This window comes from Pseudoxanthomonas sp. PXM03, from assembly GCF_014852005.1.
In the GTDB taxonomy this organism is placed as follows: Bacteria; Pseudomonadota; Gammaproteobacteria; order Xanthomonadales; family Xanthomonadaceae; genus Pseudoxanthomonas_A.
The window spans coordinates 342,504-435,064 of record NZ_JACVAU010000003.1; the positions used below are offsets into that span (position 1 = coordinate 342,504).

72 protein-coding genes, 5 tRNA genes and 1 pseudogene (1 of these 78 only partly in view) are annotated in these 92,561 nt (G+C 65.5%); 24 read left to right on the forward strand and 54 right to left on the reverse strand.

What is annotated here, in order from left to right:
- From IB223_RS15825 to smc, 16 genes are all read right to left on the reverse strand, one after another.
- Nucleotides 1-535 carry the beginning of a sensor histidine kinase gene (locus IB223_RS15825; protein ID WP_192202714.1) on the reverse strand. It extends 1,271 nt beyond the left edge of the window, so the window shows 535 of its 1,806 coding nt (coding positions 1-535); the start codon lies at nt 533-535; its stop codon lies off the left edge, out of view.
- Between the two features lie 112 nt (nt 536-647).
- Entirely contained in the window at nt 648-1,787 is a 1,140-nt protein-coding gene (locus IB223_RS15830; protein WP_192202715.1) for a GGDEF domain-containing protein, read from the reverse strand.
- Nucleotides 1,788-1,962: 175 nt separating this feature from the next.
- Complete coding sequence (gene mtnA / locus IB223_RS15835; protein WP_192202716.1) at nt 1,963-3,021, reverse strand: S-methyl-5-thioribose-1-phosphate isomerase; 1,059 nt, start codon at nt 3,019-3,021, stop codon at nt 1,963-1,965.
- 46 nt (nt 3,022-3,067) lie between these two features.
- Entirely contained in the window at nt 3,068-3,805 is a 738-nt protein-coding gene (locus IB223_RS15840; protein ID WP_192202717.1) for a DUF3011 domain-containing protein, read from the reverse strand.
- 109 nt (nt 3,806-3,914) lie between these two features.
- Nucleotides 3,915-4,883, reverse strand: a complete 969-nt coding sequence (gene epmA / locus IB223_RS15845; protein ID WP_192202718.1) for an EF-P lysine aminoacylase EpmA — start codon at nt 4,881-4,883, stop codon at nt 3,915-3,917.
- 453 nt (nt 4,884-5,336) lie between these two features.
- A complete protein-coding gene (gene ligA, locus IB223_RS15850; RefSeq protein WP_192202719.1) occupies nt 5,337-7,676 on the reverse strand; it encodes an NAD-dependent DNA ligase LigA in 2,340 nt (779 codons plus the stop codon).
- Between the two features lie 485 nt (nt 7,677-8,161).
- Nucleotides 8,162-8,704, reverse strand: coding sequence for a hypothetical protein (locus IB223_RS15855; RefSeq protein WP_192202720.1), 543 nt, complete (start codon nt 8,702-8,704; stop codon nt 8,162-8,164).
- Between the two features lie 23 nt (nt 8,705-8,727).
- Nucleotides 8,728-9,090 (reverse strand): GFA family protein, encoded by a 363-nt coding sequence (locus IB223_RS15860; RefSeq protein ID WP_192202721.1) that lies wholly within the window; start codon nt 9,088-9,090, stop codon nt 8,728-8,730.
- A gap of 46 nt (nt 9,091-9,136) precedes the next feature.
- The gene (locus IB223_RS15865; RefSeq protein WP_192202722.1) at nt 9,137-9,568 is read right to left on the reverse strand and encodes a hypothetical protein; all 432 of its coding nucleotides are present in this window, start codon (nt 9,566-9,568) and stop codon (nt 9,137-9,139) included.
- Between the two features lie 2 nt (nt 9,569-9,570).
- Complete coding sequence (locus IB223_RS15870) at nt 9,571-9,942, reverse strand: hypothetical protein (RefSeq protein WP_192202723.1); 372 nt, start codon at nt 9,940-9,942, stop codon at nt 9,571-9,573.
- A 63-nt stretch (nt 9,943-10,005) separates the two neighbouring features.
- Nucleotides 10,006-10,512: a DUF2314 domain-containing protein gene (locus IB223_RS15875; protein WP_192202724.1), complete on the reverse strand. Its 507-nt coding sequence runs from the start codon at nt 10,510-10,512 to the stop codon at nt 10,006-10,008.
- Between the two features lie 60 nt (nt 10,513-10,572).
- Nucleotides 10,573-10,920, reverse strand: coding sequence for a low molecular weight protein tyrosine phosphatase family protein (locus tag IB223_RS15880; RefSeq protein WP_192202725.1), 348 nt, complete (start codon nt 10,918-10,920; stop codon nt 10,573-10,575).
- 98 nt (nt 10,921-11,018) lie between these two features.
- A complete protein-coding gene (locus IB223_RS15885; protein ID WP_343227212.1) occupies nt 11,019-11,375 on the reverse strand; it encodes a DUF2200 domain-containing protein in 357 nt (118 codons plus the stop codon).
- A 161-nt stretch (nt 11,376-11,536) separates the two neighbouring features.
- On the reverse strand, nt 11,537-11,854 hold the full coding sequence (locus tag IB223_RS15890) for a hypothetical protein (RefSeq protein ID WP_192202726.1): 318 nt from the start codon (nt 11,852-11,854) through the stop codon (nt 11,537-11,539).
- A gap of 155 nt (nt 11,855-12,009) precedes the next feature.
- Nucleotides 12,010-12,744 carry a cell division protein ZipA gene (zipA, locus tag IB223_RS15895; protein WP_192202727.1) on the reverse strand — a complete coding sequence of 245 codons (735 nt, stop codon included), beginning with the start codon at nt 12,742-12,744 and terminating at the stop codon, nt 12,010-12,012.
- A 34-nt stretch (nt 12,745-12,778) separates the two neighbouring features.
- Nucleotides 12,779-16,282 (reverse strand): chromosome segregation protein SMC, encoded by a 3,504-nt coding sequence (smc, locus tag IB223_RS15900; RefSeq protein WP_192202728.1) that lies wholly within the window; start codon nt 16,280-16,282, stop codon nt 12,779-12,781.
- A 276-nt stretch (nt 16,283-16,558) separates the two neighbouring features.
- On the opposite strand from smc, the gene IB223_RS15905 reads away from it, so the two are divergent.
- Entirely contained in the window at nt 16,559-17,761 is a 1,203-nt protein-coding gene (locus IB223_RS15905) for an amino acid aminotransferase (RefSeq protein WP_192202729.1), read from the forward strand.
- A gap of 73 nt (nt 17,762-17,834) precedes the next feature.
- Here the strand turns inward: IB223_RS15905 and ugpC are convergent, their stop codons facing one another.
- Nucleotides 17,835-18,917, reverse strand: coding sequence for a sn-glycerol-3-phosphate ABC transporter ATP-binding protein UgpC (ugpC, locus tag IB223_RS15910; RefSeq protein WP_192202730.1), 1,083 nt, complete (start codon nt 18,915-18,917; stop codon nt 17,835-17,837).
- Nucleotides 18,918-19,353: 436 nt separating this feature from the next.
- On the opposite strand from ugpC, the gene glk reads away from it, so the two are divergent.
- From glk to IB223_RS15925, 3 genes are all read left to right on the forward strand, one after another.
- Entirely contained in the window at nt 19,354-20,361 is a 1,008-nt protein-coding gene (gene glk, locus IB223_RS15915) for a glucokinase (protein WP_192202731.1), read from the forward strand.
- A 232-nt stretch (nt 20,362-20,593) separates the two neighbouring features.
- Entirely contained in the window at nt 20,594-22,504 is a 1,911-nt protein-coding gene (gene edd / locus IB223_RS15920) for a phosphogluconate dehydratase (RefSeq protein WP_192202732.1), read from the forward strand.
- Nucleotides 22,505-22,654: 150 nt separating this feature from the next.
- Nucleotides 22,655-23,311, forward strand: a complete 657-nt coding sequence (locus tag IB223_RS15925) for a bifunctional 4-hydroxy-2-oxoglutarate aldolase/2-dehydro-3-deoxy-phosphogluconate aldolase (protein ID WP_192202733.1) — start codon at nt 22,655-22,657, stop codon at nt 23,309-23,311.
- A gap of 152 nt (nt 23,312-23,463) precedes the next feature.
- Here the strand turns inward: IB223_RS15925 and IB223_RS15930 are convergent, their stop codons facing one another.
- From IB223_RS15930 to IB223_RS15980, 11 genes are all read right to left on the reverse strand, one after another.
- Nucleotides 23,464-24,165, reverse strand: coding sequence for a hypothetical protein (locus tag IB223_RS15930; RefSeq protein ID WP_192202734.1), 702 nt, complete (start codon nt 24,163-24,165; stop codon nt 23,464-23,466).
- Between the two features lie 119 nt (nt 24,166-24,284).
- Nucleotides 24,285-27,440, reverse strand: coding sequence for a discoidin domain-containing protein (locus IB223_RS15935; RefSeq protein WP_225591130.1), 3,156 nt, complete (start codon nt 27,438-27,440; stop codon nt 24,285-24,287).
- A gap of 37 nt (nt 27,441-27,477) precedes the next feature.
- On the reverse strand, nt 27,478-28,299 hold the full coding sequence (locus tag IB223_RS15940; protein ID WP_192202735.1) for a carbohydrate ABC transporter permease: 822 nt from the start codon (nt 28,297-28,299) through the stop codon (nt 27,478-27,480).
- Nucleotides 28,296-29,180, reverse strand: a complete 885-nt coding sequence (locus tag IB223_RS15945; RefSeq protein ID WP_192202736.1) for a sugar ABC transporter permease — start codon at nt 29,178-29,180, stop codon at nt 28,296-28,298. The genes IB223_RS15940 and IB223_RS15945 overlap by 4 nt, the downstream gene beginning before the upstream one ends.
- On the reverse strand, nt 29,177-30,457 hold the full coding sequence (locus tag IB223_RS15950) for a sugar ABC transporter substrate-binding protein (protein WP_343227213.1): 1,281 nt from the start codon (nt 30,455-30,457) through the stop codon (nt 29,177-29,179). The genes IB223_RS15945 and IB223_RS15950 overlap by 4 nt, the downstream gene beginning before the upstream one ends.
- 81 nt (nt 30,458-30,538) lie before the next feature.
- On the reverse strand, nt 30,539-32,173 hold the full coding sequence (locus tag IB223_RS15955; protein ID WP_225591131.1) for a glucoamylase family protein: 1,635 nt from the start codon (nt 32,171-32,173) through the stop codon (nt 30,539-30,541).
- Between the two features lie 92 nt (nt 32,174-32,265).
- Nucleotides 32,266-35,241: a TonB-dependent receptor gene (locus tag IB223_RS15960; RefSeq protein WP_192202739.1), complete on the reverse strand. Its 2,976-nt coding sequence runs from the start codon at nt 35,239-35,241 to the stop codon at nt 32,266-32,268.
- 96 nt (nt 35,242-35,337) lie between these two features.
- Nucleotides 35,338-36,366, reverse strand: coding sequence for a LacI family DNA-binding transcriptional regulator (locus IB223_RS15965; protein ID WP_192202740.1), 1,029 nt, complete (start codon nt 36,364-36,366; stop codon nt 35,338-35,340).
- A gap of 183 nt (nt 36,367-36,549) precedes the next feature.
- Entirely contained in the window at nt 36,550-38,811 is a 2,262-nt protein-coding gene (gene bglX, locus IB223_RS15970) for a beta-glucosidase BglX (protein ID WP_192202741.1), read from the reverse strand.
- An 86-nt stretch (nt 38,812-38,897) separates the two neighbouring features.
- Entirely contained in the window at nt 38,898-39,167 is a 270-nt protein-coding gene (locus IB223_RS15975) for a BolA family protein (RefSeq protein WP_192202742.1), read from the reverse strand.
- On the reverse strand, nt 39,164-39,463 hold the full coding sequence (locus IB223_RS15980) for a YciI family protein (protein WP_142125003.1): 300 nt from the start codon (nt 39,461-39,463) through the stop codon (nt 39,164-39,166). Before IB223_RS15980 ends, IB223_RS15975 begins: the two co-directional genes overlap by 4 nt.
- 376 nt (nt 39,464-39,839) lie before the next feature.
- Here IB223_RS15980 and IB223_RS15985 point away from each other — a divergent pair, with 376 nt between their 5' ends.
- From IB223_RS15985 to IB223_RS16010, 6 genes and pseudogenes are all read left to right on the forward strand, one after another.
- Nucleotides 39,840-40,745 (forward strand): ScpA family protein, encoded by a 906-nt coding sequence (locus IB223_RS15985; protein ID WP_192202743.1) that lies wholly within the window; start codon nt 39,840-39,842, stop codon nt 40,743-40,745.
- A 49-nt stretch (nt 40,746-40,794) separates the two neighbouring features.
- A pseudogene (gene scpB / locus IB223_RS15990) lies at nt 40,795-41,505 on the forward strand (SMC-Scp complex subunit ScpB); the annotation flags it as partial.
- A gap of 131 nt (nt 41,506-41,636) precedes the next feature.
- Nucleotides 41,637-43,292 (forward strand): pseudouridine synthase, encoded by a 1,656-nt coding sequence (locus tag IB223_RS15995; RefSeq protein WP_192202744.1) that lies wholly within the window; start codon nt 41,637-41,639, stop codon nt 43,290-43,292.
- Between the two features lie 145 nt (nt 43,293-43,437).
- Entirely contained in the window at nt 43,438-44,550 is a 1,113-nt protein-coding gene (locus IB223_RS16000) for an NAD(P)/FAD-dependent oxidoreductase (protein ID WP_192202745.1), read from the forward strand.
- Nucleotides 44,551-44,617: 67 nt separating this feature from the next.
- Entirely contained in the window at nt 44,618-45,397 is a 780-nt protein-coding gene (locus IB223_RS16005; protein ID WP_192202746.1) for a ferredoxin--NADP reductase, read from the forward strand.
- A 112-nt stretch (nt 45,398-45,509) separates the two neighbouring features.
- Nucleotides 45,510-46,055 (forward strand): TlpA disulfide reductase family protein, encoded by a 546-nt coding sequence (locus tag IB223_RS16010; RefSeq protein WP_343227214.1) that lies wholly within the window; start codon nt 45,510-45,512, stop codon nt 46,053-46,055.
- On the opposite strand, the gene IB223_RS16015 is transcribed toward IB223_RS16010, so the two are convergent.
- Together IB223_RS16015 and IB223_RS16020 are read right to left on the reverse strand one after the other, a co-directional pair.
- A complete protein-coding gene (locus IB223_RS16015) occupies nt 46,040-46,489 on the reverse strand; it encodes a hypothetical protein (RefSeq protein WP_192202747.1) in 450 nt (149 codons plus the stop codon). The genes IB223_RS16010 and IB223_RS16015 overlap by 16 nt on opposite strands.
- Entirely contained in the window at nt 46,443-46,925 is a 483-nt protein-coding gene (locus IB223_RS16020; protein WP_192202748.1) for a glutathione peroxidase, read from the reverse strand. The genes IB223_RS16015 and IB223_RS16020 overlap by 47 nt, the downstream gene beginning before the upstream one ends.
- Before the next feature lie 127 nt (nt 46,926-47,052).
- On the opposite strand from IB223_RS16020, the gene IB223_RS16025 reads away from it, so the two are divergent.
- Nucleotides 47,053-47,652, forward strand: coding sequence for a hypothetical protein (locus IB223_RS16025; protein WP_192202749.1), 600 nt, complete (start codon nt 47,053-47,055; stop codon nt 47,650-47,652).
- A 96-nt stretch (nt 47,653-47,748) separates the two neighbouring features.
- Here the strand turns inward: IB223_RS16025 and IB223_RS16030 are convergent, their stop codons facing one another.
- Entirely contained in the window at nt 47,749-49,782 is a 2,034-nt protein-coding gene (locus IB223_RS16030) for an amidohydrolase family protein (RefSeq protein WP_192202750.1), read from the reverse strand.
- 144 nt (nt 49,783-49,926) lie between these two features.
- Between IB223_RS16030 and IB223_RS16035 the strand changes: the two genes are divergently transcribed.
- The gene (locus IB223_RS16035; RefSeq protein WP_192202751.1) at nt 49,927-52,116 is read left to right on the forward strand and encodes a M3 family metallopeptidase; all 2,190 of its coding nucleotides are present in this window, start codon (nt 49,927-49,929) and stop codon (nt 52,114-52,116) included.
- Between the two features lie 309 nt (nt 52,117-52,425).
- Here IB223_RS16035 and IB223_RS16040 read toward each other — a convergent pair whose 3' ends face one another.
- Nucleotides 52,426-53,310: a DnaJ C-terminal domain-containing protein gene (locus IB223_RS16040; RefSeq protein WP_192202752.1), complete on the reverse strand. Its 885-nt coding sequence runs from the start codon at nt 53,308-53,310 to the stop codon at nt 52,426-52,428.
- 149 nt (nt 53,311-53,459) lie between these two features.
- On the reverse strand, nt 53,460-53,900 hold the full coding sequence (locus IB223_RS16045; RefSeq protein WP_142125015.1) for an Hsp20/alpha crystallin family protein: 441 nt from the start codon (nt 53,898-53,900) through the stop codon (nt 53,460-53,462).
- 148 nt (nt 53,901-54,048) lie between these two features.
- On the opposite strand from IB223_RS16045, the gene IB223_RS16050 reads away from it, so the two are divergent.
- Together IB223_RS16050 and IB223_RS16055 are read left to right on the forward strand one after the other, a co-directional pair.
- Nucleotides 54,049-54,528 carry a peroxiredoxin gene (locus IB223_RS16050; RefSeq protein ID WP_192202753.1) on the forward strand — a complete coding sequence of 160 codons (480 nt, stop codon included), beginning with the start codon at nt 54,049-54,051 and terminating at the stop codon, nt 54,526-54,528.
- Between the two features lie 78 nt (nt 54,529-54,606).
- The gene (locus IB223_RS16055; protein WP_192202754.1) at nt 54,607-55,281 is read left to right on the forward strand and encodes a hypothetical protein; all 675 of its coding nucleotides are present in this window, start codon (nt 54,607-54,609) and stop codon (nt 55,279-55,281) included.
- A 2-nt stretch (nt 55,282-55,283) separates the two neighbouring features.
- Here IB223_RS16055 and pbpC read toward each other — a convergent pair whose 3' ends face one another.
- From pbpC to IB223_RS16080, 5 genes are all read right to left on the reverse strand, one after another.
- Nucleotides 55,284-57,656: a penicillin-binding protein 1C gene (gene pbpC, locus IB223_RS16060; RefSeq protein ID WP_192202755.1), complete on the reverse strand. Its 2,373-nt coding sequence runs from the start codon at nt 57,654-57,656 to the stop codon at nt 55,284-55,286.
- Nucleotides 57,657-57,884: 228 nt separating this feature from the next.
- Nucleotides 57,885-62,828, reverse strand: coding sequence for an alpha-2-macroglobulin (locus IB223_RS16065; RefSeq protein WP_192202756.1), 4,944 nt, complete (start codon nt 62,826-62,828; stop codon nt 57,885-57,887).
- Nucleotides 62,829-62,922: 94 nt separating this feature from the next.
- On the reverse strand, nt 62,923-65,610 hold the full coding sequence (gyrA, locus tag IB223_RS16070) for a DNA gyrase subunit A (RefSeq protein ID WP_192202757.1): 2,688 nt from the start codon (nt 65,608-65,610) through the stop codon (nt 62,923-62,925).
- A 281-nt stretch (nt 65,611-65,891) separates the two neighbouring features.
- Nucleotides 65,892-65,966 (reverse strand) — tRNA-Val (locus tag IB223_RS16075).
- A 59-nt stretch (nt 65,967-66,025) separates the two neighbouring features.
- Entirely contained in the window at nt 66,026-67,648 is a 1,623-nt protein-coding gene (locus tag IB223_RS16080; RefSeq protein ID WP_192202758.1) for an FMN-binding glutamate synthase family protein, read from the reverse strand.
- A gap of 145 nt (nt 67,649-67,793) precedes the next feature.
- Here IB223_RS16080 and IB223_RS16085 point away from each other — a divergent pair, with 145 nt between their 5' ends.
- Complete coding sequence (locus IB223_RS16085; protein ID WP_192202759.1) at nt 67,794-67,940, forward strand: hypothetical protein; 147 nt, start codon at nt 67,794-67,796, stop codon at nt 67,938-67,940.
- A gap of 16 nt (nt 67,941-67,956) precedes the next feature.
- Here IB223_RS16085 and IB223_RS16090 read toward each other — a convergent pair.
- From IB223_RS16090 to IB223_RS16160, 15 genes are all read right to left on the reverse strand, one after another.
- A tRNA-Leu gene (locus IB223_RS16090) sits at nt 67,957-68,043 on the reverse strand.
- A 120-nt stretch (nt 68,044-68,163) separates the two neighbouring features.
- Nucleotides 68,164-68,239: transfer RNA gene (locus IB223_RS16095), tRNA-Gly, on the reverse strand.
- 28 nt (nt 68,240-68,267) lie between these two features.
- A tRNA-Cys gene (locus tag IB223_RS16100) sits at nt 68,268-68,341 on the reverse strand.
- A gap of 107 nt (nt 68,342-68,448) precedes the next feature.
- Nucleotides 68,449-68,524: transfer RNA gene (locus IB223_RS16105), tRNA-Gly, on the reverse strand.
- Complete coding sequence (gene pgsA, locus IB223_RS16110; protein WP_192202760.1) at nt 68,515-69,162, reverse strand: CDP-diacylglycerol--glycerol-3-phosphate 3-phosphatidyltransferase; 648 nt, start codon at nt 69,160-69,162, stop codon at nt 68,515-68,517. The genes IB223_RS16105 and pgsA overlap by 10 nt, the downstream gene beginning before the upstream one ends.
- 7 nt (nt 69,163-69,169) lie before the next feature.
- Entirely contained in the window at nt 69,170-71,017 is a 1,848-nt protein-coding gene (gene uvrC, locus IB223_RS16115; protein WP_192202761.1) for an excinuclease ABC subunit UvrC, read from the reverse strand.
- Nucleotides 71,014-72,429 carry a hypothetical protein gene (locus tag IB223_RS16120; protein WP_192202762.1) on the reverse strand — a complete coding sequence of 472 codons (1,416 nt, stop codon included), beginning with the start codon at nt 72,427-72,429 and terminating at the stop codon, nt 71,014-71,016. Before IB223_RS16120 ends, uvrC begins: the two co-directional genes overlap by 4 nt.
- A gap of 31 nt (nt 72,430-72,460) precedes the next feature.
- Nucleotides 72,461-72,925 carry a low molecular weight protein-tyrosine-phosphatase gene (locus IB223_RS16125; protein WP_192202763.1) on the reverse strand — a complete coding sequence of 155 codons (465 nt, stop codon included), beginning with the start codon at nt 72,923-72,925 and terminating at the stop codon, nt 72,461-72,463.
- A complete protein-coding gene (gene kdsB / locus IB223_RS16130; RefSeq protein WP_192202764.1) occupies nt 72,922-73,686 on the reverse strand; it encodes a 3-deoxy-manno-octulosonate cytidylyltransferase in 765 nt (254 codons plus the stop codon). The genes IB223_RS16125 and kdsB overlap by 4 nt, the downstream gene beginning before the upstream one ends.
- A 36-nt stretch (nt 73,687-73,722) precedes the next feature.
- Nucleotides 73,723-74,745 (reverse strand): tetraacyldisaccharide 4'-kinase, encoded by a 1,023-nt coding sequence (gene lpxK, locus IB223_RS16135; RefSeq protein ID WP_192202765.1) that lies wholly within the window; start codon nt 74,743-74,745, stop codon nt 73,723-73,725.
- Nucleotides 74,742-76,454, reverse strand: a complete 1,713-nt coding sequence (msbA, locus tag IB223_RS16140; protein WP_192202804.1) for a lipid A export permease/ATP-binding protein MsbA — start codon at nt 76,452-76,454, stop codon at nt 74,742-74,744. Before msbA ends, lpxK begins: the two co-directional genes overlap by 4 nt.
- Before the next feature lie 38 nt (nt 76,455-76,492).
- Complete coding sequence (locus IB223_RS16145) at nt 76,493-76,915, reverse strand: biopolymer transporter ExbD (protein ID WP_192202766.1); 423 nt, start codon at nt 76,913-76,915, stop codon at nt 76,493-76,495.
- A gap of 10 nt (nt 76,916-76,925) precedes the next feature.
- Nucleotides 76,926-77,585, reverse strand: a complete 660-nt coding sequence (locus IB223_RS16150) for a MotA/TolQ/ExbB proton channel family protein (RefSeq protein WP_192202767.1) — start codon at nt 77,583-77,585, stop codon at nt 76,926-76,928.
- A gap of 2 nt (nt 77,586-77,587) precedes the next feature.
- Nucleotides 77,588-79,981, reverse strand: coding sequence for a DNA internalization-related competence protein ComEC/Rec2 (locus tag IB223_RS16155; protein ID WP_225591132.1), 2,394 nt, complete (start codon nt 79,979-79,981; stop codon nt 77,588-77,590).
- Nucleotide 79,982: 1 nt separating this feature from the next.
- Nucleotides 79,983-80,924, reverse strand: a complete 942-nt coding sequence (locus tag IB223_RS16160) for an integron integrase (protein ID WP_225591133.1) — start codon at nt 80,922-80,924, stop codon at nt 79,983-79,985.
- A gap of 1,482 nt (nt 80,925-82,406) precedes the next feature.
- On the opposite strand from IB223_RS16160, the gene IB223_RS16170 reads away from it, so the two are divergent.
- From IB223_RS16170 to IB223_RS16210, 9 genes are all read left to right on the forward strand, one after another.
- A complete protein-coding gene (locus IB223_RS16170; protein WP_192202770.1) occupies nt 82,407-82,775 on the forward strand; it encodes a hypothetical protein in 369 nt (122 codons plus the stop codon).
- 1,659 nt (nt 82,776-84,434) lie between these two features.
- Complete coding sequence (locus tag IB223_RS16175; protein WP_192202771.1) at nt 84,435-84,866, forward strand: hypothetical protein; 432 nt, start codon at nt 84,435-84,437, stop codon at nt 84,864-84,866.
- A gap of 28 nt (nt 84,867-84,894) precedes the next feature.
- Nucleotides 84,895-85,275 (forward strand): hypothetical protein, encoded by a 381-nt coding sequence (locus IB223_RS16180; protein WP_192202772.1) that lies wholly within the window; start codon nt 84,895-84,897, stop codon nt 85,273-85,275.
- Nucleotides 85,276-87,587: 2,312 nt separating this feature from the next.
- Nucleotides 87,588-87,935, forward strand: coding sequence for a DUF6794 domain-containing protein (locus tag IB223_RS16185; protein ID WP_192202773.1), 348 nt, complete (start codon nt 87,588-87,590; stop codon nt 87,933-87,935).
- Between the two features lie 973 nt (nt 87,936-88,908).
- Nucleotides 88,909-89,289, forward strand: coding sequence for a hypothetical protein (locus IB223_RS16190; protein WP_192202774.1), 381 nt, complete (start codon nt 88,909-88,911; stop codon nt 89,287-89,289).
- Between the two features lie 387 nt (nt 89,290-89,676).
- Nucleotides 89,677-90,093 carry an OmpA family protein gene (locus tag IB223_RS16195; RefSeq protein WP_192202775.1) on the forward strand — a complete coding sequence of 139 codons (417 nt, stop codon included), beginning with the start codon at nt 89,677-89,679 and terminating at the stop codon, nt 90,091-90,093.
- A 442-nt stretch (nt 90,094-90,535) separates the two neighbouring features.
- Nucleotides 90,536-90,751: a hypothetical protein gene (locus IB223_RS16200; protein WP_192202776.1), complete on the forward strand. Its 216-nt coding sequence runs from the start codon at nt 90,536-90,538 to the stop codon at nt 90,749-90,751.
- 419 nt (nt 90,752-91,170) lie between these two features.
- Nucleotides 91,171-91,554 carry a hypothetical protein gene (locus IB223_RS16205; protein WP_192202777.1) on the forward strand — a complete coding sequence of 128 codons (384 nt, stop codon included), beginning with the start codon at nt 91,171-91,173 and terminating at the stop codon, nt 91,552-91,554.
- A gap of 72 nt (nt 91,555-91,626) precedes the next feature.
- Complete coding sequence (locus IB223_RS16210) at nt 91,627-92,052, forward strand: hypothetical protein (RefSeq protein ID WP_192202778.1); 426 nt, start codon at nt 91,627-91,629, stop codon at nt 92,050-92,052.
- A 48-nt stretch (nt 92,053-92,100) separates the two neighbouring features.
- Here IB223_RS16210 and IB223_RS16215 read toward each other — a convergent pair whose 3' ends face one another.
- Nucleotides 92,101-92,397 carry a hypothetical protein gene (locus IB223_RS16215; RefSeq protein ID WP_192202779.1) on the reverse strand — a complete coding sequence of 99 codons (297 nt, stop codon included), beginning with the start codon at nt 92,395-92,397 and terminating at the stop codon, nt 92,101-92,103.
- Between the last annotated feature and the right edge of the window lie 164 nt (nt 92,398-92,561).

Consider the following 92,561-nt stretch of genomic DNA (forward strand, 5'->3'; position numbering starts at 1 on the left):
GGCGTTGTGCATCGTAGTTGCGCTGGGCCAGCAGCTGGCGCTCGTTGTCCAGGATCTGGGTCAGGAGACCGCGGATGGGGAAACGCGTGGCCAACGGCGCCACCACGGAACCCCGGTAGGCTTCGGGAGCCTCCATCAACTGATCGATGACTTCAACGCGCGCCTCGACCAGTTCACGCAGGCGGCCGATCAGCACGAGCTGCTCCGGGTTGTCGGCCGTGAATTCAGCCAGCGTCTCGAACCGGCCTGGCAGCGCCTTGCGCCCGGAAACCAGTCGCTCGCGGGCCAGGGGATGGTCCGCGCCCAGCGCGATCATCATGCCGGAGGATTCGATCTCCCGGACCTCGACGGCCATCGCCATCACGGCCGCTTCCACCTGGTGCGTGTGCGCCACGGCATCGGCGGCTTCCAGGTTGGCCCGCGAAAGGCGCTGCAGCAGCACCACGGGCCCGACCACGATCAGCAGGATGGCCAAACCCAACAGCGGCAGTCGCCATCCACCCCAGCTAGTACGGGCACTGTCGTCGTCGTTCATGATCCCCTGGCATCCATGGGTGACGGGCGGAGCCGCGTATCGCGCGCCCTGCCACGTCGGCATCCGAAGATGCTATCGCAGCCATGTCACATTTGGAATGAAATTCAGGCGTTCAGGAAACGTCCGCAACGTTCACGCGATCACGCCCTTCACGCTTGGCGTCGTACAACGCTCCGTCGGCACGACGCATCTGGTCGCGCAGGGTTTCGCCGGGCCGGTGCTCGGCGATGCCGGCGGACAGCGTGGCGACAACACCCCCCTGCTCCTTGCCGAATTCGCCGCGCACGCGCTCGGCGAATGCGCGCGCCGACAGCGCATCCTCGCCCTCCAGCAGCACCGCGAACTCCTCGCCACCAATGCGTGCCGCGCATCCGTTGGCACCGACGCGCGTACGCATGATGTCGCCCAGCCGCTGCAGCACGGCATCGCCGCCGTCGTGGCCGTGGCGGTCGTTGATGCGCTTGAAGTAATCGATGTCCAGAACCGCAACCGCCACCGGGACGCCCGCCGCGACCGCTCGCGCGTGCGCCGACACCGCGTGCTCGTTCCATCCGTTGCGATTGAGCAGGCCGGTCAACTCATCGGTATGCGCCTGCCGTACCAGCCGGCGACGCATCTGCCACGCGGATACCGCGAAGTCCGTGCGATAACCCGCCAGCACCAGGCCGAAGCCGATCGTGGTCAACGTGTACAGCCAGTACAGCGCGCTGCCGGTGCCCGGCGCCCCGTACAACACGATGCGCAATAGCGCCATCACCACGATCAGCAAGGCAAGCGCCAGCAGCGATACCGGGCGCACCATCAGCGCCATCAAGGCCAGCGGCAACAGTTGGAAGAGACCCGTGCGCAGCGCCAACTGGCCGGTCGACCCGGGCAGCGGCATGCTCATGAAGATGCCGGTGATCAGCGTGGCCAGCAGCATCAGTAGCAGACGGTGCTGCCAGCTCACCATCCGCGATACGCCTGCCGCGCAGCCCGCGACAACGGTGGATGCCAGCAACTGCGACCACACCGGATACCCGATCGACGGCGTGACGCCCGCCATGTCGAACAGCGCGGTAATCGCCAACAGCACGGCACCGCACAGCAGCACGCCACTGACGATGGGCCGGGTGGCCCGCAGTTGCGCCAGCGTCAGGTCTTCCCGCTCCTCGGTGCTGAGCGCGCGGGTGGAATGGCGCGACAGCAGTCCGCGCAGGCTGTGCAGCAAGCCCGGGGCGGCGATCGGAGCGTTGAGGAGTCGGGCGCGCATGCTCGGTTCCTGGACGGAATGACCATCACGATGCAACTCCCGTGCCACCGCCTGTTCAGCGCGGGGCCGCCGCCTGCAACGTCTCACGCAGCGCGTGCCCCGCCCCTGCCCGCAGGCCTGCCGGACTGACGCACGGGGGCGCTTTCCGCCGGCCAGCGCATGCGCGTGACCCGCTTCATCCGCCGAACGCGGCCCGCATGCGTGCTTCATCCGGCTGTTCGATCACCCCTTTCTCGGTGACGATGGCATCGATCAGCGTCGCCGGGGTCACGTCGAAGACGGGGTTCCACGCCGGCACGCCCTCGGCCACCGTCCGCGTGCCGCCGATCCCCAGCAGTTCGGCCGGGTCGCGTTCCTCGATGTGGATGGCATCACCGTTCGGCGTGGCCATGTCCACGGTGGACGAGGGTGCTACCACCATGAAGCCCACGCCGTGGTGGCGCGCCGCGATGGCCAGCTGGTAGGTGCCGATCTTGTTGGCGGTGTCGCCATTGGCGCAGATGCGGTCCGCTCCCACGACAACCCACTGCACGGCACCGGTCTTCATCAGGTGGGCGGCGGCAGAGTCGGCGATCAGCGTGGCCGGGATGCCATCCTGCAGCAGTTCCCATGCGGTCAGCCGCGCGCCCTGCTGCCAGGGCCGCGTCTCGCCGGCATACACCTTGCCGATGCGGCCCTGCGCCACACCGGCACGGATCACACCCAACGCGGTGCCGAAGCCGGCCGTGGCCAGCGAGCCGGTGTTGCAATGGGTCAACACGCCACTGCCCGCGGGAATCAGCGCAGCCCCCAGTTCGCCCATGTGCCGGTTGGCGGCCAGGTCTTCCTCGGCGATGGCCAGGGCTTCCAGTTCCAGTACGCCGCGCCAGTCGGCGCCCGCCGTCTTCAGCGCCGCGCGCATGCGGGCCAGTGCCCACGCGAGGTTGACGGCGGTGGGGCGTGCATCGTTCAGGCGCTGCAACGCGGGCTCAAGCTTCCCGAGTGCATCGGCGGGCGTGGCCGCCATGACGTCACGCGATGCCAGCACCACGCCCCACGCCGCGGCAATGCCGATGGCCGGTGCACCCCGCACCGCCAGTGCGTGGATGGCGGTGGCCACTTCGTCGCTGGTAGTGCAGCTCAGGTACTCCACCACGAAAGGCAACTTGCGCTGGTCCAGCAGCTCCAGGGCGCTGCCGGTCCAGCGGATCGGGCGGACGTGGTCGTAACGGGCATAGTCGATGGCATTGGTCATGCCGCCATTGTAACGGCCCGCCGTGAAAGCCCTCCCGGCCGCGATATCAGCGGCTGCGGAACTCCGCCCGGCAGCCCGCCGTGACCCACACGCCACGGCCATCGCGGCCCCAGGTGCGGCCTTCGATGCAGGGCGCGCTGGACAGCTGGCGTACCAGCTGCACACCGCCCCGGCCGTCCACGTCGCATACACGGGTGCGGTCGCGGTCGGACTCGCAACGGAACACCTGGCCATAGCCCCCTCCGTTGTTCCAGCCGCCACCGCCCCAGCCATTGCCGCGACCCTGGACCTCGAACTCCGCACGGCAGCCCTGCGACACCCAGATCCCGTTGCGGTCCTGGCCCCAGCTCTGTCCTTCAACGCAGCGCGCGCTGGAGAGCTGGCGCACCAGGCGCACATCGCCACGCGTGGAAACCGCGCAGGTACGCGTGCGGCCGTTGTCGGACTCGCAGCGGATGCGCTGTGCGCTGTTGCCGCCATTCCATCCGCCACGACCGCTGGCGAACTCCGCACGGCAGCCGCGATTCACCCACACGCCATCGCGGGTCTGGCCCCAGGTGCTGCCTTCATCGCAGCGCGTCTTCGACAACTGCCTCACCACCTGCACGCGGCCACGCGTGTCCATGCGGCATTCCCGGTAACGGCCATCGTTGGATTCGCAGCGGATCACCTGACCGTCGCGGCCGTAGCCATCACTGCCGTACTGCGGCGCGGCATGGGCAGCGGCGGTGCCGAGCAGCGCGGCGGCGCCCAGCGTCAGCGAAGCAAGAAGTCGACGTTCCATGGCATGCATCCTCGTGTGTGTTGCATTGAAATCTACGCAGCCATCATGAACGTGAACCCACGAAACCGTTTGCAGGAATCGATCCGCCCATGACGTGTTTGGCTGGCTTTCAGGCGCGCGCGAAATCGAACGCCAGCACATCGGCGATCCGCGGCGTGTCCCGCATCGCCATCAGCAACCGGTCCACGCCCAGCGCCACGCCCGAGCAGTCGGGAAAGCCGTGCGACAGCGCCGCCAACAGGTGCGCGTCGATCGCCGGCGACGGCTCGCCGCGTGCGGAACGCGTGGCCACGTCGCGTTGGAAGCGCTGTGCCTGTTCGGCGCCGTCGGCCAGCTCGTGGTAGCCGTTGGCCACTTCAAGCGGCCCCAGATAAAGCTCGAAGCGCTCGGCCACCGGCACCGCGTCGTGGCGGATGCGCGCCAGCGCGCACTGCGAGGCCGGGTAGTCGTACACCGCCAGCAACTGGTCGCGCGGGAAGTCCGGCTGGATCCGGTGCGTCATCAGCAGGTCCAGCCAGTCGTCGCGGGTCAGGCCCTCGCCGTCGATGGCGATGCCGCTGGCCGCATTGCGCACCGTGTCCAGGTCGGCGGTCATCGGATCGAACCCCAGCCGTTGCACGTACAGGTCGCGGAAGCTGATGCGCGACGCCGTGGCCTTGCGGCCGACCAGCGCCAGCGCGGCCTGCACCAGCGCGACGGTTTCATCGATCAGCGGCGCCAGCGTCCAGCCCACGCGGTACCACTCCAGCATGGTGAATTCCGGGTTGTGCCGCCCGCCCGCTTCGCCGTCCCGGAACACCCGGCCCAGTTCGTAGCAGTCGTCCACGCCGGCGGCCAGCAGGCGCTTCAGTGAGAATTCCGGCGAGGTCCGCAGCCAGCGCGTGCGGGACGCGCCATCGGTGCGCCCGGAGAATTCCAGCGCGAACGAAGCGATGTTCGGGTCTGTGTTGCCCGCCTGCGACATCATCGGCGTCTCCACCTCCAGCACGCCGCGCGCGTGGAAGAACTCGCGGATGAGGCGGTTTAGCGAGGCGCGCAGGCGCAGTGCGTCCATCGACGCGGAAGGTTGCCAGTTCATCGCATGCACCTTGTAGGAGCGACGTGAGTCGCGACCGGAAGACCTCGCCTTCCGTGCAGCGTGTTCACCGCGCTTCTGTTGAAGGTCCATGGCACTGCAGGCGTGCGGTCGCGACGTACGTCGCTCCTACAGAAAAGCAGATCGCGCCTCATGCATGCCGCTCCAGGAACGCCAGATGCTGTGCTTCGTCCCAGATCTCGATGCCCAGTTCCTGCGCCGTGCGAGAAAGCGCGGATGAGGCGATTCATCGAGGCACGCAGGTGCGATGCGCCGAGGGGTGCGGAAGGTTGCCAGGTCAAGACAATCCCCCTGCCCTTGTAGGAGCGACGTAAGTCGCGACCGCACGCCTACAGTGCCCGGACCCTTCGATACAGGCGTGCACAACATGCTGCATTACAGGGGAATTCTTCCGGTCGCGACTTACGTCGCTCCTACAGGGGGGCGGGCAGCACCTCATGCATGCTGCTCCAGGAACGCCAGCAGCTGGGCTTCGTCCCAGATTTCGATGCCCAGTTCCTGCGCCTTGGCCAGCTTGGAACCGGCGGCTTCGCCGGCCACCACCAGGTGCGTCTTCTTGGACACGCTGCCGGCGATCTTGGCGCCGAGGGCTTCGAGTTTTTCGCCGGCTTCATCGCGGCTCATCGCCGCCAGTCCGCCGGTGAGCACCACGGTCTTGCCATCCAGCGGACCGGCAGCGATGGCGACGTCTTCCGGCGTGACCTTCGACAGTTCCTCCAGCGCCTCGCCGCTGCGCACCAGCAGCTGCGCATTCGCCTCGTCTTCCAGCCACGCGGCGAAGGCATTGGCCGAATCGCTGGGCAGGCCGGCGGTGACGAAGTTGTGCACCGGCGCATCCAGCAGCGCCTGCGCCGACGGGAACGCCGAGGCCAGCTGTTCGGCACGCACGCGGGTGACCTTGGGAATCTCCAGGTCCACCAGCAGCGTGGCCAGGTCCAGGCCGGCGCGCAGCTTGCCCGAGGGCGGATGCGTGTCGCCGATCACCACGCCGCGCGCCAGCAGGTCGTCGATGGCCTGCTGGTTGCCCGGCTGGTCCAGGAAATGGCCCAGCGAGCGCGCCACCTCGCCACCGATGTCCGGCACGCGCTTGAACAGCGGCCACGGCAGGCGGCGGATCAGTTGCAGGTCGCCGAACCACTGCGCCAGCGCCTTGGCCGTGCTTTCGCCCACGTGCTGGATGCCCAGCCCGAACAGGAAGCGCTCCAGCGTGGTCTGGCGGCTGCGGTCGATGGCCTCGATGAGGTTCTCGGCCCACTTCGTCGCCACCTTGCCGGACTTCACCGTCTCGGGTGTGGTGCCATCGCGTGCATCCACCCGCCGTTTCATCTCCAGCAGGTCCTCGACAGTCAGCTTGTAGAGGTCGGCCACGTTCTGCACGAAGTCCAGATCGCTCAGGTCCTCGACGAAACGCTCGCCCAGGCCTTCGATGTCCATCGCGCGGCGCGAGGCGAAGTGGATGATCGTCTCCTTGCGCTGCGCCGGGCAGGTCAGCTCGCCACTGCAACGCCACACCGCCGCACCCTCCTCGCGCACGATCTCCGAGCCACAGACCGGGCACGCCGTCGGCATCTGCCAGGGCTGCGTGCCAGCGGGGCGGCGCTCCAGCACCACGCCCACCACTTCGGGGATGACATCGCCGGCGCGGCGGATGATCACGGTGTCGCCGTTGCGCACGTCCAGGCGCGCCACCTGGTCGGCGTTGTGCAGCGTGGCGCGCGTCACCGTCACGCCGCCCACGTGCACCGGCTGCATCAGCGCCCACGGCGTCACCGCGCCGGTGCGACCCACGTTGACCTCGATGGAATCCAGCACGGTCATCTGTTCCTGCGCCGGGAACTTGTGCGCGACGGCCCAGCGCGGCGCACGCGAGACGAACCCCATCGTGCGCTGCCCTTCGCCGTCGTCCAGCTTGTAGACCACGCCGTCGATGTCGAACGGCAATGCGTCGCGGCGTTCGCCGATGCGCCGGTAATAGTCCAGCAGCCCGTCCACGCCTTCCACCGTCTCGCTGAGGCTGCTGACCGGGAAGCCCCACGCGCGCAGCTGCTTCAGCGTGGCCGAATGCGAGTCCGGCAGTTCGCCGCCCTCCACCAGGCCGGTGCCGTAGGCGAAGAACGCCAGCGGCCGCTGCGCGGTGATGCGCGGGTCCAGCTGGCGCAGCGAACCGGCGGCGCCGTTGCGCGGATTGGCCAGCACCTTGCCGCCGTGCAGGCGGGCGTGTTCGTTGTACTTCTCGAAATCCGCACGCGGCATGTACACCTCGCCACGCACTTCCAGCACGTCGGGCCAGCCTTTGCCGCGCAGCTTCAGCGGAATGGCCTTGACCGTGCGCAGGTTGAGGGTGACGTCCTCGCCGGTGGCGCCGTCGCCGCGCGTGGCGCCCTGCACGAACGCACCGCCTTCGTAGCGCAGGCTGATGGCCAGCCCGTCCAGCTTGGGCTCGGCGGAGAACAGCAGCGTGGGCCGCTTCAGCTTGTCGGCGATGCGGCGGACGAAGTCCTCCACCTCTTCGTCGCTGAAGGCATTGCCCAGCGACAGCATGGGAATGGCATGGCGCACCTCGGCGAACTTGCCGGCCGGGGCGTTGCCCACGCGCTGGGTGGGCGAATCGGCGGTGACCAGCTCGGGGTGGGCCGTTTCCAGTTCATCCAGCTCGCGCAGCAGGCGGTCGTACTCGGCGTCCGGGATGTTGGGCTCGTCGAGCACGTGGTAGCGGTGGTTGGCGTCCTCCAGCTGGCGGCGGAGGTCGGCGATGCGGGCGGCAGGGGTCGTCATACGTGAATTCTAAGGCCGGGCGCCGTGACGCGAGGTGCAGTGGCGGCGCCTTGAGGGCCGCCCCCTGCCCTCCATCGCGTCGCGTCGTGGCGGCCGCCAGCAGCCCATCGCCCTCGACGCCCCATCCGCAAGGCTCCGAATCCCAAGCGCAAGGCTCACCTGCCCCATCGATGGCATTCGGAGCCCCATCGATCGCCCGTTGAAAGCCATCGATGGGTGTCCGGGAGCCATCGATGGGGTCCGGAAAGCCATCGATAGCTCCCGGAATGTGATCGCTGGGGCTCGGGGGCTCCGTCGATGGGTTTCAGAAAGCGATCGATGGGTCTTTGAATGCGATCGATGGCTCTCCGAAAGCCATCGATCGCCTTCCGTGCCCCGCCGTTGGGAATCCGAGCCTTGCGCGCAACGCTCGGAGTGCCATCAATGGGGCTCCGAGCCCCATCTGGCGGCAGGAATGTGAGACTCGACGCCCGCCGGGCCCTGCTTCACGCGTGGAACAGGTACAGCACATCCTCGTCCAGGTCACGCAGGACCTCGGGCAGGGCGTCCCCTACTTTCACGGGACAGCGCTCGCGTATCCGGATGTCCTCATCCAGCGGACCGCTGTAATGGTGAAGCAGCAGGCCTAGCGCTCGCACCTGCCCGGAACCCAGCATCGCGTCGATGAAGGCGACCCATTTCGCCATCGCGGTGTCGACACGGCGCGCCTCGGCCTGCGCGTCAACGTCCGCCTGTTCGCGCTTCTGAGCCAGCGCCCGCGCCGCCTTGGCAGCGCTCCACCCCTTGCGCGTCAGCTTCCTCGCTTCTTCGTCCCAGTCGGTCGTGCGCGACCTGCGCGCCCATCCCAACGGCGCGTCGCAGTCGCAATGACCGGGCGTGGTCAGGAAGTACGCCTCGCCGGGTGCCAGTTGTCCCTGCACCGACGGGCTTGCCAGCGGACGGAGCTGCCTGCCATGCGCACGCGCAAGCGTATCCAGCGCCGCAAGCGGCGCGTTGGCAGGCAGCGTGGCGGTGACGAATCGGCACATGGGCGCAGTCTAGTGGAGCTGGTTCACGGCATGCCCGCCCCGACCGTCATCCGCACCGGGATGCCCGCCGGATCGAAGCCTTCCAGGCAGAACACGTTGACGCCGTAGTAATCCGGGGTGACGCGCTTGCGGTGGAAGGGATAGATGCCGCACACCTTGCAGAAGTGGTGGCGCGCGGTGTGGGTGTGGAACCGGTATTCGGCCAGCGCCTCCGTCCCGGCCAGCAGGCGGAAGGCACTCTCGTGCACTTTCACCATCAGCGCGTTCTTCTTGCGGCAGATCGAACAATCGCACTGCGTCAACTCGGGGAAGTCGGTGTCGATCTCGAAGCGCACGGCACCGCAGTGGCAGCGGCCGGTGTGGGTCTGCAGGGGGCGTGACGACATGGTGTGCGCTGTCCTGACGGGGCTCAAGCTAGACGACCAAATCCGCTCAGGGATTTGGAGAGGCCTCCATGGCCACCAGAGGCGTTAGCGATGCGGCAAGCATATGCCATGCGCGTCCGTCCTTGTCGTCAAACAACCCTACCCCGCGGAGGTTGTCACGGCTGATGCGCAGGTAATGGGTATCACCGGGCACGAACGTTTCCAGATCTCCCATGCCGTTCCATTCGGTCATTGGCATCTCGATGCAGCCGACAATGACCTCCAACGGCTCACCCTGTAGTCCATCCGGCCCTTCCTGGACCATGTAAAGCACGCGTGAGCCTGCATAGATGAAGCCGCAAGGGGGCTGTCGCTCGATCAGGATCAACCGTGCACGAACGTAGGCCTCCCTGTCGACCGATCCCGACACCTGCTGCCCCGCCGCAATGCCCGACCATGCCAACAGCGTGACCCCGAGTGCGAGTGCGTAGCGGCTCATCGTCAATCCCTCCATTCCGCAAGATGCAGCAGCACGCCCGCAGGATCCCAGACGTAGGTCACCCGTGCTCCGTAGTCTTCCTGCTTCGGCGGCGCCACGCGGGCGTCTCCGTAGGCGCCGTCCGCCAGCAACGCAGCGATCTGCGCGTGGCAGGCTGCGGCATCGGCCACGGTGAGGTGCAGCATCGTGTTCTCCAGCCAGTCCTTCTGGTAGTAGCGCTGCAGGTAGAAGCGGTGCGCGCCGTTCGTCATCAGGGCGAGCTGGTCGTCGAGGTAGTCCGTCGTCCAGCCGAGGGCTTCGTAGAAGGCCCGGGAGATGTCGAAGTCCTTCGCACCGATGAAGGGACGGACATCGGTGATGCGGAGGTCGAGCATGGGCATATCCTGGTGTCTCAAGCAAAGGATTCGTTTGTGCTGCGTGTACGCCGGGCCGCGTGATCAGGTGTCGGCGTACTCGGCTTCATGCGCCCTGAGCTGCTCGGGCAATGCGATGCCGTCGCGTCGCGCAATCGCGAACATCGCACGCTGGGTGAAGCCGCCATGGATCTTTCCGGCGCTGTCCCGCACCTGCCAGTCCTCGATGTCCTCGAAGGCGCAGCGATGCAGGCGGTCCAGCGTGCCGTTGTGGGTCACGGGCGGCGTGACCAGGCGCACGCCCAGTTCGCCCGGCCCGAGCACTTCGACGACCTCGGCCCACAGGTGCTCCACCTGCCCGGAACTGCTGACGAAGCGCAGCTTGACCAGGGCGCTCTCGCGCGGCCCTGCCAGGTGCGAGCGGAATGCCTCCAGGGTGGCGGTGGCGCGCTCCATCGCGGCCAGCAGCAGGGGATCGTCCGGGTCCGTCTGCAACGGCGGAAACTCGGGACGCGGCGAACGCCATCGGATGAAAAGCCACAATGCGACACACAAGACGAGGAACAAGCCGATCTTGACGGGCAATGGCATGGTGGATCCTGCAAGGGGCGACCCAGCGCAAGGTACTGCACACGCGCAACACGGGGAAGCTCAACCCGGGTGCGCGGCTCCGGTGGGCAGGAACCGCACCACCTTCTCCTTCAACCGTTGGATGAGTGCCGGATCCATGAAGTCGTAGTTGTCTGGAATGTCCAGGCAGACCACGCGCTTGCCGCCGAGGTGGCGGGCGAACTTCGCTGACAGGCGGGCCCGGTGGACCTTCTCCATCACGAAGATCAGGTCCGCCCATGCCAGCAGCTCGGGCGACACCGGCACCTCGGCTTCATGACCCAGTCCCGCCGAGGCCGTCTCGATTCCCGGCCAGTCGGCGAACACCTGCTCCGCCGTGGGGCTGCGCAGGCGGTTCTGGGTGCAGATGAAGAGGACGTGGCGGGGCATGGTGGGAGTGTGCGGGACCACAGGGCGATGGGCCAAGGCCCACCCTACGTGGTGCAGCCGACACGTAGGTAGGGCGGGCCCCGGCCCGCCATCCAGGTTCACCGCAGGATCTTCTCCATCGCCTTCCCTTTCGCCAGTTCGTCCACCAGCTTGTCCAGGTAGCGGATCTTCTGCATCAGCGGGTCGCCCACGTCTTCCACGCGCACGCCGCAGACCAAGCCTTTGATGAGCGACGCGTTCGGATGAAACGCCGGCGCCTCGGCGAAGAATGTGGCGAAATCCTTCTTCGACTCGATCTGCCGGTCCAGTCCGGCCTGGTCGTAACCGGTCAGCCAGCGGATGACCTCGTCGACTTCCGCCTGCGTCCGTCCTTTGCGCTCGGCTTTCTGCACGTACAGCGGGTAAACGCTGGCGAAGGAGATGGTGAAGATGCGGTGAGTGGATATCGTGAGCACTCCAGTAGACCGGGACAACGTCATCTGAAGCAATCGCAGGATGGGTTGAGCCGGAGGCGGCTTTCAACGGCGAAGCCGGTCTACCCATCAGGATCTTTCAGCGGCAAGCGATGGGTATCGCTTCGCTCAACCCATCCTACGTGCTAACGCAACCAATGCGCTCATCCAGCAACGATGGATGCAGCAATCAGGGTCGCGAAGAGCAAGCCCATCCAGACCAGTCCGATGAAATTTGCATTGCAGAGAAAACGGTTGAGCCACTGCTGTCTCTCTTCGCTGCTAAGACTTCGCCGGTACGCGCGCATTTCCTCGTGCGGCCACCTTCTTACGAGGAACGAGAACCGTGAAGCCTCATCAACGACCAGCGCTCGATCGACGATACGGACCTTGACGACGAAGAAGAAGAGCAGCCAGAAGACGGCCTGGATCAGAAATCCTAGGCCAACAAGCATCGTTAGCAGAAGATGGAGTAACTGCATCCAATGCCTCCATCACGCTAGCGGGAACGTTAGAAGGGAAGTGAATCTGCCTAGGATCTTTGGCGTCATGCACGATGAATAGAGTTGCTGCGCCGTTGAAAGCCGCTTCGCTCCATCCATCCTAAGAGGCTTGCCAACCCATCAGTTGCAGCACCTCACCACCGCGGCGCCTTCGTCAGCGGCGGCGCCTCATGCTGCCGGTCATACGCGCGCAGTTCCTCGCGGATGTGCTGGATGCGCTGGCGGCCGAGGGTGTTGCGGCTGTCGTCGAGGACCACGCCGCCCAGCAGTTCGGCCATGCGTTCGACGTTGGGCAACAGCTTCTCCCACGCTTCCAGTGCGGTCATCGGTGCGGGCAGGGTCAGGAAGAACGCGATGGCCGGGGTTTCCAGCGTGCGGATGTTGGCCATGTCGAAGCTGCCCGGCTGCATGATGTTGGCCATGCTGAAGACCGGGCCGCGCTCGGGGTGGCCTTCCACCAGGCGGTGGAAGACATTCATGTGACCGAAGGTCAGGCCGGTCTTCTCGGCAGCGACCACGATGTCCTCGCCACGCAGTACCTGCCCGGCCTTGGCCGCGACATACAGCGAGACGATCTTGTCGAAATCCTGGCTGGGCCGCTTGCCCAGATCGCTTTCCACGCCGGCGACCGGCGTACCCCCGGGCAGGCCCAACTCGGGCTGGCTGACGCGATCGTCGCTGTAGTCCTGCACCTGCTCGCTGGTGTCGTCGCCGGCAATACTGGGCTCGACGCGCGCGGTGTCGCGCTCGGCGGGTTCCAGCCGGCGACCCTGGCTGGGTTTCTTGGGACGACCGAACAGGAAGATCGCCGCCACCAGCAGGACGCCGGCAACAACGATTCCGATACGAAGCATGGCCATGTCGGACACAGGGGTTTCTCCGGCAGGGTGGGATCGATCAGGGTCAGGCGGCGCCGGCCAGGCGGGCGGCCTCTTCGAGGTCCACCGACACCAGCCGGCTGACACCGGGTTCCCGCATGGTAACGCCACTGAGCTGGTGTGCGGCTTCCATCGTGGCCTTGTTGTGCGACACGAACAGGAACTGCACCTTCTCGCTCATCTCCTTCACCATGTTGGTGAAGCGGCCCACGTTGGCCTCGTCGAGCGGCGCATCGACTTCGTCCAGCAGGCAGAACGGCGCGGGATTGAGCTGGAAGATGGCGAACACCAGCGCCACGGCGGTCATCGCCTTCTCGCCGCCGGACAGCAGCGAGATGTTGGACACGCGCTTGCCGGGCGGACGCGCCATGATCGCCACGCCGGTGTCGAGCAGGTCTTCGCCGGTGAGTTCCAGATAGGCGTGGCCGCCGCCGAACAGGCGCGGGTACAGCTGCTGCACGCCGGCATTGACGCGGTCGAAGGTGTCCTTGAAGCGGCCACGGGTCTCGCGGTCGATCTTGCGGATGGCTTCTTCCAGCGTTTCCAGCGCGGTGGTCAGGTCGACGTTCTGCGCATCCAGGTACTCCGAACGCTGGCTGGCTTCGCCGTACTCGTGGATGGCGGCGAGGTTGACCGGCTCCAGCCGGCGCATGCGGCCGTCGATCTGGGTGACGGTCTGCTCCCACTCACGCAGGTCGGCGACCTCGGGCAGCGTGTTGATGACGTCGTCCAGCACGAAACCGCCCGCGACCACGGCCTCGGACAGCTGCTCGGCCTTCAGCGCGAGTGCCTGCTGGTCGAGCTTGCGCTGCGAGATGCGCTCGCGCTGGGCCAGTGCCTGTTCGTCGCGCTGCTGGCGCGTCTGCTCGTACTGGCGCAGCTCGTTGTCGATGCCCTCCAGCAGCGAACGCGCTTCCGCCAGTTGGCGGTCGGCGGTGACGCGGTGTTCCAGCGCGACCTGGCGCTGGGTTTCCAGCTCCTGGACCGGCGAGTCGCCTTCGTTCAACTGCAGGGTGAGCTCTTCCAGGCGCGAATCCAGCTGCCCGCGCTGCCCGCCCATGCGGTCCAGCGCCTGGCTGAGCGACACGATCTGGGCGCGCTGCGATTCCAGCGTCAGTGCCAGCGCGTGCACGGTGTCGCGCGAACTGCGGGCGGCTTCGCGGGCCTGGTCGCGGGCCTCGACCAGCTGGCGGCGTTCGCCTTCCAGGGCCTGCCGTGCGGACTCCAGGTCGCCCATGCGGGTAACCGCATCCTCGAGCTTGGCACGGGCTTCGCGCGCCTGTTCGCGGCTGGCATCCAGCGTTTCGACCAGCTGCGCGATCTCGCCGTCGATGCGTTCCAGGCGGGTGCGGGTGGCCTCCACCTTGCCCTGCTGGCTCTGCAGCTGGCCGGCCAGTTCGGAGACACCGCGATGGGCCATGTAGAGCGTGCGCTGCGCATCCTCGCGCTGCTGCTCGGCAGCGAGCAGTTGGTCGCGCAGGTGGGCCAGGCGCTCTTCGAGTTCGGCTTCGCGCGCCTGCAGGGTTTCGATCTCGCCGCGCAGCGACTGGATCTCGCGCTCGCGCAGCAACGCGCCCTGCTTGGCCGCGCCGGAGCGCAGCACGCGCACCCAGCCTGCGCCGAGACGCTCGCCATTGCGGGTGATGACGGAATCGCCCTCGCCCAGCTGCGATTGCAGGCGGCGGGCTTCGCCCAAATCCTCGGCCACGTGCAGACGGGCCAGCAGGCGACGGATCGCCGCCGGCCCCTGCACCTTCGCGGCCAGCGAGGTCGGTGCGAACGCGACATCGCCACGGTCATCCGACACCAGGGCGATGCGGCCGTCACCCAGTTCGCCGAGCGCATCGACCAGGGCTTCGGGCGCGTCGACCAGAACGCCTTCGATCAGCTGGCCGAGCGCGCCTTCGACGGCATTCTCCCAGCCCGGCTCGACGGTCAGCTTCTCGCCGACGCGCGACGCGCTGTCCAGGCCGCGCGCCTTCAACCAGCTCATCGCGGCACCCTGTTCCTGGCCCAGCGCGGCGTGCTGCAGGGTTTCCAGTGAGGACAGGCGGCCACGCGCTTCCTGTGTGCGCTTGCGCACGTCGGACAGTTCGGTCTGGGTGCCACGCTGCTGTTCCTGCATGTCGGCGGCGCCCTGCTTGCGCGCCTCGACCTGCTCGGCCAGCGTGTCCAGCGATTCCTTCTGGGTGTCGTGCTGCAGCTGCAGTTGTTCGAAGGCGGATGCCAGTGCGTCCAGATCCAGCCCGAGGCGTTCGTTGGCCAACGCCTCGCGACGGCGTTCGGCCTCCAGCGACTGGCGGTCGAGGTAGTCCACGCGCGTGCGCTCGACATCGCCGGCACGCGAGGCTTCCGCCGATTCGCGGCTGTGGGTTTCCCAGCGCTGCTGCCAGTCGGACAGCCGTGTCTCGGCTTCGCGCAGCGCGTCCTGGCGGAACACGTCCTCCTCGCGCAACTGCTCCAGTTGCGGTTCGGCATCGGCGACCGACTCGCGCAGCACGTTCAGGCGGGTCTCGTCGCCGCTGATGTGCTGGCCGAGTTCCTGCAGTGCGTTATGGGCTTCGTCACGGGCGCGTTTCAGGCGGTCGCCGAGTTCGCGCTGGTGCTGGATCTGCTGTTCGATGCGGGCCAGCGTGCTGCCGACCTGGTAGACCTCGCCCTGCGCCTTGTTGAGCGCTTCGGCGGCTTCCTCGCGACGCACGCGGTCGGTTTCGAGCAGGCGCTCGGCTTCGCGCTGTTCGGCGATCAGCTGCTGCAGCTTGGTTTCTTCCTGCGACAGCGCCTCGCGCAGGCCCTGCAGCTTGCCGTCCAGGCCGCGGTACTCCAGCGCCTTCCACTCGGCGTCCTTCACCCGGCGCTCTTCCTGCAGCGCCTTGTACTGCTCGGCCTGCTTGGCCTGACGCTTGAGGTGCTCGAGCTGCTTGCCGATTTCCTCGCGCAGGTCGTTGAGGCGGTCAAGGTTCTCGCGGGTATGGCGGATGCGGGTCTCGGTTTCCTTGCGGCGCTCCTTGTACTTGGAGATGCCGGCCGCCTCTTCCAGGTACACGCGCAGGTCTTCCGGCCGCGCCTCGATGATCTGGCTGATCATGCCCTGCTCGATGATCGAGTAGCTGCGCGGGCCCAGGCCGGTGCCGAGGAACAGGTCGGTGATGTCGCGGCGGCGGCACTTGGTGCCGTTGAGGTAGTAGTTGCTCTGGCCGTCGCGGCTGACCAGGCGCCGGACCGAGATTTCGTTGAAGGCGGCGAACTCGCCGCTGATGGTGTGGTCGCTGTTGTCGAAGATCAGCTCGACCGAGGCCTGCGACACCGGCTTGCGCGCCGCCGAGCCGGAGAAGATCACGTCGGTCAGCGAATCGCCGCGCAGGCGGCTGGCCGAACTCTCGCCCATGACCCAGCGCACCGCATCGATGATGTTCGACTTGCCGCAGCCGTTCGGACCGACCACGCCGGTCATGTTGGTCGGCAGGTGCAGCACCGTGGGGTCGACGAAGGACTTGAAACCGGACAGCTTGATGGTGGAAAGGCGCATGCGGCGGTGTCTTCCGGGCACCGCGACCGGACCGGGCCGGCGCGCTGCCGCAAGTGTGAAGTGGGATCAGCTAGGACGGCCAACCTGTTGATTCGTATGGCAATCCGACCCGCCCGAAGGCGTGCCAACGAATGAGTATAGCCGCCCCTGCCATGGGATGCCCGGGCCTTCCGGCGCCGTACTCCCGGCCGCTGCTGGCGTACGGAGAGGCCGGCGCCTGTTAGCATCGCAGGCCGCTTCACCCCTCCTCCCTCACTCATCAACGGTCCCCACTCCGTGTCTCTTTTTGCATCCGTCGAACTGGTGCCCGGCGACCCCATCCTGGGGCTGACCGAGGCTTACAACGCCGATCCCCGCACCCAGAAGGTCAACCTGGGCGTCGGCATCTACTACGACGAACAGGGGCGCATCCCCCTGCTCGACTGCGTCCGCCAGGTGGAACAGGCGCTGGCCGACGCCGCCAAGCCGCGCGGCTATCTGCCGATCGATGGCCTGGCCGCCTACGACGCCGCCACCCGCGAACTGGTGTTCGGGAAAGATTCGGACCTCGTCGCTGCAGGCCGCGTGGCCACCACGCAGACCGTCGGCGGCAGCGGCGCGCTGCGCGTGGGTGCGGACCTGCTGAAGAAGCTGCTGCCGCACGCCACCATCGCGATCAGCAACCCGAGCTGGGAAAACCACCGCGCGGTGTTCGGCGCGGCGGGCTTCGACATCGTCGACTACACCTACTTCGATGCCGCCACGCACGGCCTGGACTTCGCCGGCCTGCTGGCCGACCTGGGCCAGCTGAAGCCGGGCACCGTCGTGCTGCTGCACGCCTGCTGCCACAACCCCACCGGCGCCGACCTGACGGTCGAGCAGTGGAAGCAGGTCGCTGCCTTGATGAAGGACCGCGGACTGTTCCCCTTTATCGACATGGCCTACCAGGGCTTCGACAAGGGCATCACTGAAGATGGCGCTGCGGTACGCATCGTCGCCCAGGCCGGCATCGACAGCTTCATCGTCGCCAATTCGTATTCCAAGTCGTTCTCGCTGTACGGCGAGCGCGTCGGCGCGCTGTCGGTGGTCGGGCCGGACGCCAACGCCACCAAGGCGGTGCAGTCGCAGGTCAAGCGCATCATCCGCACGATCTACTCCAGTCCGTCCACGCACGGTGCCGCGCTGGTGGCCGGCGTGCTGGCGAGCAGCGAACTGCGTGCGGTCTGGGAAAGCGAGCTTGGCGGCATGCGCGAGCGCATCCATGCCCTGCGCGCCGGACTGGTGGACAAGCTGGCCGCCCTCGGCGCGCCGGAGTTCGCCTTCATCCAGCAGCAGGCCGGCATGTTCTCCTACTCGGGGCTGGGCAAGGCGCAGGTGGACCGGTTGCGCGATGAGTTCGGCATCTATGCCGTGGGCACCGGCCGCATCTGCGTGGCGGCCCTGAACCAGCAGAACCTGGGCTACGTAGCGGAAGCGATCCGGACGGTCAGCCGCGACTGACCGGAACGCATCCTGCTGCAAACGAAGAAGGGAGGCCTCGGCCTCCCTTCTTTGCTTTCTGTCTTGCGGTGGGTCAGGCCAACCGCAAGCCGGTGTCGGGGTCGAAGAAATGCAGCGCAGCCCCTTCGACGGTCACGCGCAACGCCTGGCCCGGTTCCGGCAGGCGCTGCGGCGGCACGCGCGCGACCAGCGCCTGGCCCGCGTACGCAAGGTTGACGAAAACCTCGTTGCCCACCGGCTCGATCAATTCCACCTGCGCCTCGAAGGCCGGTTTGCCGATGCTTGCCGGCTGCAGGTGTTCCGGCCGCACGCCCATCGCCACGCGGCGTCCTTTCCATGCATCGGCGACCGGTGCGTTGCCGAGCGGCAGCCGTGTCCCGTCGTCGAGTGACAGATGCAGGCCGTCGGCCTGGTCGAGCGTGCCATGCAGCACGTTCATCGCCGGGCTGCCTAGGAAACCGGCGACGAACAGGTTGGCTGGCCGTTCGTACAACGCCATCGGTGTGTCGATCTGCTGGATCTCGCCATCCTTGAGTACCACGATGCGCTGGCCCAGGGTCATCGCCTCCACCTGGTCGTGCGTCACGTAGATCATGGTCGCGCCCAGCTGCCGATGCAGGCGGCCGATCTCGGTACGCACCGAGTGGCGCAGCTTGGCATCCAGGTTCGACAGCGGCTCATCGAGCAGGAACACCGAAGGCTCGCGCACCAGCGCACGCCCGAGCGCCACACGCTGGCGCTGGCCGCCGGACATTTCGCGCGGCAGCTTGCCCAGCATGTGCGTCATGCCCAGGGTTTCGGCAGCGGCGTTGACGCGCCGATCGATCTCGGCACGCGGCGCCCCGCGCAGCTTCAAGCCGAAGGCCAAGTTCTCGGCCACCGTCATGTGCGGGTACAGCGCGTAGCTCTGGAACACCATCGCGATATCGCGATCTTTCGGTGCCACGTCGTTGACGCGCCGTTCGCCGATCAGCAGGTTGCCGTCGGAGATCTCCTCCAGGCCGGCGATCATCCGCAGCAGCGTGGACTTGCCGCAGCCGGACGGTCCGACCAGCACCATGAGCTCGCCATCGGCGATCTCGAAACTGGCCCCGTGCACGGCCACCTGGCCGTTGTCGTACACCTTGCGCACGCGGTCGAGTTGGACACTGGCCATCATTGCTCCGGTCGGGCGACGCCCATGGGTTGTATTCGCTGCGATCGGGCCCTCCCGATGGCAGGCATGCCCTCGCGGGCGATGCGTTCGGCTTCCCTTTCCGCAGGCGGGGAAGTTCGGCTATTCTGCCATGTAACCGTTTTCACAACGCAAGCCGTCCCCTGCATGCTGATGTGCGCGGGCGGGTCGCACTGCCCACGCACGCCATGTCCGCCACGCCTCCCTGCGCCTCCGACCGCACGTCCTCCTATTCCGGAATGGCGCATACGTATACGGATGCCGCATGGACGCGCATGCCGGCATCCCGTCGGTGCAGGTGCGCGCTATCATGCGCCGCCCACGCGATGTGGCCCTTCCCCGGCAGCACAGGATCGACCAGGCGAATGCAGCGGACCCGTTTTGGAAGCCACCCCGCATCGAACAGGATGTTTGCCGCATGAGCAACGCCGAGCGCGTCCTTCTCGCCGATATCGGCGGCACCAATGCGCGCTTCGCGCTTGCCGATGCGGCCGCTGCCGTTCCGCTGCTGGACGACAGCGTGCGCGAGTTCGTGGTCGCCGACTTCCCCTCGCTCGCCGAGGCCGCGCAGCATTACCTCGATGAAACCGGCGCCACGGCGCAGAACGGTGTCTTCGCCGTTGCCGGGCGCGTCGATGGCGATGAAGCCCGCATCACCAATCATCCGTGGGTGATCTCGGTGAACCGCACGCGCCAGGCATTGGGATTCCAGGGCCTGAAACTGGTCAACGACTTCGCCGCGCAGGCGATGGCGGTGTCGCTGCTGACGCCACGCGACGTGGTCGCCATCGGCGCCGCGCAGTGGCAGCCTGCGCCGTTGTCGGTGCCGCGCACCTACGCCGTCATCGGGCCCGGCACGGGCCTGGGCGTGGCGGCGCTGGTGATCCGCGACGGCCGTGCGTATCCGCTGGAAACAGAAGGCGGGCACGTCAGCTTCCCGCCCGGCACGCCGGAAGAAATCCGCATCCTGGAGATCCTGTCCGCGCAGTTCGGCCGTGTATCGAACGAACGCCTGATCTGCGGCCCCGGCCTGGTGAACCTGTATCGCGCGCTCAGCGAGATCGCGGGCGAGGATCCGGGCGGCCCGCTGGAACCGAAGGATGTCACTGCGCGCGCCGCGGCAGGCGATCCGCGCTGCGTGCGTACGCTGGACGTGTTCTGTGCGGTGTTCGGCGCCATCGCCGGCGATCTCGTGCTGACCACGGGCGCGTGGGATGGCGTGTTCCTCACCGGCGGATTGGTGCCGAAACTCCTGGCGTCGCTGCAGCATTCCGGCTTCCGCCAGCGCTTCGAGCACAAGGGACGCTTCTCGCCCGCGATGGGCCGCGTGCCGACGCTCGCGAACGTGCATCCGCGGCCGGGCCTGCTGGGTGCGGCGGCGTACGCGGTCGAACTGTTCGGCCCCAAGACACCCGCGCGCACCTGAGGTTTTGCGCAGATGCGCGCTGCAATGCAACACGCGCAATACTCCGATGCAGGGACTGGTCTGCCTTTGGTCGCTTTCGCACCTGCGTCAAAGGCGGTAGAAAGCATCATGCCGTCGCCGTCGTTCCCCGCCCTTCCCCTCCACGCGCTGGAGATGCCGGAAGGCTGCGCCTCACGGCCTCATCTCGCCACGCCATGCAGAATGCATCCCTCTGCAGCCTAGCCCTACGCCCATGAGCCTGCACCCCCGCATCCAGGAAGTCACCGAACGCATCCGCCAGCGCAGCGCCCCCCTGCGCCGTGCCTATCTCGACGGCATCGATGCCGCGCACCGCGACGGGCCGCAACGCTCGCGCCTGAGCTGCGGCAACCTGGCGCATGCCTTCGCCGCCTGCGGGCCCACCGACAAAGGCCGGCTGCGCGCCGACGTGACGCCGAACCTCGGCATCATCAACGCCTACAACGACATGCTGTCGGCACACCAGCCGTTCGAGCATTACCCGGAGATCATCCGCAAGGTGGCGCGCGACCTCGGTGCCACCGCGCAGGTCGCCGGTGGCGTGCCCGCCATGTGCGATGGCGTGACCCAGGGTCGCCCCGGCATGGAACTGTCGCTGTTCTCGCGCGATGTGATCGCGCAGGCCACGGCGATTTCGCTCAGCCACGACATGTTCGACGCCGCGCTCTACCTGGGCGTGTGCGACAAGATCGTGCCGGGCCTGCTAATGGGCGCACTGGCGTTCGGCCATCTGCCGGCGGTGTTCGTGCCGGCCGGCCCGATGTCGCCGGGCATCCCCAACAAGGAAAAAGCGGCGGTACGCGAGCGCTACGCCGCCGGAGAAGCCTCGCGCGAGGAACTGCTGGAAGCCGAGGCCGCCAGCTATCACGCCGCCGGCACCTGCACGTTCTACGGCACCGCCAACTCCAACCAGGTATTGCTGGAAGCGATGGGCTTGCAGTTGCCGGGCACCTCGTTCGTCAATCCCGACCAGCCCCTGCGCGACGTGCTGACGCGCGCCGCCGCCGAACGCGCGCTGGCCATCACCGCGCTGGGCGACGACTACCGTCCGATCGGCCGCCTGATCGACGAGCGCGCCATCGTCAACGCGATGGCGGCCTTGATGGCGACCGGCGGCTCCACCAACCACACGATCCACTGGATCGCAGTGGCGCGTTCGGCCGGGATCGTGTTGACCTGGGACGACATGGACCTGATCGCCCAGACCGTGCCGCTTCTGGCCCGCGTCTATCCCAATGGCGAAGCCGATGTGAACCGCTTCGCGGCAGCCGGTGGCACGCAGTTCGTGTTCCGCGAACTGCTGGATGCCGGCCTGATGCACGACATCACCACCATCGTGCCGGGTGGGCTGCGCGCGTTCTGCGATGAACCGCGCCTACAGGACGGCAAGCTGGCCTACGCACCCGGCGTAGCCCAGAGTGCCGACGAGGAGGTCGCGCGTCCCGTCTCGCGTGCGTTCGAGCCGCAGGGTGGGCTTCGCCTGTTGCGCGGCAACCTGGGCCGTTCGCTGATCAAGACATCGGCAGTGAAGGCGGAGTACCGCTACATCGAAGCGCCCGCGGTGGTCGTCGATGATCCGCGCGCATTGAACAAGCTGCACGCTGCCGGCGTGTTGCCGCAGGACTTCGTGGCCGTGGTCCGCTACCAGGGCCCTCGCGCCAATGGCATGCCGGAACTGCATTCGCTGGCACCGCTGCTGGGCCTGCTGCAGAACCAGGGCCGGCGCGTGGCACTGGTGACCGACGGCCGCCTGTCCGGCGCCTCGGGCAAGATTCCCGCCGCCATCCACCTGACCCCGGAAGCCGCCCGCGGTGGTCCGCTGGCCAAGCTGCGCGAAGGCGACATCGTGCGTCTCGATGCGGAAGCCGGCACGCTGGAAGCCTTGGTCGATGCGGCGGAATGGGCGGCGCGCGAGATCGCGCCGAACACCTCGCCCGCCGCGCTGGACATGGGCCGCAACCTGTTCGCGGTCAGTCGCGACGTGGTCACCCCTGCGGATCGCGGCGCCATGTCGATTTCCTGCGGCCTGCCGTACCACGACGGCACGTGGGAATACGATGCCGAGTACGAACTGGGCGACGCCGCGCATGCCGCCGAAGCGCCGCATGAAGCCAAGGATGCATGAGCTTTTCCCTTCTCCCCTCGGGAGAAGGTGCCCGAAGGGCGGATGAGGGGCGAAGGCCGTCCCGGTGGTGAACCATCCGGACCTTCGTCACCCCTCTCCCCAACCCCTCTCCCGACGGGAGAGGGGCTCAACCCAACAAGTCGACACGCCATGACCATCCAAGCCCGCCAGCAGAAAGCCGAATCCCTCCTCCGCGCCGCCGGCATCCTGCCGGTCGTCACCGTCCATACGCTGGATGAAGCGCGCAAGGTGTCCGAAGCATTGCTGAAAGGCGGCCTGCCCGCGATCGAGCTGACACTGCGCACGCCGGTGGCGATGGAAGCGCTGGCGATGCTGAAGCAGGAGCTGCCGGACATCGTGATCGGCGCGGGCACGGTGCTGACCGTCGAACAGATGGAGCAGTCCATCGCGGCAGGCGCGGATTTCCTGGTGACGCCCGGCACGCCGCCGCACATGGCGGAAGCGCTGGCCGCCGCGGACATCCCGGTGGTGCCCGGTGCCGCCACGCCGACCGAACTGCTGTCGCTGATGGCGCGCGGCTTCCGCGTGTGCAAGCTGTTCCCCGCCACCGCCGTGGGCGGTCTGGCGATGCTGAAAGGGCTCGCCGGCCCCATGTCGGAACTGAAGATCTGTCCCACCGGCGGCATCACCGAAGACACCGCCTCCGACTACCTGTCGCAGCCCAACGTAGTCTGCATCGGCGGCTCGTGGATGGTCCCGAAAGGCTGGCTGGACAACGGCGAGTGGGACAAGGTCACCGAGAGTTCGGCCAAGGCCGCCGGCATCGTGCAGCGCGTGCGCGGCTGACATCTCCGCCGTGTGTGGGAGCGACGTGAGTCGCGACCGCGAAAATGAAGCATCGTGAAGTTGGGCGCAATCGGGGTGCTGCCGCTTGAAGCATCATGCTTGTACCGACACCACCGGACTCGGCTGCCTTGCGGTCGCGACTCACATCGCTCCTACATTGGAGCACGGCGCTTGAGTTCCATTGCCAGGCCCTGCCGTCTCCATCCCCAGGCGAGCACAGCGTACCAGCCGACCATCAGCAGTCCGAGCCACCACTCGAAGACGTTCTCCCACCGGTCCTTCGCTGCCGGGTCGGCGACGAGCAAACCGGCGACGACATTCGCGACGCCAAGCAACAGCATCGCCAGCGCGATCCACGACATTCCTGCGAGCGTGCTTGCCGGCAGTGCATGCGAGAGTGAGGCACGCCGCATCAGCGCCAATTGCGCCAGATAGCCGAATCCGAAGTAGACGACCACGCCGTAGCGCCTCAGGAAACGGTAGGTCTCGCCTTCGGTGCCAAGGAAGGTGGCGTAGACCGCCAGTGCGAACGCGGACAGGACACCCAGCAGCAGCATCGCACGCCCGCCGTGCAACCAGCGCACCGACAGCCACCACACCAGCGCATGCAGCACCGCGCAGGGGATCACCATCAGGCGGAACAGGTGATTGCCCAGTCCGTGCCGAGCCGCACGACTGATCGAGACGCAACCTTCCGTGTAGGGCAAGCAGGCAGGCACATGGCCGCCCTGGATCGACAACAGGTAAGCGGCGTGCGCGGCGACCACGAACAACAATGTGATCAGCAACGGGAGCGGCCAGAGCGGGATGCGGGTGGTGTCGGCGGGCATGGCGGCGACGGGACGATACGTCACATGGGCAATGTACTCCGACCCACGATGCGGCGCAGAGCCGGAGTTTGCCCGGCCTGTGCAGGCCGCCGTGCGGATCTCCGCCGCAAGGCAGGGCAGCGGAGCGAGCTCCGCTGCTCCGGTCAGGGCATCTTCGCTACCACGCGGGCGGGCAGCGAGGTGATGCGCAGTTCACCATCCTTCCACTGCGCCGGCTTGCCGTTGATGCGGGTCTCGCCCGGCGTCGTCCCGTAGGGCCACGGCAGCACCAGTCCGCCCGCCGGCAATCTCAGCCCGGCCTTCGCTTCCAGCACGACTTCGTCCCCAGCGCGACGCAGCGAGTAGCCCAGCACGCCATTCGGTGTACGCAGGCCGTCGATGGCGATGCCATCGCCATCCAGCCAACGGGAGGGAACGCCCGATGCCAGCACGATGCTGTCATCCAGTTCGCGCGTGTAGGCGAACATGTCCAGCGCCGAGCGCACGAAATCCGACGCCACCCATGCATGCGGCAGGTCACCGACGAAGAACGGTTTGCGCGGCGTGCGCGACACCACTTCCGCCCACTGGTTCCAGGATTGCGGTGCGCGATCCTTGAAGAAGTAGTCCAGCACGTCCCAGGCACGGTCGCGCCAGCCCAGTCGGACGAAGGCCGCCACGTTGCGCCATTCGTAGGGCGTGTAATCCTTCCACTCGCGCTTGCCGTCGCGGCGCTGCACGAACTCGGTCCAGTAGCGCTCGAACGTCCCGTGCAGCAGGTCGGCCGGCAGCTTGCCCTGTTCCCCGCCCGGCGCCAGCGCAATGGTGGTCGATGTGGGGTCGAAATCGCCGATCTCCGCTGCGCCTGGCAGATACGTGATGCCGTGCAGTTTCGTGGCCGCACGCAGCGACGCGTAAAGGTCATCGCGGAACTGGTCACGCGACGCGGCCATCCGCTTCGACGCAGCGGTCTCGCCCAGCGCCTCCGCCACTTCGACCGCGTCCTTGTAGCCCCGCAGCGCCCAGAAATTGTCCCAGTACGAATGCATCGGCTTGGCCGAATAGCCTTCGTGGCTGATCGAGGCCGGCATCATGCCGAAGAAGGCCGGATTGACGGCACGGTTGGCCTCGGTACGCTCGCTGAGGCGCAGTTCGTCCATGTAGGCGAAGGCGCCCTGCACGTGCGGCCACATCTTCCGCAGGAACGCCTTGTCGCCGGTATAGCGGTAGTACTCGGCGATGTTGAAGATCAGCTCGCCGTGGCTGTCGTTCTCCGGCACGGGGTCGCTGCCGCGGTCGTCGACGCAGCACGGCACCTTGCCGTTCTCGAACTGGTACGGCGCGTAGTACTCGACGTATTCCTTGACCACCTCCGGGCGGCCGAGGCGCAACAGCCCTTCGGAGATCATCGCACCGTCGCGGATCCAGCTGCGCGAGTACGAACGCGTGCCCGGTTGCAGGCGCGGGCCGATGCGCGAGATCAGCATGTGCGCCAGCGCGGTGCGCAGCGTGTCGGCGACCGGCTGCCCTTCCGCAGGCACCTGCAGCTTCACTTCACCGAGCTTGCCGCGCCACATGGCGGCCGTCGCATCCCGGTCGCGCGTGGCATCGATACGCGCCGGCAGATCGCCTTCCAGCGGCGCGACCCAGTCGATGTCGCGGCTCTCGCCCGGCGCCAGGGTGAACCGGTACAACATCGCGCCCGACGTGAGGCCGGTCGCATCGTCCGTCACGTGCGCGCTGCCCTGTTCGCCCCCGGCATCGACGACGTCAAGCCGCTCGCGGACCAGCCCTTCATCGAACCGGGATGCCAGCACCGCGTCCGGCTGCACGAACCGCACGCTGTCGCGCCCGTTGACGGTGGCCACGCCGTCACGCAACGCCAGCGCGTTGACCGGGCTGAAGCCGCCCGTCGTGTTGAGGAACTGGCTGGGGGGATTCACCTGCCAGGGCTGTACGGCCAATGCCAGCACATAGTCGCGCGGGGCGACACCCGTGTTGGTCAGGCGATGACGGGCGACGACGCGCGAGTCGCCGGGTCTGCCTGCGGCAAACGCCGTGGTGGAAAGCGCGAAGGCGGCATGCTTCCAGGCGACGGTCGGCATCGGCAGATAGCCATCCTGCAGCGATTGGGTCGCCTGCACGTCCGCCCAGCCGATCCAGCGTCCATCGACCTGCACGAACGGCTCGACGCTGATGCCGCCCTTCGCGATCTCGATCGCCCCGTCCTCACCAATCAATCCCTGCTCGCGCCCGCCATCCAGGCCCACGATGGTCCAGTACGGCTGCTCACCACTGAATCCGCGCGGGAACCAGCCCTTCGGCGATTCGGCCGCCATCGCCTTGATCAGGTCGTTGGGGTGTGCGGCGAACGCCAGCGGCTTCACCTCCAGCTCGGCCAGCGAGAACGAACGTCCGGGACCATCGCCGACATTGACGCGCACATAGCGCGCCTCCGATTCCGGCAGCGCCAGATAGTCGTTGCCACCATTGCCGCCCACCACCGTGCGGACGTCACGCCAGCGCATGCCATCGTCGGACAGTTGCACCAGATAGTCCGATGCGTACTGCCCGGATTTCCAGCGCAGTACCAGGCCCCCGAACTCGCGTACCTTGCCCAGGTCCAGCGTCAGCTGGGGATCCGTGTCGCCATGCAGATCGGCCGACCACGCCGTCTCCCGCCTGCCGTCCACAGCCATCGTCGCCGTCCCTGCCGGAAACGCCACGGTGGCGCTTGCCTTGCCTGTCAGTGCGGCGCCGTCATCCACCGGCAAGGGTTGGAATGTCAGCTGGTCGAAGCAGATCGCGCCCTTGCCGCCTGCATTGTTGTAGACCGTGAACTCAAGCTTCGCGCTCCGACGCAGCACGCGGTCGGGGTCCGGTCCCCACGCCTTGTCGATGTGGCGCTGCTTGTAGCGCACCGGTGTCCAGGTCGTCGGGTAGTCGTACTTCGGCCGGTTGACCCACCAGACGTTGTCGCCACTCGCGTCGATGACCTTGAACTGCAGGTCGTTGCGTGGGGAATCGCCACGCAACTGGAAGCCGAACCGGTAGTTCGCCGGGTATTCCAGCGACAGGTCGCGCTGGATGCCCGCATGCCCGGACACGCCATTGAAATCGTAGTCCAGGCAAAGCGCCTTGCCTTCCACACCATCGACGAGCCGAACGGCGGCACTCACCTGGTTCGACGTGACCACCCGCCAGGTGGCGACGTCGTCGAAACCGTCCAGCACGCGCACCGGTTCGGCGGCCGCGGCACTGAACGCGACCAAGGCAAGCAGCAGGAAACCGGCCGCAGCGCGGAAATGGGTCGACATCATGTTTTCGTCTCCGACAAGGGGCTGCAAGGCGACAGGCTCAGCCTTTCACGCTGCCCAGCAACAAGCCCTGGATGTAGTAGCGCTGCAATGCGAGGAACAGCAGCAGCACCGGCAGGATGGTGACGACCGAGCCCGCCATCATCAGTTCGTAATCCATCACGTGCTCGCGCGAAAGTCCTGCCAGTGCCACCGGCAGGGTCTGCAGTGCGTCATCGCTCAGCACGATCAGCGGCCACATGAAATCGTTCCAGGCGCCCAGGAAACTGAAGATGGCCAGCGTCACGAGGATCGGCTTGAGGCCCGGCAGCACGATCTGGAAGAAGATGCGGGCCTCGCCGGCGCCATCGATGCGTGCGGCCTCGAGCAGTTCGTCCGGGATCGAGCGCGCGTACTGCCGCACCAGGAAAATGCCGAAGATCGCCGCCATGCCCGGCACGATGGCGCCAGCATAGGTGTTCACCAGCCCCATCTGCTTCAACAGCAGGAACAGCGGCATCATCGCCACCTGCGCCGGGATGACCAGCGCCGCGAGCAGCGCGCGGAACGTGCGGTCGCGCCCTTTGAAGCGCAACTTGGCGAAGGCGTAGCCGGCCATCGTGTTGAACAGCAGCGACAGCAGCATCACGCAGGTGGAGACGATGAAACTGTTGACCAGGTAACGCCCCATGCCCGCGCGCACGAACAGTTCGCGATAGTTGTCGAGCGTGGGGGCCGCCGGCAGCAACGGCGGCGGGAAATGCCCCGCCTCGCCGGTCTGCATGAACGACACCGACAGCATCCACAGCAGCGGGCCGAGGCTGACGATGGCCAGCGCGACCAGCAGCGCATTGACGGCCACGGCGGCGACGCGCGTATTCATTCGACACCCCGCCTGCGTGCGAACCACAGCAGCCCGCTGGTGACCGCCGTCATCAGCACGAACAGCAGGAATGCCACGGCGGACGCGTTGCCCAGGTTCCACCACTTGAAGCCTTCGTCATACATCAGGTACAGCACGCTCTTGGTGCTCTCCAGCGGGCCACCCTGCGTCATCACGTAGGGTTCGGCGAACAACTGGAAGTAGCCGGCCATGGTCAGGATGCCGACCAGCAGCAACACCGGGCCCAGCTGCGGCAGGGTGATGTGGCGGAACTGCGCCCAGCGCGAGGCACCGTCGATGCGTGCAGCTTCGTACAGGTCTTCCGGGATGCTCTGCAGGCCGGCGAGGAAGATGATCATGTTGTAGCCGAAGTTCTTCCAGACCGCGAACAGGATGATCGTCGGCATGGCCCAGGCGGGATCGCCCAGCCAGTCGACCGGATCGATGCCCACCCAGGACAGGGCCCAGTTCACCAGCCCGTATCGGGTGTGGAACAGGTAGCGCCAGATCACCGCGACGGCGACTACGGTCGTGACCACCGGCGCAAAGAAGGCGGTACGGAAGAAGCCCTTGAAGCGGCCAAGCTTCGAATGCAGCAGCAGCGCGGCGCCGAGCGACAGCGCCACCGACAACGGCACGCCTGCGGCGACGAAATACACCGTATTGCCGAGCGACTTCCAGAACAGCGGGTTCTGCAGCAGGCCGACATAGTTGTCCACGCCGACGAAGCGCAGGTTGTCGAGATCGGCCAATGCATAGATGTCGAAATCGGTCAGGCTGAGCGCGAGCGCGGCCAGCACCGGCAGACCGAAGAACACCACGATCACGGTGATGGCGGGCGCGGCGAACAGCCAGCCCGCAAGCGAATGCGACGACCTCATGGCGCCGCTCCGGACTTCGCGGCCTGATCCAGCATCCAGCGACGCTTCTCGAGGATGCGGTCGGCGCGGCGGTCCAGTTCCTCGGCCGCCTGGTCCACGCTCATGCGGCCGTTCGCCACCTGCTCGCCGACCAGCCGCATCTCGGTGGCGATACGCTCCCACTCCGGCACCTTGGGAGTGGAGACGGCACGCTCCAGCTGTTCGCGGAATGCACGGGCATACGGATCACCCGCAAGCGCCGGTGTCTGCCACGGCGAGCGACGCGGCGGCAGATCTCCGGTCAGCGCATGGAATTCCGCCTGCACCGACGGCGACGACAACCATGCGATCAGCTTCCACGCCGCCGCCTTGTTCGGCGAATCCTTGAACACCACGAAGCTGGTGCCATTGGCCAGTGAGGCGCCGGGACCTTCGGGACCCGGCAGCGGCATCGTCATCCAGTCGTCCTGCTGCGCGGCAGGCAGGCGCTCCTTGAACTTGGCGATGTTCCAGGGGCCCGAGATGTAGAACGAATAGAACCCCTTGCCGAACTCGTCCCAGACATTGGAGATCTGGTTGTTGGTGACGATCGGCGCCCATCCCTGTTCGAACATCTCTTTGTAGAAACCGAGCGCCTGGCGGAAGCCCTCGCTGCGGAAGTTGCCGTAACGGCCGCCATCGCGCAGCAGCGGTTCGGGCTGCTGGATAGCGAGGCTGAGCAGCGGCTCGAATTCGTTGAGCGGCAGCAGGATCGAGTAGTTGCCCTGCCCCGCGACCTGCTTCACCTGCCGCAACGCCACGCGCCACTCATCCCAGCTCGCCGGCAGGGTCTCCACGCCGGCCTTGGCCAGCATGTCGCGACGGTAGAACGGCAGACGCGTCTCCACGTACCACGGCACTGCGTACGCGCGGCCTTCGATCACGCCGGTATCCCAGACACCGGGGAAGAAATCGCCCTGATCGAAACCCGGTGTCGCAGCGATTTCATCGTCCAGCGGCTCGAGTGCACCGAGCGCGGCGAATTCGGGTATCCAGGTATTGCCGATCGGGCTGACATCCGGCAGCGATTCACCCGCGAAAGCCGTCAGCAGCTTTTCATGAGCGGACAGCCAGGGCACGATCTGCAGGTCGACATGGACATCGGGGTGCTGGCGTTCGAACTCCGGCAGCAGCTTCGCCACCACCTCGCCCTCGTATCCCATCACCCAGAAGCGCACCACCGTGCGCTCGTCCCGCGTGTCCGCGCAGCCGGCGACGGTCATCGCGAACAGCAGGAACGCCAGAGAACAGCAGCGCACCAGGGCCCTCCTTCCACCGGAGAAGACCCTGATGCGTGCTGGAGAGACCCATGCTGGCGCACGCTCATCCATGTGCGCAGCTTACTCTGGCTGCTGCGGACGCGCCGCCTCAGGCTGCGCGGCCTGGTTGGCACGCGACTCCGCCGTGCCCAGCGCACGTGCGGCCGCGGCGTCGGGATCCGCCGGCGCCGCCGGTTCTGTGGTGGCGGCTGCCACCGCCTTGTCGGTCTCCGCCTCCAGCCAGCCGCCCTGGAACCCCGCCTTCCGCAAACCCTCGCGAATGTAGGGGTTCTTCTTCATCACGCTCCAGACGAAGTCGCTGCGGTAGTTCGCGATCATCGCCAGGATCGGACCCTGGTCGATGCCGATGTAGTCGCTGGAGACCCAGCCCTTGCCCGGCACGATGCGTCCGGTCTTCAGCGGGATGTCGTAGTCGAAGCTCGGATTGAACGAATCCAGGAAGCCGTAGCTCGAATACAGGTAGTCGCCGTAGCGACGGTGCATTTCCTCGGTGGCCGGGATGACGATCTCCGGTGCGAACGGCAGCGAGGCCACGGCAGCGGTCGGCGCGATGGTGCCGTCGTCGAAGTTTTCGCGGAAGCCGGCGCCGCGCGCGGAGTAGTGGCGGAACGGGCGCTGTTCGCCGCGATACTCCTGCGTGGTCTGCTGCGGACCGTCGGACGCGGTCAGGCCCCACACGTTCTCGCCGTAGTCCTTCCATTTCATCGGGTTTTCGATCGCATACGCGCGCTGTGCGTACGTGGCGCGCCGGCTGTTCTCGAAGTAGTCCATGCCGCGCTCGCGCATGTACGCATCCTGGATGCCACGGAAGTCGATCCAGACGTGGCTGTACTGGTGGCCGAAATGCGGTGCGAACGTCAGGTATTCCTGGCCCTGGAACACGCCCCACAGCTCGCTGTAGCTGCGCGTCCACACTTCCCACGCCTCGGGGCCCACCGGATGCGTCGGCGAGGCCATCGCCAGCACATAGACCATCATGGCCTCGTTATAACCCTTCCAGTCGTGCGGGATGGTGCCGCTTTCGGGGAACCAGCCCATCGAGATCAGCGGCTTGTTGTTCTGCAGGAACGTCCAGTCCACGCGCCGGTACAGCGTGTCGGCGATGTCGCGGATCTCCTTCTCGCGCGCGTCGTCCTGGTCGTAGTACGACTGGGCGAACAGCACACCCATCAACAGCAGCGACGTGTCCACGCTGGACAGCTCGACCCAGCTGTCGAAGCGGTGGCCATTCTGCATGTCGAGGAAGTGGTAGTAGAAGCCCTTGTGGCCACCCTTGCCCTCCTTCTGCGGACCTTGCGGTACGTCGCGCAGGAACTTCAGGGTGGTCAGCGTGCGGTCCACTGCCTGGGTACGGCTCACCCAGCCATTCTCGATGCCGATCGGATACGCGGTCAGCGCGTAACCCATCGACGCGATGCTGGCGAACGGACGCGATGGATAGCGGTCCGGCGTGAGACCGTTCACTTCGTTGGTGGTGTCCCAGAAGAACTGGAACGTGCGGCGTTCGATGTCGCGGAACAGCGGGGGCAGTTCCGGCTTCGCGGGTGGCTCGGGCTTGGCGGCGACCGCAGGCGCGGCAGGCTTGGCGACAGGCGCCGCAACCTGCTCGGGTGCCTTCTGGCAGCCCGCGATCAACAGAGTCAGCGCTACGCCGGTGAACCAGGACGAACGCGAGGCTTGGGTGATCTTTTTCAAAACGTCGTTCCGTTGTAATCGTTTACAGGACCGCATGAAACAAACCCGCCGGTCAGACGGCGCACGAGGCGCCGCCTGAGGGCGGGTGAGTATTACCAGTCGAAGCCGAAAGACAGCTTGAACGTGCGCGTGGGCCACAGAATCTCGTTGCCGTTGCGGCGGCCGAAATTCGGATTCTGGACTTCGCCTGCGCCGCCTCGCCAATCGGTGTACTGGTTCCAGTTACGCCAGTTGAATGCATTGATCAGATCAGCCCGCACCTTGAAGCCGATGTCGGTGCCCGTGCTCCAACGCTTTTCCAGGGCCAGGTCGAATTGCTTGTAGCCCAGCGTGCCTTCCGGCTCGAAGGGATCGAAGAAGCAATTGTTGCTGCTCGGTGCGTCGTTGCAATTGATGGCGTAACGCGGACGCTGGCTGGCCAGGGTCAGCTTGCTGCTCAGCGTCACGTCCCATCCCAGATCGACGATGCCCGACATCACCAATCGATGCTTGGGTACGCCCGTCGACGTGATCAACGTGTCGGGGATGACCGGATAGTCGCCCACGAAATTGCCATTGTTCTGTGCAGAATCGATCAGGTTCTCTTCGGCATCGCTATACGTGTATGCCAGGGTAGCGCCCCAGCCCGAGGCTTCGGTGAACGGCTTGTCGATGGACAACAGCAGTGAATTCAGCCGCGTCTCGACGCCATTGTCACCGAGGATGAGGGAACCGTAGCCGGGAATCGCCTGGCCCCACGGCTGTCCGCCCCACGTTGCGCCCGGGACGTTGTAGTAACGACCGTCGGAGTAGCGGTTACCCAGGCGGAAGTAGATGCCGTCATGTCCACGGATGTGCGACAGGGCGACCGACGTATTCCACTCCTGGCCCCACAATGTCACCGCATTACGCATACCCAGACTGAACTGGTCGGAGTACGGCGTCTCCAGATCATTGTTCAGCAGCCGGACCTCACCACCCGAGCGCGGGTTGGCCGCAGCGTAGGCTGCCAGACCTTCCGGCGTGAGCAGAGCCGGATTGAACGGGATGCAGTTGGTGCCGCTGCAGCCGTGGATCGGCGTGGCGAAATTGAGCTCGTAGGTGGTGAACGCACCAGCGTAGTATTCGCTGGCCATGTAGTCGAATAGATTGCGGTCGTACGCCCGGCCGGCGCCGCCGAAGATCACGTGGCGCTGGTCGCCATTGAGATCGTAGGAGAAGCCGAAACGCGGCGCAAAGTTATCCTTGTCGTCGTCGCGGTTGGAACCATTGCTGATGTAGTCCTCGACATCGAAATCGGTGTTCTGGATGTTGGTCCATCCACGCAGTGCCGCGGCAATGCCCGGATCCACGACGTAATCGGTATAGCTCGGGGTCTGCTCATAATCCCAGCGGATACCGAGGTTCAGCGTCAACTTGTCGGTGACTTCCCAGTCATCCTGCACGTAGATGCCGAATTGACGATTGTTGGATTCCACGAACGGCGTGCGGCCGGTGAAAGGCGTCGTGTACTGGACCCGGTATGGCTGGGTCATGCTTTCGTTGACGTCGTACCAGTAGCGTGGATACGGGGGAAACTGCTGGAAAGCCTTCAGTTCGACGTCCTTGTACTTAACACCTGCCTTGACCGTATGGCGGTCCCAACCATAGAACGTGAAATCATTCTGGATGCCCCAGCCTTCCTGGCCCTTGTCCTGGAAGTTGCCGCCGCCACCCGTGTTCAGCACGATCAACGAAAGGTTGCCCGGGTTGCTGGGATCGACGACGGTGTAGGCGTTGCTCGGCGCGTTGGTCAATGGCTGCGGGTTGTACGCCGACTCTTCGAACGTGATGTGCGCATCGTTCATCCAGTTTTCGGCCGAATAAACCGAACGCAGATCGTACCGCGTCTCGTCGTTCACAAGCTGCGTCGCGCGGCTGACGGAATTCTGCCCACCGATGTCCAGCGTGCCTGTTTCGTCGCGCTGGCGAATGCTGAGCTCGATCAGGTGAGCATCCGACGCCTGCCAACTCAACTTGCCAAAGTAGAGATCCTGATTGAAGGGGCGAGTGGCGCTGACGTACTGCGACGTGATGGCGGCAGGCAGCGTGGCGGGATTGACCTGGTTGGGTGGAATGATGTCCGCCGGGACCACGAAGTCCTTCGCCTCATACGACACGAAGAAGTGCAGCTTGTCCTTGATGATCGGGCCACCGAACGACACACCGTACTGCTCCGTCGTTTCGGGCGTCTTGGCGCCGGCTGCATCTTCCCGCGGCGTGGACTTGCGCCAGTCGTCGGAGGTGCGGTCCCAGAAGAAGCTGCCGGTGAACTCATTCGTGCCGGACTTGGTGACGGCAGTGACCGCCGCGCTGCTGATCTGGTCGTACTCGGCCTTGTAGTTGGATGTGATGACCTTGTACTCGCCGATCGCCGACTGCGGGAACGGGTTGCCGCGGCTGTCGTCCTGGCCAGTGATACCGCCGGGTGTCACGTAGTTCTTCTGCCCAACGCCATCGATGAAGACGTTGATCTGGCTGGAACCCTGCGCACCACTTCGCAGTTGTGACTCGTCTCCGTTGACGCTGGAGATGAACTGCATGCCCGGCACGGTATCTGCGAACGCCAGGAAGTTGCGCGAATTCTGCGGCAGCGAATCGATCTGCTTCTGGCTCACGTACGTGGCCACTTCCGAGGTCTTGGTTTCCACCAGTATCGGTGCAGTGACGCGGATGGTGTCCAGCGTCGTCGCATCACCCGTGGGTGCAGCGACAGGCGGCGCATCCTGCAGGTTCAGCGTGGCGGTCTGGCCTACGGCCAGTGTCACGGCGCGGCTGCTGGTCTGGCCACCCGCATTCACTTCAATGCGATAGGTGCCCGGCGGCAGACCACCGATGTTGTAGTTGCCATTGGCAGCCTTCGACGTACGCGTCAGGCCCGTGTCCACGTTGGTGACAGTGACCGTTGCGTCCTGTGCGACAACGCCACGCAGCGTGGCCGACGTGGACTGCGCCATCACGTGCGGTGCCGCCATGGCCAGGCAGCTGGCCAGGGCGCAGGACAACAACTTGCGATTGGGTTGGAACGTGGTGCGGTTGCGATGTTTCATTGGCTCTCCCTCCAAAGATTGATGTACTGCATATCGGCATTGGCGCCGCTTGTAATCGATTACATCTCCGCTCAAAAAAAAGCGGTCGAACATTGCCTATCTTTTCGCGTGGCGGCCCTCTCCCACACTCGAAGCCCTGACGATCAATTCGGGGGTCAACATCGCCGATGGCGCCACGCGTGCGCCGTCAGAGTCGATGGCATCCAGCAGGCGGCTCATGGCCTGACCACCCAACTCGGCAATACTGACGCGCATCGTGGTCAAGGTCGGGTGAACGAATCGCGCCAGCGGGATGTCGTCGAAGCCCGCCAGCGCGACGTCCTGCGGTACACGCACGCCGGCTTCGTTGAAGGCATACAGGCAACCCAGCGCCATCATGTCGTTGGCCGCGAACACGGCTTGCGGCTTCTCGGCCATCTGCGCGATGCGCTTGCCGGCCTCATAGCCGGTGGATTCACTGAAATCACCGCGGAACTCCAAGGGCGACGCATCCGGCACGAAACGCGCCAATGCATCGCGATAACCTCGCAGGCGTTCGCGCGCATCGAAGTTGCCTTCCGGGCCGCCGATGAACGCGATCCTGGTGTGACCAGCCTGTGCCAAGTGTTCCATCATCGCCACGGCGGCGCTGTAGTTGTCGATGGTCAGCGTGGGATATGTCGCGTCCTGCACATCGCTGTTGATGAGCACGACAGGCAACGACGACGGCAGGTTGTCCACCAGGAAACCCGGCTGGTCGGTGTAGGGAGACAGCACCAGCAGTCCGTCCACGCGGCCGCGCATCGCGCGCAGGGCTTCGCCCTGCTCTTCGGGGTGGCCGTGGTAGCTGGACACCAGCAGGTGCTGGCGACGCGCGCGGGCGATCTGGTCGACACCGCGGATCAGTTCGGAGAAGAACTCGCCATACAGGTCTGGCAACACCACGCCAATGGTCTGGGTGCGGCGGCTGCTGAGGCTGCGCGCGGCGGCGTGTGGCTGGTAGCGCAGGCGGTCTGCCGTGGCCAGGACCTGCTGGCGCACGGATTCGGCCACGTTCTCGTGCCCGTTCAAGGCACGCGACACGGTAGCCACGGATACCCGGGCCTCACGTGCGACGTCCTTGATGGTGACCGAGGTTCGCGCCATTCCCCGCCCCTCCGCGGTGATGACTGCTGCAAGTGGCGCGGACTGTAACCGTTTTCACGGAAACGTGTAAAGCGCGCGTTAGTTGGTGGCAAAAATATTTCTCTTTCAACGACTTGCACGCCTCGCGCTGCCCGCGAAACATATTGCGGCGCAGCATCGACGACGGGGCGCGGCCGGCTCGCCTCAGCGCGCCCCGACGGTGAACGTGGCCTGCTGCGTACGGTCCGAACTGCCGCCCACGAAGACCGTGAACGTGCCCGGCTCCACGACCTGTTGCATGCGCGCGTCGTACATGGCCAGGTCATCGAAGCCGAGCGTGAACGTCACAGTCTTCGCTTCACCCGGCTGCAGCGACACGCGCTGGAACCCGCGCAACTGCTTCACGGGCCGAGTGATGCTGGCCACGTCGTCGCGCACGTAGAGCTGTACCACTTCGTCGCCTGCGCGCTTGCCGGTGTTGGTGACGCGCACGCTGACCTGCTGCTCCAGGGCATCCGGCTTCAGCGTCGCCGATGACACGACCGGTACGTCATACCGGAACGTGGTGTAGCTCAGGCCGTGGCCGAAGGCGTACAAAGGCGTCCACGGGACGTCGAGGTACTTGCTGGTGTACTTCTCTTCCGTGCGCGGCGGGCGGCCGGTGTTCTTGTGTGCGTAGTAGATCGGCACCTGGCCTACGTTGTGCGGGAAGGTGATCGGCAATTTCGCGGAGGGATTCACGTCGCCGAACAGTACGTCGGCAATGGCGTGCCCGCCCTCGATGCCCGGGAACCACGCCTCCAGGATCGCCGGTACCTTGCCTTTCAGCCCGCCGATCGACAGCGGCCGGCCATTCAACAGCACGACCACCACGGGCTTGCCGGTGTCCGCGACCGCAAGCGCGAGCTGCTCCTGCACGCCCGGCAGGTCCAGCGAGGTGCGGTTGTTCGCCTCCGCGCTCATGTCCGGGTGTTCGCCGAGGAACATCACCACCGCGTCGGCCTGTTTCGCGGCGGCGACCGCATCGGCGATACCGCGGGTGTCCTGGCTGTCGATGTCGGTGCCCTTCGCCACGACAAGGCGCGTCCTGTCGCCGAGCGCGGCCTTCAAGCCTTCGAGCGGCGTGACCGCGTCCTCCTCGCGCCCCGCCATCGCCCAGTTGCCCAACATGGCGCGACGATGGTCGGCCAGCGGCCCGATCACCGCAAGCGTTCGCACCGACTTGGAGAGCGGCAGCACCTGGTCGTCGTTCTCCAGCAGCACCAGCGACTTCTGCGCCATCCGGCGTGCGTCGGCACGGTGCTGCGGCGTCAGTGTCAGCGCGCGCTCACGGGCGCCGTCGTCGGTGCAGGAGCGATAGGGATCATCGAACAGGCCCAGGCGATACTTCGCGTTGAGCACGCGACGCACCGATGCATCCAGCTGCGCCATCGGGATGCGCCCCGCTTTCACCGCCGCCGGAAGATCCTTCACGTAGATCTGGCTGACCATGTCGACATCCACGCCCGCGCGCAGGCCGAGGATGCCGGCCTGTTCGCGGTCGGCGGCCACGCCATGCGGCATGAGTTCCATCACGCCGGTGTAGTCGCTGACCAGCAGGCCGTCCCAGCCCCACTGCTTGCGCAGCAGATCCTCAATCAGCGGCTGGTGCGCGTGCATCGGCACGCCAGCGATCTCGTTGAATGCGGCCATGATCGATTGCGCGCCCGCATCGACGGCAGCCTTGAACGGCGGCAGGTAGAGTTCGTGCAGCGTGCGCTCGGAGATGTCGGCGACGTTGTAGTCGCGTCCCGCCTCCGCCGCACCGTAGGCGACGAAATGCTTGGCGGTGGCGAGCACCGCATCCGGTGCGCGCAGGTCTTCGCCCTGGAAGCCCCGCACCCGTGCCGCAGCCAGCACGGAGCCCAGGTACGGGTCTTCGCCGGCGCCTTCCACGACGCGGCCCCAGCGTGGATCGCGCGAAATGTCGACCATCGGAGCGTAGGTCCAGTGGATGCCGTGCGCCGACGCCTCGATCGCCGCGACGCGGGCGGCGTGCTGCACTTCGGCCGGGTCGAAACTCGCCGATTCGCCCAGCGGCACCGGGAACACCGTGCGATGTCCGTGGATGACGTCGTACCCGAACAGCAGGGGAATGCCGAGCCGCGACTGCTCCACGGCGATGCGCTGCAGGCGGCAGGTCAGCACCGCGCCCTGGGTGCCGAGGTAGGAGCCGATCTCGCCACGACGGATCTGGTCCTCGCTGCCCGCCATCGCGGCCGGCCCCGTGTTGTTGCCCACGCCGGGCGGCTGGTTCAGCTGGCCGAGCTTCTCATCCACCGTCATCTTCGCCAGCAGGGCGTCAACGAATGCTTTTTCGGCCGTCGTCGCGTAGACCGGCGGCCTGGCGGTGGCGGTCCCGGCCAGCAGGGTAGCCACCAGTCCGGCCAGCAGTGCGTGGGGGATTCGGGGATTGTGATGCTTCATGGCGCCCTCCCGGCATAGCGAAGGGCGCGAATGTAAGCGTTTTCAGCGGCGACTGCATGCGGCAGCGCCGGAAAGGCCGACGGTGCTCAGCGGGCCTCGTCGGGTGTACGCGCGTCGATGGCCAAGGCGTGGATATCGGTCTGCATCATCTCGCCCAGGGCGGCGTAGACGGCACGATGGCGGGCCAGCGGGGGCTTGCCGGCGAAGGCGGCGCTGGTGATGCGAACCGTGAAGTGCCCTCGCCCGTCACGGGCCCCCTCATGGCCCGCGTGCTTGTGGCTGTCGTCCAGAACATCCAGCGACACCGGCTGCAGGGCGGACTCGAGGGCTGCCCGGATGCGCTCGATCCGGTTCACGGCAGGACCTTGCGGAAGGGCCGGACGTCCGTGCGCGCGTACACGCCGGCGGTTGCGTAGGGATCGGCATCGGCCCAGGCGCGGGCGTCTTCCAGCGAGTCGAACTCGGCGATCACGATGCTGCCGCTGAAGCCGGCCGGACCCGGATCCTCCGCATCAATGGCCGGACACGGGCCCGCCAGCAGCAGGCGACCCTCGTCGCGCAGCGCGGTCAGGCGGGCCAGGTGCGCAGGCCGCGAAGCCAGGCGCTTGGGAAGGGCGTCGGGGGCGTCATGCCCTTCAATGGCATACCACATGCTGTTTACTCCAGGGGCTGAGCCTGAATTGTACGTGCCCTCCCCTGGGCGGGTGCTGGACACGCTCCCGGCCAAGCCTTACCCTGTCGTTCATTGCACGGCCGGAAGCAGCGGCCCGTCCAGGGGAAGACCCGGCCACGCCGCCCTCCCCGATCCCCGGCACGGGGACCACCGGGACGTTCGATTCGCTGCCGATACCCGCCCGCGCCCGACGACCTCTCGCTGTCCACCGCCGCATCCTGCGGTGTGCTTTGCTGGTTGCTTCAAGGGAAGCGTTCGCCCTGCGACGCATGATGTTGGTTTGCGGAATGACGGCACCAAGCCGGCCCTGCCGCGTGCAGGATGGATCGGTGGTTAGCACGATGACTGTTTCTTGATGAGCCCAGAACTCGCGTCCGACGCGAACCCACAATCCCCGTCCACGCATCCGCAGCAGCAGGAAATGCCGCTGGCGATGGTGCATGGCCAGCCGGTACTGCAGATCCCGCAGGACCTGTACATCCCGCCGGATGCGCTGGAAGTCATCCTGGACGCGTTCGAGGGGCCGCTGGACCTGCTGCTGTACCTGATCCGCCGGCAGAACCTGGACATCCTGGACATCCCCGTCGCCGAGATCACCCGGCAGTACGTGGACTACATCAACGTGATGCAGGAACTGCGGTTCGAACTGGCCGCCGAGTACCTGCTGATGGCGGCCATCCTGGCCGAGATCAAGTCCCGCATGCTGTTGCCCCGGCCGGTGAGCGAGGATGGCGAGGAAGGCGATCCGCGCGCCGAGCTGGTGCGTCGCCTGCAGGAGTACGAACGCTTCAAGCAGGCGGCCGAGGACTTGGACGCCCTGCCACGCCAGGACCGCGACACCACGCCGGTCAGCGCGGACGTTCCGGACCGGGCGGCGGTCAGGCTGCCGCCCCCGGTGGAACTGAAGGAAATGCTGCTGGCGCTGCACGATGTGCTCAAGCGCGCCGAGCTGTTCAGCGGCCACGCGATCAAGCGCGAGGCGCTCAGCGTGCGCCAGCGCATGGGCGATGTGCTGACGCGGCTGGAGGACGGCAAGTTCCACCGTTTCGAAAGCATGTTCACGCCGGAAGAAGGCAAGCTGGGCGTGCTGGTGACCTTCCTGTCCATGCTGGAGCTGGCCAAGGAACAGTTGCTGGACATCGTGCAGGAAGCCCCGCTGGCACCGATCTACATCAAGTCGCTGGCGCTGAACAACACCAACGAACCGCTGCAGTTCAACAGCGAGTTCGACGACAGCGACGCTGCCAACGACACCCCCTGACGCAGCCGGGCCGACCCGCCCGCGCCGCATGCCCGAACGACAGGACCGCATGGATCAATCGCTCATCAACCGCATCGTGGAAGCCGCCCTGCTGGCGGCGACCCAGCCGCTGACACTCGCGCAGCTGCACGGCCTGTTCCCCGAGGACGAGCCGGCACCGGAAGGCAGTGTCGAGCAGGCACTGCAACAGCTTGCCGACGCCTGCGCCGACCGCGGCGTCGAACTGGTCGAAGTCGCCTCCGGCTACCGCTACCAGGTCAAGGCCGACGTGCATGCCTGGGTCGCCCGGTTGTGGACGGAACGCAAGACCAAGTACACCCGCGCCACGCTGGAAACCCTGGCGCTGATCGCCTACCGCCAGCCGATCACGCGTGGCGAGATCGAGCAGGTCCGTGGCGTCGCGGTGAGCAGCAACATCATCCAGGCCCTCGAAGAGCGCGAATGGATCCGCGTGGTGGGCCACCGCGATGTCCCGGGCAAGCCGGCGCTGTTTGGCACCACCAAGGGCTTCCTCGATTATTTCGGCCTGAAGCGCCTGGACGAACTGCCGCCCCTGTCCGAACTCAAGGACATCGGCGAACTGGAGCCGCAACTGCCGCTGGACGGCGCGCCGCTGCCGGTCAGCATCGCAAGCGGCGATGCCGTGGATGAGGCACGGGACGAACACCAGCAGGCCGCGCCGTCGGACGACGACGCAGGCGACAGGGACGACGGAACGGATACCGATACGCAGGACCACGCGGACGCGTCGCAGGACGATGCCGCCAATGACGACACCCCGACGGAAGCCGGCCATGACGCCGCACACGCTTCCAACGATGAACCTCAACCCCAAGATGACGACGCCGCAGTTTCCGACGAGGAACACCAGGCACCGTCGGAGCAGAAACAATGAGCAACACCCCGAAAAAACCCTCTCTCGGCAAGCTGTCGCTGAAGCGCGGCGAAGGCGCCGAAACCCCCGACACCCAACGCCTTGAAGAGCGACTGCACAAGGTACTGGCGCAGGCCGGACTGGGCTCGCGCCGCGCGCTGGAACAGCGCATCGCCGACGGCCTGGTCAAGGTCAACGGCGAAGTCGCGCAGACCGGCATGTCAGTCAAGGGCGGCGACCGCATCGAGCTCGACGGCAAGACGTTCGTTGCCAGCGCGCTGACCGAGCCTTCCCGCGTGCTGATCTACAACAAGCCGGAAGGCGAAGTGACCACCCGCGAAGATCCCGAAGGCCGCCCGACGATCTTCGAAGCGCTGCCGGCCCTGAAGGGCGCGCGCTGGATTGCCATCGGCCGCCTGGACATCAACACCACCGGCCTGCTGCTGCTGACCACCGATGGCGAACTCGCCAACGCGATGATGCATCCGTCCTACGAAGTCGAACGCGAGTACGTGGTACGCGTGCGTGCGCCGGAAGGCCAGGAGAGCGTGCCGGACAACGTCGTCGACCGCCTGCGCCGCGGCGTGGCGCTGGAAGACGGCCCGGCCAAGTTCGACAGCATCGAGCGCATCGGCGGCACCGACTCGCACGACTGGTTCAGCGTGGTGGTCAAGGAAGGCCGCAACCGCGAAGTGCGCCGCCTGTGGGAATCGCAGGGCTGCCAGGTCAGTCGCCTGAAGCGCGTGCGCTACGGCAAGGTCAGCCTGCCGCAGCCGTTGCTGCGCGGCCAGTCGCAGGAACTGCCCGACGCGCAGGTGCTGGCGTTGCGCAAGGAGCTGGGCCTTGAAGACGGCACGCCCGCCGCGCTGACGCTGCAGCCGGTCATCGGCCAGCGCAAGGCATCCAAGTCCACCGTGCACGTGGGCGGGGGACGCAGCGGCAGCGCCTACGTCAACGGCCACAACAGCGCCGACGAAGGCCGCGAACTGCGCCGCTTCGATCATGTCCGTGAAGACCGTGGCCGCGGTGGTCGCGGCAAGAAGCCGCATGGCGGGCTGACCGTCAGTGGCGAGCAAGCTGCGAAGCAGTCGCAGCGGCCGTTCAAGCAGCGTACGCAGAAGGGCCCCAAGCCGTTGCCGGACGGCAATCCGGCGGCGTTCCGCAGCTGGTACGTGCCGGACGGCGTGGATACCGGCCCGGCCGGACACCGCAACGCCGGCCCCGGTGGCCCGAAGAAGCCTTATGGCGGCAAGCCGGGCGGTCGTCCGGGTGCCGGTGGCAAGCCGGGTGGCGGCATGGGCAAGCGCGGCCCGGGCGGTGGTCCCGGTGGCTTCGGTGGCGACCGCTTCGGCAGTGACCGCGCCGGCCCGGGTGCCGAACGTGGTCCGCGTGGTGCGCAAGGTGCTGCGGGCAAGCCGCAGCGCGCGGCGCGCCCGTACGGTCATCCCGCCAGTGCGCCCAGCTTCCCGTCCGACCACGCCAATCCCGGGTTCAGTCCGTATGGCCAGCAGCCACGCGGCCCGCGTCCGCAGGGACGCCCCGGCGGCGGTGGCAACCGTCCGCAACATGCCGGTCCGCGCCCCGGTGGTCGCCCGGCCGGTGGGCGTGGGCCCGGTGGCCGGCCCGGCGGCGGCGGCGGGCAGCGTGGCCCCCGCGGCGGCGGCCACGGTTGAAGCAACACGAAGAAGGCGCCCTCGGCGCCTTCTTCTTTTCGGGCTGCCGGTTCGCGACCAGACGACTTCATCGCGACTTCATCGTCACTCCCTGCTCGGTCTGCACGCTGCGCCTCCAGACCGATGACGGAGCGCTTGCCCCACCATGCAGGACAACCGCTATGACGTGATCGTGGTGGGTGCAGGATTCGCCGGCCTTGCATGCGCGCGCGAGCTGGCCTCCGGCGGCTTCCGTGTATGCGTGATCGATCGCAAGCACGATCTCGGCGAACGCCTGCATACGACAGGCATCCTGGTGAAGGAGGCTTGCGAATCCCCCCTGCTCGCCGGCCTGCCGGCAGCGCTGGTGCGCGCCGTACCGCACATCCGGCTGTATGCGCCGAGCTTGCGCAGCGTGCGGCTTGGCGCGAAAGACTACCGGTTCTACACCACCGACACGCCCGCCCTGATGCGATGGATGGGCGAACAAGCGCGGGCTGCCGGCATCGACCTGCGGCTGGGATGGGCCTTCCGCGATGCCGTGCGGACCGCCAGTGGGTGGCACGTGCCCGGCATCGGACACGCGCGCTTTCTTGTCGGCGCGGATGGCGCGCGTTCACGGGTCGCAGAACGCATGGGGCTGGGTCGCGCAAGCCAGTTCCTTTACGGCGTCGAGCACGAATTCGACGACGTCGCCCTGCGCGAACCCGATGCCCTGCACTGCTTCCTCAGCAAACGGTTTGCGCCTGGCTACCTGGGTTGGGTGGCGCAGACGCCCACCGGCGTACAGGCCGGACTCGCCATGCGGCACCGTGCCGGCACGCGCTCACCGCCCGACATCGAAGGCTTCCTGCGGCATGTCGCCCCGATGACGGGACTGCCGGGTGGACGTCGACCGGACAGCATTCGCGCCGGATTGATCCCCTGCGGCGGCCCCGTGCAGCCCTGGCAGCGGGATGGCGTGCTGCTGGCGGGCGACGCGGCCGGCATGGTGTCCCCGCTCTCGGCTGGTGGCATACACGCGGGCCTGCGGCACGGTGCGACGATCGGGCGCATGCTCGCCCATCGGCTGCAGGACGATGCCATGCCCATGCTCCCCGCCATGCCTGCCGTACCCGCCTTCGCCTTCAAGCGCATGCTGCGATGGGCCTTCGACCACGCGCAGTTCGATGCCCCGGTGAACCTGCTGCTGACCGCGCGCCCCATGCGTCGCATGGTGGAGCAACTCTGCTTCCATCGGCGTGGCGGTCCGACGCCCGACCCGAAGCGCGCGGATTGAGCACGATCAAGGCCGCATCGCGGCGGTCGGCTACAATGCGCCGTTGATTCGATAGCCCAGACCCCCCATGTCCTCTGCGTTCGGCACCGAGACGGTGCTCGACGTCCGTCACTGGACGGACGCCTACTTCAGCTTCACCACCACCCGCGACGACGGTTTCCGCTTCGAGAACGGCCAGTTCGTCATGATCGGGCTGGAAGTCGAAGGCAAGCCGCTGTTGCGCGCCTACTCGATCGCCAGTGCGAACTGGGAAGAACAGCTCGAGTTCTTCAGCATCAAGGTGCAGAACGGTCCGCTGACCTCGCGCCTGCAGCACATCAAGCCGGGCGACAGCGTGCTGATCGGACGCAAGCCCACCGGCACACTGCTGATCAGCGACCTGCACCCCGGCCGCAATCTCTATCTGCTGGGCACGGGGACCGGACTGGCGCCGTGGCTGTCGATCATCAAGGACCCGGCAACCTACGAGCGCTTCGACAAGGTCATCCTGACCCACGGCGTGCGCCATGCAGAAGACCTGGCCTATCGCGACTATTTCGAGAAGGAATTGCCGCAGCACGAATTCCTCGGCGAGACCATCCGCGAGAAGCTGCTGTACTACCCCGCCGTCACCCGCGAGGACTTCCCCCACCAGGGCCGCCTGACCGACCTGATGGCCAGCGGCAGGATGATGGAGAGCCTCGACATCGACGCACTGGATGCGGAGCACGACCGCGCCATGATCTGCGGCAGCCCGCAGATGCTGGCCGATTTCCGTGCCCTGCTGGACAGCCGCGGCTTCACCGCCGCACCACGCATCGGCACCGCCGGGCAGTATGTGTTCGAGCGCGCCTTCGTCGAGAAATAGGCGCGAGGCCCGCGCCGGGGCCACGCCCTGCGCGCATCGGGAACAGGCCACGCGGGACGACCGCCACGCCAACTGCTACGCTGCCGACACGAGGTCCTGGGGAGGACGAGCCGTGATCCGGAATCTGCTGCTGGCCATGTTCTTGGCCGCTGTCCCGCATGTGCACGCCGCCGATGCCCTCCGGCAGCCTGGCGTGGGCGACGTGCCGCCCCCCATCACACTGAAGGATCGCGAGGGCAATCCCGTCGATCTGGATGCCCTCAAGGGCAAAGTGGTCGTGGTGACGTTCTGGGCATCGTGGTGCGGCCCCTGCCGGCGCGAGCTGCCGATGCTCGGCCACATGCAGAAGATCGTCGGCCGGGAGCACCTGGAAGTCATCGCCATCAACATGAAGGAACCGCGCAGCGACTACCTCGGCGTCCTTCGTGCCAACAAGGATCTGGACCTGACCTTCGTTCACGACGTCCGTGGCGTGGTGACGGACCGTTACGGCGTGACTGCGCTGCCGAACATGTTCGTCATCGGCCAGGATGGCCTCATCGTGCGCACCCATCGAGGTTACTCGGAGGCCGTGCTGGAATCCTTCTCCCGGGAGTTGCTCGCGCTGCTGCCCGAAGAGGCACTGCAGCGGCGCGTCCCCGCTCAGCCACCCCCGTAGCGCAGCCAGATCACGGCCGCCGCCTCATCCGCGAACACCTGCGCGTTGAATCCGTGTTCGTTGGCCAGCAGGCCCGCGAACTCCACCTGCGGCAGCTGGTCCGCATGCCGCTCAACGTAGGCGATACGCACGGCCTCCATGCCCTGCCCCTGCATCGCCTGCACGAACTCCAGCAGTTGTCCCGGCGGCGGTGGCTCGCCTTCCATGTCATCCACCACCAGCAGTGCACGTGGCGTCAACCGGCGGATCTCTCCCGCGATGACTTGCCAGTAGGCCAGCGTGGTCTCGAGCGTGCCATTGACGCCGGTCACCCACGCGCGCAATCCGTAGTCGGTGGTGGCGAACTCGATATGGAACAGCCGGCTGTCCACGCCCTCGCCCACGGCGTCAGGCCAATGCAGCGCGGACGTCGCCCGCCAGCGACGCCGGCGCATCGGTCGGCGCATAACGCTTGATCACCTTGCCACCGCGGCCAACGAGGAACTTGCTGAAATTCCACTTGATCGCGCTGATGCCGAGCAGTCCGCTCTTCTCCTGCTTCAGCCACTTCCACAGCGGATGCGCACCCTCGCCATTGACGTCGATCTTGGCGAACATAGGGAACGTCACGTCGTAGTTCAGCGAGCAGAAGTTACGGATCTCGGCTTCATCGCCCGGCTCCTGGTGGCCGAACTGGTCGCACGGGAATCCCAGTACCACCAGCCCCTGCGGTCCGAACTCGCGCCACAGCGCCTCCAGGCCGGTGTATTGCGGCGTGAAGCCGCACTTGGACGCCACGTTGACGATCAGCAGGGCCTTGCCCTGGTACTCGGACAGGGAACGCTCCTGGCCATCGAGGTCCTGGGCGGAAAAATCGTAGGCGGTGGTCATGTGTGCGCTCCGGGAAAGGCGCTATCAGACACCGCGCGCGCGTGCAGGGCAAGGCTTGCGCCCAGCGGCTGTCCAAGCCTCCGATGATCGGCTAACGTGGCCGCGCACCCGGTCCAGGATGCTGCCCATGCAAGAAGCTGCCGATCCCGCCAGCCACGCCAGCCTCTACATCCATGTCCGCATCCTGCTGGGCATGATCGTCGGCCTGGGCCTGACCCACCTGCTGCGCCACGTCGCGCGCCTGGTGGAGCGACCGAACGCTCACCGCATCCATGGCGTCCACCTTGTCTGGGCCGCCTTCATGTTCGTCTATCTCCTGCACTTCTGGTGGTGGGAATTCAGCCTGTCCCACCAGGCGCACTGGAACTTCAACCTCTACCTGTACGTCACGCTGTACGCGCTGCTGCTGTACCTGCTGTGCGCACTGGTGTTCCCGGAATCGCTGCCGGAAGGCGGTGGCTACCGCGAGTACTACTACGGGCGACGGCACTGGTTCTTCGGTCTGCTGGCGTTGATGTTCGTCGTCGATATCGGCGACACCCTGATCAAGGGCGCGACCTATGCCCAGCAGCTGGGACCGGAGTACTGGGTGCGCAACACGGTGTATGTCGCCGGCAGCCTGGTGGCCATCGCCACGCGCAACCCGCGCTTCCACGGCACGTTCGCGGTGATGGCACTGCTGTACGAGTTGTCATGGATCTGGCGGCGTTACGAGATCCTGACGTAGCCCTGCCCTCCTGTAGGAGCGACGTCAGTCGCGACCGCAGACTGGGAATCCTCAAGGCATACGGTCGCGACTGACGTCGCTCCTGCAACAGCTGGGTCAGCGAACAGATTGCACTTTCAGTGCAGGCGCAAACGGCCTGATCCCCAGCGCTTCGTGGATCTCGGCCGGGTAGTACGCACGCCCGTCCTTGATCACCAGCGCGAGCTTGCGGATGTCGCTGATGTTCTCCGTCGGGTCGCCATCCACCAGCACCAGATCGGCGCGCTTGCCGGGCGCGATGGAGCCGGCGTCGTCCAGCGTGCGGCTGTACTTCGCGCCGTTCCAGGTCGCCACCTGCAGCACCTGCGAGGGCGTCAGCCCCGCCTGCACATACAGTTCCAGCTCGCGCTGCAGGGTGAAGCCGGGCAGTTCGTCCGTGCCCGCGACCAGCGGGACACCTGCGCGATACATGCGCCCGGTGAAGTCGACCAGCTTGTCGAAGCTGCGCTTGTAGCGGGCACCGGTGACGTCGTCAGGAATGTTCAGTTCCGCAGCGCGGCGACCGCGTTGCACGTCCGGCGGGAGGTGGTCGGCCACATCGGCGACGATCGGCGACAATTGGCCCTCGCGCTGGTGCAGGAACTCGAACGTCGCCAGCGTCGGATCGACGACGACCTGCTTCTTCGCCAGTTCGGCGATGAAGTCCTGTACCGGCTTGCTGTCGAAATCCAGCCCATCGGTCTTGTCGGCGACCAGGTAGAAACGCGCCAGCGTGCGCGTGTCGGTTTCGGGGGTGACGAAGAAGTTCAGCATCACCTGGTTGATGTGCTGGATCTCGTCATAGCCCTGTTCCACCACGTCCTGCGCCCGCATGAAGGCAGGCACGTGGCCGCTGACGCGGATGCCGCGCTGGTGAGCGTAGGCGGCGGTGTCGCGCAGGATCTCTTTCGGGAAGGAATTGTAGATCTTGATCTGCGGGTAACCATGGTCGGCGTACCAGTCGATCGCCTGTTTCGCGCCGGGCAGGTCCTTCACCACGAAGCCGCCCTGCGAGGAATGCGGGCTCTGGCCTTCGATGTAGCCGGCGGGAATCACGCGCGGATGCATCAGCGTGCCGGCCTTCTCCTCGGCCATCAGCTGTTGCAGCGTCGCGTTGTCGTTGCCCATGTCACGTGCGCTGGTGACGCCCGCCGCCAGGTGCAGGCCGCCTTCCCAGCTGCCGGCGTGCACATGCATGTCGTAAAGCCCCGGCAGCAGCACGTGGTTGCCGGCGTCGACGACCTGTTGCGCCTCCACCGTCACCTGTCCGGCCGGCGACACCGACACGATCCTGCCATCGCGCACGACCACGTCGGAGGAAGCACCGAGCACGGCCTTTTCGCTGTCGAAGACGCGCGCATTCCGGATGAGCGTGGTACCCGGCAACGGATGCGCCAGGCGCTGCTGCAGTGCCACCAGTGCCTCGCGCTCGGCGATCTTCTGGCGGGCTTCCAGCGTGTCGGCCGTGCCCTGCCAGCCGTCTTCGATGAGCTGCAGGAAGCCCGGGTAGATGTAAGCGAACAAGCGCGGCTCGGCATCACGCGTTACCCATACGAAGCTCGGCGTGAAGCCGATGCCGGTCAGCGCCAGCAGGTCGACCGTGCGCGACTGCGTGCCAGTGCGGATGTCCATCGACGCGAGCTTGCGTTGCGTCAGCGTGCCGCTGGGAACCAGCGGCAACTTCCCATCCGCCTGCCTGGCCAGCGCCGCCAGTGCCACCGACGTCGTGGCCGGCGTGCCGCCGAGCGGCGTGTACAGCGCCGTGCCGGTGAAGCTATGCGTGCCTGCGTCGGAGGTGCTCTTCCATTGGCCACGGTCGCCGTCACGGGTGAACGTCTCGTCCACCGGCGCACCGAACGTGGATACGCCTTTCACCTGGTAACGCTCGAACGTACCGTCGGCCGCGAGCCGGTACTCTTCCTTCAGCTCCGGTCCGCGCCCGTTGTCCTTGAAGATGAAGTCCACCCGGGTGACGCCGTCATTTCCGACCGTCACGGTCTGTTCCCCGGCCTTCTTGCCACCATCGACCAGCGCGATGTACTTCAGGGTCTCGGCGGCCAGCGCCGACGGGGCCAGCAGCAGCGCACAGCAGAACGCAAGGACAGGCTTCACAGGACTCTCCGGCTAGGGACGCACGATGCGATTCTCCCGCAGATTGAGGCCCCGCCGGGTCCGTCGCCCATGCCTTTCGTCATGGGTCCGGTCCGCCCCCCTGGGTTACCCTTGGGAATCCACTCTGTCAGGACGTTGCGCTACATGACCACCCGCCTCGCCATCGCGCTCGCCGCGACCCTCGGACTCGCCATGCCCGCCTACAGCCAGGCCGCCACCCCGGCCACCCAGACCGCCCAGGTCGCCAATCCCTTCTTCGCCGAAAGCCCGCTGCCGCTGCATTACCCGCAGTTCGACAAGATCAAGGACAGCGACTTCGCCCCCGCCTTCGACGCCGGCATGGCCGAGCAGCTGAAGGAGATGGACGCCATTGCCAACGACCCGGCCGCGCCCACCTTCGAGAACACCATCATCGCGATGGAGAAATCCGGCCAGGTGCTGGACCGCGCCACCACCGTGTTCTTCAACCTGGTGGGCACCGACACCAACGATGCGCGCAACAAGCTGCGCGCCGATTACTCGGCGAAATTCGCCGCGCATGGCGACGCCATCAGCCTGAATCCGAAGCTGTTCGCCCGCATCAAGGCGCTGTTCGACAAGCGCAACGACCTGGGCCTGGACGCGCAGGGCGTGCGCCTGATCGAGCGCTACCACACCAGCTTCGTGCGCTCCGGCGCCAACCTCAACGACGCCGACAAGGCGACGCTGAAGAAAATGAACGGTGAACTGGCGTCGCTGGGCACCACCTTCAGCGACAACGTGCTGAAGGAAGTCAACGCCTCGGCCGTCGTCGTTGACGACGTGAAGCAACTCGCCGGCCTGACCGATGGCCAGATCGCCACCGCTGCCGAAGCCGCCAAGAAGCGTGGCCTCGAGGGCAAGTACGTCCTGACCCTGCTCAACACCACGGGCCAGCCGCCGGAGTCGCAGCTGACCAACCGCGCCCTGCGCCAGCGCCTGCACGAGGCGTCGGTCGTGCGCGGCAGCCGCGGCGGCGAGTTCGACACCACCGCGCTGGTCTCGCGCATCATGAAGCTGCGCGCCGACCGCGCGAAACTGCTGGGCTACCCCAACCACGCCGCGTACGGCCTGGAAGACCAGACCGCGCGCACGCCGGAAGCCGTCAATGCGATGCTGGGCAAGCTGGCGCCGGCCGCCGTGGCCAACGCCAAGCGCGAGGCCGCCGACCTGCAGGCGATGATCGACCAGGAGCAGAAGGCCAAGGGCGAGCCGACCTTCGCGCTTGAGCCGTGGGACTGGGCGTTCTACACCGAGAAGGTACGCGCGGCGAAGTACAACTTCGACGAGTCGCAGCTCAAGCCGTACTTCGAGATGAAGAACGTGCTGGAAAACGGCGTGTTCTACGCCGCGACGCAGCTGTACGGCCTGACGTTCAAGGAACGCACCGACCTGCCGAAGTACCACGCCGACACCTGGACCTACGACGTGTTCAACGCCGACGGTTCGCAGCTGGCGATCTTCATCTTCGACCCGTATGCGCGCGACTCCAAGCGCGGCGGCGCGTGGATGAACTCGTACGTGTCGCAGTCCGGCCTGACCGGCGACAAGCCGGTGGTCGCCAACCACCTGAACGTACCGAAGCCGCCGGCCGGCGAGCCGACGCTGATGACGTGGGATGAAGTCACCACCACGTTCCACGAGTTCGGCCATGCGCTGCACGGCATGTTCTCCGACGTGAAGTATCCGTACTTCAGCGGTACCAGCGTGCCGCGCGATTTCGTGGAGTACCCGTCGCAGGTCAACGAGATGTGGGCCGACTGGCCGTCGATCCTGGCCAACTATGCCAAGCACCACAAGACCGGCGAGGCGATGCCGCAGGCACTGCTGGACAAGGTGATTGCTGCGTCCAAGTTCAACCAGGGCTTCGCCACCACCGAGTACCTGGGCGCCGCGATGCTGGACCAGCGCTGGCACCAGATCACCGCCGACCAGGTGCCGGACGCCGCCGGCGTGATGAAGTTCGAGGCCGCCGCACTGACCGCCGACGGCATCAACTACAAGCCGGTGCCGCCGCGCTACAAGACCCCGTACTTCAGCCACATCATGGGCGGCTACTCGGCCGGCTACTACGCCTACATCTGGTCGGAAGTGCTGGACGCCAACAGCGTGGAATGGTTCAAGAACAACGGTGGTCTGAAGCGCGAGAACGGCGACCACTTCCGCAAGACGCTGCTGTCGCAGGGCGGCAGCCAGGATGCGATGAAGCTGTTCCGCGACTTCGCCGGCCACGATCCCAGGATCGAGCCCTTGCTGGAAAAGCGCGGCCTGACGGCACCCGCCAGCACTGCGCCGGCGGCCAAGCAGGTCAAGTAAGCGGACCTGCCAGGTTGCATGATGTTTCCCACGCCACCTTCGGGTGGCGTGGTGCTTTCAGGGGGCTGGAATCCACGGGTGACGCGCAGGGTTTTCCACAATGCGTGTGGATGGAACCTGCACGAAACTGTGGATAACCCTCTGGCCGCCTTGTGCGGCGGACATGTCAAGACGGGCGGCGAAAATTTCGCCACTCCGCACTGCCGAACATCGGGTATGCCCTGGCGCACCATCACGGCGCCCTCGATGCCTTGAAGGTTGATCGAGAGCGTGGCACGCCAGGGCGCACCCTACGTTTCGCGGATGGGATCAGGCGTCGAAGGCCTTGCCCAGCGCCGCATAGGCCTGGCGCTGCTCATCGGTCTCCGCACGCGGCGCCGTGATCTCCAGTTCCACGATCTGGTCACCGGGTGGCGTGCCGGGCAGGCCGCGCCCGCGCAGGCGCAGCTTGCGGCCGGAATCCGAGTCCGCCGGGATCTTCAGGTCCACTGCGCCACCCAGCGTGGGGACGCTGACGGTTGCGCCGAGCGCCGCTTGCCAGGGCGTCAACGACAGCACATGGATGATGTTGCGGCCGTCCACCTCGAACTGCGGGTGCGGCGCGTACTCCACTTCCAGCAGCAGGTTTCCGCCTTGCGTACCCTGCCCGGCGAGCCGGATCACCTGCCCCGGCTTCACCCCCGTCGGCACGCGGACATCGAGCTGCCGCCCGTTGACGTTCACCCGCACGCTGCCGCCGTCATGCACCGCCTGCAACGGCACCGACAGCTTCGCGCGCGAATCCCGCATTGGCTGCGGTCCGCGCGACTGCGCCTGCTCCGCGCGGGCGCGCCTGCCAAACAACCCCTCGAAGAAATCACTGAACCCGCCAGTGCCACCGCCCGCACCACCGAAGATCTCCTCGTAATCGAAGTCCTGCGATCCCGGCCCGCCGCGCCCGAAATCAGGCGGCGGGCGGAACTCCTCTCCGGGCCGATAGCCGCGCGCGCGCAGCTGGTCGTAGGCTGCCCGCTTCTGCGGATCACGCAAGGCTTCGTACGCTTCGTTGACGGCCTTGAACTGATCCTCGGCACCGGGCTCCTTGCTGACGTCAGGGTGGTACTTGCGGGCCAAACGACGGTACGCCGTCTTGATCTCGGCGTCGCCGGCCGTGGGCTCGACGCCCAGTACCGCGTAATAGTCCTTGAACTGCATGGAATCTCCGCACGATCACGCGGGATGCCGTCCACCATGGCGGGGAGGCATCCGGAAAAAAGAAAAGGCCCGCGACGCGGGCGCCACGGGCCGATTCTATCGCTCCGCCCGCGGCCCCGCCGTGTCGCCCGGCGGGGCCGCGGCACGGCTTACTGCACCTGGATGCGGCGTGGCGTGGTTTCAGGCTTCTTGGGGATATCGATCTGCAGGACGCCATGCCTGCCGGTGGCGGTGATGCCATCGGCGTTGGCGCTGTCCGGCAGCGAGAAGCGGCGGTAGAAGGTGCCGTGGACGCGTTCCATGCGGGAATAACGCGCCCCCTCTTCCTTTTCCGACACCCGTTCGCCCCGCAGGGTCAGGATGCCCTTGTCCATGTGGATCTCGATGTCCTTGGGATCCACGCCCGGAATGTCGGCCAGGATCACGAAACGGTCGTTGTCCTCGCGGATGTCCACGCGCGGCGCCCACTGGCTGGTCACCACGTTGGACTGGTCGGCGTCGGCCTCGCCCAGGAAACGGTCGAAGACCTGCTTGATCTCGTCCTGCAGGCCGCGGGCATTGCCCCAAGGGTTGTACTGCACGATGCTCATGTCGGTAGCTCCTCTGGAAGTGGCGCCGGTCCTGCCGGGCGCCGATGTCCCGGAAATAGGCGCTTGCCCGGTCATTTCAAGACCGTCACGGCCACACCACACCGACACGCTAAACTGCATTCAGTTTTCCTCCACACAAGGCATTCCCATGAGCATCCAGGTTGGCGAGCGCATTCCCGAAGTGACCCTCAAGCGGATCCGCGAGGGCGTGGAGACGGTCGACACCGTCACCCTGTTCGATGGCCGCAAGGCCGTGCTGTTCGCTGTCCCCGGCGCGTTCACCCCGACCTGCTCGGAGAAGCACCTGCCCAGCTACGTGCAGCACTTCGACGACTTCCGCAGCCGCGGCATCGAGGTCTTCTGCGTGTCGGTCAACGATCCCTTCGTCATGCAGGCCTGGGGCAAGACCCAGCACGTGCCGGATGGCCTGCAGATGCTCGCCGACGGCAATGCCGACCTGGCCAAGGCACTGGGCCTGGAGATGGACGCCAGCGCCTACGGCATGGGCATCCGCGCCAAGCGCTTCGCACTGTATGTGGAAGACGGCGTGGTGAAGAACGTGTTCGTGGAAGCGCCCGGCGAGTACAAGGTCTCCGGCGCGGAGCATGTGCTGGAACACATCGGCTGACGGATGCGGCGTCGTGACCGCTCCAACGACGCACTAAGGGCGTTGGTCGCGGCACAGGTCAGCGTGCCGCGGCTGCAGATGAGCCTGCTGGTGCTGCTGACCGCCGCCACCGGCTTCCTCGCGTCCGTGGTGCTCTCCGCGATCGGCATGGATGCGCTCTGGTTGCGTTACCCGGTATGCGTGCTGCTCGCGTACTGCACGTTCCTCGGTTTGATCTGGGCCTGGCGCCGCCATCGCGAATGGGATCTGAGCGGCTTGCCCTCCGGTGACGGCGCTTCACCATCGTCGTCGTCCGGAAAGCATGATTGGCAGGGCGGCGGCGGCAGTTCCGGCGGCGGCGGCGCCAGCGCATCGTTCGATGCCCCGGCAATGCATGCATCGTCCGCTTCCTTCGGTCCAATCCCGACCTCGGCCGAGCTTCCGTCGCTCGACAACACTCTCGATGCCGACGAGGCCCTGCCGGTCGTGTTCGTGATGGTGTTGCTGGGCGGCGCGCTGCTCGCGGTGGGCTGGGTGATCTGGATTGCGCCCACACTGCTGGCGGAACTCGCGCTGGACGCGGTCCTTTCCGCCGGCCTCTACCGACGCCTGAAGCGTCCGTCCACCGACGATCATTGGATCTCTACCACGCTGCGACATACGGGGAAGCCATTCGTGGCAGCCACGCTATCCTTGCTCGTCGCCGGCGCCCTGATGAACCTGCTGGTACCTGATGCCACGTCGCTGGGTGAGTTTCTTGCTCATTTCCAATGACCTCAACGCAACACGTTGAATCGCGCCCGCGCCCATGCACCGTTGTCAGCCAGCGCGGTGAGCTGGTGTTCGCCCGTTTCGGTGAAATCATGCTGGAACGCCTGCGCGCCCCGAGTCTCCGCGATCCAACGACCGTCGAGCAGCCACTGCACGCCGGTGTCGGTGCCCAGTGCGCGCAACTGCAGCCGGATGCCATGCTCACTGCCCGGCGCACGCGCCAGCGTGGCGAGGTCATTCAAGCCGTCGATGCGCAGTTCCTCAACCGCATCGCGGCCGTCGGGCTGGCAGTCTTGCGACAACGGCGGCAGCCGCGACGCCGTCCGCTCGCGCGCAGGCAGCCAAGGCGACGCCAATGCAGGCCAGCGCGCGATCTCCGTGCTGCGCGCGTCGTGCGTGCGTGCGCACTCGCCCGAGAGACGCAGCCCGGTCCGCGCATCCACCTCGAAGCGCTCGCGGCCGGCACTCCACAGGCGTGCGTCGCGTTCGGCGAACGTGGGCGGCACATTGCCACCCAGCGTCCACGCATCGCGCCTGCGCTGGCAGAGCTGCGGCGACTCGGCTTCTGCCTGCGTGCCCAGCGGCCAGCAGACCTCCTGTTCGGCCACGTCGGCAGGTGGCGGCATCGGACCCGCATCGCCCTGCGCACGCGGCAGGCTGTCGATCACTTCGAACATCAACGGGAGCGCGGTGACCGCGCCGTACTGGCCAGGCAGTGGCGTGCCGTCGGGCCTGCCCACCCACACCCCGACGGTATGGCGACGGGTGCTGCCGAGCGCCCACGCATCGCGGAAGCCATAGCTGGTGCCGGTTTTCCACGCCACTCGCGGGCGGTTCGCGGTGTCGAGCACGCCACTGCCGTAACCGGGACGCGGATGCGCCTCCAGTACTTCGCGAATGATCCATGCCGCGCCGGGCGACAGCAGGCGACGATCGGAGGCTGGGTCCTCTGCGGTGTAACGCACGCGGCCCGACAGTCCGCCACGGTTCAATCCTGCGTATGCGCCCACCAGATCCTCCAGGCGCGCACCGGTGCCGCCGAGGATCAGCGACAGGTTGGGCTGCGCACCACGCGGATAGCGCAGCACGAGACCATTGTTCGCCAGACGCGCTGAGAAACGCGCCGGTCCGACGCGGTCCAGCAGGTCCACTGCCGGCACGTTGAGCGACAGGCGCAGCGCATCAGCGGCGCCGACGGGTCCATTGAAGGCCGCGTCGAAGTTGCCGGGTCGGTAGCCACCGAAGGACTGCGGCGCGTCGATCAGCAGGCTCTCGGAATGGATCAGTCCGTCGTCCAACGCCAGGCCGTACAGGAACGGCTTCAGTGTCGAACCGGGCGAACGCCATGCCTGCACCATGTCGACATGTCCCAGCCGTTCGCGGTCACCGAACGCCACCGAGCCGACATACGCGCGGGCTTCCATCGTGGCGTTGTCGATCACCAGCAGCGCCGCGGATGTCCGTGCAGGCAGCGTGGAGAAGTAGCTCTGCACACGCTCTTCCAGTGTGCGCTGCAGGCCGGCATCGAGGGTGGATGTAATGCGCGATGCTCGCGGTTGCTGGCGGCGCAGACGTTCGGCCAGCAGTGCGGCGCTCAACGGCGCCTGCAGGCTACGGGCGACGACGGGCTCGACACGCGCATCATCGACCTCGGCCTTCGACCAGACGCCGAGATCGGCCATGCGCTGCAGCACCTTGTCGCGTGCCACCCGTGCCGCCTCAGGATGGCGATCCGGGCGCAGGCGGCTGGGCGACTGCGGTAGCACCGCGAGCAGTGCCGCCTCGGCATGCGAAAGCCGTGCTGCAGGCTTGCCTAGGTAGGCCCAGCTCGCCGCATCCACGCCTTCGATGGTGCCTCCGAACGGCGCACGCTCGAGGTAGAGCGTCAGGATCTCGCGCTTGGACAGGTGCGCTTCCAGTTGCAGCGCGCGCAGCATCTGCTTGGCCTTGCCCCATGGCGTGCGCGAATGCCGGTCCAGCATGCGCGCGACCTGCATGGTCAGCGTGGAGCCGCCGGACACGACACGCCCGTGGCGGACGAATTGCCCCGCCGCACGCACCAGCGCCCACGGATTGATGCCGGGATGCTTCCAGAACCAGCGGTCTTCGTAGCTCAACAGCGCCTGCAGGTAGAGCGGCGATACCGTGTCGGGTGATGCGGGATAGCGCCAGACGCCGTCGCGATCGGCGAAGGCGCGCAGCGGCGTGCCGTCGCGTGCGACGACCAGCGTGCTGGTGTCACGGGTCTTTGGCAGCGGCGGCGGGAATGCAAGATCCGCCGCCAGCAGCGCGACGAGCAGGACCACCGTCGACCATCGCAGGCGGGATAACCACCGTCGTTTCCGACCTTCGTCATTCCAGCGCATGCTGGAATCCATTTCGCTTTTGATCCGCTGTGTCATTGGCCGTAGATGGCTGAAGATCAAGATGGATCCCGGCGTTCGCCGGGATGACGTCCGGGAAACTTCTCGCCAACTCCAACCCCGTCATTCCAGCGCATACTGGAATCCTTTTTGGTACCGGTCCGCAGCGTCATTGACCGGAAGCGGCTGAAGACCAGGAGGAATCCCGGCTAGCGCCGGGATGACGAAAGAAGACCGTCCGCGCTACGGCTGCACCACCGTGATCGTCGCCGGCGACGCCTTGCCGACACCGCGGATGTCCGGACGGTACATGTCCTCCACCAGCGAGGGCGGCACGGTGTACGTGCCCGGCGTCACCGCACGCACCAGGTAGAACACCTTGGCGGTGTCGCCGCGGTCCAGTTTCAGTGCGGCCACGTAGCGGTCGTCGCGGAACTCCTCGTGCTTCACGTCGGCCGCGCCACCACGGTCGCTGATCGAGATGCCATCCACCACCACTTCGGCCCATTGCTTGGCATCGCCGAGGTTGAAGTTCTCGATCTCCAGCCCCGCCGGCAACAGGTCGGTGAACAATGCATCCGGCATGGCGACATTGGCGGTGATGCCGACGCGCACGATCAAGGCTTCGCCCTCCTTCAGCGTGCCGCCTTTCCATTCCTTTCCATCGGTCGTGTAGTAGCGACGCTCGATGCCGATCTGGCGGTTGTCCGGCGCTGGCGCACTGCGCGGGATGCCGGCCACGTCGAGCGATGCGTACAGCGGCGGCGAACCCTCGGGTACGAAACGCACGCCACGCGCCAGCGCGGCATGGTCCACGCTGCGCCCGAACAGGCGCACGGGCGCCACCGCCTGCGCGTCGCCGCCGATGCTCCATTGGCCCGAGACCAGTTTCTTCTGGTCGACCATCAACGCCTTGCCCAGCCTTGCCAGCGCCACCTGCTCCTGGGTGCTCAACCACAGCCAGCCACTGTTGCGGCGCGCGTCCAGTTCGCGTCCCAGCGAGATGGCGCGACGGTCGAACTCCGGCTTGGCCAGCTTGCGCTCGTGTACCAGCGCGATCATCAAGGCGTCGTCGCGCAGTTTCGTCCCGTAGTCGCCCAGGTATTCCGGGCGGTCACCCGTCTTGGCGAACCCTTCGGTGATCGCCTTGGCGCCACGGTTCTTGTCGCCCTGCAGCGACAACGCGATACCCAGGTGCACCAACGGCAGGCCGGTCAGGCTCTTGCCGCGCTCGTTGTCGTACAACGCACGCAGCGTACCCAACGGCGCCCGGTTCACGCGTGCCAGCACATAGCCTGCATAGGCCTGATTGGCGAACTTGAGGTGATCGCGCCGGTCGTAGCCGTAGAACTGCGCGCCACCGGCCAGCAGGTCTTCGTTGAGGCGCGCCAGCGCCTTCTGCAGCACCGCATCCGGGACCGCGAAGCCGCCTTCGCGCGCATCCAGCAGGAACTCGGCGATGTAGGGCGTCAGGCCCGGGTTGACGTAGTCGTCGTCGCCCCACATCGAGAAGTGGCCGTTCGCCACCTGCATCGACGCCAACCGCCCGAAGGCGCCCTCCATGCGCTCGCGGCGCTTCTTCGCCTCCAGCCCATCGATGCCCAGCAGCCTGGCCGTCGCATCATCCAGTTCCAGCGCGGCATAGCCCTTGCTGGTGGTCTGCTCGGCGCAGCCGTACGGGTACTCCAGTGCGCCCTTCAACGCACTGGCGAACGGAATCGGGGGCAGCGCACTGACCGTCATGCGCGCGGTGACCGAGCCGGGCATCAGTCCATCCGCGAAGCCCGCGCCCATTTCCACCGGCCCCAGGCTGTCCAGCACCTGCGTGCGCGAGCGCAGCACCGCCGGCCAACCGGCACGCACCGGCACGTCGTAGCGGCGGTCGACCTTGAAGCCATTGCCTTCCACGCGCACGCGCACCTGCGCCGTGGTGTAGCCCTCACCCGCGGTGATCGGGAACGTCAGCGTACGCTTGGCGTCCACCGGCAGGTCGGCGTTCTTGCTGCCTTCGCCGATGTCGAGCGGGCCCTCGCCGTTCACCAGCACCTTGAACGCGCCCGCCTTGCCGGTGAAGTTCTGCACATCCAGCGTCACCGTGCTCCTGTCGCCCGGCGCCAGCACGCGCGGCAGGCTGGCCTCGGCCACGATCGGCGCGCGCACCACGGTCTCGCGGTCGCGGTTGCCGTAGCGCGTGTCCGAGTAGACCAGCGCCGACACGCGCAGCGTGCCGTTGAAGTCCGGCACCTTCAGCGCGATGCGTGCATTTCCCTTGCCGTCCAGCTTCACCGGACCGGAGAACAGGTCCACGGTCTGCACGCGCGAGGTCGGCCGCTTGGCCTGCGGCAAGGCCGCCAGCGCCATGTCGCCACCGAACCGCATCTTCGCACTGCCGCCTTCGAAGCTCTCGATCACGCGGCCGTAGATGTCATAGGCGTCCACGCCGAAGCGGCGCTGGGCGAAGAACTGCGCGTTCGCGTCGGGCACGGGGAAGCGGGTGATGTTGAGGATGCCGACATCCACCGCCGACACGGTGACGTGCGCGGCCTGTCCCGCGAGCTCGGGAACACTGACCGTTACCGGCAGGTTATGCTCGGGGCGCATCTGTTTCGGCACCGACAGGCCGACCGCCACGCGACGGTCACGGCGGTCCATCGGTACGTGCGCCACGCCGACCGCGCGGGCGGGCGTGATCTTGCTCGGCGCGGAGCCGCCACGGAACACCAGTGCGGTGACGTAGACGTCGTGCCGCTCCCAGTCCTTGGTCACCGGGATGGAGAACGTGCTGCCCGGCTTGGCGTCGATCGCCTGCACGTACAGCATGCGGTCGCTCTCCACCATCAGCAGGCCCTTGCCCGCGTGCGGCGGGGTGATGGTGACCTGCAGCGTATCGCCGACCTTGTAACCGGTCTTGTCCAGCGCCAGCTTGACCTTGTCGGGGCGCGCATCCAGACCGCGGTTCTGGTCGTCCCAACTCCAGCCGGCACGGAACGGATAGCGCGTGGTCAGGCCTGTCGCCGGATCGAACACGTCCAGCCGGTACTCGCCCCACTCCACCGGGAAATCGATCTTCGACGCGCCCGTGCCCACGTCCAGCGTGCGCGTGTCCTTGTTCTCGAACCGACGGGTGAAGTCGTAGTCCCAGCCGCCATCCTCATCGTAGTTCCAGTGGTAGTCGCGCAGCTCGCGAACCAACGTCGCCTTCAGGCCCTTGCCGGGCTGCGGCTTGCCGGCGGCATCCACGCGCACGAGTTCGAAGCCCGCATTAGCGTTGGCATCGGCGCCGTCCTTGTCGTCGAACAACGGGCGGATGCCGACCAGTGCGTTGGCCGGCCACAGCACGCGCTTGAGCGTGCGGTTCACCGTGCGACCACCGGTCTCGTACACGCTGCCGGATACGATGGCGGCGATGGTGCTGCGAGGCTTGGCCTCGGCCGGCAATGCGATGTCTTCCTGCACCACGCCGCTCTCGGGCAGCGTGGTATCGATGACGTCCTTGGCTTCTTTCGGCAGTTCCAGCGTCGGGTCGCCAAAGAAGTAACCGGGCAATTGCTCCAGCGGGTGCTGTTCCACCGCCACCGCCAGCTTGGCGGTGAAACGGTTGCCGCTGGCTGGCGCCCCGTACAGGTAGGCGGCCGTCGCCTTCAGCTTGAACGGCTCTCCCGGCTTCAGCACGGACTGCGCGGTGTCCAGGTCCAGCTTCATGCGCTCGGGCAGGAACTCCTCGATGCGCAGCGTCATGCCCTGCACGGCTTCCTTGCTGGCCGGGTCGGTGCGGAACTCGACCTGCCAGCGCCCGGTCGGCGCTTCCACCGGGATCACTTGCTCGAAGTTGAAGTAGCCCTGCGCACCCGGCTGCAGGCGCGTCTCGCGGAACACCTTGCCGTCCGGCTGTTTCAGGCGCAGGAACACGGATTGTCCGCCCCCCTGCTTCGGCGCAGGCACGGGCTTGCCGTCGTTGTCGCGCAGCAGCGCGGAGATCCGCACCGTTTCACCGGGGCGGTACAGGTCGCGCCCGGACCACGCGAACACGTCGAACCACGCCTGTTCGCGCCCGGCGACGGCGAACTCCGACAGGTCGAGCGCCGGCTGGTTGAACGGCAGCATCGACACGTCCTTGCCGCGCGTGGCGACCAGCACGTGTCCGGCGTCCAGCGTGTAGTTCAGCAGTGCATTGCCATTGCCGTCGGTCTTGCCGGCCAGGATGCTTTCGCCACGCGCATCCAGCACCTTCAATTCGACGCTGCCCGTGGCGGTGCCGTCCTGCAGCGACGCGGTGTGGACGAACAGCTTGTCCTTGTAGGCGCGCGTGTGCAGGCCGATGTCGCTGACGGTGAAGAAGGCGGTCTCGAACTCGCCCGCGAACTTGCCGGTACGCTTCATCACCGCGAAGTAGAGGCCCGGATCCTGCAGTTCGCGGATGTCCTGGATCGGCAGGTAGGTCAGCACGCGCTCGTTGGGCTTGCCGCCCAGCACGAAGCGGTTGAGATAGACCGGTTCGGCCAGCTGGCCCAGCGGCGTGCTGTCGCCGTAGTCGCTGTCCAGGTCCCAGCTGCCACGGCGACCGCCGCGCTGGTACTCGGCGAAGAACTTGGGCAGCTGCTTCTCGCTGACCCGGAGGAACTCCACGTCCACTTCCGGCACGTTGATCGACACCACCGGCAAGCCGCGACTCTCGCGTGCCGGCAACACGCTGCCCTGCGAGGCGAAGCCCACCGCCGGGTCGAGTTCACCGGTATGCACCTTGCGCGTGTCGTCCTTGCCAAGTCGCGTGCCGTCCGCGGCGGAAAGACCCGCTTTCAGCGTGACCTCGTAGTCCTTCGCGGCTTCCACCGAGGGGAAGCGCAGGACGAGGCCCTTGTCGTCCAGCACCCAGCTGCCCTTGACGGCCGCGCCGTTGGCGTCCTTCACCACCAGCAGCGTGTCGAAATCCTGCGAGCTCACCAGCGGCCGGCTGAACTCCAGCGCGATGGCCAGGTCACCGTCATGCTGGTCGGGATACGCACCGACCAGCGCGAAGCCTTCCACCTTCTCGGCCTTCGCCTTGATGGGTTCGCCACTGATGTCGGGAAGTTGCCCGGTCTCGTTGCGCTTGCAGCCGGCCAATGCCGCTGCCGCCAGCAAGACAACAAAAAACGCGCGCACCCAGTGGCCGCGCGCGTTCGTCCTGTTCCGATAGAGCGATCCCATGTGCCATTCCCTGCCTTGGTCGTACAGGCAGTATAGAACGCGGGAATGGAGACGGCGGGGTCAATGCCGCGCGTCTCCATGACTCACCGCCGGATCATGCTTCCGGCGGCGCCTCGGTGGCGTCCGGCGCGGCAGGTGTGATGCCGACGCCTTCGATGACCTCATCCTCCTCGAGCGAGGCATCCAGGCGTTCTACCGCCTGCAACGTCTCGCCATCGGACAGGCGGATCAGGGTAACGCCCTGGGTATTGCGTCCGACCTGCGAGATTTCCGCCGCACGGGTACGCACCAGCGTGCCACCATCGGAGATCAGCAGGACTTCGTGGTGGTCGGACAGCTGGATGGCACCGACCAGGCGGCCGTTGCGCTCGGTGGTCTTCAGCGCAATCACGCCGCGGGTACCACGCCCCTTGCGCGGGTAGTCGGCCACCGGGGTGCGCTTGCCATAGCCGCGCTCGCTGGCGGTCAGGATATCGCCTTCGCCATCGACCACGACCAGGCTGACGACCTCGGAGCCGGCCTCGGGCAACGCTGGCACGCCATCGGCATCGCCCGCCTCTCCCTCGTCCTGCTCACCCTCGATCTCGGCATCGGCGCCCGCGGCAAGGCGCATGCCACGCACGCCGGTCGCAGTGCGACCCATCGCGCGGACCAGCGACTCGGAGAAGCGCACGGCACGGCCGTTGGACGCGAACAGCATCACGTCGCGCTCGCCATCGGTCAGGGCCACGCCGACCAGCGCGTCCCCTTCGTCGAGGTTGATCGCGATCTTGCCGCGCGCCAGCTTGAAGGCGAATTCCGTCAACGGGGTCTTCTTGACCGTGCCGTTCCTGGTGGCGAAGAAGACGTAGCGGCCTTCTTCGTAGGCGCGCACCGGCACCACCGCCTGCACCTTCTCGCCTGCTTCCAGCGGGATCCAGTTGATGATCGGACGGCCACGCGCGTTGGAGCCGGCTTCCGGCAACTGGTACACCGGCAGCCAGAACACCTTGCCGCTGCTGGTGAAGGTCAGCAGCGTGTCGTGCGTATTGACCAGCCACAGCTGGTCGATGAAATCCTCTTCCTTGGTCGCCGCCGCGCTGCGGCCACGGCCGCCACGCTTCTGCGCGCGATAGGCACTGGCCGGTTGGCGCTTGGCGTAACCCGCATGCGACAGCGTGACCACCATGTCTTCCGGCGCGATCAGGTCGAGGATGTCCAGGTCTTCTTCGCTGTGGCGGATCTCGCTGCGGCGCTCGTCGCCGAACTCGGCCTTGACGTTCAGCAGTTCGTCGCGGATCACCTGCAGCAGCACGTCCGGGTTTTCCAGGATGCGGATCAGCCCGGCGATGACCTCCAGCAACTGCCGGTATTCCTCGGTCAGCTTTTCCTGCTCCAGGCCGGTCAGGCGGTGCAGACGCATTTCCAGGATCTGCGTGGCCTGCGCCTCGCTGAGCTGGTAGCGGCCATCGACGAAACCGATCGCCGCCGGCAGGTCTTCCGGACGCGAGGCCTCGGCGCCGGTGGCCGCCAGCAGCGCGCCGACCAGGCCCGGCTCCCAGGTCTTGGCCAGCATGCGCTCGCGCGCTTCCTGCGGATTGGCCGACGTCTTGATCAGCTCGATCATCTCGTCGATGTTGGCGAGCGCGACCGTCAGGCCTTCCAGGATGTGCGCGCGGTTGCGCGCCTTGCGCAGTTCGAAGATGGTCCGGCGGGTCACCACTTCGCGACGGTGGCGCACGAACGCTTCCAGCATCTGCTTCAGATTGAGCAGCTGCGGACGGCCATCGACCAGCGCGACCATGTTGATGCCGAACACCGATTCCATTGGCGTCTGCAGGTACAGGTTGTTGAGGACGACCTCGGCCGACTCGCCGCGCTTGACCTCGATGTAGATGCGCATGCCGTCCTTGTCGGACTCGTCGCGCAGCTCGCTGATGCCCTCGAGCTTCTTTTCCTTGACCAGCTCGGCGATCTTCTCGATCAGCCGGGCCTTGTTCACCTGGTACGGGATCTCGGTGACGATGATCGACTCGCGGCCGTTGTCGTCGTTGACCTCGATGTCGGCCTTGGCGCGCATGCGCACGCGGCCGCGGCCGGTGCGGTAACCGGCGATGATGCCGGCGGTGCCGTTGATGATGCCGCCGGTGGGGAAATCCGGACCGGGGATGTACTGCATCAGGCCGTCGACATCCAGTTCCGGATTGTCGATCAGCGCGATCAGGCCGTTGACCACTTCCGACAGGTTGTGCGGCGGGATGTTGGTCGCCATGCCCACCGCGATACCGGCCGAGCCATTGACCAGCAGGTTCGGGAAGCGCGTCGGCAGGACCGTCGGCTCCTGTTCCTTCTCGTCGTAGTTGGGCTGGAAATCGACGGTTTCCTTGTCGATGTCCGCCAGCAGCTCGTGGGTGAGCTTGGCCATGCGGGCTTCGGTGTAACGCATGGCGGCCGCGGAATCGCCGTCGACCGAACCGAAGTTGCCCTGCCCGTCGACCAGCATGTAGCGCAGCGAGAACGGCTGCGCCATGCGCACCAGCGTGTCGTAGACCGACTGGTCGCCGTGCGGGTGGTACTTGCCGATCACGTCACCGACGATACGGGCGGACTTCACGTGCGGCTTGTTGGCGTGGTTGCCCAGTTCGTTCATCGCGAACAGGACGCGCCGGTGGACAGGCTTGAGACCGTCGCGGACATCCGGAAGCGCGCGCCCCACGATCACGCTCATCGCGTAATCGAGATAGCTGCGTCGCATCTCGTCTTCGAGGTTGACGGGGATGATTTCCTTGGCGGTATCGGCCATTCGGGTTCCGTGTTTCTTTGGTTGTCTCGGGCCCGAATCCGGGCCCACACCTTCCCGGCCGGGACAAGTCCGGCGGGGCAGGATCGGGCGGGGATTCCGGCAGGTTCTGCAGCCTGCGGAGTGTATCACAGACACCCCATCCAGCGGACCGTTTCACCCAGAGAAACAAGCACTTATGGCTGCACCTGCCGGCGCGCGGGAGCACCGGGGCGACGACTGCCCGGACCGTGGCGGACCGGAAACGGAAAAGCCCGGCCAAGGCCGGGCTTTTCCGATGGAACTGGTGGGCGGTACAAGTTTCGAACTTGTGACCCCTGCCGTGTGAAAGCAGTGCTCTACCGCTGAGCTAACCGCCCGAAATCATCGGGGCGCGAATGATAAGCGCGGACCGGGCGCCCGGTCAACGCGCCCGCCTTCAGCGATCCTTGGTATCGCACAGCGCACTGACCCGCCTGGGCGGCGCGAAGGCGTCGCTGCGCGCCTCCGGCCAGAAATCGCGGAACACCGCGTGGGACGGCACGCGGTCCAGCAGTTCGCCCGGCTCCAGGAAGCGGTACAGCGCCGCCAGCGACCGCACTTCGATCGGCGACACCCGCCGCAGGATGTGCTCCGGCCCCAGCTGCTGGGGATGCTCCAGCCCCGCCGCGCACAGCATGTCGCGCAGCGCCTTCAAGGTGTTGTCGTGGAACTGCTGCACGCGCACCGACTTGTCGCCCACGTCCAGGTGCTTCCAGCGCGCGGGATCCTGTGTGGCTACGCCGGTCGGACAGCGATCGTTGTGGCAGCTCTGCGACTGGATGCAGCCCAGCGCGAACATGAAGCCGCGCGCGGCGTTGCACCAGTCCGCACCCATCGCCATGGTGCGGGCGATGTCGAAAGCACTGATGATCTTGCCTGCCGCACCGATCCGTATGCGGTCACGCAGATTCAGCCCGACCAGCGTGTTGTGCACCAGCAGCAGCGCCTCGTGCATCGGCACGCCAACGTGGTCGATGAACTCCGCAGGGGCCGCGCCGGTACCGCCTTCCGCACCGTCCACGACGATGAAATCCGGCAACAACCCCGTCTCGTGCATGGCCTTGGCGATGCCGAACCATTCCCACGGGTGGCCGATCGCCAGCTTGAAACCCGTCGGCTTGCCGCCCGACAGTTCGCGCAGGCGGGCGACGAACTGCAGCAGCTCGACCGGTGTGGAGAACGCGGAGTGCTTCGCCGGCGAGACGCAGTCATGCCCCATCGGCACCCCGCGTGTCGCGGAGATCTCCGCACTGACCTTGGCCGCCGGCAATACGCCACCGTGACCCGGCTTGGCGCCCTGGGACAGCTTGAGCTCGATCATCTTCACCTGCGGCGAATGCGCGTTCTCGATGAAGCGCGCCTCGCTGAAGCGCCCCTGCCCGTCGCGGCAACCGAAGTAGCCCGAGCCGATTTCCCACACCAGGTCCCCGCCCTTCTCGCGGTGGTAGGGCGAGATCGAACCTTCGCCGGTGTCGTGGTAGAAATTGCCGCGTCGCGCGCCTTCGTTCAGCGCGCGCACGGCATTGGCCGACAACGAACCGAAACTCATCGCCGAAATATTGAACACGCTGGCCGAATACGGTTGCGCGGTGCCGGCGCCGATCACCACGCGGAAGTCATGCGAATCCACGTGCGCCGGCGCCATCGAATGGTTGATCCATTCATAGTCAACGCCGTAGACATCCTGCTGGCTGCCGAACGGCACCACGTCACTGACGCCTTTCGCGCGCTGGTAGACCAGTGCGCGCTGCTGGCGCGAGAACGGCACTTCCGCCGTGTCGCCCTCGATGAAGTACTGGCGGATCTCGGGACCGACCGATTCCAGCCCGTAACGGAAGTGCGCCAGCACCGGATAGTTGCGCCGCAGCGTGCTGCGCGTCTGCAGCACGTCCCACGTGCCCAGCAGTGCCAGCACGCCGAACACCGCGACACCCCACCACGCTCCCGGCCACATTGACGCGAACGCCAGTGAAGCGGCAGCCAGCAACACGCAGACAGCAAAGGCGAGGTAACGCTGCATCCGGCAGTCTCCCGTGGGCCAGCCACGATTCTATGCCATGCCCTGCGACCGCATGCCGCAGCCACCGCGCAGGGTTGATCCGGATCAATGCCGGTCGAAACGCACGGTGCGACGTTGGCGCCACCACAACCGGGGAGAACACGACATGCATCCGATCCTGCGCGAGATCCTGATGGAGCCGGTGGGCTGGCTGGCCATCGGCGGCAGCATCATCATGGTGGGCATCAGCGTCTTCGTGGCGCTGTTCGTGCGCCGCAAGGTGCGCGAGGAAGAGAAGAAACGGCAACGCTGAGGCGACAGCGGCGCGATGGTGCCCGGAGCCGGAATCGAACCGGCATGGCCTCGCGGCCGGCGGATTTTAAGTCCGATGCGTCTACCAGTTTCGCCATCCGGGCATGCGGATAGCCTGCCTCAGTCACGCCGCATTGGAAAGCGCCTGAACGTACCGATGGACAGACCGGAAAAGAAGAAGCCCCGCATGCGGGGCTTCTTCCGTGCTCACCAGGGAGCGTATATGGAGCGGGAAAAGGGACTCGAACCCTCGACCCCGACCTTGGCAAGGTCGTGCTCTACCAACTGAGCTATTCCCGCGTTGGGAGATCGTGGCGATCCCCGGATTTGGAGGCCTGGGTCGGAATTGAACCGGCGTACGCGGATTTGCAGTCCGCTGCATAACCACTCTGCCACCAGGCCGGTGGCGACCGCGCCAGACTGGCGCAATCACGACGCCTTTTCAAGCGTCCTGCAACACAAAGCCCCGCGAACGGGGCTTTGGGAACCATCCTTCTCAGGACGAAATCTGGAGCGGGAAAAGGGACTCGAACCCTCGACCCCGACCTTGGCAAGGTCGTGCTCTACCAACTGAGCTATTCCCGCGTCGAGAAGGTCGAAATTGTAGCGTCTTGTTTCGGCATGTCAACACTCTTTTCCTCGCCGTCGCGCAGGATGGGCCACGCCGCGAGCAGGTACTGGATGCCCGACCACAGTGTCAGCAGAGCCGCGATGGCGAGCAACCAGTCGCCCAGCAGGAACACCCAGCGGCCCATCCAGATGTCGCCCAGCACCTGCTTGCCGGGGGTGGACGCATACAGCAGGCAGGACAACGCCACCATCTGCACGATGGTCTTGATCTTGCCGAGGGCAGCCACCTTCACCGTGGCGCGCTGGCCGAGTTCGGCCATCCATTCACGCAACGCGGACACCGCGATCTCGCGGCCGACGATGACGGCAGCCCAGATGGCCATCCACATGGTCGGATTGTCCTGCACGATCAGGAACAGCGACACCGCCACCATCAGCTTGTCGGCCACCGGATCGAGGAACGCGCCGAAGGCCGAGTACAGGTGGTAGCGGCGCGCGATCCAGCCATCCAGCCAGTCGGTGACCGCCGCCAGGACGAAGATGAACGCAGCCGCGAAGTTGGTCCACGAATACGGCAGGTAGAACACCAGCACCAGCACCGGGATCAGCACGATCCGCAGCAACGTGAGCCAGGTGGGGACGGTCAACTTCATCGCAGGCTTACTCGGTTCCGGTCTCGGGCATCGGCAGCCCGTGCAGGTTAGCGTAGATTCGCTCGGCCAGTGCGGCATTCACGCCCTCCACACGCGCGATTTCGTCGGCACCGGCGGCCTTGAGGCCCGCCAATCCTCCGAAATGCTTGAGCAGGCTGGCGCGCCGCCGCGGACCGATGCCGGGAATGTCTTCCAGCTTGCTGGTCATGCGCGCCTTCTGTCGCTTGCCGCGATGACCGGTGATCGCGAAACGGTGCGCCTCGTCGCGCACTTGCTGGATCAGTTGCAACGCCGGCGACGCGGGGCCTGGCCGTATTTCCTGGCCGTCAGGCAGCACCAGCGTCTCGTGGCCGGCCCGACGCTCGACGCCCTTGGCAACGCCCACCAGCACCACCCCGTCCACGCCCAGGTCGGCGAGCGCGGCCTGGGCCTGGGCCAGCTGGCCCGCTCCGCCGTCGATGAGCAGGACATCGGGCAGTACCCCGCCCTCCTCCACCGCACGCCGGAAACGGCGCTCGATGGCCTGGTGCATGGCCGCGAAATCATCCCCCGGCGTGATGCCGGTGATGTTGTAGCGCCGGTACTGGGAACGCACCGCACCGTTGGCATCGAAGACCACACATGAAGCGACCGTGGCTTCGCCCATCGTGTGGCTGATGTCGAAGCATTCGATGCGCTTGGCGACGTCGGGCAGCGCGAGCAGCTCCTTCAGCGCTTCGCTGCGCGCGGTCTGGGCGTTGCGGCTGCCCAGCTCGGTCACCAGGGCGATTTCGGCGTTGCGCTTCGCGAGATCCAGGTAGCCGGCGCGTTCGCTGCGGACGTTCCACTTCAACTGGACCTTGCGACCCGCCGCCGAGGCCAGCGCATGCTCGATCAGTTCCGCTTCCGGAATCTCGCGATCAAGGACGATCTCCTGCGGCGCGGGCTGCTCGGCGTAGTACTGCGATACGAACGCACCCAGCACCTCCTCCGCGCTGTCCTCGCCGTTGGTTTTCGGGAAGAACGTGCGCGTGCCCAGGTTGCGGCCGTCGCGGAAGGCCAGCAGCAGCACGCAGGCGTGGCTGCCCTGCATGGCGCAGGCGAGTACGTCCAGGTCGGCAGCATGCCCATCCACGTACTGGCGCGCCTGCAGTGTGCGGATCGACGCCACCAGGTCGCGCAGGCGGGCCGCCTTCTCGAATTCGAGTTCCGCGCTCGCCTGCTCCATCGCCGTGCCGAGCTCGCGCGTGAGTTCGTCGCTGCGTCCGTCCAGGAACAATGCCGCGCGGCGTACCGACTCCGCGTAGTCCGCCTCTTCCACCAGCCCCACGCACGGCCCGCTGCAGCGTCCGATCTGGTACTGCAGGCACGGGCGCGAGCGATTGCGGAACACGCTGTCCTCGCAGTTGCGGATGCGGAACAGCTTCTGCATCAGGTTCAGCGTTTCGCGAACCGCGACCACGCTGGGATACGGGCCGAAATAGCGCCCCGGCACCGCACGGGCGCCACGATGGAATGCGATACGTGGCCATTCCTCGCGCGTGAGCAGCACGTAGGGATAGCTCTTGTCGTCGCGCAGCAGCACGTTGTAGCGCGGCGTCAGCGACTTGATCAGCTGGTTCTCCAGCAGCAGTGCTTCGGCCTCCGTGCGGGTGACGGTCACGTCCATGCGTGCGACCTGCGACAGCATCGAAAGAATGCGCGGCGACTTGGGCGAACTGTTGAAGTAGCTGGCGACGCGCTTGCGCAGCGCGCCGGCCTTGCCGACGTACAGCAGGGCGTCGTCTGCGGCGTACATGCGGTACACGCCGGGCGCCGTGCTCAAGCCGGCAGCGAACGCCTTGCCGTCGAATTCCGCCTGGGGACTGCCGCTCATTCGTCGATCGGAACGTGGCTCAATTCGCCGGTGGCGATATCGTAGCGCAGCACTGCGTGTGCATCCGTCTCCGCGATCCATACCGCGCCTGCGGCGACGGAGAGACCCGCCGGACCCTGCAGGGCCCGAGGCAGCGCCACCGTGGTCAGTTCGCCGCCACCCAGGCGCAGGGTGCGCAGGCTGCCGTTGCCGCTGTCGGCAATCCACATGACCGGTGCATCGGGACTCAGTGCGATGGCCTGCGGATGCTGGAGGCGCGCGCGGTCACGGGGGCCATCCTCGGCACCGAACGTCCACGCGCCCTGCCCGATCAGCGTCTGCACGATATCGCCACGCAATTGCATCGAACGCACCGCCGAACCGACCGCATCGCAGACGTAGAGCGTCTGCAGCACGGCCGCCAGCCCGGCCGGCTGCGCGAAGGCCGCCATCGGCCCGCTGCCATCGCGGACATCGAGTTGCCCGGAGCCGGCCCGCGGGCGGATCTCGCGCGTGCCCAAGTCGTAGCTCCACACGCGGTTGTCGCCCGCCATCGCGAGGAATATCTGGTTGTTGTTCACCACCAGCGCCTGCGGCTGGTTGAGCGCCACGTTGCGGGGCGCGGCGACCACGCCCTCGGTCGGTTCGCCAGCACGGCCGTTGCCGCAGAGCGTATCCACGGTGCTGGTGGGCAGATTGATGCGCCGCAGGGCATGGTTTCCGGTGTCCGCCACGTACAGCGACTCGCGCACCAGGGCCAGACCCTGCGGACGGCGGAATGCGGCGTGGTTGAGCTCACCATCGGCCAGGTCGGGTGTCCCCATGCCGAACTGCCGGATCACCCGCCCCAGGTGATTGCACTCCAGCACGCGGTGGTGGCCGCTGTCGGCGACGAACAGGCGATCAGGCGTGGCCACCAGTCCGGCAGGGAAACACAGCGGCATCCGGGGTTCCGGATGAGCCTCGCGGAACGCCCGCAGGTCGTCGTCCGGTGGCACATGCAATCCATCGCACAGGCGCGCGATGTGCCGCTCCAGTTCGGCCAGTCCATCCGCACCCACGATCCGGTGCTGGACCTGGCCTTCGCCATCGATGAGCAGGACCGTCGGCCACGATTCCACCCCGAAGCGCTGCCACGCCACCCAGTCCGCGTCGTGCGCGAGCGGCAGCACGTTGCCGTGCCGGCGCAAGCGTTTGAGGGCGCTTTGCGGGTCGCGCTCGCTGTCGAAGCGCGGCACGTGGATGGCCAATGCCTGCAGCCGGCCCAGGTGGCGGGCCTGCAGTACGGCCAGGTCATTGAGCCGCTGCGCGCACCAGGCCGAGGCGCTGTTGACGAAGGCCAGCGCCACGATACGACCCCGCTGTTCGTGCAGCGTGGTCGCTGGTGCATTCAGCCATTGCAGGGCACGCGGCAGTTCGGGGGCCAAGGTCATGTCCGTCATCTTCCCTGATTATGCCCAAGTCTCATTCCGGGGAGAGCCGGGCCACGACCGCCTGTGCGGCGGAATCGACCAGTCGCCAGACCCGCTGGAAGTCCTCCGGCCCGCCCGTATAGGGGTCCGGTACTTCGCCTCCGGCCTGCACGCCGGCCCATTCCAGCAGCAGTGCCACCCGGTCGCGTCGGGTTGCAGGCGCGATCCGCAACACGTCGCGCAGGTTCGCGCGGTCGGCGCAGAGCAGCCAGTCGAAGGCATCGAAATCACGTGCGGACAGCTGGCGTGCGCGCTGCATGCCGATATCGACGCCATGGCCGCGGGCACAGGCGATGGCCCGGCGATCCGGCGATTCACCGGCATGCCAGCCACCGGTGCCAGCCGAATCCACCTCCACCTGACCGGCCAGCGACGACGCCTCCAGCCGGGCGCGCAGCGCGCCTTCGGCCATCGGAGAGCGGCAGATGTTGCCCAGGCAGACGACCAGCAGCTTCACGGGTCCGCGCCCCGCAGGATGGACTCCGCGCGGGCAAGGTCTTCGGGGGTGTCCACGCCCGGTGGAAACGGCTCGGGCGTCAGCGCCACGGCGATGCGGTGGCCGGCTTCGAGTGCCCGCAACTGCTCCAGCGACTCGACCTGCTCCAGCCGGCCGGGCGGCATCTGCGAGAACCGGCGCAGGAAGCCGGCGCGATAGGCGTAGATGCCGATGTGGCGCAGCCACTGACCGGGCGGGAGGGCATCGCGCGACTGCGCGAAGGCATCGCGGTGCCAGGGGATCGGCGCACGACTGAAGTACAGCGCATCGCCATTGGCGGCACGCACCAGTTTGACTGCGTTCGGGTCGAACAAGGTGGCCGCGTCGTCCACGGATACCGCCAGCGTCGCCATCTCCGCGCCACTGGACGCCAGCGTGTCGGCAACCGCCCGGATGCCGGCCGGCGGTGCGAACGGTTCGTCGCCCTGGAGATTCACCACCAGCGCGTCGTCGGCCCATCCGGCGATGTCGGCACACTCGGCCAGGCGGTCGCTGCCTGAGGCATGTCGTTCGGACGTCATCGCCACACATACCTCGGTGGCCACCAATGCATCACGGATGCGGGTGTCATCCGTGGCGACCCAGACTTCGCGCGCACCGGCGGCCAGCGCGCGGCGCGCCACATGGACGACCAGCGGCGTGCCGCCGAGGAGGCGCAGCGGTTTGCCGGGCAGCCGCGACGCGGCATAGCGGGCAGGAATGGCGACGATGAAATCGGTCATCGGGATCCGGATCGGGTCAGGGATGAAGGGAGCGATCTACTTGGCATCGGCTGCTGGCGGACGCGCGCGGCCCAACCGGTCCAGCAATGCGATCCAGAACGCCTCCGGCAGCCTCGCCGCCACCGGCACGCTGTAGAACCAGTTGTTGGCGAATGCGGCGCACTTCACCGCATCCTTCTCGGTCATGAGGACCGGCAGTTCGCTGCCGAACGCGAAATCTTCCGCGCGGTACGCATGATGGTCCGCGAACGCATGCGGCACCACGCCCAGCCCCTGCCTCCGCAACATGGCGAAGAAGCGGGCCGGATTGCCGATGCCCGCCACCGCATGCACGCGCTGGCCGGCGAAACCCGCCAGCGGCTTCGGCCGGCCGCCACGCAACGGCAGCGCGTCATCGGCCTGCAACTGCATCGGCCATTCACCGAAGGCGGCCGTGTCATCGGACGACGGCAGGTTCACCACCCGGAACCCGCACGTCGCCGCGCGCGCCACGGGCTCGCGCAGCGGGCCGGCGGGCATGAGCCGTCCATTGCCGTAGCGGCGCGCGCCATCGATCACCTCGATCTCCACGTCGCGCTGCAGGCGGTAGTGCTGCAGTCCGTCGTCGCAGATCACCACGTCGCAACCGGCGGCCACCAGGGCCTTGGCGGCTGCGACACGATCACGGTCCACGCGCACCCGCGTGCCGGTATGCCGCGCAATGAGGACGGGCTCGTCACCCCCCTCTTCCGGCGGGGTCGCCGCATCCACCCAGCGCGCCTGCGCCTCGTCGCGGCGGCCGTAACCGCGGCTCGCCACGCCCGGCCTGAAACCCGCTGCGCGCAATCGCTCCATCAGCGCGATGGTCAAGGGCGTCTTGCCGGTGCCGCCGGCCGTGATGTTGCCCACCACGATGACCGGCACGCCCACCCGTTGCTGGCGGAGCAGCCCAATCCCGTACAGCCAGCTGCGCAGGGCAACCAGCACCCCGTACACGCGAGCGAGCGCACGGGCCCACAGGGGCACCCGCCCGTCGCCAAACCAGTAATCCGGCGGTTGCGGCATCGCGCGCTGGCTCACCCCGCCTCACCCTCGCGGAACTGCATCTGGTGCAAATGTGCGTACAGCCCGCCTCGTGCCAGCAGTTCGGCGTGCGTGCCCTGCTCGACCAGACGGCCCTGGTCCAGCACGAGCACCTGGTCGGCGTGCTCGATGGTCGACAGGCGATGCGCGATGACCAGCGTCGTGCGGTCCGGCATCAACTTCTGCAGGGCGTTCTGCACCAGCCGCTCGGATTCGTTGTCGAGCGCGGCCGTGGCCTCGTCGAGGATCAGGATCGGCGCGTCCTTCAACATCGCGCGGGCGATCGCCAGGCGTTGGCGCTGGCCACCGGACAGGCGTCCCCCCTTGTTGCCGATCGGCGCCTGCATGCGCTCGGGCATCTCCTGCACGAACTCCATCGCGTTGGCGCCACGGACGGCCTCTTCCATCGCCGTGGCCTCGGCTCCCTGCAGTTCGCCATACGCCACGTTCGCGGCCACGGTACCGTCAAACAGCATCACCTGCTGCCCCACCAGCGCGATCTGCCGGCGCAGGTCCGCGAGCCGGTAGTCCTGCAGCGGATGGCCGTCGAGCAGGATCTGGCCGGATTCGGCCTCGTAGAAGCGCGGGATTAGCTTGATCAGCGTCGACTTGCCGCTGCCGGAACGCCCGACGATGGCGGTGACGGTACCCGGGCGCGCGGTGAAGCTGATGCCCTCCAGCGCCGGCCGGCTCTGGCCGGGATAGCGCGTGGTGATGTCGCGGAATTCAAGCAGTCCCTTCGAGCGCCCGAGCGCGCGGCTGCCCACATCCCGCTCATCCTCGGCATCGAGCACGGAGAACAGGCGCTGTGCCGAGGCGACGCCCCGCTGCAGCATGTTCTGCACGTTGGTCAGCTGTTTGAGGGCCGGGATGATGGCCATCATGGAAATCATCAGCGTGACGAATCCACCTGCGGTCAAGCGCCCGGCCATCGCCTCGCGCCCGGCGAAGAACAGCAGCAGGGCCAGTCCGACCGAGCCCATCAACTGCACCATCGCCGACGATATGCTGCGGGTGGCTTCTACCTTCATCGCCAGCCTCAGGTTCGCGTTGGCCAGGCCGGCATATCGCGTCAACTCGCTCTGCTGTGCGCCGTAGACCTTGACCTCCTGCTGGTTGGACAGGGTCTGGTCGGCGGCCTGCATCATCTCGGAGCCGCTTTCCTGGATGCGATGGCTGATGCGCCGGTAGCGCTTGGCCACCTTGTCCATGATCCAGGCCAGCGGCGGCGCCATGACCAGGATGGCCAGCGTGACCTGCCAGCTGGTGATGAACATCACCACCAGTGCCGCGATGATCTGCAGCACCTGCTGCAGCATGACCTTCATCGCATCGACGGCGGCCTGCGCCATCTGGTCGGCATCGGACCCCAGGCGCACCAGCATCGCAGGCACGGGTTCGGTATCGAAACGCAGGCCCGGCAACCGCAGGTACTTGCCCAGCACGTTCACGCGCACGTCGCGGGCGATGCTGCGCGCTGCCTTGCCCATGCCCATGTCGGTGATGTAACCGGCGATGCCGCGGATGACGAACAGGCCCACGATGGCCAACGGCAGCAACAAGCTCTTGGCCTTGTCGCGATCGATGAAGGTCTCGTTGACCACCGGTTCCATCAGCTTGCTGAACGCACCGCCCGCCGCTGCCTCGATCAGCATGCCGACAGCGGCCAGCGCCAGCAGCCCGCGGTATGGCCTGGCAAAGCCCATCAGCCGCTTGTAGACCTGCCACGCAGAGCCGTCGCGGCTCACTTCTTCGCCTCCGGCGCGGTGGCGATGTTGATTTTCCGGAAACCCAGCTGGCCCAGCGCGTCCAGCGCCGTCACCACCGCCTGGTGCGGCGTGCGCGCATCGGCGCGCAACAGCACGGGGCGGCTGCGGTCACTGCCCGCCACCTGCTGCACCGTCTGCTTCAGGGCGTCGATGTCGGGGCGGAGGACTTCATGTTCGTCCACGAAGTAGCGCCCGTCCGCATTGACCAGCACGCTCAGCGCCTTGACCTGCGCCGCCACCGGCTCGCCATGGGCGCTGGGCAGTTGGAGCTGCAGCATCGAGCGAGCGTCGAACGTGGTGGTGATGACGAAGAAGATGATCAGCACCAGGATCACGTCGATCAACGGCACGAGGTTGATCTCGGGCTCTTCCTGCGCGCGGTCGTCGCGGATGCGCATGCGGCCGGCCTCAGGCGCTGGCGGGTGCCGGCGCGACCACGCCGGACGGGCGTGCCACCGGGCGGGGATGGCGGGCTTCCAGCGCATCGACCAGCGCCGTGGCTTCCTTCTCCATCTCCATCACGTAGCCGGTGACCTTGCCGCGGAAATAGCGGTGGAACAGCAGCGCCGGGATGGCCACGATCATGCCTGCGGCAGCGCACACGAGTGCCTTGCCGATGCCCCCCGCCAGCGCGTTGACATCGCCCACGCCACTGTCCTGGATGCCCAGGAACATCTGGATCATGCCCACCACGGTGCCCAGCAGGCCCAGCAGCGGACCGGCGGAGGCGATGCTGCCGAGGGCGTTGAGGAATTTCTCCATCCGGTGGACGACATGCCGGCCGGTGTCCTCGATGCGCTCGCGGATCTGCTCGCGCGGCTTGTTGCGCACATCCAGCGCCGCCGCCAGCACTTCACCCAGGGGCGAGTTGCGGCGCAGCGAATCGATGTGCGCCGCCTCAAGCTGCCCGCGGCCGGCCCACGCGCGCACTTCCTCACCCAGGCCGGGCGGCAGGATTTCCTTGCGGCGCAGCGACCAGAAGCGTTCCACCACGATGGCCAGGGCCAGTATGCCGAGCAGCAGCAGCGGGATCATCGGCCAACCGCCGGCCTTCACCAGTTCCAGCACGTTCAGTCCTCCGGCACATCGGGCCGTCCTTCTTCCAGCCGATAGGATAGCCCACCGGCCCGCTGGCGCCGCACGGCATCCCACCAGCGTGGCCGGTCGTGACGCCGTTCACGCACGCACAGCCCATCGCCACCCAGCCATATGCGCAACGCACCACCGGACTGTGTGTCAAGCAATTCACCGCCCCGTGACTGCCAGCGGGCCACCACCTGGGCCCGCGGATGCCCGAAGCGGTTGCCTGCCCCGCTGGAATTCACGGCAAGCCGGGGCGACGTGGCGGCCACGAATGCCGGATCGGAGGAGCCGGCACTGCCGTGATGCGGCAGCACGACGACCTCCGACCTGAGCGAGCCCGCATCGCGATGGACCAGTCCGCGCTCGACGATGGCGCCGATGTCGCCCGGCAGCAGGACGCCCCCATGCGGCGTGTCCATCTTCAGCACGCAGCTCGCCTCGTTGCCCAGGTACGGAAAGTAGAGGCCCGGATGCAGGAAGCTGAAGCGCACGCCGTCCCACGTCCATGACGCGCCCGCCACGCAAGGCGCCCGCACATCCAGCGGGCTGCCCGGCGGCGCCAACACCGCCTGCACCGGAAAGGCATCGCGGACGGCATCGGCGCCGCCGGCATGATCGTTGTCGGCATGGCTGATCACCATCGCATGCAGGCGCGATACCCCCAGCGCACGCAGAGCCGGTACCACGGCCCGCTCGCCCGCATCGAAACCTTCCTCGACGGCGGGCCCCGCGTCGAACAGCAATACGTGGTGTGCCGTGCGTACCAGCACGGCCAGCCCCTGCCCCACATCGATCACCACCAGTTCGACTTCACCTTCGCGCGGCAACTCGCGATCGGGCCACAGCAGTGGCAGCCACAACAGCAACGCAAGCGTTTTCCCCGGTACACCACGCGGCAGCAGCAACCAGAACCCGCCCCCCAGCGCCAGCCAAAGCGCCCATGCGCGACTTTCGGGCAGCCACCACAACGCATAGGGATGTTTCGCCAGGCCTTCGAAGAGCTCCCAGCTCCACTCGAAGCACGCCGCAGCGGCGCGCCATGCCCATGCACCCGCACCCACGTGCACCGTTTCCAGCCCTGTCCCGAGCAAGGACAGCGGCACCACCACCAGGCTCCACCATGGAATTGCAAGCAAGTTGGCCACCGGGCCTGCGAGCGAAGCCTGGCCGAACAACACAACGGTAAAGGGCAGCAGGCCTACCGTAGCCACTCCTTGGGCTGGCAGGAACGCCTTCGCCCAATGCTGCGAGGCCGGCAGGCACCATGCCAGCCACGCCACACCGCCAAAGCTCAGCCAGAAACCTGCCGCCAGCAGCGACAAGGGGTCGAACACCAGTACGGCCAGCATCGCCAGCGCCAATGCGTCGACCAGCCGCACATGGCGCCGTGCCAGCCGCGCGATCACCACCACCGCGATCATCAGCACGGTGCGTACCGTCGGCAGCGCGAAGCCGGCGACGGCGGCGTATCCCAGCGCGCCGGACAACGCCAGTGCGCCTGCCGCCTGCGGACGTGGAATCCTCCTCGACAGCGCGGGAAACAAGCTCCACACCCCCGCCCCACCCAAGGCACAGAATCCCGCCACCAGCCCCACGTGGAATCCGGAGATGGCGATCAGGTGGGTCAGGCCCGTGGCACGCAGCACCTGCCAGTCGGCGTCCTCCAGCGCCCGCGTGTCTCCCAGTGCCAGCGCCTGCACGAAGCGCGCCGACGGACCGGGCGTCGCACGTCCGATCCTGTCGGCCATGTCGCTGCGCCACGCCTCAATACCCCCTCCCGGCGACAGCCGACGCGCACGCGTGGCATCGCGCACGTAGCCCATGGCGCTGATGCGCTGGGCCGCCGCATGGCGTTCCGCATCCACGCCGCCGGGATTGGCCAGCCCGCGCGGCGCCCGCACGCGAACCTCGAACTGCCACCGCTCGCCCGCACCCAGTTGCATGCGAGGTCCAGGCTTCGTCGCACCGAAATCGTCGTACCACGCCAACCGGATCTGCCTGCCACGCAATGGCGCGGGTTGACGTTCCCCGTCATCAACGCGCAGCAGGAAGCGGGTTCGCCGCGCCTGTGGGTCAGGCAGGCCGACCACCTGCCCGCTGACTACCACGTCACGCCCTTCCCATGCCACAGGCAGCTGTGAACCCAGGCTCCACGCCGCATGCAGTCCTGCCCATCCGATACCCGCCAACGCGGCGCCCAGCCAACGCCACCGGGAGGGAGACAACCATCCGACGAGCCCGAGCGCGAGCGCGCACCCCAGGATCGCCATCGCGGGCAGCGCAGGACGCCAGAGCATGACGACCATGCCGAGCAACAAGGCAGCCGTGCACGCCATCCCGAACGGCGGCAACGGCAGCGTCCGCATGCCCGTCGGTTCCATGTCAGCGGTCCAGGGGACTGAGCACCGCGCCAGCGCCCCGATTGAGGACGTGTGTGTATATCTGGGTCGTCGCGACGTCCTTGTGCCCGAGCAGTTCCTGCACGGTGCGGATGTCGTAGCCGCTTTCGATCAGATGGGTGGCGAAGGAGTGGCGCAGCGTGTGCGCGGTCACCGGCTTGGTGATGCCCGCCGATACCCGCGCCCGCTTGAGCGCCCGCGCCAGCATCGCCTCGTCCAGGTGGTGGCGTCGCCACCGGTCATCGCGTGGATCCAGACTGAGGTTCCGCGCGGGGAACACGTACTGCCACCCCAGTTCGCGCCCGGCGCTCGGATACTTGCGCGAAAGCGCATGCGGAAGCCAGACCTCTCCCGCACCCTGCGCCAGGTCTTGCTGGTGCAGGACGTGCACGCGCTCCACCTCCGCCTGCAACGCCGGCACCAGGGACGCAGGCAACACCGTCCGGCGATCCTTTCCACCCTTGCCCTCCCGCACGGTGATCTCGTTGCGGGCGAAATCGACGTCCTTCACACGCAGGCGCACGCCTTCCATCAATCGCATGCCGCTGCCGTACAGCAGCCGGGCGAGCAGCGCCATGCGTCCGTCCATGTGGGCCAGCAAGGCTCTTACCTCCGAATGCGACAGCACCGTGGGAACCCGCAGCGGTCGTTTGGCGCGCACCACATCGTCCATCCATGCGAGCTTCAGGCCCAGGACCTCGCGATACAGGAACAGCACTGCGGACAGCGCCTGGTTCTGCGTACTCGCCGCCACCTTGCCCTCGACTGCCAGGTTCGTCAGGAATGCCTCGACCTGCACCGCCCCGAGCTCGCGCGGATGACGTTTGCCATTGGCCAGAATGAACCGCCGGATCCATCCCAGGTAAGCCCGCTCGGTGCGCAAGCTGTAATGGCCCACGCGCAACCTGCGCGTGACTTCCTCCATCAACCCCACGCGCCCTACCGCCCCCGGGCCCGATACCGCCCCGTCTCCCGACTGATATTCCATAGCCCCTGCATTCCATGCGACTAATGCAGGCAACGTCGCATCCGCGCTGCACCAAGGCCATCAGCCAAACGATTGATCCAGCATAGGAAAACCCCGATTGACGCCCACAAGGCAAGCCTGAATACTCCGCGCTATTACCCCGGAATGGGGTCTACTAGGTGTTAGGCCCAGTCAGACATTCTCAAAGGCCCTATCCATGCTCAACCGCGCCTTTCTTCTCGGCACACTGTTACTAGCTAGCGGGGCATCCTTAGCCAAGCCCAGCACTGAGCTTCCTGAAGCACTACGCTCGGCCGAGGCTTATGTCTCAAGCCATAAAATTTCAAACACCCACCGTTACCTTGCTAGCATCTCGTGGCATGAGGAGCCAGGCCACCCAGAGAAAAGTTGCTGGTCGGTCATGTGGCTACCAAACGAGCTAGCGTTTGATGCCCAGCTGGTCGTGTGGGTGTGCGGCGATGGCAGGATCAGCCACCAAGCTGGCGGCTGGGCCTAACAATTCATTCAAGCCGAACCCGCTTCGCGGGTCGGCTTAATTCTGGTGTTAGGCAGCATGGACATAGATCAGGTTGCCGTTGTTGAGATCGATCTAGACGGTCGCTTGCTTGTTGCGCCAGCAACCCACGAGTTTCCGTTCGCATACCGCGAGGCAATGGAGGTGTCATGGGACCCAGCCACCCGAACACTCGGCTCCCCAATTCCGCGGGAATGGAGCTACGGCCGTTGGTTTCAACAAATCCAATCGGTCGCATCTGCGCAAGGCGTAGCGCTTGTCTTGGGTTCCAGCACCCGCTGGGTCAACGTGCCTGCTGATATCCAGACAGACATCTCGGAGGCAGCGGTTCATGCTGCCTAACAATTCATTCAAGCCGAACCCGCTTCGCGGGTCGGCTTAATTCCGGTGTTAGGGGGCTTGGGTAGTGTCATCGCTAAAACCACTAAAGTCCGTAGCGCACAACGTTTGCCACCAGTTCGCGAGCACAATGAACTACTGGGGCGGCGATTACGCTATCAATCATCTGGCCCGATCGGCCGGTAGCGCCGGCAACCTTGTCACGGTAGATCTCCTTGCTGGTACATCAAGCCCTGAACTCTCTGGCGAAGGAGCGCATGCCCCTCAGCTGCTTGCCCAAGAACTCCCACAACTTCTTGCAAAGGAAGGCTTCGCCACCGACTTGCTTGCCAGTGCCACCGCTACGTACCGGTTCCGCGGTCCATTGCCGGAGCCGGGCGGGTCCGTGGCGTACGATTGCCGAGTAGAGTTCACAACAACCGGGGGCCGCTCTTACTCAGCCGAGCTTTCAGAGCTCAACGCTCCGTAGCCACCCCCTAACAATTCATTCAAGCCGAGCCCGCATCGTTACGGCAACGAGCGGACAGTTGGTCGGGCGGGCCGGCTTAATTCAGGCGTTAGGCCGCATGACCATTCTCACGCAAAGTCCGCTACAAGAAGCAAGGCCACTCAGCTATTTCATCGGGCATCTATTCGAGATTCCTTCTTGGGCGTGGCTGTATGTTGCTGCCGACACATCGGAAATCTCGCTACACACGCCTTGCTACGCCCAAGCATTCGATGCCCGCGAAATGACTGATGCCGAGATGGACGCGTTCGAGGACCATGTGGCCGGAGCCGGGGTCAAGCGCTTTCTCAACTCCGATCAACTCCAAGAGATCGTGGAGAATGGTAGGCAGCAGCATCCCGCGCCAACGCCGCAGCAAATCATTGACGCCATCGCCTACTATTGGACACATGATGCGTTTATTGAGCTTCCGCCCAATGCGGCCTAACAATTCATTCAAGCCGAACCCGCTTCGCGGGTCGGCTTAATTCCGGCGTTAGACATCGGTGGAACTTTCTAGCGAGCTGACAGAAAAAGCGGACCTGCGCGGAAACGAGTACGCGTGGCGGCCGCAGGACTTTCCGGCCGTTATCGCAAAGGCCCGGGAGCTTGGCTTCGGCTGTCTCGGCGGCCAATTTCAGTTTCGCGCGCCCGGCGCAACGTGCGAGATGTACTGGCTTAGCGCAGACCCCGATGAGCGCATGCCTGGTGAGTTGTGGGCCGACTACTCAGTGCGCTCATGCACTCAAACCGCCGACCGTTTCAAACTGGTGCTAGCTAGCACTGATTTTCTCGCTGAGGCGCGTCGTTGGCCGGATGTGCCACAGTTGGCCGACCCTGCAGCTTCGCCGCTGGACCATCTATGCTTTGTCGCTTACTTCATCGGTGAGCAGCCGGTGTCTAACAATTCATTCAAGCCGACCCCGCTTCGCGGGTCGGCTTAATTCAGGCGTTAGGTGCCATGGGAAGGATTCTTTCCGTCATTGCGAGCATCGTTGCCATCGTCATCCCGTTTGGTGTCGGCTATGCGCTTCGCCCTACTCCAGGGCAAAACACCCACGCGATGATGTGGCTACTCCTGACCGCCGCGAGCTTGGGCGCCTCCACCTTGCTTTCGGGGTTCGCCATCTACTACGGCCAGGCCAGGTTTCGGACGCTACCGGCGCCACGTCCAATGCACCGCAAGATTGAGCTTGGCGTACTGATGCTTCCGCCAGTATTGTTCACCGCAATCGTTGTATTTCGGGTGCTGCGGTCTGGCACCTAACAATTCATTCAAGCCGAACCCGCTTCGCGGGTCGGCTTAATTCAGGCGTTAGAGCCCTTGGTGATCGACCCGAGAACACAAGCTTGGATCCTGTACTCGGTCGCTATCGCGTCGGGTAAAGCTCCGGCATCCCGCACGGATATCTCTGCTGCTGCCGACGCGATCAACCATGCAGTTCCGACGCAACAAGAGCTCAATGGCGCGCTACAGCGGCTTGCTGCTTTTCAACTCGTTGAACCTCGGGGAAATTTTCATGCCCTCACTCCATCCGGGATGGCGCTGTTCCGGGCGGCACAGACGGGTCGTTCCACTGTGACGGCAGTCTGGGCTGCACTCACTAGCGAGCTTGCCGGCATCTCTGGCGGGCTCTAACAATTCATTCAAGCCGAACCCGCTTCGCGGGTCGGCTTAATTCAGGCGTTAGGTTGCAGTGGCAATAACTCGCGCATCTCTGCTCAAAGAGCTCCTGCACTTCAGCCGACCGATCGCTGACGTTGTAAGTGATTTGTCAGCCTTTGGATGGGACGCGGACGAGGACTTAGCTACTTTGGATGCGGCGCATATCTCGGCCGTCCTAAACCGCTTCCTTTCCGGAGATATTTCGGACACAGACGTGGAGGACTGGGCCAATGCCATTGAGTGCCGTGAAGACATTGGGTTCCTCCAGGACCCCCCTGTCGCTGACGCACTTGATGAGTTGGCCAACCCCTTGCTTACCCGGCCACTAACAAGGCAATCTGCCGCGGAATGGGTTGCCACCTTTAGCGGAGCTGCAACCTAACAATTCATTCAAGCCGAACCCGCTTCGCGGGTCGGCTTAATTCAGGCGTTAGGCCCTCGATGAAGATCATCGCGTTCTACATTAAACAGATCATCCTCCTTGGCACGACCGGCTTCCTCGCATGGTTATGTGTCGGCTGGTGGCACATTGGGTGGTTCTGGGCCAATGACGCTCATTACGCTTGGTTGATTGCCCTTGCACTTGTTGCCCTTTTTCTCCTACTGATCTGCACACCGATTCAAGTTTCAATATCAAAGGTGCGCAATGATTCTGTTGCATACCTTGGCGGTCTTCTTGCAGGCCCAACTGCCATCCTTCTTTACCTAGCTCTCAACACTCGGTTTGAGCTCAATGGGCAAAACTACGTAACACACCAGGCTTGGATGCACGTCATATTTGGTCTGCTCGGGCTTTGGTTCTCCTTCAACTACAGGCGCCGCTTCGGGCCTAACAATTCATTCAAGCCGAAGCCGCTTCGCGGCTCGGCTTAATTCAGGCGTTAGCCCCTTGGGAGACTCCATGCGCAAGATACTTCTCGCTTCGGTAATTGCACTGCTGACAGCCTGCTCTGCTGGCTCACAGCACCAAGACCACACGCTACCCAACGGGCAAGTGATCAAGCTCATAGGAATCACCAAGATGTTCTCCACCAACGGCAAGAACAAGTGGCTCGTTCTTAACTATCAAACTGACCTGCCGATGTCCGACAAGTCAGCCCTGGGGAAGGAGGCCGATGAAATATGGGTCTTCTTCAAGAATGACGTTGAGCAGGCTGGGATGAGTGAGGCTGCTATCGTGGCCCACAGCCGCCCTACCGGCTTCATCATCCAAGAGTCAAAGACCCAAGGCTTCTCGTATGAGAAGCTCGCAGATGGAAGTTGGTCTCGTGGCGGGGGCTAACAATTCATTCAAGCCGAACCCGCTTCGCGGGTCGGCTTAATTCAGGCGTTATACGTGGGTGGGGCTTTGATCGTTGTCCACTTCGGTTGCCAATCGGTCGTGCGATTGCCGCGGCTTCGGTGCTGGCCGATTGTTGATGCAAGGCAACCAGGCGCACTCTTCTGGCTTCGCTTCACTCGGCTTCGGACACATCACTCTCGCGCCACGCAGCCTTCGGACAGTCTCCCGGCTTGCGGACCGGCCGCGCCGTCGGCTTCGGTCTTTACGGGCCCCACCCTGCTACGGGCTGGCGGCGAGTGATCTCCTGCTCTCGGATGTTCCGGTCCCGTTGCATGCCGCTGGCTTCGGGCTTACCTTGGCGTATAACAGCTCATTCAAGCCGAACCCGCTTCGCGGGTCGGCTTAATTCAAGGTGTTAGGGCTCACACCATGCACTACAGCGACGGCCACGAGGCAATACTTGGGGATACTGTTGCCATCGCTGTTGCTCACCGTGGCGTTGTTGTCGCTTGCCTCGACCGCTCCGAGTATTCTCTGGAGCACCCAGAGGCTGAGTGGGCATGCTTGGGTGGGGGCGTCTTGGTCCAAACGGATTTCGGTGGGCTCATCCATTACCCAGACACGGGCGCAGAGCATTTCACGCTTGTTGCACGGGCCGGTGAGTCCTAACAATTCATTCAAGCCGAACCCGCTTCGCGGGTCGGCTTAATTCAGGCGTTAGGCCCCAATGGCACATCTGCGACTCCTGATAGTTCTATCTGCGACTGTCTTGTTGCTATTGGCGTGCGCGCCGGAGCCTGCGCCCTCACAGGTCAGCCCTGCGGCCATCCAAGCACCGCCTCCGCCGCTACCTCCGCCGGACGTTGGTGACGTCTCGCACTTTCTCAACTGCTCTGCAGAACCGCGCAGAGCCCTTTCATCCCGCGAGCGCTGCGAGATTGCTGCCTTCAAAGCCCGCTGCACGGCGCTTGATGACTGCTATATCACTTGCCTCAGCAGCCCGGCAGGTGTGTTCACTGGCGGGGGTTGCGGCCATGTCTGCACGCTTGGGCTTCACCCTGGCGCACCACATCCCGCCGCAATAGACGCATGTGAGAGCATGCCCGGTGAGTCAGGCCTAGACCCTCGGTTGGGGCCTAACAATTCATTCAAGCCGAAGCCGCTTCGCGGCTCGGCTTAATTCAGGCGTTAGATTGCTCGGGACGCTATGACGCAGCTGATAGAGGCAATTGGATGGGTCATTCTTTTCTTCGCAGGGATGATTGCCCTCGTCTTGCTCGGGAGCCTGTGCGTTAGCTTGGTCGGAACGATCTTTGGGACGGACCAAGACACTCACGGATTTGGCATGGCTTTGCCCATTGTTGGCCTGGTACTGTTTGCTTTGCCCGGGCTTCTGGTTGGATGGAGTTTGGTGGCATATGCCAGGCACAAGCGGAGTCACTATGAGCGCGCAATCTAACAATTCATTCAAGCCGAACCCGCTTCGCGGGTCGGCTTAATTCCGGTGTTAGGTGGCTCAATCATGTACGCGGCACGTTACCTCTTGCTAGCGATTATCTGTCTCTCCGCATCGGTGGCAACGGCGCGGCAGCAAGCAGTTTTGGTTTCCGATCCGGCATCATGGAATCGCGACTTCCGAGTCATTGTTCAGCCAACTGAGCAATGCGCTGGCGGCACGCTAGATGATCTCCGCAAGCACATGCATGTCACTGGGCCATACTCACCGAAGGAGTACCGAGCAGCAGATCGCTCCTATCTTGAGTTCCCAGCAGGGGTTCAGGACGACGATCCAATTTATTCCTTCTATTACAGTGCACAATCGAAAGAGGGTAGGTACTGGGGTTTTGGAGGCTACATTGTCGTCCGTGATGAATGCATAGTTCATGCCGACATAGATGGCTATGACAACTAGGACGCCACCTAACAATTCATTCAAGCCGAACCCGCTTCGCGGGTCGGCTTAATTCAGGTGTTAGGCCGATTGGATAGCTATGAACAATCCAGAATCAAAACCCGATCGCGCAATTGACAGGCTCCACTATGTGAAGAACCTCATTGGCCTCGCCGGTTTCACAGCGTTGTTTCTGTATTGCGCATACCTTCTTTTGACCACGACCAGGCCAAATGGCCCGCTCGTCTATGGCATCTTCATGTTCGCGCTTCTTCTGACAATCATCCGGTCGGCTAGGCGCTTACTCGCGATACGCCGCATTGTTTCAACTAGCCCAAAGTGACATGCGCGGCTATCGGCCTAACAATTCATTCAAGCCGAACCCGCTTCGCGGGTCGGCTTAATTCCGGTGTTAGCCCTCATGAAGAAGCTACTGCTGCTCTTGATCCTTCTTTCTTTCGCCAGCCCACTTTTGGCGCAGGATGAGCCAGAGTTGGGCCCTGAGAATTGGCCCACCACAGTCCGGGCGACCGCCGCAGACATCTTGGGCTCACTGTCTGACGAGGCTAAGGCCTCTCTGCGCAAGACTAAGAAGGACGACCTGATCATGTTCCATCACGGCTGGGGCACGGGCATCCGTAACCATTACGGCCTGTGGCGGGGTAACGACAAACTGATCGAGTCGGCCTGCGGAAAAGGATGCCATCCGGATGATGCGTCCATGGTAATCATGGAGGCAGTTTGGTCAGTCCTGCAGCATGAGGGCTAACAATTCATTCAAGCCGAACCCGCTTCGCGGGTCGGCTTAATTCCGGTGTTAGACATCAATGGAAACATCTGTGGTGGAGCTGCAATTTCCTTTCACTTTTACAGATCGGCTGAGGGCCGGCCTGGCCGTCACTGCGGCATGCCTCGGTTGTCTTGCGTGGACCCTTGCATTTCCAGCGGCTGGGATCGCACTCCCAATCGTTTCCTATGTCGTAGGCAGCCACTTTTCGATCGCGGACGCACTCTTCTCTGCGTTCCTCGTGGCCTTTATGCCCTCGATGATCATGTGGAATACGTGGACAGCGCATAAAGCGTTCACTGACACCCCCGCTCATACATACACAATCAACAGCGAAGGTGTTCGCTCTCGTTCCGCACATACAGAAGTGATGCAAGATTGGTCGGTGATTAGGCGCGTGCAGGTAAAGAGTGGATTTCTTATGTTGTTCTTTACCAAGCAATGTGCGCACTGCATTCCGTTACGCTATCTAGACCAGGCTCAACTCAACTACGTTGTCGCCTTGGCCAAGGCGGGCCAAGTTAGGCGAGTTGATGTCTAACAATTCATTCAAGCCGAAACCGCTTCGCGGTTCGGCTTAATTCAGGCGTTAGGCCGCTAATGAGCATTTGCCGCTCCTGTGACTACTGGACAAGCCCGCGCGGATTTCAGCGTGCCGGCGATTACTATTGGGTCCAGTTAAAGCTGCTGGAGTGGATTGAGCAGGGCAAGCTTGTTGTCGCTTCTAGTGAGGGGTTCCCGGCAAATGACGCAACGCCAGACAGTCGCCCAACTCAATCAATCTCGGCGCTCCTCGAGTGCACAGACTGCCACCGGAAACTCGACCTGGTCTTGGACATCGACGCCTGTCGGGGCGGCTTGTTCGCGGCCTAACAATTCATTCAAGCCGAAGCCGCTTCGCGGCTCGGCTTAATTCAGGTGTTAGGCGGCACACCAACCTTCAAGGATGATCCGCATGCAAACCCCCTACTTGGTCGCAGCAATCATCGCGGCGTTGACCGGCCTGGCGCACTCAGTACTTGGCGAGATCCTCATTTTTCGGCACCTCCGTAACGGCAGTCTGGTGCCGGCACTTGACGCACTACCTCTGCGTGAGCGAAACGTCAGAATCATTTGGGCCACATGGCACCTCGCCACATTGTTCGGCTGGGCATTTGCGGGCGTGCTTCTCCAACTGGCGCTTGGCCACCCCATGTCGGCGTCGCTCGTGACCGGTGCCATTGTTTTCGCCTATCTTGGCGGAGCGGTTCTTGTCCTCGTCGGCACCAAGGGCCGGCATCCTGGCTGGGTGGCACTTACGGCAGTGGCAGCATTGACTGCCTCAGGTGCCGCCTAACAATTCATTCAAGCCGAAGCCGCTTCGCGGCTCGGCTTAATTCAGGCGTTAGGTGTGCAATGGCAACTCCAACCATCAAGGAGCAAGACCCGGAGGTGCTGGCAGCTTTGCCGTTGAGCGATCTCAATCATGAGATTGGCCGCTGTCTATGGGGTTACGAGAACGGAGGAACGTCCCAAGGCCGCAAATCGTTCACTTCAAGCGTCTAGTTATGCTGGAGGCAATCAGGGAGCAGGCCCATGGCATTCCGGCAAAGCAGCGAGCGTTCCGGGTTAGGTGAGGCCAAGGTCATGGCTTGCGGACACAGCACACCTAACAATTCATTCAAGCCGAACCCGCTTCGCGGGTCGGCTTAATTCAGGCGTTAGCGCTCAATGGAGACGTCACATGAGCCAAAAAGCAGCACAATGGACGGCAGCTGTGCTTGCGTTCTCTATGGTCAGTACGGCAGCAGCGGAAACCACTTTTCACCGAATAAACTTTGACATCAACAGCTCGAACCTGAGACCTGACTCGGTGGCGATCCTGCACGAAGGTGCGGAGCTGATGATGCGTAACCCAGAAATGAAAGCCCGGATAGAGGGGAGCGCCTGCGCCACCGAGGAGGGCTCTAACCAGCTATGGTTCCACAGAGCGATAGCCGCCAGGACGTTCCTAGTCCAACATGGAGTTGATCCCTCTCAAATCCTTTCGGTGACCGCAGTAAGCCCCAAATGGCAGGCCGATACCGCCCGTGCAGAGAATGTCCCATGCAGCGAGCGGCTGAGAGCAGTCTTCTTCATTGATGCGAGGATCTCGCCTTGAGCGCTAACAAATCATTCAAGCCGAACCCGCTTCGCGGGTCGGCTTAATTCCGGTGTTAGGCCGCAGGGAGAGTCTGTAGTGAAGCCAAAAGAGCACTTAGCTGTATCAGCTGTCAGACTCCTCACCTTTGCACTGACCGGGTTGGTCTCATTTTTACTTGGCTGCTTTGCTGCTGTTTTTTTGCTCTTCCGTGTATTCACGCCACCCGCAAACTGTCCTTCGCCATGTGACGCTCCGGCATACGTCGCGTTGGGTGCCGCAGCATTTGTCGCGCCGGTCATAGGCATACTATTTGCCGGCGGATGGAGCTATGCCTTATCCAGGCTTTGGCGTCGCAAATCTGGCGCTACGGCCTAACAATTCATTCAAGCCGAACCCGCTTCGCGGGTCGGCTTAATTCCGGTGTTAGCGCTCAGGAAAGATAACGGAGGATTCACTCAGGATGAGTACTACCAACAAGATTTTCGTCGTAATTGCTATTCTGCTCGCAGCAGTCAATCTCATAGACTTTGTGCTCTACGGTCAGAAGATTCGGAACCTAGCTGGAGCTGCGGGATTCGCTCTTATGGCCTTCGGCACGTACAAAGATCTCAACTGGGCCTCCATTTTTGGGGCCGCACTTGCGCTCGCTGCGATTGTCGCCAAGTACGTCGCATGAGCGCTAACAATTCATTCAAGCCGAACCCGCTTCGCGGGTCGGCTTAATTCAGGTGTTAGGCCGCAGGGAGAGTCTGTAGTGAAGCCGAAAGAGCACTTAGCTGTATCAGCTCTCAGACTCCTCACCTTTGCACTGACCGGGTTGGTCTCATTTTTACTCGGCTGCTTTGCTGCTGTTTTTTTGCTCTTCCGTGTATTCACGCCACCCGCAAACTGTCCTTCGCCATGTGACGCTCCGGCATACGTCGCGTTGGGTGCCGCAGCATTTGTCGCGCCGGTCATAGGCGTACTATTTGCCGGCGGATGGAGCTATGCCTTATCCAGGCTTTGGCGTCGCAAATCTGGCGCTGCGGCCTAACAATTCATTCAAGCCGAACCCGCTTCGCGGGTCGGCTTAATTCAGGCGTTAGGTGCCGCATCATGCTCAGTGGCAATCGCAAATCTCTCGCAATAGGAGCTGCACTTTTCGTAACGGGACAGCTCATAGCTGGTGTGCTCGTCGCTCGAGCTGGCACTTCCTCTGGCGGCGGCACCCTGGCCAACGGCGCCTGGCTGCTCATTCAATTTTCTAGCTACATCATTGCCATTCTGACTGGAGTCGCTGCTGCTCGCCTCGCAGCAGATAAACCTATTGGTACCGGTGTATTAGCAGTTGTACTAGGCACAGCCGTTCTTCTAGTTCCAGCCGTTGCAACAGAGCGTCAGAGCTTCGCGTCAGCCATGATTGCAGCAGTAATGTTTTCGTTTTTCGGGTGGCTGGGCGCTGTCTTTGGCAAATACACGCGCGCCCAAGGCGGCACCTAACAATTCATTCAAGCCGAACCCGCTTCGCGGTTCGGCTTAATTCAGGCGTTAGCCGCTATGGGGAGCACATCGGTGACTGAGGTAGAAGCAGACGTAGTTAGGGTTGTCTCGGCTATTCCAGCACTACTGGATGGCCACCCCGTGGGGGCCGCGGACTACTCACCAGAAAGCCTGCGCGTCATTGAAGCGGTGCTGGAGGAGGCTGGTCCGTATTGGTCGGAGCTCCCGGAAGGCGAGCTCAATGCCCTCGTGCAGCAGTTCGGCTGCTATGTCCTAGAGGTCGCTCACCATCAGTTTGGTGGCGAGTATCGTTGGCATGCCGAGATGGGCCAGCCTGTACTGGTGCTAGGTGAGCCAACTCGTCATATCGCAATCGCTACATGGGCTAAGGTTCGTCGCAGGTTGAAGGACCCAGCCGACAGCATCACTTTCTTCTATGAGGGCGTTGCTGAGCGTATGGCTACTGCTCCGCCTGGTTATCGGGCGCTACTGGCTTAGCGGCTAACAATTCATTCAAGCCGAACCCGCTTCGCGGGTCGGCTTAATTCAGGTGTTAGCCATCACAACGGACATCAGGGCTAATCCATGGAGTTCTCTGCTGTAGACGTTCTTGATGTGTCTCAGGCCGGCTTCATTGCCGTGGTTGTTACCCCTGACTTGCCTGAATTTCCTCCCGGCAGCGTCCATCCGGTACATGTGACCCGCCCTGATGGGAGCCTTCTTGAGGTGCCAGCCATTGTTGAGTACCGAAGGCGCCCACCACTCAAGCCAGTGCTCCTCCGATTCCCTGGGCTCGTTCCCGCTGATATTCCAATAGGCTCTACACTCGTCATCGATCAACATGGCCGAGTTGATGGCTAACAATTCATTCAAGCCGAACCGGTAGTTCCCACGGTTCAGTGGACACCTTGACCTAACCCTCAGGAGTGTCCCAATGCCAAAGCCAGGCCCCAGAACCATCCATCGCTACAGCGATGCCTTCAAGGCTTCTGCCGTCCGCTTGAGCC

Coding starts and splice junctions, on each gene's coding strand:
- IB223_RS15830 (WP_192202715.1), bottom strand. CDS start 1,787: ATGCGCGCCCGACTCCTCAACGCTCCGATCGCCGCCCCGGGCTTGCTG.
- mtnA (WP_192202716.1), bottom strand. CDS start 3,021: ATGACCAATGCCATCGACTATGCCCGTTACGACCACGTCCGCCCGATC.
- IB223_RS15840 (WP_192202717.1), bottom strand. CDS start 3,805: ATGGAACGTCGACTTCTTGCTTCGCTGACGCTGGGCGCCGCCGCGCTG.
- epmA (WP_192202718.1), bottom strand. CDS start 4,883: ATGAACTGGCAACCTTCCGCGTCGATGGACGCACTGCGCCTGCGCGCC.
- ligA (WP_192202719.1), bottom strand. CDS start 7,676: ATGACGACCCCTGCCGCCCGCATCGCCGACCTCCGCCGCCAGCTGGAG.
- IB223_RS15855 (WP_192202720.1), bottom strand. CDS start 8,704: ATGTGCCGATTCGTCACCGCCACGCTGCCTGCCAACGCGCCGCTTGCG.
- IB223_RS15860 (WP_192202721.1), bottom strand. CDS start 9,090: ATGTCGTCACGCCCCCTGCAGACCCACACCGGCCGCTGCCACTGCGGT.
- IB223_RS15865 (WP_192202722.1), bottom strand. CDS start 9,568: ATGAGCCGCTACGCACTCGCACTCGGGGTCACGCTGTTGGCATGGTCG.
- IB223_RS15870 (WP_192202723.1), bottom strand. CDS start 9,942: ATGCTCGACCTCCGCATCACCGATGTCCGTCCCTTCATCGGTGCGAAG.
- IB223_RS15875 (WP_192202724.1), bottom strand. CDS start 10,512: ATGCCATTGCCCGTCAAGATCGGCTTGTTCCTCGTCTTGTGTGTCGCA.
- IB223_RS15880 (WP_192202725.1), bottom strand. CDS start 10,920: ATGCCCCGCCACGTCCTCTTCATCTGCACCCAGAACCGCCTGCGCAGC.
- IB223_RS15890 (WP_192202726.1), bottom strand. CDS start 11,854: ATGCAGTTACTCCATCTTCTGCTAACGATGCTTGTTGGCCTAGGATTT.
- smc (WP_192202728.1), bottom strand. CDS start 16,282: ATGCGCCTTTCCACCATCAAGCTGTCCGGTTTCAAGTCCTTCGTCGAC.
- ugpC (WP_192202730.1), bottom strand. CDS start 18,917: ATGGCCAGTGTCCAACTCGACCGCGTGCGCAAGGTGTACGACAACGGC.
- glk (WP_192202731.1), top strand. CDS start 19,354: ATGAGCAACGCCGAGCGCGTCCTTCTCGCCGATATCGGCGGCACCAAT.
- edd (WP_192202732.1), top strand. CDS start 20,594: ATGAGCCTGCACCCCCGCATCCAGGAAGTCACCGAACGCATCCGCCAG.
- IB223_RS15925 (WP_192202733.1), top strand. CDS start 22,655: ATGACCATCCAAGCCCGCCAGCAGAAAGCCGAATCCCTCCTCCGCGCC.
- IB223_RS15935 (WP_225591130.1), bottom strand. CDS start 27,440: ATGATGTCGACCCATTTCCGCGCTGCGGCCGGTTTCCTGCTGCTTGCC.
- IB223_RS15940 (WP_192202735.1), bottom strand. CDS start 28,299: ATGAATACGCGCGTCGCCGCCGTGGCCGTCAATGCGCTGCTGGTCGCG.
- IB223_RS15945 (WP_192202736.1), bottom strand. CDS start 29,180: ATGAGGTCGTCGCATTCGCTTGCGGGCTGGCTGTTCGCCGCGCCCGCC.
- IB223_RS15960 (WP_192202739.1), bottom strand. CDS start 35,241: ATGAAACATCGCAACCGCACCACGTTCCAACCCAATCGCAAGTTGTTG.
- IB223_RS15965 (WP_192202740.1), bottom strand. CDS start 36,366: ATGGCGCGAACCTCGGTCACCATCAAGGACGTCGCACGTGAGGCCCGG.
- bglX (WP_192202741.1), bottom strand. CDS start 38,811: ATGAAGCATCACAATCCCCGAATCCCCCACGCACTGCTGGCCGGACTG.
- IB223_RS15980 (WP_142125003.1), bottom strand. CDS start 39,463: ATGTGGTATGCCATTGAAGGGCATGACGCCCCCGACGCCCTTCCCAAG.
- IB223_RS15985 (WP_192202743.1), top strand. CDS start 39,840: ATGAGCCCAGAACTCGCGTCCGACGCGAACCCACAATCCCCGTCCACG.
- IB223_RS15995 (WP_192202744.1), top strand. CDS start 41,637: ATGAGCAACACCCCGAAAAAACCCTCTCTCGGCAAGCTGTCGCTGAAG.
- IB223_RS16000 (WP_192202745.1), top strand. CDS start 43,438: ATGCAGGACAACCGCTATGACGTGATCGTGGTGGGTGCAGGATTCGCC.
- IB223_RS16005 (WP_192202746.1), top strand. CDS start 44,618: ATGTCCTCTGCGTTCGGCACCGAGACGGTGCTCGACGTCCGTCACTGG.
- IB223_RS16015 (WP_192202747.1), bottom strand. CDS start 46,489: ATGCGCCGGCGTCGCTGGCGGGCGACGTCCGCGCTGCATTGGCCTGAC.
- IB223_RS16020 (WP_192202748.1), bottom strand. CDS start 46,925: ATGACCACCGCCTACGATTTTTCCGCCCAGGACCTCGATGGCCAGGAG.
- IB223_RS16025 (WP_192202749.1), top strand. CDS start 47,053: ATGCAAGAAGCTGCCGATCCCGCCAGCCACGCCAGCCTCTACATCCAT.
- IB223_RS16035 (WP_192202751.1), top strand. CDS start 49,927: ATGACCACCCGCCTCGCCATCGCGCTCGCCGCGACCCTCGGACTCGCC.
- IB223_RS16040 (WP_192202752.1), bottom strand. CDS start 53,310: ATGCAGTTCAAGGACTATTACGCGGTACTGGGCGTCGAGCCCACGGCC.
- IB223_RS16045 (WP_142125015.1), bottom strand. CDS start 53,900: ATGAGCATCGTGCAGTACAACCCTTGGGGCAATGCCCGCGGCCTGCAG.
- IB223_RS16050 (WP_192202753.1), top strand. CDS start 54,049: ATGAGCATCCAGGTTGGCGAGCGCATTCCCGAAGTGACCCTCAAGCGG.
- IB223_RS16055 (WP_192202754.1), top strand. CDS start 54,607: ATGAGCCTGCTGGTGCTGCTGACCGCCGCCACCGGCTTCCTCGCGTCC.
- pbpC (WP_192202755.1), bottom strand. CDS start 57,656: ATGGATTCCAGCATGCGCTGGAATGACGAAGGTCGGAAACGACGGTGG.
- IB223_RS16065 (WP_192202756.1), bottom strand. CDS start 62,828: ATGGGATCGCTCTATCGGAACAGGACGAACGCGCGCGGCCACTGGGTG.
- gyrA (WP_192202757.1), bottom strand. CDS start 65,610: ATGGCCGATACCGCCAAGGAAATCATCCCCGTCAACCTCGAAGACGAG.
- IB223_RS16080 (WP_192202758.1), bottom strand. CDS start 67,648: ATGCAGCGTTACCTCGCCTTTGCTGTCTGCGTGTTGCTGGCTGCCGCT.
- IB223_RS16085 (WP_192202759.1), top strand. CDS start 67,794: ATGCATCCGATCCTGCGCGAGATCCTGATGGAGCCGGTGGGCTGGCTG.
- pgsA (WP_192202760.1), bottom strand. CDS start 69,162: ATGAAGTTGACCGTCCCCACCTGGCTCACGTTGCTGCGGATCGTGCTG.
- uvrC (WP_192202761.1), bottom strand. CDS start 71,017: ATGAGCGGCAGTCCCCAGGCGGAATTCGACGGCAAGGCGTTCGCTGCC.
- IB223_RS16120 (WP_192202762.1), bottom strand. CDS start 72,429: ATGACCTTGGCCCCCGAACTGCCGCGTGCCCTGCAATGGCTGAATGCA.
- kdsB (WP_192202764.1), bottom strand. CDS start 73,686: ATGACCGATTTCATCGTCGCCATTCCTGCCCGCTATGCCGCGTCGCGG.
- msbA (WP_192202804.1), bottom strand. CDS start 76,454: ATGGGCTTTGCCAGGCCATACCGCGGGCTGCTGGCGCTGGCCGCTGTC.
- IB223_RS16145 (WP_192202766.1), bottom strand. CDS start 76,915: ATGCGCATCCGCGACGACCGCGCGCAGGAAGAGCCCGAGATCAACCTC.
- IB223_RS16155 (WP_225591132.1), bottom strand. CDS start 79,981: ATGGAACCGACGGGCATGCGGACGCTGCCGTTGCCGCCGTTCGGGATG.
- IB223_RS16160 (WP_225591133.1), bottom strand. CDS start 80,924: ATGGAGGAAGTCACGCGCAGGTTGCGCGTGGGCCATTACAGCTTGCGC.
- IB223_RS16170 (WP_192202770.1), top strand. CDS start 82,407: ATGACCATTCTCACGCAAAGTCCGCTACAAGAAGCAAGGCCACTCAGC.
- IB223_RS16175 (WP_192202771.1), top strand. CDS start 84,435: ATGAAGATCATCGCGTTCTACATTAAACAGATCATCCTCCTTGGCACG.
- IB223_RS16180 (WP_192202772.1), top strand. CDS start 84,895: ATGCGCAAGATACTTCTCGCTTCGGTAATTGCACTGCTGACAGCCTGC.
- IB223_RS16185 (WP_192202773.1), top strand. CDS start 87,588: ATGAAGAAGCTACTGCTGCTCTTGATCCTTCTTTCTTTCGCCAGCCCA.
- IB223_RS16190 (WP_192202774.1), top strand. CDS start 88,909: ATGCAAACCCCCTACTTGGTCGCAGCAATCATCGCGGCGTTGACCGGC.
- IB223_RS16195 (WP_192202775.1), top strand. CDS start 89,677: ATGAGCCAAAAAGCAGCACAATGGACGGCAGCTGTGCTTGCGTTCTCT.
- IB223_RS16200 (WP_192202776.1), top strand. CDS start 90,536: ATGAGTACTACCAACAAGATTTTCGTCGTAATTGCTATTCTGCTCGCA.
- IB223_RS16205 (WP_192202777.1), top strand. CDS start 91,171: ATGCTCAGTGGCAATCGCAAATCTCTCGCAATAGGAGCTGCACTTTTC.
- IB223_RS16215 (WP_192202779.1), bottom strand. CDS start 92,397: ATGTTGATCGATGACGAGTGTAGAGCCTATTGGAATATCAGCGGGAAC.